This is a genomic window from Thiothrix nivea DSM 5205 (genome assembly GCF_000260135.1).
Classification (GTDB): domain Bacteria; phylum Pseudomonadota; class Gammaproteobacteria; order Thiotrichales; family Thiotrichaceae; genus Thiothrix; species Thiothrix nivea.
The window spans coordinates 579,001-693,095 of sequence record NZ_JH651384.1; the positions used below are offsets into that span (position 1 = coordinate 579,001).

Annotated in this window: 118 protein-coding genes and 4 tRNA genes (2 of these 122 only partly in view); 44 read left to right on the forward strand and 78 right to left on the reverse strand. The window is 56.1% G+C overall.

Annotation, left to right across the window (positions count from 1 at the left end; translation table 11 throughout):
• Positions 1-1,404, forward strand: partial view of an excinuclease ABC subunit UvrB gene (gene uvrB / locus THINI_RS02990; RefSeq protein WP_002707182.1) — the 3' portion only. 621 nt of this gene lie to the left of the window's left edge; the window shows 1,404 of its 2,025 coding nt (coding positions 622-2,025); its start codon lies beyond the left edge, outside the window; its stop codon occupies positions 1,402-1,404.
• 18 nt (positions 1,405-1,422) lie between these two features.
• On the opposite strand, the gene THINI_RS02995 is transcribed toward uvrB, so the two are convergent.
• The 10 genes from THINI_RS02995 to THINI_RS03040 all read right to left on the reverse strand — a co-directional run bounded on the left by THINI_RS02995 (position 1,423) and on the right by THINI_RS03040 (position 12,320).
• On the reverse strand, positions 1,423-2,493 hold the full coding sequence (locus tag THINI_RS02995; protein WP_002707183.1) for an AI-2E family transporter: 1,071 nt from the start codon (positions 2,491-2,493) through the stop codon (positions 1,423-1,425).
• 18 nt (positions 2,494-2,511) lie between these two features.
• Complete coding sequence (locus tag THINI_RS03000; RefSeq protein WP_002707184.1) at positions 2,512-2,916, reverse strand: hypothetical protein; 405 nt, start codon at positions 2,914-2,916, stop codon at positions 2,512-2,514.
• A gap of 172 nt (positions 2,917-3,088) precedes the next feature.
• Positions 3,089-3,991, reverse strand: a complete 903-nt coding sequence (locus tag THINI_RS03005) for a selenium metabolism-associated LysR family transcriptional regulator (RefSeq protein WP_002707185.1) — start codon at positions 3,989-3,991, stop codon at positions 3,089-3,091.
• 255 nt (positions 3,992-4,246) lie between these two features.
• Positions 4,247-4,465: a cbb3-type cytochrome oxidase assembly protein CcoS gene (ccoS, locus tag THINI_RS03010; RefSeq protein WP_002707186.1), complete on the reverse strand. Its 219-nt coding sequence runs from the start codon at positions 4,463-4,465 to the stop codon at positions 4,247-4,249.
• A gap of 43 nt (positions 4,466-4,508) precedes the next feature.
• Complete coding sequence (locus THINI_RS03015) at positions 4,509-6,941, reverse strand: heavy metal translocating P-type ATPase (RefSeq protein WP_245536568.1); 2,433 nt, start codon at positions 6,939-6,941, stop codon at positions 4,509-4,511.
• A 6-nt stretch (positions 6,942-6,947) separates the two neighbouring features.
• A complete protein-coding gene (locus tag THINI_RS03020; protein WP_002707188.1) occupies positions 6,948-7,760 on the reverse strand; it encodes a FixH family protein in 813 nt (270 codons plus the stop codon).
• A 7-nt stretch (positions 7,761-7,767) separates the two neighbouring features.
• The gene (gene ccoG, locus THINI_RS03025) at positions 7,768-9,171 is read right to left on the reverse strand and encodes a cytochrome c oxidase accessory protein CcoG (protein WP_002707189.1); all 1,404 of its coding nucleotides are present in this window, start codon (positions 9,169-9,171) and stop codon (positions 7,768-7,770) included.
• Between the two features lie 167 nt (positions 9,172-9,338).
• The gene (serS, locus tag THINI_RS03030; RefSeq protein WP_002707190.1) at positions 9,339-10,613 is read right to left on the reverse strand and encodes a serine--tRNA ligase; all 1,275 of its coding nucleotides are present in this window, start codon (positions 10,611-10,613) and stop codon (positions 9,339-9,341) included.
• Between the two features lie 92 nt (positions 10,614-10,705).
• Positions 10,706-11,479 carry a fumarylacetoacetate hydrolase family protein gene (locus THINI_RS03035; protein ID WP_002707191.1) on the reverse strand — a complete coding sequence of 258 codons (774 nt, stop codon included), beginning with the start codon at positions 11,477-11,479 and terminating at the stop codon, positions 10,706-10,708.
• 85 nt (positions 11,480-11,564) lie between these two features.
• Positions 11,565-12,320, reverse strand: coding sequence for a lysophospholipid acyltransferase family protein (locus THINI_RS03040; protein WP_002707192.1), 756 nt, complete (start codon positions 12,318-12,320; stop codon positions 11,565-11,567).
• 177 nt (positions 12,321-12,497) lie between these two features.
• Here THINI_RS03040 and THINI_RS03045 point away from each other — a divergent pair, with 177 nt between their 5' ends.
• Complete coding sequence (locus THINI_RS03045; RefSeq protein ID WP_002707193.1) at positions 12,498-13,583, forward strand: substrate-binding domain-containing protein; 1,086 nt, start codon at positions 12,498-12,500, stop codon at positions 13,581-13,583.
• 86 nt (positions 13,584-13,669) lie between these two features.
• On the opposite strand, the gene THINI_RS03050 is transcribed toward THINI_RS03045, so the two are convergent.
• Positions 13,670-14,413 carry a sialate O-acetylesterase gene (locus THINI_RS03050; protein WP_002707194.1) on the reverse strand — a complete coding sequence of 248 codons (744 nt, stop codon included), beginning with the start codon at positions 14,411-14,413 and terminating at the stop codon, positions 13,670-13,672.
• Between the two features lie 82 nt (positions 14,414-14,495).
• Here THINI_RS03050 and tsaD point away from each other — a divergent pair, with 82 nt between their 5' ends.
• The 6 genes from tsaD (at position 14,496) to THINI_RS03085 (ending at position 20,204) form a co-directional block, all read left to right on the forward strand.
• Positions 14,496-15,503 (forward strand): tRNA (adenosine(37)-N6)-threonylcarbamoyltransferase complex transferase subunit TsaD, encoded by a 1,008-nt coding sequence (gene tsaD / locus THINI_RS03055; protein WP_002707195.1) that lies wholly within the window; start codon positions 14,496-14,498, stop codon positions 15,501-15,503.
• 118 nt (positions 15,504-15,621) lie between these two features.
• A complete protein-coding gene (locus THINI_RS03060) occupies positions 15,622-16,122 on the forward strand; it encodes a TIGR00645 family protein (protein WP_002707196.1) in 501 nt (166 codons plus the stop codon).
• 112 nt (positions 16,123-16,234) lie between these two features.
• On the forward strand, positions 16,235-18,055 hold the full coding sequence (locus THINI_RS03065) for an SLC13 family permease (protein WP_002707197.1): 1,821 nt from the start codon (positions 16,235-16,237) through the stop codon (positions 18,053-18,055).
• 414 nt (positions 18,056-18,469) lie between these two features.
• On the forward strand, positions 18,470-18,949 hold the full coding sequence (locus THINI_RS03075) for a DUF3429 domain-containing protein (protein ID WP_245536569.1): 480 nt from the start codon (positions 18,470-18,472) through the stop codon (positions 18,947-18,949).
• 83 nt (positions 18,950-19,032) lie between these two features.
• Positions 19,033-19,785 (forward strand): SDR family NAD(P)-dependent oxidoreductase, encoded by a 753-nt coding sequence (locus THINI_RS03080; protein ID WP_002707199.1) that lies wholly within the window; start codon positions 19,033-19,035, stop codon positions 19,783-19,785.
• Positions 19,785-20,204, forward strand: coding sequence for a nuclear transport factor 2 family protein (locus THINI_RS03085; RefSeq protein ID WP_002707200.1), 420 nt, complete (start codon positions 19,785-19,787; stop codon positions 20,202-20,204). The genes THINI_RS03080 and THINI_RS03085 overlap by 1 nt, the downstream gene beginning before the upstream one ends.
• Here THINI_RS03085 and THINI_RS03090 read toward each other — a convergent pair.
• From THINI_RS03090 to THINI_RS03115, 6 genes are all read right to left on the reverse strand, one after another.
• Positions 20,199-20,729: a chalcone isomerase family protein gene (locus tag THINI_RS03090; protein ID WP_002707201.1), complete on the reverse strand. Its 531-nt coding sequence runs from the start codon at positions 20,727-20,729 to the stop codon at positions 20,199-20,201. The genes THINI_RS03085 and THINI_RS03090 overlap by 6 nt on opposite strands.
• Positions 20,730-20,738: 9 nt before the next feature.
• Positions 20,739-22,100 (reverse strand): MFS transporter, encoded by a 1,362-nt coding sequence (locus THINI_RS03095; protein ID WP_002707202.1) that lies wholly within the window; start codon positions 22,098-22,100, stop codon positions 20,739-20,741.
• Positions 22,097-23,314 (reverse strand): SAM-dependent methyltransferase, encoded by a 1,218-nt coding sequence (locus THINI_RS03100; protein ID WP_002707203.1) that lies wholly within the window; start codon positions 23,312-23,314, stop codon positions 22,097-22,099. Before THINI_RS03100 ends, THINI_RS03095 begins: the two co-directional genes overlap by 4 nt.
• Positions 23,314-24,081, reverse strand: coding sequence for a DUF1365 domain-containing protein (locus THINI_RS03105; protein ID WP_002707204.1), 768 nt, complete (start codon positions 24,079-24,081; stop codon positions 23,314-23,316). Before THINI_RS03105 ends, THINI_RS03100 begins: the two co-directional genes overlap by 1 nt.
• A complete protein-coding gene (locus THINI_RS03110) occupies positions 24,078-25,412 on the reverse strand; it encodes an NAD(P)/FAD-dependent oxidoreductase (RefSeq protein ID WP_002707205.1) in 1,335 nt (444 codons plus the stop codon). Before THINI_RS03110 ends, THINI_RS03105 begins: the two co-directional genes overlap by 4 nt.
• A 133-nt stretch (positions 25,413-25,545) precedes the next feature.
• The gene (locus tag THINI_RS03115) at positions 25,546-26,103 is read right to left on the reverse strand and encodes a YqiA/YcfP family alpha/beta fold hydrolase (RefSeq protein WP_002707206.1); all 558 of its coding nucleotides are present in this window, start codon (positions 26,101-26,103) and stop codon (positions 25,546-25,548) included.
• A gap of 76 nt (positions 26,104-26,179) precedes the next feature.
• On the opposite strand from THINI_RS03115, the gene THINI_RS03120 reads away from it, so the two are divergent.
• Positions 26,180-26,256 (forward strand) — tRNA-Met (locus THINI_RS03120).
• A gap of 428 nt (positions 26,257-26,684) precedes the next feature.
• Positions 26,685-28,001, forward strand: coding sequence for a vWA domain-containing protein (locus THINI_RS03125; RefSeq protein ID WP_002707207.1), 1,317 nt, complete (start codon positions 26,685-26,687; stop codon positions 27,999-28,001).
• Between the two features lie 172 nt (positions 28,002-28,173).
• Here THINI_RS03125 and THINI_RS23095 read toward each other — a convergent pair whose 3' ends face one another.
• The 6 genes from THINI_RS23095 to cysM all read right to left on the reverse strand — a co-directional run bounded on the left by THINI_RS23095 (position 28,174) and on the right by cysM (position 33,301).
• A complete protein-coding gene (locus THINI_RS23095; RefSeq protein WP_050987989.1) occupies positions 28,174-29,316 on the reverse strand; it encodes a formylglycine-generating enzyme family protein in 1,143 nt (380 codons plus the stop codon).
• Positions 29,317-29,339: 23 nt separating this feature from the next.
• Positions 29,340-30,305: a toll/interleukin-1 receptor domain-containing protein gene (locus THINI_RS23100; protein WP_002707209.1), complete on the reverse strand. Its 966-nt coding sequence runs from the start codon at positions 30,303-30,305 to the stop codon at positions 29,340-29,342.
• Between the two features lie 131 nt (positions 30,306-30,436).
• The gene (locus THINI_RS03140; RefSeq protein WP_002707210.1) at positions 30,437-30,808 is read right to left on the reverse strand and encodes a type II toxin-antitoxin system RelE/ParE family toxin; all 372 of its coding nucleotides are present in this window, start codon (positions 30,806-30,808) and stop codon (positions 30,437-30,439) included.
• A 2-nt stretch (positions 30,809-30,810) separates the two neighbouring features.
• Positions 30,811-31,089: a type II toxin-antitoxin system Phd/YefM family antitoxin gene (locus THINI_RS03145; protein WP_002707211.1), complete on the reverse strand. Its 279-nt coding sequence runs from the start codon at positions 31,087-31,089 to the stop codon at positions 30,811-30,813.
• Positions 31,090-31,143: 54 nt separating this feature from the next.
• Positions 31,144-32,403 (reverse strand): FGGY-family carbohydrate kinase, encoded by a 1,260-nt coding sequence (locus tag THINI_RS03150; RefSeq protein ID WP_002707212.1) that lies wholly within the window; start codon positions 32,401-32,403, stop codon positions 31,144-31,146.
• A gap of 4 nt (positions 32,404-32,407) precedes the next feature.
• Complete coding sequence (gene cysM, locus THINI_RS03155; protein ID WP_002707213.1) at positions 32,408-33,301, reverse strand: cysteine synthase CysM; 894 nt, start codon at positions 33,299-33,301, stop codon at positions 32,408-32,410.
• Between the two features lie 143 nt (positions 33,302-33,444).
• Here cysM and THINI_RS23105 point away from each other — a divergent pair, with 143 nt between their 5' ends.
• Complete coding sequence (locus tag THINI_RS23105; protein ID WP_050987990.1) at positions 33,445-35,355, forward strand: ATP-binding protein; 1,911 nt, start codon at positions 33,445-33,447, stop codon at positions 35,353-35,355.
• On the opposite strand, the gene acpS is transcribed toward THINI_RS23105, so the two are convergent.
• The 14 genes from acpS to rpoE are packed head-to-tail and all read right to left on the reverse strand — an operon-like array spanning position 35,296 to position 46,121.
• The gene (gene acpS / locus THINI_RS03165; RefSeq protein ID WP_002707215.1) at positions 35,296-35,682 is read right to left on the reverse strand and encodes a holo-ACP synthase; all 387 of its coding nucleotides are present in this window, start codon (positions 35,680-35,682) and stop codon (positions 35,296-35,298) included. The two genes, THINI_RS23105 and acpS, sit on opposite strands and share 60 nt — an antisense overlap.
• 60 nt (positions 35,683-35,742) lie before the next feature.
• Positions 35,743-36,504: a pyridoxine 5'-phosphate synthase gene (gene pdxJ / locus THINI_RS03170; protein WP_002707216.1), complete on the reverse strand. Its 762-nt coding sequence runs from the start codon at positions 36,502-36,504 to the stop codon at positions 35,743-35,745.
• Positions 36,497-37,255 carry a DNA repair protein RecO gene (gene recO, locus THINI_RS03175; protein ID WP_050987991.1) on the reverse strand — a complete coding sequence of 253 codons (759 nt, stop codon included), beginning with the start codon at positions 37,253-37,255 and terminating at the stop codon, positions 36,497-36,499. The genes pdxJ and recO overlap by 8 nt, the downstream gene beginning before the upstream one ends.
• The gene (gene era, locus THINI_RS03180) at positions 37,186-38,073 is read right to left on the reverse strand and encodes a GTPase Era (RefSeq protein WP_002707218.1); all 888 of its coding nucleotides are present in this window, start codon (positions 38,071-38,073) and stop codon (positions 37,186-37,188) included. The genes recO and era overlap by 70 nt, the downstream gene beginning before the upstream one ends.
• Positions 38,070-38,732, reverse strand: a complete 663-nt coding sequence (rnc, locus tag THINI_RS03185; RefSeq protein ID WP_002707219.1) for a ribonuclease III — start codon at positions 38,730-38,732, stop codon at positions 38,070-38,072. Before rnc ends, era begins: the two co-directional genes overlap by 4 nt.
• Positions 38,729-39,112: a DUF4845 domain-containing protein gene (locus tag THINI_RS03190; RefSeq protein WP_002707220.1), complete on the reverse strand. Its 384-nt coding sequence runs from the start codon at positions 39,110-39,112 to the stop codon at positions 38,729-38,731. The genes rnc and THINI_RS03190 overlap by 4 nt, the downstream gene beginning before the upstream one ends.
• A gap of 49 nt (positions 39,113-39,161) precedes the next feature.
• Positions 39,162-39,926, reverse strand: a complete 765-nt coding sequence (lepB, locus tag THINI_RS03195) for a signal peptidase I (RefSeq protein ID WP_002707221.1) — start codon at positions 39,924-39,926, stop codon at positions 39,162-39,164.
• A gap of 19 nt (positions 39,927-39,945) precedes the next feature.
• Positions 39,946-41,751 carry a translation elongation factor 4 gene (lepA, locus tag THINI_RS03200; RefSeq protein WP_002707222.1) on the reverse strand — a complete coding sequence of 602 codons (1,806 nt, stop codon included), beginning with the start codon at positions 41,749-41,751 and terminating at the stop codon, positions 39,946-39,948.
• The gene (locus THINI_RS03205) at positions 41,744-42,001 is read right to left on the reverse strand and encodes a glutaredoxin family protein (RefSeq protein WP_002707223.1); all 258 of its coding nucleotides are present in this window, start codon (positions 41,999-42,001) and stop codon (positions 41,744-41,746) included. The genes lepA and THINI_RS03205 overlap by 8 nt, the downstream gene beginning before the upstream one ends.
• Positions 41,988-43,391, reverse strand: a complete 1,404-nt coding sequence (locus THINI_RS03210; protein ID WP_002707224.1) for a Do family serine endopeptidase — start codon at positions 43,389-43,391, stop codon at positions 41,988-41,990. The genes THINI_RS03205 and THINI_RS03210 overlap by 14 nt, the downstream gene beginning before the upstream one ends.
• 31 nt (positions 43,392-43,422) lie before the next feature.
• Complete coding sequence (locus THINI_RS24040) at positions 43,423-44,004, reverse strand: SoxR reducing system RseC family protein (RefSeq protein WP_081485758.1); 582 nt, start codon at positions 44,002-44,004, stop codon at positions 43,423-43,425.
• Entirely contained in the window at positions 43,994-44,884 is an 891-nt protein-coding gene (locus tag THINI_RS03220; protein WP_002707226.1) for a MucB/RseB C-terminal domain-containing protein, read from the reverse strand. The genes THINI_RS24040 and THINI_RS03220 overlap by 11 nt, the downstream gene beginning before the upstream one ends.
• Entirely contained in the window at positions 44,868-45,506 is a 639-nt protein-coding gene (locus THINI_RS23110; RefSeq protein WP_002707227.1) for a sigma-E factor negative regulatory protein, read from the reverse strand. Before THINI_RS23110 ends, THINI_RS03220 begins: the two co-directional genes overlap by 17 nt.
• A gap of 39 nt (positions 45,507-45,545) precedes the next feature.
• Positions 45,546-46,121 carry an RNA polymerase sigma factor RpoE gene (rpoE, locus tag THINI_RS03230; RefSeq protein WP_002707228.1) on the reverse strand — a complete coding sequence of 192 codons (576 nt, stop codon included), beginning with the start codon at positions 46,119-46,121 and terminating at the stop codon, positions 45,546-45,548.
• Between the two features lie 111 nt (positions 46,122-46,232).
• Between rpoE and nadB the strand changes: the two genes are divergently transcribed.
• From nadB to THINI_RS03260, 6 genes are all read left to right on the forward strand, one after another.
• Complete coding sequence (gene nadB / locus THINI_RS03235; RefSeq protein ID WP_002707229.1) at positions 46,233-47,831, forward strand: L-aspartate oxidase; 1,599 nt, start codon at positions 46,233-46,235, stop codon at positions 47,829-47,831.
• A gap of 60 nt (positions 47,832-47,891) precedes the next feature.
• Positions 47,892-49,259: an adenylosuccinate lyase gene (gene purB / locus THINI_RS03240; protein WP_002707230.1), complete on the forward strand. Its 1,368-nt coding sequence runs from the start codon at positions 47,892-47,894 to the stop codon at positions 49,257-49,259.
• 75 nt (positions 49,260-49,334) lie between these two features.
• A complete protein-coding gene (locus THINI_RS03245; protein ID WP_002707231.1) occupies positions 49,335-50,474 on the forward strand; it encodes a cupin domain-containing protein in 1,140 nt (379 codons plus the stop codon).
• Positions 50,475-50,669: 195 nt separating this feature from the next.
• Positions 50,670-50,972, forward strand: coding sequence for a hypothetical protein (locus tag THINI_RS03250; protein ID WP_002707232.1), 303 nt, complete (start codon positions 50,670-50,672; stop codon positions 50,970-50,972).
• 225 nt (positions 50,973-51,197) lie between these two features.
• A complete protein-coding gene (locus tag THINI_RS03255; RefSeq protein WP_002707233.1) occupies positions 51,198-51,899 on the forward strand; it encodes a response regulator transcription factor in 702 nt (233 codons plus the stop codon).
• An 82-nt stretch (positions 51,900-51,981) separates the two neighbouring features.
• Positions 51,982-53,403, forward strand: a complete 1,422-nt coding sequence (locus THINI_RS03260) for an ATP-binding protein (RefSeq protein ID WP_002707234.1) — start codon at positions 51,982-51,984, stop codon at positions 53,401-53,403.
• A gap of 19 nt (positions 53,404-53,422) precedes the next feature.
• Here THINI_RS03260 and pbpC read toward each other — a convergent pair whose 3' ends face one another.
• The 10 genes from pbpC to ybaK all read right to left on the reverse strand — a co-directional run bounded on the left by pbpC (position 53,423) and on the right by ybaK (position 64,616).
• Entirely contained in the window at positions 53,423-55,771 is a 2,349-nt protein-coding gene (gene pbpC, locus THINI_RS03265; protein ID WP_002707235.1) for a penicillin-binding protein 1C, read from the reverse strand.
• Between the two features lie 2 nt (positions 55,772-55,773).
• Positions 55,774-60,678 carry an alpha-2-macroglobulin family protein gene (locus THINI_RS03270; RefSeq protein ID WP_002707236.1) on the reverse strand — a complete coding sequence of 1,635 codons (4,905 nt, stop codon included), beginning with the start codon at positions 60,676-60,678 and terminating at the stop codon, positions 55,774-55,776.
• 119 nt (positions 60,679-60,797) lie between these two features.
• A tRNA-Glu gene (locus THINI_RS03275) sits at positions 60,798-60,873 on the reverse strand.
• A 36-nt stretch (positions 60,874-60,909) separates the two neighbouring features.
• Positions 60,910-60,985 (reverse strand) — tRNA-Glu (locus THINI_RS03280).
• Between the two features lie 19 nt (positions 60,986-61,004).
• Positions 61,005-61,208, reverse strand: coding sequence for a hypothetical protein (locus tag THINI_RS03285; RefSeq protein ID WP_002707237.1), 204 nt, complete (start codon positions 61,206-61,208; stop codon positions 61,005-61,007).
• Positions 61,209-61,235: 27 nt separating this feature from the next.
• A tRNA-Ala gene (locus tag THINI_RS03290) sits at positions 61,236-61,311 on the reverse strand.
• Positions 61,312-61,354: 43 nt separating this feature from the next.
• A complete protein-coding gene (locus THINI_RS03295) occupies positions 61,355-61,804 on the reverse strand; it encodes a CBS domain-containing protein (RefSeq protein ID WP_002707238.1) in 450 nt (149 codons plus the stop codon).
• A 142-nt stretch (positions 61,805-61,946) separates the two neighbouring features.
• Positions 61,947-63,350, reverse strand: a complete 1,404-nt coding sequence (gltX, locus tag THINI_RS03300; protein WP_002707239.1) for a glutamate--tRNA ligase — start codon at positions 63,348-63,350, stop codon at positions 61,947-61,949.
• A gap of 254 nt (positions 63,351-63,604) precedes the next feature.
• A complete protein-coding gene (locus tag THINI_RS03305) occupies positions 63,605-64,093 on the reverse strand; it encodes a phosphatidylglycerophosphatase A family protein (protein ID WP_002707240.1) in 489 nt (162 codons plus the stop codon).
• Between the two features lie 43 nt (positions 64,094-64,136).
• On the reverse strand, positions 64,137-64,616 hold the full coding sequence (gene ybaK, locus THINI_RS03310; protein ID WP_002707241.1) for a Cys-tRNA(Pro) deacylase: 480 nt from the start codon (positions 64,614-64,616) through the stop codon (positions 64,137-64,139).
• 87 nt (positions 64,617-64,703) lie between these two features.
• Here ybaK and THINI_RS03315 point away from each other — a divergent pair, with 87 nt between their 5' ends.
• From THINI_RS03315 to THINI_RS03360, 10 genes are all read left to right on the forward strand, one after another.
• Positions 64,704-65,084: a thioredoxin family protein gene (locus THINI_RS03315; protein WP_002707242.1), complete on the forward strand. Its 381-nt coding sequence runs from the start codon at positions 64,704-64,706 to the stop codon at positions 65,082-65,084.
• A gap of 84 nt (positions 65,085-65,168) precedes the next feature.
• Complete coding sequence (locus THINI_RS03320) at positions 65,169-66,290, forward strand: FIST signal transduction protein (protein WP_002707243.1); 1,122 nt, start codon at positions 65,169-65,171, stop codon at positions 66,288-66,290.
• A gap of 191 nt (positions 66,291-66,481) precedes the next feature.
• A complete protein-coding gene (gene rsxA / locus THINI_RS03325) occupies positions 66,482-67,063 on the forward strand; it encodes an electron transport complex subunit RsxA (protein ID WP_002707244.1) in 582 nt (193 codons plus the stop codon).
• Complete coding sequence (rsxB, locus tag THINI_RS03330; RefSeq protein WP_002707245.1) at positions 67,063-67,650, forward strand: electron transport complex subunit RsxB; 588 nt, start codon at positions 67,063-67,065, stop codon at positions 67,648-67,650. The genes rsxA and rsxB overlap by 1 nt, the downstream gene beginning before the upstream one ends.
• Positions 67,647-69,212, forward strand: coding sequence for an electron transport complex subunit RsxC (gene rsxC / locus THINI_RS03335; protein WP_002707246.1), 1,566 nt, complete (start codon positions 67,647-67,649; stop codon positions 69,210-69,212). Before rsxB ends, rsxC begins: the two co-directional genes overlap by 4 nt.
• Complete coding sequence (gene rsxD / locus THINI_RS03340) at positions 69,209-70,243, forward strand: electron transport complex subunit RsxD (protein ID WP_002707247.1); 1,035 nt, start codon at positions 69,209-69,211, stop codon at positions 70,241-70,243. Before rsxC ends, rsxD begins: the two co-directional genes overlap by 4 nt.
• Positions 70,240-70,893 (forward strand): electron transport complex subunit RsxG, encoded by a 654-nt coding sequence (gene rsxG, locus THINI_RS03345; RefSeq protein WP_002707248.1) that lies wholly within the window; start codon positions 70,240-70,242, stop codon positions 70,891-70,893. Before rsxD ends, rsxG begins: the two co-directional genes overlap by 4 nt.
• Positions 70,890-71,582, forward strand: coding sequence for an electron transport complex subunit E (locus tag THINI_RS03350; protein WP_002707249.1), 693 nt, complete (start codon positions 70,890-70,892; stop codon positions 71,580-71,582). Before rsxG ends, THINI_RS03350 begins: the two co-directional genes overlap by 4 nt.
• A complete protein-coding gene (gene nth, locus THINI_RS03355; RefSeq protein WP_002707250.1) occupies positions 71,579-72,211 on the forward strand; it encodes an endonuclease III in 633 nt (210 codons plus the stop codon). The genes THINI_RS03350 and nth overlap by 4 nt, the downstream gene beginning before the upstream one ends.
• Entirely contained in the window at positions 72,211-72,636 is a 426-nt protein-coding gene (locus THINI_RS03360) for a DUF1841 family protein (protein ID WP_002707251.1), read from the forward strand. Before nth ends, THINI_RS03360 begins: the two co-directional genes overlap by 1 nt.
• On the opposite strand, the gene THINI_RS03365 is transcribed toward THINI_RS03360, so the two are convergent.
• Positions 72,633-73,001, reverse strand: a complete 369-nt coding sequence (locus THINI_RS03365; RefSeq protein ID WP_002707252.1) for a hypothetical protein — start codon at positions 72,999-73,001, stop codon at positions 72,633-72,635. The two genes, THINI_RS03360 and THINI_RS03365, sit on opposite strands and share 4 nt — an antisense overlap.
• Positions 73,002-73,220: 219 nt before the next feature.
• On the opposite strand from THINI_RS03365, the gene THINI_RS03370 reads away from it, so the two are divergent.
• Positions 73,221-74,012: an inositol monophosphatase family protein gene (locus THINI_RS03370; protein WP_002707253.1), complete on the forward strand. Its 792-nt coding sequence runs from the start codon at positions 73,221-73,223 to the stop codon at positions 74,010-74,012.
• A 38-nt stretch (positions 74,013-74,050) separates the two neighbouring features.
• The gene (locus tag THINI_RS03375) at positions 74,051-74,803 is read left to right on the forward strand and encodes a hypothetical protein (RefSeq protein ID WP_040839043.1); all 753 of its coding nucleotides are present in this window, start codon (positions 74,051-74,053) and stop codon (positions 74,801-74,803) included.
• Positions 74,804-74,815: 12 nt separating this feature from the next.
• Here THINI_RS03375 and recB read toward each other — a convergent pair whose 3' ends face one another.
• From recB to THINI_RS03395, 4 genes are all read right to left on the reverse strand, one after another.
• Entirely contained in the window at positions 74,816-78,382 is a 3,567-nt protein-coding gene (recB, locus tag THINI_RS03380; protein WP_002707255.1) for an exodeoxyribonuclease V subunit beta, read from the reverse strand.
• A gap of 197 nt (positions 78,383-78,579) precedes the next feature.
• Positions 78,580-79,026, reverse strand: a complete 447-nt coding sequence (locus THINI_RS03385; protein WP_040839045.1) for a protein YgfX — start codon at positions 79,024-79,026, stop codon at positions 78,580-78,582.
• A gap of 6 nt (positions 79,027-79,032) precedes the next feature.
• On the reverse strand, positions 79,033-79,770 hold the full coding sequence (locus THINI_RS03390) for an S-methyl-5'-thioinosine phosphorylase (RefSeq protein ID WP_002707257.1): 738 nt from the start codon (positions 79,768-79,770) through the stop codon (positions 79,033-79,035).
• Between the two features lies 1 nt (position 79,771).
• Positions 79,772-80,329: a hypoxanthine-guanine phosphoribosyltransferase gene (locus tag THINI_RS03395; RefSeq protein ID WP_040839047.1), complete on the reverse strand. Its 558-nt coding sequence runs from the start codon at positions 80,327-80,329 to the stop codon at positions 79,772-79,774.
• 182 nt (positions 80,330-80,511) lie between these two features.
• Here THINI_RS03395 and THINI_RS03400 point away from each other — a divergent pair, with 182 nt between their 5' ends.
• Positions 80,512-81,276, forward strand: coding sequence for a hypothetical protein (locus THINI_RS03400; RefSeq protein ID WP_002707259.1), 765 nt, complete (start codon positions 80,512-80,514; stop codon positions 81,274-81,276).
• 87 nt (positions 81,277-81,363) lie between these two features.
• On the opposite strand, the gene THINI_RS03405 is transcribed toward THINI_RS03400, so the two are convergent.
• The 22 genes from THINI_RS03405 to THINI_RS03505 all read right to left on the reverse strand — a co-directional run bounded on the left by THINI_RS03405 (position 81,364) and on the right by THINI_RS03505 (position 104,307).
• The gene (locus THINI_RS03405; RefSeq protein WP_002707260.1) at positions 81,364-82,371 is read right to left on the reverse strand and encodes a quinone-dependent dihydroorotate dehydrogenase; all 1,008 of its coding nucleotides are present in this window, start codon (positions 82,369-82,371) and stop codon (positions 81,364-81,366) included.
• A gap of 45 nt (positions 82,372-82,416) precedes the next feature.
• Complete coding sequence (gene htpX / locus THINI_RS03410) at positions 82,417-83,304, reverse strand: protease HtpX (RefSeq protein WP_002707261.1); 888 nt, start codon at positions 83,302-83,304, stop codon at positions 82,417-82,419.
• A gap of 72 nt (positions 83,305-83,376) precedes the next feature.
• Positions 83,377-85,614: a DNA topoisomerase IV subunit A gene (gene parC, locus THINI_RS03415; protein WP_002707262.1), complete on the reverse strand. Its 2,238-nt coding sequence runs from the start codon at positions 85,612-85,614 to the stop codon at positions 83,377-83,379.
• Between the two features lie 543 nt (positions 85,615-86,157).
• Positions 86,158-87,846 carry a DUF927 domain-containing protein gene (locus THINI_RS03420; RefSeq protein WP_002707263.1) on the reverse strand — a complete coding sequence of 563 codons (1,689 nt, stop codon included), beginning with the start codon at positions 87,844-87,846 and terminating at the stop codon, positions 86,158-86,160.
• An 83-nt stretch (positions 87,847-87,929) separates the two neighbouring features.
• Positions 87,930-88,400 (reverse strand): hypothetical protein, encoded by a 471-nt coding sequence (locus THINI_RS03425; RefSeq protein ID WP_002707264.1) that lies wholly within the window; start codon positions 88,398-88,400, stop codon positions 87,930-87,932.
• The gene (locus THINI_RS03430) at positions 88,397-92,821 is read right to left on the reverse strand and encodes a host specificity factor TipJ family phage tail protein (protein ID WP_002707265.1); all 4,425 of its coding nucleotides are present in this window, start codon (positions 92,819-92,821) and stop codon (positions 88,397-88,399) included. Before THINI_RS03430 ends, THINI_RS03425 begins: the two co-directional genes overlap by 4 nt.
• Positions 92,805-93,185 carry a hypothetical protein gene (locus THINI_RS03435; protein WP_002707266.1) on the reverse strand — a complete coding sequence of 127 codons (381 nt, stop codon included), beginning with the start codon at positions 93,183-93,185 and terminating at the stop codon, positions 92,805-92,807. Before THINI_RS03435 ends, THINI_RS03430 begins: the two co-directional genes overlap by 17 nt.
• Positions 93,182-93,682 carry a DUF1833 family protein gene (locus tag THINI_RS03440; RefSeq protein WP_002707267.1) on the reverse strand — a complete coding sequence of 167 codons (501 nt, stop codon included), beginning with the start codon at positions 93,680-93,682 and terminating at the stop codon, positions 93,182-93,184. Before THINI_RS03440 ends, THINI_RS03435 begins: the two co-directional genes overlap by 4 nt.
• Positions 93,682-94,467 (reverse strand): hypothetical protein, encoded by a 786-nt coding sequence (locus tag THINI_RS03445; protein WP_002707268.1) that lies wholly within the window; start codon positions 94,465-94,467, stop codon positions 93,682-93,684. The genes THINI_RS03440 and THINI_RS03445 overlap by 1 nt, the downstream gene beginning before the upstream one ends.
• 1 nt (position 94,468) lies before the next feature.
• On the reverse strand, positions 94,469-95,314 hold the full coding sequence (locus THINI_RS03450; RefSeq protein ID WP_002707269.1) for a hypothetical protein: 846 nt from the start codon (positions 95,312-95,314) through the stop codon (positions 94,469-94,471).
• A gap of 2 nt (positions 95,315-95,316) precedes the next feature.
• A complete protein-coding gene (locus THINI_RS23115; protein ID WP_002707270.1) occupies positions 95,317-98,478 on the reverse strand; it encodes a transglycosylase SLT domain-containing protein in 3,162 nt (1,053 codons plus the stop codon).
• A complete protein-coding gene (locus tag THINI_RS24940; RefSeq protein ID WP_002707271.1) occupies positions 98,475-98,618 on the reverse strand; it encodes a hypothetical protein in 144 nt (47 codons plus the stop codon). The genes THINI_RS23115 and THINI_RS24940 overlap by 4 nt, the downstream gene beginning before the upstream one ends.
• A 104-nt stretch (positions 98,619-98,722) precedes the next feature.
• Positions 98,723-99,178, reverse strand: a complete 456-nt coding sequence (locus THINI_RS03460; RefSeq protein WP_002707272.1) for a hypothetical protein — start codon at positions 99,176-99,178, stop codon at positions 98,723-98,725.
• A gap of 2 nt (positions 99,179-99,180) precedes the next feature.
• Positions 99,181-100,146 carry a hypothetical protein gene (locus tag THINI_RS03465; protein WP_002707273.1) on the reverse strand — a complete coding sequence of 322 codons (966 nt, stop codon included), beginning with the start codon at positions 100,144-100,146 and terminating at the stop codon, positions 99,181-99,183.
• On the reverse strand, positions 100,136-100,324 hold the full coding sequence (locus tag THINI_RS03470; protein ID WP_002707274.1) for a hypothetical protein: 189 nt from the start codon (positions 100,322-100,324) through the stop codon (positions 100,136-100,138). The genes THINI_RS03465 and THINI_RS03470 overlap by 11 nt, the downstream gene beginning before the upstream one ends.
• 2 nt (positions 100,325-100,326) lie before the next feature.
• A complete protein-coding gene (locus THINI_RS03475; protein WP_002707275.1) occupies positions 100,327-100,752 on the reverse strand; it encodes a Gp37 family protein in 426 nt (141 codons plus the stop codon).
• Positions 100,749-101,294 carry a phage virion morphogenesis protein gene (locus THINI_RS23120; RefSeq protein WP_002707276.1) on the reverse strand — a complete coding sequence of 182 codons (546 nt, stop codon included), beginning with the start codon at positions 101,292-101,294 and terminating at the stop codon, positions 100,749-100,751. The genes THINI_RS03475 and THINI_RS23120 overlap by 4 nt, the downstream gene beginning before the upstream one ends.
• Positions 101,294-101,707, reverse strand: coding sequence for a DUF1320 domain-containing protein (locus THINI_RS03485; protein WP_002707277.1), 414 nt, complete (start codon positions 101,705-101,707; stop codon positions 101,294-101,296). Before THINI_RS03485 ends, THINI_RS23120 begins: the two co-directional genes overlap by 1 nt.
• A 2-nt stretch (positions 101,708-101,709) precedes the next feature.
• Positions 101,710-101,925, reverse strand: a complete 216-nt coding sequence (locus THINI_RS03490) for a hypothetical protein (protein ID WP_002707278.1) — start codon at positions 101,923-101,925, stop codon at positions 101,710-101,712.
• A gap of 10 nt (positions 101,926-101,935) precedes the next feature.
• Positions 101,936-102,865, reverse strand: coding sequence for a major capsid protein (locus tag THINI_RS03495; protein WP_002707279.1), 930 nt, complete (start codon positions 102,863-102,865; stop codon positions 101,936-101,938).
• A 15-nt stretch (positions 102,866-102,880) separates the two neighbouring features.
• Positions 102,881-103,225, reverse strand: a complete 345-nt coding sequence (locus tag THINI_RS03500; protein ID WP_002707280.1) for a capsid cement protein — start codon at positions 103,223-103,225, stop codon at positions 102,881-102,883.
• On the reverse strand, positions 103,225-104,307 hold the full coding sequence (locus tag THINI_RS03505) for a hypothetical protein (protein ID WP_154724334.1): 1,083 nt from the start codon (positions 104,305-104,307) through the stop codon (positions 103,225-103,227). Before THINI_RS03505 ends, THINI_RS03500 begins: the two co-directional genes overlap by 1 nt.
• A 116-nt stretch (positions 104,308-104,423) precedes the next feature.
• On the opposite strand from THINI_RS03505, the gene THINI_RS24945 reads away from it, so the two are divergent.
• A complete protein-coding gene (locus THINI_RS24945) occupies positions 104,424-104,582 on the forward strand; it encodes a hypothetical protein (protein ID WP_169314580.1) in 159 nt (52 codons plus the stop codon).
• A 163-nt stretch (positions 104,583-104,745) separates the two neighbouring features.
• On the opposite strand, the gene THINI_RS03510 is transcribed toward THINI_RS24945, so the two are convergent.
• The 4 genes from THINI_RS03510 to THINI_RS03525 form a co-directional block, all read right to left on the reverse strand.
• On the reverse strand, positions 104,746-104,940 hold the full coding sequence (locus tag THINI_RS03510) for a hypothetical protein (RefSeq protein WP_002707283.1): 195 nt from the start codon (positions 104,938-104,940) through the stop codon (positions 104,746-104,748).
• A 166-nt stretch (positions 104,941-105,106) separates the two neighbouring features.
• Positions 105,107-105,454, reverse strand: a complete 348-nt coding sequence (locus THINI_RS03515; RefSeq protein ID WP_002707284.1) for a hypothetical protein — start codon at positions 105,452-105,454, stop codon at positions 105,107-105,109.
• Positions 105,455-105,518: 64 nt separating this feature from the next.
• Entirely contained in the window at positions 105,519-105,845 is a 327-nt protein-coding gene (locus THINI_RS23125; RefSeq protein WP_002707285.1) for a helix-turn-helix domain-containing protein, read from the reverse strand.
• A gap of 227 nt (positions 105,846-106,072) precedes the next feature.
• The gene (locus tag THINI_RS03525; RefSeq protein ID WP_040839054.1) at positions 106,073-106,522 is read right to left on the reverse strand and encodes a hypothetical protein; all 450 of its coding nucleotides are present in this window, start codon (positions 106,520-106,522) and stop codon (positions 106,073-106,075) included.
• Positions 106,523-106,573: 51 nt separating this feature from the next.
• On the opposite strand from THINI_RS03525, the gene THINI_RS03530 reads away from it, so the two are divergent.
• The 13 genes from THINI_RS03530 to THINI_RS03585 form a co-directional block, all read left to right on the forward strand.
• The gene (locus THINI_RS03530) at positions 106,574-106,846 is read left to right on the forward strand and encodes a helix-turn-helix domain-containing protein (RefSeq protein ID WP_002707287.1); all 273 of its coding nucleotides are present in this window, start codon (positions 106,574-106,576) and stop codon (positions 106,844-106,846) included.
• A 102-nt stretch (positions 106,847-106,948) separates the two neighbouring features.
• Positions 106,949-107,554, forward strand: a complete 606-nt coding sequence (locus THINI_RS03535) for a LytTR family DNA-binding domain-containing protein (protein WP_002707288.1) — start codon at positions 106,949-106,951, stop codon at positions 107,552-107,554.
• Positions 107,551-107,709 carry a hypothetical protein gene (locus THINI_RS24950; RefSeq protein WP_002707289.1) on the forward strand — a complete coding sequence of 53 codons (159 nt, stop codon included), beginning with the start codon at positions 107,551-107,553 and terminating at the stop codon, positions 107,707-107,709. The genes THINI_RS03535 and THINI_RS24950 overlap by 4 nt, the downstream gene beginning before the upstream one ends.
• Entirely contained in the window at positions 107,706-108,872 is a 1,167-nt protein-coding gene (locus THINI_RS23130) for a hypothetical protein (protein ID WP_002707290.1), read from the forward strand. Before THINI_RS24950 ends, THINI_RS23130 begins: the two co-directional genes overlap by 4 nt.
• A gap of 13 nt (positions 108,873-108,885) precedes the next feature.
• Entirely contained in the window at positions 108,886-110,598 is a 1,713-nt protein-coding gene (locus THINI_RS03545) for a Mu transposase C-terminal domain-containing protein (protein ID WP_002707291.1), read from the forward strand.
• 33 nt (positions 110,599-110,631) lie between these two features.
• On the forward strand, positions 110,632-111,633 hold the full coding sequence (locus THINI_RS03550; protein ID WP_002707292.1) for an AAA family ATPase: 1,002 nt from the start codon (positions 110,632-110,634) through the stop codon (positions 111,631-111,633).
• 1 nt (position 111,634) lies between these two features.
• A complete protein-coding gene (locus tag THINI_RS03555) occupies positions 111,635-111,925 on the forward strand; it encodes a hypothetical protein (RefSeq protein WP_002707293.1) in 291 nt (96 codons plus the stop codon).
• 2 nt (positions 111,926-111,927) lie between these two features.
• On the forward strand, positions 111,928-112,290 hold the full coding sequence (locus THINI_RS03560) for a hypothetical protein (RefSeq protein ID WP_002707294.1): 363 nt from the start codon (positions 111,928-111,930) through the stop codon (positions 112,288-112,290).
• Entirely contained in the window at positions 112,287-112,907 is a 621-nt protein-coding gene (locus THINI_RS03565; protein ID WP_002707295.1) for a hypothetical protein, read from the forward strand. Before THINI_RS03560 ends, THINI_RS03565 begins: the two co-directional genes overlap by 4 nt.
• Entirely contained in the window at positions 112,904-113,149 is a 246-nt protein-coding gene (locus THINI_RS03570) for a hypothetical protein (RefSeq protein ID WP_002707296.1), read from the forward strand. The genes THINI_RS03565 and THINI_RS03570 overlap by 4 nt, the downstream gene beginning before the upstream one ends.
• A 28-nt stretch (positions 113,150-113,177) precedes the next feature.
• Positions 113,178-113,696: a host-nuclease inhibitor Gam family protein gene (locus tag THINI_RS03575; RefSeq protein WP_002707297.1), complete on the forward strand. Its 519-nt coding sequence runs from the start codon at positions 113,178-113,180 to the stop codon at positions 113,694-113,696.
• The gene (locus THINI_RS03580) at positions 113,693-114,013 is read left to right on the forward strand and encodes a hypothetical protein (protein ID WP_002707298.1); all 321 of its coding nucleotides are present in this window, start codon (positions 113,693-113,695) and stop codon (positions 114,011-114,013) included. Before THINI_RS03575 ends, THINI_RS03580 begins: the two co-directional genes overlap by 4 nt.
• Positions 114,010-114,095 carry the start of a regulatory protein GemA gene (locus THINI_RS03585; RefSeq protein WP_002707299.1) on the forward strand. It continues 349 nt past the right edge of the window, so 86 of the gene's 435 nt are visible here — the first part of the coding sequence; its start codon is at positions 114,010-114,012; the stop codon falls past the right edge of the window. Before THINI_RS03580 ends, THINI_RS03585 begins: the two co-directional genes overlap by 4 nt.

Genomic DNA, 114,095 nt, shown 5'->3' on the forward strand with positions numbered 1-114,095 from the left:
GAGTCCGACCGCGAAGCCATCCGTATCGAACTGTTTGACGATGAAATCGAAAACCTCAGCTATTTCGACCCGTTGACCGGCGAAAGCCTGCGCCGCGTCCCGCGCCTGACGGTATACCCCAAAACCCACTACGTCACCCCGCGCGAGGTGCTACTGGAAGCTGTCGAGCACATCAAGGTGGAACTCAAGGCACGGCTGGCGGTATTACGTGAAAATGACCGCCTGGTGGAAGCCCAACGCCTGGAACAACGCACCCAGTACGACATCGAAATGATCGTCGAAACCGGCTATTGCTCGGGCATTGAAAACTACTCGCGTTACCTCTCCAAGCGCCCCGCTGGCGCACCGCCACCTTGCCTGTTCGACTATTTGCCACGCAACGCCATCGTGTTCGTCGACGAAGCCCACGTCACCATCCCGCAGTTTGGCGGCATGTACAAAGGTGACCGTTCGCGCAAGGAAACGCTGGTCGACTACGGCTTCCGCCTGCCCTCCGCGCTCGACAACCGCCCATTACGCTTTGATGAATTCGAACGCCTGATCCCGCAGGCCATCCACGTTTCCGCCACGCCGGGCGCGTATGAATTGGAACATTCCGATAACATCGCGGAACAGGTAGTCCGCCCTACCGGGCTGGTTGACCCCGAAGTGGAGGTGCGCCCGGTCTTGTCCCAGGTCGACAACGTGATGTCGGAAATCACCGAACGCGCCCACCGCAACGAGCGCGTCCTCGTTACCACCCTGACCAAGCGCATGGCGGAAGACCTCACCGACTACCTGATGGATCATGGCATCAAGGTACGCTACCTGCATTCCGACATCGACACAGTGGAACGGGTAGAAATCATCCGCGACCTGCGCAAGGGCGAATTCGATGTACTGGTCGGGATCAACTTGCTACGGGAAGGGCTTGATATACCGGAAGTTTCACTGGTAGCAATACTGGATGCCGATAAGGAAGGTTTCCTGCGTTCCGAGCGCTCCCTGATCCAGACCATAGGCCGCGCGGCGCGTAACGCCGAGGGCAAGGCCATCCTCTACGCCGACAAGATCACCGATTCCATGCGCAAGGCGATGGACGAAACCAGCCGCCGCCGCGCCAAACAGATCGCCTACAACGAAGCCCACGGCATCACCCCACAAACCATCCGCAAACGCATCGCCGACGTGATGGAAGGCGCTTACGCCAACGTTGCGCGCGGCAAAGGCAAAACCCGCACCGACAAGAAAGTGGCCGAAGAAGCCGCCGAATACCGCAGCCTCACGCCCGATCTGGCACTCAAGGAAATCAAGAAGCTGGAAGACAAAATGTTCCAGCACGCCAAAAACCTGGAATTCGAGCAGGCAGCCTCAGTGCGTGATCAGATTGCCCACATCCGCGCCCGCGTGTTCGGGCTGGAGTAGGGGAAGACCCCCACGTAACTACATCAGGCTCCGCCTCAGGTCAGCCTTGCGCGGCCAGGCGTTAATGACCGCGTGGATCAAAGTCGCCAGCGGAATGGCGAAAAAGACGCCCCAGATTCCCCACAGCGCACCAAACACCAGCACAGCGGTGATGATCGCAACCGGATGCAGGTTCACCATCCCCGCGAACAACAACGGCACCAGCAGATTGCCATCCAGGAACTGGATAACCCCGTAAGCCACGATCACGTACAGAAAGTCGGAGTTATACCCCCACTGGAAATAGGCCACGATGGCCACCGGCAGGGTCACAACTGCTGCCCCCACATACGGGATCAGCACCGAAATACCCACCAGGAACGACAACAACATGGAATATTCCAAACCAAACGCCAGGAAAGTCACGAAAGTCACCACCCACACAATCAGGATTTCCATGAACTTACCGCGCACATAACCGGCAATCTTGCCGTTTACTTCGCTCCAGACCTTCGATACCAAGCGCCGGTCTTCTGGCAGGAAGGAGGTGAACCACGCCAGAATGCTGTCCTTATCCTTAAGGAAGAAAAACACCAGCAGCGGCACCACCACCAGATACACCATGAAGGCAATCAGGTCGACCACTGAAGACAACGAGAAACTCAACACCCGCTGGGACATCAGGGTCAGCTGGGTACGCAAGCCATTCAACAATTCCAGGATCAGTTGCTCGGAAATGATGGTAGGGTATTTTTCCGGCAATAAGCTCAGGGCGCTCTGCCCCGCCGCCAACATCCCCGGAATTTCCAGCACAAACTGGGTTGCCTGTTTGAGCATCAACGGAGCCAGTACAAACAATACGATCAACAACACCAGGATAAACACACTGAACACGATCAAGACGACAATGAAACGTGGCAGTTTGAAGGTGCGCATGAAATCCACCCCACCATCCAGCAGGTAAGCAATGATGATTGCCGCCAACACCGGCGCAAGCACATCACCCGCCAGCACCACCGTGCCAAAACCAAGCAGCAACAGCAGCGCGAGGATGGCAACTTGAGGATTGGAAAAATGCTGGTTATACCAGTCGTTCAATAACTTGATCATGCAATTTCAGACTTGTTTTTAAAGAATTGTTGTCAGTTTTTGTTCAAACTCTGCTTTCAGCGCATGATAGTGTTGTTCAAACGTGGCTTCCAGCTCGTCGATAACGTCACGGGCAAGCTTGCCGTGAATGACATGGGCAGTCATCAGGTTGGAGGTTTCATTGAGCAGACGGTCACGCTCAATCATGGGATAAGTCGCCACCAAGCGCTTGATGGCCTTGACCACACTCTCCTGCTCAGGGCGGGGAAAGTTTTCCGGCTCCGGGAATTCAGTCATTGGTTCAGCAGCAGGGCTACCGGATGTAGCAAGAAATTCAGCAAAACGCACCAACGCAGCCTGATCCTGCGGGTTCATCTCGCGGTATAACTTACGCAAACGCTTTTCTTCGGCAGAACCGGATTGTTGGGGCATACCGGGTAACATACTGGACACTCCCTGATTGGCAGGATTATCGCTGGATATTCAAAGAGGCAATGTTAACAGGAAATATCACAGGCTGTCACAGGCAAACGCGCTGTAGCAGTGGGAAGGCAGGAGTCAGACAGAGAACAGGGGTGCGGTTAGCTACAAGCCTCACCCCTACCCGCTTTAATTGCTATTTTTTCAGGTTTTCGCAGTAACTACGTGCAAATTCAAGCAGCTCTTCCATTGCCCGTACCTTGAACTTCTGGCGCTGGCGTACAAACGAGAAGTCGCGGGTCAGTGGCGGATCCAGCGGGATAGCCAGCAGGGAACCCAGCTTCAGCTCCTTGCCGATACTGGCGCTGGAAACGATGGAAACGCCCATACCAGCTTCAACCGCGCCTTTCACTGCTTCCGGGCTGCCCAGTTCGAGACAGGCGTTCATAGCGTGCTTGTCCATACCCAGTGCATACATATAGTCGAGCACCACTTCACGGGTACCGGAACCTTCCTCACGGCAGATAAAGGGGTACTCCAACACTTCCTTGAGCTTGACGTTTTCCTTGCCAGCCAGTGCATGGCTTGGCGGCACGATCAGCACAAGGTCATCCTGACGGCAGACTTCCACCAGCAGATTCTTGTTGTTGACCTGACCTTCGACCACTGCCAAGTCAATGACATTGTTCTCGACCATGGAAATGATGCCTTCCGTGTTAGAAACACGCAGACGTAGCTTGACATCAGGGTTCTTGGCGTTGAACTCACCCAGAAGGGCAGGCAGCATGTACTCGGAAATGGTCGTGCTGGCACCAATGGTCAGCGAGCCGCTGATGTCATTGGTCATCTCGCGGATCGCGTTTTCCATTTCGTTGTATTGCTCGAAAATACGCTCCGCGTATTCAAACACAATCCTGCCTGCTTCTGTCAGGGAAACGCGGTTGTGTGTCCTGTCGAACAGACGTGTATCAAACTGGTCTTCCAGTTGGCGGATCTGGAATGTGACTGCCGGCTGGGTCATGTGCAGCACTTCCGCAGCCTTGGTGAAACTCAATAGCCTGGCTACTGCATGAAAGACCTGTAATCTTCTATCGGCCATATGATTACCTATTCTCCTGTTACCTGTCCGAGCAAACCCGACAGAGAGCTCATCCTTGCTCTCTTCCGTCCGGTCATCCTTCCCCGGAATATTGATATTGACCTAACAAATCAAAAAAAGTTACCAAAACATCTTCCAGTCATGATCAAAGGAATTTGTTATAGATAGCATAGAACAATTTGTGAATTATGGTTAAACATTGATGTAAGTTGGGCGACAATTCGACAAACGGCATCTTTTATCGTATCAAACGCACTAACCATTTTTTTCCTCTGACGGATTAACCGCAGCTTTTTTTTCGGGCTGTTTAACCTGCCGTCCTGGAATCCTGGGGTCATCGTCGTCCATCAGAATCCGGTGGGCTGGCCCCTCCAGATCATCGTACTGGCCGCTTTTTACCGAGTAAATAAAAGCAACGACCACAATTACCATGACTCCGACAGCAATCGGAATAAGCAAATATAAAGCTTCCACCGGGTTGCATCCTCTATAAATTTACCAGTATAGCCGCAATTAGCTAATTTTTCAGTCGCAATGCATTCAGCACCACGATCAGGGAACTGGCCGACATCCCGATTGCTGCCATCCATGGTGCGATCACTCCGCTCGCAGCCAAGGGAATTGCCACCATATTATAGACTATCGTCCACAGAAAATTTTGTTTTATGATGGTTTGCATACGTCGGGCGGTGTGGATGGCGAATGGCAACTGTCGCAGGTTTTCCGACAACAGCACCATGTCTGCACTGGCCTGTGCCAGTTGGGAACCACTACCCATGGCAATGGAAACCGGCGCACCCGCCAAGACCGGCGCGTCATTCACGCCGTCACCAACCATGGCCACCGTTGCCCCATCCGCCAGCAGGCCACGCATGTAAGCCACTTTCCCATCCGGCAACTGGCCGCCCAGCGCGTGCGGAATCGCCAGCTGTTGCGCAACCGCAGCGACAACCGGCGGGGCATCACCGCTCAGCAAGGTGACATCCACACCCAAGGCTTGCAGCTCGCCCACCATCTGCCCTGCCTCTGCACGTAACTGGTCAGCCAGGCCGACCACCGCCAACCAGCCGTCTTCTGAACCCAGGAAGACTTGCGACTGCCCGGCAGGCTGCTGTGTAGCCATTGGCGGCAAGTCACAACCGGTCAGTTCACGCACGAAATTCTGTGTCCCGATACGGTAATGTTTCTGCTGGTAGACACCCTTCACCCCACGTCCGGATTCCGCCGTCAGGTTGGTGAATGCCACCGGGTTATCGCTGAGGCGCAAGATCGCATGGGCAACCGGGTGTTCCGAAGCCGTTTCCAGCCCGGCAGCCACATGCTTGCAGAAACTGCTGGTGGCATCCCCCAATGCCTGGAAACGGGCAACTTCCAGATGCCCGTGCGAGAGCGTACCGGTCTTATCAAAAATGATATGGTCGACCCGCGCCAGGGTTTCCAGCGCATGGCCACGGGTGGTCAGCACGCCTTTGGAAGTCAGCAGGCCGGTAGCCGCCGTCAGCGCCGCCGGTGTAGCCAGAGAAAACGCGCAAGGGCAAGTAATCACCAGCACCGACAACGCGATCCAGAACGCCCGTGACGGCTCATGCAAATACCACCAGAAGAACACACCAACCGCAATCAGCAGGATGATAGGCACGAAACGTGACGCCACTTTCTCTGCCAACCGTGCCAGCTCGGGCTTTTCCGCCTGAGCACGCTCCAGCAAGCGGATGATGGAAGCCAGCACAGTACTGTCACCGACTTTTTCCACCTGCATGGTCAAGGGGCTTTCGACATTGACCGTGCCACCGACCAGGGCATCGCCCTGCCGCTTGTGGCACGGCAGGCTTTCCCCTGTCAGCAGGGATTCATTGGTGCTGCTGACACCCTCGGTCACGACGCCATCCGCAGGCACAACTTCGCCGGGCTTGACCAGCAGGTAATCGCCGGGTTCCAACTGGCTGACCGGCACCACTTCCTGTTCACCATTGCGCAAGCGGGTAGCGGTCGCGGGCATCAGCCGCACCAGTTCTTCCGCCACCTGCCCAGCCTTGTGGCGCGCGGCCATTTCCAGATAACGCCCAGTCAGCAGGAAAAAGGTAAACATGCTAACCGAATCGAAATAAACTTCCCCGCCACCGGTCAGGGTTGCCCACACGCTGGCGCTGAAGGCAATGCCGATGGCCAGCGATACCGGCACATCCATGCCGAAACGGCCACGCCGCAGGTCGCGCCAGGCCGAGCTAAAAAATACCCGCGCCGAATAGAACACGACCGGTGTGGTCATGACCAGGCTGATCCAGCGCAGGAAATCGCGCATCCCGGTATCCATGTCGGAAGCAACACCGATATACATCGCCACCGCGATCATCATAACCTGCATCATGCCCAGCCCGGCGACCGCTATCCGGCGCAGTGCCGCAGATTTTTCCTTTTTTTGCAGGGATTCGAGACGGCCAGGGTCAAACGGGTGGGCGTGATAACCGATTTCAGTAATGGCTTTAAGCACATCGCTGAGATGGATGCGTTCGTTGTCCCATTTCAGGGTAGCACGGTGGGTGGAATAGTTGATGCGGAAATCCAGCACCCCATCCAGTTGCTTGACATGGTGTTCGTTGAGCCACACACAGGCGGCGCAGACAATGCCTTCCAGGATCAGCGAGGCTTCGCGGATATTGCTACCAGTGTCGCGCACAAAGGATTTCTGCAATTCCGGCGCGTCGTAGACCTGCAACTGGCGCAGGGCTTCCGGCACCAGGTCTTCGGGCTTGTCGCCTATACTGGTGCGGAAACGGTAGTAATCGGTCAGGTTGTTGTCGACGATGGCAGTCGCCACGGCCTGGCAACCGGTACAGCACATGTTGCGTTCATCGCCATCAATGGTAACCGGGTAATGTGCGCCAGAGGGGATAGGCTGGCCACAATGGAAGCAGTCCGTCACCGGAACCTGCATTACAGTTTCTGTCATAGCGTGTTACGGGTTATCCTCAATCCAGGTTTCGCCCTTGACTTCATGCACTTCCTCCCCGCGTGCCACCGTAATCACCATCGACCACAAGCCGGGAGCCTGCAATTGCAGCGGCTTGCCGTAATAACCGGGGGCAGATTCCATCAACTGGAAACTCACATCCAGCGCCTTGTTGGCCGGTCGCAGGAAAGTCACTTCCACTTTGGCACCGGTCACAGCCTGGCCTGCCTTGTCAGTGACATGTAGGCGGAACATGCTTGCGCGCCCCAACTGTGGCTTTTCCAACCAGCCATCAGCCACTTGCCAGCCCCGTTCCTGCTGGGTCTGGAGCTGTGTCATGTGATGGTTGTAGAGTTCGTATTGCTTCTGGAAATCATTGGATACCGTACCCGGAAATGCCGAGGAGACATTCTTGGCGCTTTGCCGCTGGGGTTCCGGCAGGAAGCGCTTGACGAAACCCTCGCTCGCCCCGCTGTTGGCCAGGGTAATGATGGTGGCATCCACCACCACCAGGATCATGAAAAAGCCGATAATGACGCCCAACCCCCAATGGAACCGCCCCCCGGAAGCTTCCCGGTTACTGAAAATGACCCCTAGCAACACGGCAGTCATGGTGTAGAAGGCGAAATGGATCGCGAACACATCCAGCCCCCCCCAGTTCAGGGCCGCCAGCGGGATGTAGATGGCCTGCGTCAGCAAGATGGTCAGCAAGGCTGCCAGCTTGACCGGGCGTTTCAACACCTTGAACAGGAAAAAAAACAGGGCGGACGCGATAATCACGCCCACCCCCAGCGTCAATGCAATATTCTGGTTTTCCATATCACCTTTACGGCGTAATAAAATGTGAAGGTATGACCACAGGTTCCGTTACCTTGCCTTCCACCGGCGTCAAGCGGAACTGGAACTCGCGGTTTTTCTGCGTATCGCCCGGCGGCACAGTATAGCGGATTTTAGCCAGTACCCGCATACTGGAATCCGGTTTCAGGCTCAAATCAGTGATTTGCCCCAAATCCAGTTCGGCATTAGGCAGGTTTTCAACCGCCAGCGTGTAACGCCCCGCTTCCATGGTCTTGTTGTTGATCTTGACTTCGTAACTGTTCTGGATGCGTCCATCCGACAAGGTGACGAACAGCGGGCTACGGATTTGTACAGCGGTCGCTTCCAGCAACTTGCTGCTGGCGATGCTCCACACCAGATAAACTGTTGCCAGCAAGGTTGCCGCGCCATAACCCAGGGTACGCAACTTGATGACCTTGGTCTTTTTGCCTTCCAGCGCATGTTCAGACGTATAGCGGATCAGGCCACGCTGCCAACCCTGCTTGTCCATGATGCCGTCGCAAGCGTCGATACACAGGGCACAGTGGATGCAACCAATCTGCAAGCCGTTACGGATGTCGATACCGGTTGGGCATACTTGTACGCACAAGCCGCAATCCACACAATCACCATGACCAGCCGCCTGCCGGTTACCCTGGTCACGCATTTCCTTGACTGGCTTGATACGTCCGGTAGAGCCTTCGCCACGGTTTTTATCGTAAGAAACGATCATGGTGTCCTGGTCGAACATCACACTCTGGAAACGCGAATACGGGCACATGTGCAGGCACACATACTCTTTCGCCCAGCCCGCCGTCAGATACGTGGTTGTCATCAGGATAATGGCTGTGCCGTACATGGCAGTGGGTGCTTGCCCAGTGAAAAATGCCTTGGTCAACTCAAACGCATCACCCCAGTACAAGGCAAAACTGATGCCAGTCCACAAGGCCAGCAACAGCCACAAAGCATGGGTCAGACCTTTTTTGCGGATTTTCTCGGCATTCCAGGGCTGTTTGTCCAGACGCAGCCGTGCCACCCGGTCACCCTGAATGTACTTTTCAATAAAGCGGAAAGCGTCCGTCCACAACGTCTGGAAGCAGAAATAGCCGCAAAACACCCGCCCAAACAGGGTGGTCACGAAAAACAGCAACACCGCCGCCAAGAACAGCAACGCCGTCAGCCAGAAAATATCCTGCGCGTGCATGACCAGATCAAACATGTAGTAACGGCGGCCCGGAATATCGAACAGGATCGCCTGATCCGGCCCTACCGCGCGTTCCCAGCGCAGCCATGGCAGCAGGAAAAAGGCCGCATAGGCAACCACCAGAATGCCGGTCTTGATATTACGGAAACGGCCTTCCACGGAACGCGGCTGGAGGGATGACTTCGGTTCGATGACTTGTTCAATGCTCATGTGTTTGCAGTATCCAATCGCTCAAGAGTTGCAGACCCCGCCACACCTGAGCATGGTCGGACATGACGAAAAATCCGCATAATACCCTACCGGGCGCACTTTACATTGCGCGTAATCAAGTTGGAACAGTAATTCATTACTTTCTAATATTTATTTTTCCCGCCAGCTTACGCCAGATACTCGGCATTGCCCATATAACCACGCAACGCTTCTGGTATCCGGATGCGCCCATCCGCCTCCTGATAGTTTTCCAGCACAGCCACCAAAGTACGCCCCACAGCTAAACCAGAGCCATTCAGGGTATGCAGCAATTCGGGTTTGCCGGTTTCAGGGTTACGGTAACGCGCCATCATGCGCCGCGCCTGGAAGTCGACGAAGTTGGAGCAGGAAGAAATTTCACGGTATTTCTGCTGACCCGGCAACCATACTTCAATGTCGTAGGTCTTGGCAGACGAAAAACCGGTATCCCCCGCGCACAGCACGATCACCCGGTAAGGCAACCCCAGCTTTTGCAGGATGGCTTCGGCATTGGCGGTCAGGCTTTCCAGTTCCGCCCAGGAATCTTCCGGGCGCACCAGCTTGACCATTTCCACCTTCTCAAACTGGTGCTGGCGGATCAGGCCGCGCGTATCCTTGCCGTAGGAACCGGCTTCGGAACGGAAGCAAGGCGTATGGCAAGCATACTTCACCGGCAAATCAGCCGCATCGATGATAGTGTCACGCGCCAGATTCGTCACCGGCACTTCAGCGGTCGGGATCAGGTAATAGCCTTGCTCGTTGCTGAGCTTGAACAGGTCTTCCTCGAACTTGGGCAACTGGCCAGTGCCGCGCAGGCTGTCGGCGTTGACCATATACGGCGTATACACCTCGGTATAGCCATGTTCACCCGTGTGCGTATCCAGCATGAACTGGATCAAGGCCCGGTGCATCCGTGCCATCGCCCCGCGCATCACCACGAAGCGGGAACCGGTCAGTTTCGCCCCGGCATCAAAATCCATCCAGCCATTGGGTAGGCCGAGGTCAACGTGGTCTTTCGGCTCGAAATCGAGTTGCGCAGGCTCACCCCAGCGGCGGATTTCGACGTTGGCGTTTTCATCCGCCCCATCCGGCACGGAAGCGTCCAGCAGATTGGGGATACCCATGACAATGGCATCCAGCTCAGCTTGCAGGTTGGCGAGTTCCTGTTCCCTCACCTTTAAGCTATCGCCCAGGTCGGTAACTTCTGCCAGCAGCGGCTGGATGTCTTCGCCTTTGGCCTTGGCCTGGCCGATCTTTTTGGAACGGGAATTACGCTCGTTTTGCAGGTTCTGGGTTTCCACTTGCACCGCCTTGCGGCGCTCTTCCAGCGCACGAATGCCGTCGATATCCAGCTTGAAACCGCGCCGCGCCAACTGGCTAGCGACTTCACCCAGTTCTGTTCTTAAACGTTTTGGATCCAGCATAACTCTTGTTCCATGAGTGGGAATTTGAAAAAGGCGACATCTTAACCCAGAACGCCCCCTTTTTTACATGCCTGAACCGTGACAGGCGTGGCTCAAATACTGACAAACCGGTTAGTCAAGCTACCAACGCCTTCAATACTGACGACTACGGTATCCCCATCCTCCATCCCGCACACACCGACCGAAGTACCGCAGGCGATCACGTCGCCCGCTTCCAGCGTCATGTCGTGGGAAATGCGGCTAACAATTTCATACGGCGAAAAAAACATGTCGGCAACCGGGTAGTCCTGCTTTTGCTCGCCATTAAGCCCCACCCGCACCCGCAGTTCCTCCGGTTCCAGACCGGTGGCAATACAGGGGCCAAACACACCAAAATTGTCGGAACCCTTGGCGCGGCTCCAGTGGACGAAGGCAGGGTCAAGCTTCAAGCGATCGCGGGCAGTCACATCATTGACGCAGGTATAGCCGAAAATAGAGGCTGGTGCGTCTGCCAGCGCCACATTCCGGCAGCGTTTGCCAATCACAATGCCAAGCTCACCCTCAAACACCACCATGCCAGTATAGTTGGCAGGACGCGTGATCGGGTCACCCTCTCCCGCAAAACTGTTGGCAGGCTTGAGGAAATACAGCGGATGCTCCGGCTTGTGCAGGTTTTCCAGCACAGCGCGTTCCCGGAAATTATTCCACAGACCGATCATTTTGGAGGGCTCGCAAGGCATCAGCAGGCGCACGCCATCAAGGGCAAATTCCCGCCCAGTGACAGTGTTTTCCCCGAACAGCTTACCGGCATACTCCCTAATCCTGCCCTCCGTTAATACACCAAAGCGGGTTAAACCTTCGGCTTCGAAACGTACCCAACGCGCCATGCCACAACCTCATTGCTTATCTCAAAAACAAGAGCTTACTGTTGCGGCGCACAAAAATCCAGACATGCGCCAGCGGCAAGTAAAATCAGCCCTCCCCGCGCTGCGTCACCACCGCCCTTACCTGCTGTTCGCAACGGGCAGCCAGCGTCTTGCGATCCAGCCCTGCCGTTTCCAGCGGAGGCAGAAAATGGATCTCCGCGCGGATTTCCTGTTCCCCCAGTAAACCTTGCAGATTATCCCACAGCGATTGCTGATCAACGTAAGGAACCAGCGGATGGGTTAGCCCATCACTTCCCGGATAGCGCAAGGCCACCGGCTGCACCCGCACGCCCACATCCAGCGCCGGGGCCAGCAGCCGCGCGTGGAAAGTGCGCACATCATTACCGGTGGTGGTAGTGCCTTCCGGAAACAGCAACACTGCCCTGCCCCCCTGCAATGCCTGCAAAATGGTGGCGGAAGCCTGCGCCGCCGCGCCTGCCTTGCCACGCGTGATGAACAGTGTGCCGGATTTATCCGCCAGCCAGCCAATCACCGGCCAGTGCCGTACCTCCTGCTTGGAAAGGAAGCGTGGTCGCGCATACCCACCCAGCAAGGCAATATCTAGCCAGGAAATGTGGTTGGCGACCATCAGCACACCGTCCCCGGCAGGTTCCCCAAATAGGGTCACGCGCACGCCCACTCTCCGTGCCACCCCGCTCAACCACCAGCTGATCAGGCGTTGGTAAAACGGTTTGTTGAACGATATACGCAGGATTCCGGCCATCAGCGCCGTTAACATCACCCCGGTCAGAATATGCAAACTCAGTCGAAACAAACGGAAAACACGGCGTAATAGCTTCATTTTATTCTCCTTTTTAACAGCACTGATGAGATTACTGACATATCGTCGCTGGCGGAAGCACGCAACGCAATTTTTTTCTGTTTGTCACAAAGCTGTCATATAGGCCGCTTACAGTACACAGCAGTTCAATACTGACATTGACTGAAGACTGAATTTACAACTTTGGAGACTTTCATAATGAAGAAAATTGCCCTGGCGATTGCTGCTGGTCTGGCGCTGTCCGCGACTGCGGCATACGCACGTGACAACATCGAAATCGTTGGTTCTTCCACCGTTTACCCTTTCTCCACCACTGTTGCCGAGCAGTACAGCAAGAAAACCGGCAACGCTGCTCCTAAAGTTGAGTCCACTGGTTCTGGCGGCGGCTTCAAAATGTTCTGCGAAGGCGCTGGCGTTGACACCCCGGACATCACCAATGCTTCCCGCCGCATGAAATCCAGCGAGCTGGAGACCTGTGGTAAAAACGGCGTTGACGCGGTAACGGAAGTCAAGATCGGTTTCGACGGTATTGCTATCGCCAACGCCAAATCCGCACCTGAATTTGACCTCACCGACAAGGATCTGTTCATGGCACTGGCCAAGCAGGTGCCTGGCGCTGACGGCAAACTGGTTGACAACCCTAATAAGACCTGGAAAGAAGTCAACGACAAGCTGCCCGACACCAAGATCGAAGTCCTCGGCCCGCCACCCACCTCCGGCACTCGTGACGCTTTCGCTGAACTGGTGATGGAAAAAGGCTGTGAAGGCATCGAAGCGATCGACGCCATCAAGGCCGAATCCAAAAAACTGAAAGAAGAAGGCAAGGAAGATGACGCCAAAGCCAAGGAAAAAGAGCATAAGGCTGCCTGCATGACTGTCCGTGAAGATGGCGCTTACGTCGAAGCTGGTGAAAATGACAACCTGATCGTACAGAAACTGGAAGCCAACCCTGATGCACTCGGCATCTTCGGTTACAGCTTCCTAGAACAGAATACCGACAAGGTAAAAGGCTCCAAGATTGACGGCGTTGTACCCACCTTTGAAACCATCGCTGACGGCAGCTACCCGGTTTCACGCCCACTGTTCTTCTACGTGAAAAACGCTCACGTTGATCAGGTCAAGGGCATCAAGGAGTTTGTTGCTGAATTCACCAGCGATGCTGCTTGGGGCGATGATGGCTACCTGTCTGACAAGGGTCTGATACCCCTGCCACAAGAGATGCGCGCAGCATCCGCCAAAGCTGCTGCTGACCTGAAGCCGCTGACGGCTGACGACCTCAAGTAATATGGCTGAATAACAACATCCTCCTCCGATCCAATAGCATCAATAACGGAGTTGAAGGGAGTGCAATGGCACTCCCTTTTTTATGGCTACTGACGGCGCTGGATATACGCCTTGGCGAAACGTTTACCCAGTTCCATCTGGCCTGCGGCGTTGAAATGGATACCATCATCCAGCTTGCCCAGATTGTCAGTAGGTATCATCAAGGCGTTGGCGAGCTGGCTTTGCGCAGACTTTTGCTGGCTGCGTACTGACTCGATGGTGTCATTATGTTCGGGGTGTTCCAGACTGACCTGGCCGTAAATGAACAGACTGTCGGGCGATTGCAAATCCTTGCGCAGACTGCTCACCAGTGTCGCAAAACGGCTACCATACTGGTTGGCGACATCCGGCGCACTGCGGGCGTCGCTTTCCCCTTGCATCCACAGGATTGCGTCGACCTTGCCATTTTCCTCCGCATCCGTCGCGAAACCGACCTGACGCAACAGCGCCTTGTAAAGCCCCTGCCCTGGCTGCCATTGCTGGATCAGGCTGCCGGAAGCGGCCTGCTTGACCAGGATAATATGGTCATTGGGAAAAGCGCGCGCCACGTCGTGGGCAAAGCTGACCTCAGGGCCGAACCAGGCAAACTTCGCCAGAGGGTGTTCACGCCCCTGATAGAAAAACGTCACGTTGGCTGGCGTAGTTTTGTAGGTAGCAGGCAGGTCGTTAACCTTGCCACGCCCCATCATGTTGGATTGCCCGGCCAGGATGATCAACCGGTCTTTTGCCCAGATTGCGGGAGCCTGCGCCAGCAGCAGGATGGCCAGTAATTGGGTCAGGAATAATCGCATTTTCAATATCCACCTTGTTTTGTCATGGCGAGACTCTAACATATATACTGCCGTTCATCCTGTATTAACCCGGAAGGGCATCATGCGCGTACTTGGAATTGAAACCTCCTGTGACGAAACCGGCGTCGCCATTTATGACACAGACAAGGGTCTGCTGGCACACCGTTTGTTCAGCCAGATCGCCATGCACGCCGAATACGGCGGCGTAGTGCCGGAACTGGCTTCACGCGACCATATCCGCCGTGTGCTACCACTGCTGCGCGAGGCGCTGGCGGATGCAAACCTTGGCATGGCCAACATTGAAGGCATTGCCTATACCGCAGGGCCGGGGCTGATCGGGGCACTGATGACGGGGGCTTCGATCGCGCGCTCAATGGCGTGGGGCTTGGGGATTCCCGCCGTGGGCGTACACCACATGGAAGGGCATTTGCTCGCGCCAATGCTGGAAGAAAATCCGCCGGAACTGCCATTCGTAGCCCTGCTGGTGTCGGGTGGGCACACCATGCTGGTGGATGTGCCACAAATAGGCGAATACCACATCCTGGGCGAAAGCGTGGACGACGCCGCCGGGGAAGCATTTGACAAAACGGCTAAACTGATGGGGCTGGATTACCCCGGCGGGCCACTGCTGGCAAAACTGGCGGAACAAGGGCGCGAAGGCATTTACCGCTTTCCACGCCCGATGGTGGATCGTCCGGGCTGTGATTTCAGTTTCAGCGGGCTGAAAACGTTTTCGCTGACAACCTGGCAGAATTCCGGCCAGACAGGGCAGGACAAGGCCGATATTGCACGCGCGTTTGAGGAAGCAGTGGTGGATACGCTGTTCATCAAGTGTCGCCGGGCGCTGGAACACATGGGCAGGAAACGGCTGGTCGTGGCTGGCGGCGTAGGCGCGAACCGGCGCTTGCGGGCGCGGCTGGCGGAACTGGAAGCGGAAGTGTTTTTCCCACGGTTGGCATTTTGCACCGACAACGGGGCAATGATTGCGTATGCCGGGGCGCTGCGCTTACTGGCAGGGGCAAGGGAGGAAGCCGTGATCAACGCCCGCCCACGCTGGCCATTGACGGAACTGGACGTGTTGGGGGTGTAAACGGCTGCCTGCGCCCTACCCCTTGGCAGGCATGGATTATGCCAGTAGGGGTATCTTGCCGCTGACCGTTTCTGCACCTATGCTTGCGCCCATTCTTTAACACCGTGGGCATTCATACATGAAAAAAATTGAAAATGCTTTTGAACACCTCTTGTTCAACAGCCGCTGGCTATTGGCTCCTGTCTACCTGGGGCTGGTCGTCGCGATGGGCATCTTGCTATTCAAGTTTGGCAAGCAGGTTTGGCTATTGCTGAGCAAGCTCGGCAATGCTACCGACGCGGAAATCATCATCGGCGTCTTGTCATTGGTGGATATCGCGCTGGTCATGAGCCTGCTGATCATCATCATCCTCAGCAGCTACGAAAACTTTGTTTCCAAAATGGATGACCTGCACGGCCATCAGGATCGCCCGGAATGGATGGGGCATATCGGCTTCAGCGACCTTAAAATCAAGCTGATCGGCTCCATCGTCGCTATTTCCGGGATCGAATTGCTGAAAGCCTTCATGAATGTTGACAACCTGAGCGACAGGCACATGGCGTGGATGGTTGGCATCCACATGACCTTCGTTGTTTCCGGGGTGCTGTATGCGGTGATGGACAGGCTCAGCCATCGCTAAGCCACACCTGCAAGCAGCCATCAACAAACCTCCCGTAAGCGGGAAGATTTGTTGCAAACAGGCGTTTCCTGCCTATCTTTAAGAAGGGGCAAAACTACACCAGGGGGATGCCATGACGCCAGATAACCATACCATTGCCGTATTGCTGCTGACCGCCTTCGCCCTGTTCCTGTTCAGCCGCGAAAAAATACCGCTGGCAACATCCTGCCTGCTGATCCTGACGGTGTTGGTAGTCGGGTTTGAGCTATTCCCCTATGAAAGCGCAGAAGGTATGGTTGAGCCGGTCGATTTCTTCTACGGCTTCGGCCATGAGGCACTGGTGGCTGTCTGCGCCCTGATGGTGGCGGGGCAAGGGCTGGTGCGTACCGGGGCGCTGGAGCCGCTCGGTTTGGTGCTGGCCAAATTGTGGGGCAAGCACCCGGCACTGTCGTTGCTGGCGACGCTGCTGATTTCCGCCTTATTGAGCGCTTTCATCAACAACACGCCAATTGTGGTGCTGCTGATCCCGATCCTGCTAAATGTGGCAGCGCGTACCCAAAGCTCACCCAGCGGGATGCTGATGCCGATGGGTTTTGCGACCTTGCTGGGTGGCATGGGCACGACCATTGGTACCTCCACCAACCTGCTGGTGGTGAGCGTGGCGGCGGAAATGGGCATGAGCCGGTTTGACATGTTTGACTTCGCCCTGCCCGCCCTCATTGCAGGCAGTTTCGGCATGGCGTTCCTGTGGCTGGTTGCACCCCGCATGTTACCCCAACAAGCGGTGAATGCCGCCCATACCGTCAACCGCATCTACACAGCGCACCTGCACATTCCGCCCGGCAGCTTTGCTGATGGCAAGCCGGTGCAGGAAGTCATCGACAAAACTGACGGCGAGCTGCGCATCAGCATCATCCGCCGCAGCGCGCACGAAGGCATCACGCCCCTGCCCGATACCCTCATCAAGGCCGACGACCGCCTGCTGGTGCATGATACGCCGGAATGCCTGAAACGCATCGAGCTGTTACTGGGCGCTGGTTTACATCCGGTAGACCCGGCATTTGGTGGGCATGAGCATGTTTCGGAAGGCAAGCAACAACTGGCGGAAATCCTCATCCACCAGCGTTCACCATTACTGGGCCAAACCTTGCAGACGGTGAGTTTTGTCGAAAACTACCACTTGGTGGCTTTGGGCATTCATCGTGACGGGCATCTGATCCGTTCCATGCCGGACGGGTTGGGCAACCTGACGCTGCGGCTGGGTGACATCCTGCTGGTGCAGGGGCGCAGCGAACACATCAACGGCCTGAAGCTGATGGAGGACTTTTTCGTGCTGGCGGGCAAGACTGACCTGCCGCACTCGAAGAAGATTCCGCTGGCATTGCTGATCATGTTCCTGATTATCCTGCTGCCCGCGTTGAAGGTCATGCCGATTGCGGTGAGTTCAGTAACCGGGGTGCTGCTGATGATCCTGGCCCGTTGCATCGACTGGAGCGATGTGACCCATGCGCTGAGCATTCCGGTGATCATGATCGTGGTGTCCAGCCTGGCGCTGGGCCATGCCCTGAGTGTGACGGGGGGTAGCGAATTCCTGGCCATGCAATTCCTGCACGTGACAGCGGGGGCTTCGCCGCCGGTCATTATCAGTGGGCTGTTGTTGCTGATGGCCATCCTCACCAATGTGGTTTCCAACAATGCCGCCGCCGTCATTGGTACGCCGATTGCGATCAACATTGCCAACGAATTGCAACTCAGCCCGGAAGCCTTCGTGGTCGCGGTACTGTTCGGCGCGAACATGAGCTACATGACACCGATGGCCTACAAAACCAACCTGCTGATCATGGCGGCGGGGAATTACCGGTTTATGGATTTTGTGCGGGTGGGGCTGCCGCTGACCTTGATCATGTGGCTGGCTTATAGTGTGTTGTTGCCAATGTTTTATTATTTGCCGTGAGGGTGGAGCAAGATTAGCCGGATAAGCCGACCAAAAAGCTGTTCATGCCCAAGGCAAAACTGAAGGTATACCAGCGTATTTCACCGCGTTTCATTCATCACCCCATGCCTGTTCGCCTTCCCAGACCGGGAATTCATCGAGAGTGACCGGGTAGCGCATGTAACCGGCACGGTGCTTTTCCACCAACTGGCGTTGTCGGTATTGGGCTATCGCCTTACGCAGGGCTTCCCGGGTAAAGGCCGAACGGTTAGTACGGCTTTCGCGGACAACTTCATCTCACGGCTGTTGCCCTTGGCCACTGAATTTGCCGTAAATATCAGGGTTTCATGATGCATGTTGTTACTTTTCCGCTTGCATCAATGGGAAAATGGGGTTACCGCAGGATGCCAAGAGAGGAACCCGATGAAACATGCCATGAAACAACACCCCGTCAAACAATTGCCCAACATCATATGGTGGCTGGGGTACGGCGGGTTGATACCCTTCTTTGCGCTGACCATGGCGCTGTTGCTGGACATTTCCGTACCCCTGCCGGGCGACGGCAAGTTGGGCTGGTGGCTGGCTGCGTATGCCGCTGTGGTATTGAGTTTCATCGGCGCGGTGCACTGGGGTGTGGCGCTGGGTATGCAGGATCGGTTGGAGGAAAGCGAACTCGGCAAGCTGCTGCTGTTCAGCGTGATTCCAACCTTGGTGGCCTGGTTTTCCCTGCTGCTGCCAACCCATCTCACCCTGTATGTACTGGCGGCGCTGATCGTGTTCGCCTATTTCGCCGATTCCGTCCTGCTGTTCCGCAAGCTTGCGCCGGGCTATGGCAGGATGCGTCTGCATCTGACCATCATTGTCGCCCTGCTGCTGGGTGCATCAGGCGTGGCGGTTGGCGATGTCGTGGCCTAACCGCTTTCAGACTGAGGTTTCTGTACAAGTCTTGTCAAATTGCTGAATACTAACGGGAATGATTCCAAGCAGATTAATTCCTGATGCAAAATGGCGCAAAACAGCAAATCGCGTGGCTGGTGGGAGCTAGTTCCGGCATAGGCCGGGCATTGGCCTTCCAGTTGGCGCAAGCAGGTTGGCAAGTTGCCATCAGCGCCCGCCGTCTGGATGCCTTGCAAGCCATGCAGGCACAAGCCGCCGCCTTGCACCCCTACCCTGTGGATGTGACAGATCTACACAGCCTGCATGACGCGGTGGAGTTTATCACCCACGAATTGGGTAACATTGATTTGTGCCTGTTGAATGCGGGTGACTATACGCCGATGCCACTGGCGGATTTCAACATCGGCCTGTTCCGCAAGCTGTGTGAAGTCAATTACATGGGGATGGTCAACGGGCTGGATGCCATCCTGCCAGCGATGCTGGCGCGTGGGCGCGGGCAAATCCTGCTGACCGCCAGCATCGCCGGGTATCGTGGCCTGCCCAAATCCGCCCCCTACAGCGCCAGCAAGGCTGCGGTGATCAATCTGGCGGAATCATTGCATCTGGAACTGAAAGCGCGTGGTGTGTTGCTACGTGTCATCAACCCCGGTTTCGTGCGCACGCCGCTGACCGACCAAAATACCTTCAAAATGCCCTTCCTGATCGAGGCGGATACAGCAGCCCGCGCCATCATACGTGAACTGGACAAGGATCATTTTGAAATTGTATTCCCCAAACGTTTCGCCTGGTTGATGAAACTGCTGCGCATGTTGCCGTACTGGCTGTATTTCAACCTAACCCGCAGGGCTGTGTGATGGAACATGTCAGGCGCTATCTGGATACGTTTGCCAATCTGCAAGCGGATGGCCTGGAACGGCTGGCCAGCATTTTTGCCCCGGATGCGCGTTTTAAAGACCCCTTCAACGATGTACGCGGAGTGGATGCCATTACCCGGATTTTTGCCCACATGTATGCCACCACCCGCGAGCCACATTTTGTGATACGGGAACATGCCTTGCATGGCGACAGGCTGTTCATCCGTTGGGACTACCATTTCCAGACACTCAAGGGGGTGGCCTGGGAAATTCCCGGTGTCAGTGTCGTCCGCTTCAACCTGGCCGGGCTGGCGGTGGAACACGTGGATTACTGGGATCCGGCGGAACATATCTACAGCAAATTACCGCTGCTGGGCTGGCTGATGCGCTGGCTGCGCGGCCAGCTGTCTGCCTCATAGCTCCCGTAGCAGGTTCGAGCGTAGTGACTGCGCGATAGGCTGCTTTTCACCTAGCCAAATGCCGAAGTACAAGGAAGCAAACTCTGCCGATTTCACGTTCGTGCCAACTTTGCCGTTCAGCAACAGGCTGGTCATTTGCGTGCTGGCGTCGTAACACATCCGGTAAACATCACCCGGCTGCACATCCTGATAAGCGTCATGCCATTGGCTGATTTGCGGCTGGAAACGCGCCAGCGTCGCCGCGTCGTGCTGGCGTTTGAGGATGGTATCGGCAGCCAGCGCAAATTTGTCTGCTGTCAGCTCCACGACATAATCCAGTTTCAGGCAGCGTGAAACACTGGCATCCAGAACAGTTGTACGGCTGGCATTGGCGCTGACAGATAACTGGGCATCGTAAACCTTGATGACCCCGAGGTAGAAGGCTTCACCCTGACCCACGGTTTTCAGCCCAGCGGGAATATTGGCGAACGCGGCCAGGGGCGCGCACAGGATGGTAGCCATAATGGGTTTGAGGAATCTTTTCATGAATAATCCTCAATCTTCATGCTGCTGCACCCGGCCATGAAGAGCAGAAGGGTAAGCAGAATAGAGCGAATTCGCATAACTCATCTCCCAATAATCACGGAAGTCGACTTCACTGAACGGGAAGCGCCACATGCGCCAGATCACCCAACCTTTCAGCAACACCGGCAAGCCGGCGTAAAGTAGCGCCAGCGCCCACAAGGCTTCAGAAGACTGTTCGGTTGCGTCTGCCCTGAACCCAGCCCATTCCAGCAGCGGGAACGCAATACCGACCGCCAGCGCCAAGGCCAGTTTGGTCAGCAAGCCCCACAGGCCAAACAGCAAGCCGGTATTAGGGCTGCCCTGATGCTGCATCTGCTGGGCAATATCGGCCTGCATGGAGGCGGGCAAAGCGACATCCGCCCCCAGCGCCAGCCCACTAATCACACAGATGCCGAAAAACCAGTACAGATCACCCGCACCCAGCCACGGAACCCACACGAACCCCAGCACTGACAACCCAAGCGCCAACACCCATGCCCGACTCTTGTCGATGTGTCTGGCAAACCACAACCACAGCGGCAGACCAAGAACACCGCTAAGGAAATAGGCCATCAGCACCATTCCTGCCTGTTCAGGGGCTTGCAACACATGGGTAACAAACAGGATGAACAAGGTGGCAGGCAGGGCGTTGGCTAAACTGTTAACAAAGTAAGCGGGCAGCAACTGGCGTATCGCGGGATGTGCTGAGAGAATGCTGCCCACCTTGCGCAAGTGCGCGAACCAGCGGTTGTGGCGGCGTTCCACCAGCCACAACAAGGCAGGGACGAGGGATAAAGGCAACAGGAACCAAATAGCGGTAGCCAGGGTTCCCAGCGTAGCAGCGGCTTGCTCATTGGTTCCCAGCAGGAAGGGCAAGGTAACCACCAACACGGTGCCAATAATCGCGAACACTTCGCGGCTGGCGGCCAGCGCGCTTTTGCCGTGGTAATCGCGGGTCATTTCCGCGCCCCATGCCTGCCACGGCACGTTGATCAGTGTCCAGCCCAGATAAGTAATGCTTGACCAGATGAACAGGTAGTAAGCATCAACTGTACCACTTGGGCGTAGCAGGTATTCGATACCGGTCAGCAGCAAGGGCGCGCCCAGCAGCATGAACAACTTGCGCCGCCCAAGACGGCTGTGCAGCTTGTCGTTGGCCCAACCAATCAGCGGGTCGGTGAAAACATCCAGCGCGCGCGCCGCCAGCAGGGCGATGCCAACCACCGTCAACGGCAAACCCAGATCCTGCGCATAAAATGTCGGTAGATAGACGTATAGTGGCAAGCCCAGCATCGCCAGCGGCAAGCCCGGCAAACCGTAGAACAGCAATTGGCGATAGTAGGCGGTTTTCACAAGCGAGGTTTCTCCAAGGTCAACTGGATCACGTCAATGCGCCCTTCGTTGAAGCCTGCTTCGCAATAGGCCAGGTAGTAACGCCACAAGCGCTCAAAGCGTTGGTCATAACCCAGTGGCCGCAGTGCAGGCAGGGCGGCACGGAAGCGCGCATCCCATTCCGCCAGTGTACGGGCATAATCCTGCCCAAAGCCAATACGGTTGATTTGCTTAAGGTTGCTGCCCGCCACCAGCCGGTCGAGCTGTGCGGGGCAAGGTAACATGCCGCCGGGGAAGATGTAGCGCTGGATGTAATCGGCACGGGAACAGTAAGTATCAAACCATTCATCGCCGATGGTGATGATTTGCAGCACAGCGCGGCCACCCGGTTTCAGGTGCTTTTCCAGTGCATGGAAATAGGTTTCCCAGTATTCCCGTCCGACCGCTTCAAACATTTCGATGGAAACGATGTGGTCGTAAGCGCCTTCGATGTGGCGGTAATCGCGCAGTTCCATGCGGGTCTGCGTGCCGAAACCTTGCAGTCGTTGTTGCGCCCAGGCCAGTTGTTCGTGGGAAAGGGTGACGCCATGCACCTTGCAGCCTGCTTGCGCTGCCATTGCCGCAAAACCGCCCCAGCCGCAGCCGATTTCGAGGATTGCCTGCCCCGGTTTTGCCCCCAGTTCGTCGAGGATGCGCTGGTATTTGGCCTGTTGCGCCTGCTTCAGCGTCATGCCGGGCTGGGTGTAGAGGGCGGCGGAATAGGTCATGCTTGCATCCAGCCATTCGCGGTAGAAATCATTGCCCATGTCGTAGTGATGGGCAATGTTCTTGCGGCTGTTGCGGATGCTGTTGCGGCGCAGCTGGTGGAACCAGTTGGCGGGCTTGCGCAGCAATTTGCGGTTGTCGAGGGTATTGCCGAACTGTTCCCAGTTACGCAGCAGCAAGGTCAGCAAATCGGCAGGCTTGTCGCTTGACCAATCGCCTGCGAGGTAGGCCTCCCCAAAACCAAGGTCGCCCTTGCCCAGGCATTTCAGCGCCAACCTCAGGGGGTGATGAATGTGGATGCTGGCGTGCAGTTCATCGGAATGCCCGACAATGTAGCTTTCCCCGTCCAGATGAATGCTGAGCCTGCCGTGCTGGATACGCGCCAGGGTCGCAATCAGCCAGCGCTTGAAAGTGGGCAGTTGCGCCAGTTGCAGGACAAGCGGTTGGGGCAGGGTATTTTCCATGCTCATCAGGTAATCTCCTCGGTCGGTGGTCTAGGCTTGCGGAAAAATTTCGCACCTTTAAGCCAGATTTTTAGCGCTTGCCAGTGGATCAGCGCCATGACTTTCAGCGTGACAAACGGGATGCTCAGGAACTGGCGCAGCAGTACGCCGGTGGAAAACGGCTGGCGGATGCCTTGCTGGCTGGCGACCAGCATCAGCTCGTCACCCTCGTATTCGTGGATGAGCACATTGAGTTTTTCACCCGGCTGATGGATGAAAAACTCATAGCGTGCCTGCATCCCAATAAACGGCGAGACGTGGAACACTTTCTGTTTGCTGCCAGTCACGATGGGGGCAAGCGCTGAACCGTGCTGATGCAGCAGATAATGGTGGTGCTCGCCGAAGGTATTGCGCACCTCGCAAATCACCGCCAACAAGTCACCGTTAGCCGCGTGGCAAAACCACAAGCTCAGCGGGTTGAACCCATACCCGAATATACGCGGCATACACAGCAGCTGGATTTTGCTTACGGGAGAAGAAATGCCGTTTTGTTGCAAAATGTCTTCGACCCAGGGTCGCCAAGGGCTACCATCGCGTGCGCCATGGTCAGCCTGATGCAGGCTGAAGACATTGAACCGGTTGAAGGAAAACAAGGTGTTCCGGCTAACTTCCCCCAACCGGTCAATGTCAATCAGAAAACTGAAAACGCGATAACTGAAGCGGTAACACACAGGAAAGCGCCTGCTGTGCATGACAGTCGAAGGGAAGACGTAAGCAGGCGCGGCAGTGTTCATGCGCGCACCGCCCCAGCTATCGCAAGCGAATGTGCAGGCTGAGGAGTCGGCTCCTGCACCTTAACCCAAGGCGGCGTTACGCCAAAATCACGGCACACTTGCACGGCGGAAGCCAGTGCATCTTCGTGGAAACCGTAACGCGCATAACTGCCGCAGAACCATACCCGGTTTTTGCCTTGCAGGCTGGCCAGTTGCGGCTGGGCATCCATCGCTTGCTGGTCGAAAACAGGGTGTTCGTAAGTCATTTCGGCAATGATGTGTGCGTCACGCGGCAACTCATATGGATTGAGAGTGACGAGGTATTGGGTATTGCTATCCAGCCCTTGCAGATTGTTCATCCAATAGGTGGCTGTCATTTGCTGGCGGGATTCAGGTCGGCTAGTGGCGAGGTAATTCCACGATGACCAGACCCGCCGGTTACGCGGCATCAGGTGGGTGTCGGTATGCAAATAGGTCTGGTTTTTCTCATAACGGAAACAGCCGAGAATGCGTTGTTCCGCTTCATCAGGCTGTGCCAGCAAAGCCAACGCCTGGTCAGCGTGGCAGGCGAAAATCACGGCGTCGAAGTCGTGTTTTTCTTCATGGGCAAACACGCTGGCACTATCGGCTTGGCGTTCTACCCGGATAGCGCCAGGTTTGAGCGTGATCTGGCCTTCCATCTCTGCCAACAACTTGCGCACATAGACAGAACTTCCTCCGCAAACCGTTTTCCACTGGGGGCGATTGCTGATGTCGATCAGGCCGTGATTGGCAAAAAAGCGGAGGAAGCTGAGCGCGGGAAACTTCAGCATGGTGTCGACCGGGCATGACCAGATGGCTGCCCCCATCGGTAGCAGGTAGTGTTCACGCATGTCGGCGGAAAAATGGTAACTGTCAAGCATTTGACCCAGGCTCAGGCCGTGGGTCTGGGCAGGCGCATCCAGCAACTGGTGGGCAACGCGGTTGAAACGCAGGATTTCCGCCAACAGTTTCCAGTGGCGTGGGCGGAACAGGTTTTTGCGCTGGGCAAACAGGGTGTTGACGCTGGAACCGGCGTATTCCAGCTCCCCCTTGTTCAGTGAAAAGGCAAACGACATGTCGGTGTTGCGGGTAGGGATTACCAGTTCCTCGAACAAACCGACCAGATTAGGATAGTTGCGCTCGTTGTAGACGATGAAACCGGTATCGACCGGTATGCTGCATTCCTGTTCCGGTACATCGATAGTATGCGTGTGGCCACCGATGTAGGTGTTTTTTTCAAACAGCGTTACCCGATGCTGTTTATGGAGTAGCCAAGCCGAGGCAAGGCCGGTGATGCCGGAACCAATGATGGCGATATGTTTGCTGTGCATGTGCGCTCCATCCCTTTTGCATAACTTGTACCTTATATGTACTAGGTATTATTAAAGATGGATGCAGGAAACTTCCAGAAAACAAAATATCTGTGTGGTTATAGGGATAACCTTGGTTTTGTATAGGTTTTGATTAGAAGCGGTCGATCAAGTCCAGTACATCGTGAAAATGGGTGAAGCCGTGGTTGCCGCCCTGGAATACCAGTTGGTGGGACTTGCGGTAGTAGGCGGTTGCATCCCGCCAATCCAGGGTTTTGTCGCCATTTTCCAGCATAAGCAGCATGTTTTCAGGGTTGGCGGGGGCAAGCTGGTCAAGTGCGTCGAGTTCGTCAAGATGCGCCTGGGTAAATTGGTAGCTGCCGTCACTGTGCCAATATTGCTGAGTGGTTCCTGCCAGTGGCCGTAACAGCAATGCGGGGTGAACTGCGGGGTTGATCAGCGCGGCCTTGAGGCCAAACCGGGCAACCAGATGAGTGGCATAGAAGCCGCCGAGGGAACTGCCGATCAGTTTGGGCGGGGTGGGGGCGGATTCAATCAGTCCGGCAAGCAGGTCAATGGCTTCGGCAGGCCGGTTTGGCAAGTCAGGGCTGAGCCATTCCTGCGCACGATTGCGGCTTTCCAACCAGTGTTTCAGTACCTGTGACTTGTCGGACAGGGATGAAGAATTGAATCCGTGAATGTATAACAGCATAAGCTTAACAGCCTCTGAATTTTGGTAAAAATAGCATTGACAGCCCCACCCCTAACGACTATTATGCCTGCCTCTTGGCTATGTAGCTCAGTTGGTTAGAGCACATCACTCATAATGATGGGGTCACTAGTTCGAATCTAGTCATAGCCACCATCGAATTCAAAGGGTTGCATCTTAACAGGTTCAGCCCTTTTTCGTTTTGGTTATTTTTTACCTTTTTCTGGTCACAGATTTAGTCACAGGATTTGCTTGCCAGGATAGCAGCAACCGGCTCTGGCGTATGACATCCTCTATACACAAGAACTTATATCATGGGGAAACCAAGTCCACCCCGACTGGTGGATTGGGTGTAAACCAAAGTGCGAAATTGCCGACGAATTCAGAAAGCCATCAACGGCGATGAATGGCAAACTTGCACCATTAATAGCGGGAAAAGTCACTATGCCCATCCCCCTAACGACAATGCTTGCGCAAGCTGCTGTTAAGTAAAGCATCGGCAAATACCATTTAGCCAGCGATGGCGAGCCAATTTGCCCACTGGATTGTATCCTCTTACCATTGCACCTTTCCCGGAATCTGGAATGCTGCACAACATGCCCGATCTTGACCTCAAAGCCATCGAAAACAAGCTGGTTGCCGCCCGCACCAAGCTGATCCTGGACAAGCCATTCCTGGGGGCGTTGGTGTTGCGCTTGCCGTTACAGGCTGCCAATCCTGCTTGGTGTCCGACCACCGGCACGGATGCGCGCAAGTTCTATTACAACCCCGAATACGTGCAGGAACTGCGTACCGATGAGGCGCAATTTGTCCTTGCCCACGAAGCGCTGCACTGCGCCCTGTCGCATTTCGCCCGCCGCCAGCATCGCGTCAAGCACCGCTGGGATCTGGCCTGCGACTATGCCATCAACCCGATCCTGCTCGAAGATGGCCTGAAACCACCGCCCGGCATGATCATGATGAAGGAATACGTCGGCATGTCCGCCGAGGAGATTTACCCGCTCCTCGACGACAACGACATGACCGAGACGATGGATCAACACCTGTACGACAAGGAAACCGACCCATCCGAAGGCAGCCGCGACAAGAGCGAAAACCCGCTGGACAACCGTGACAAACAGGAAGAACCACCTCCCCCCAAAGAGTCAGAACCCGATTCCAGCAACGCCCCGGAACAAGGCGAAGCATCCAAGGGCAGTGGCCAACAGCAGGAATTCGACGAACAGTCAGCCGGTGGCGAGCCTCCCCCACCGCCGCTGAGCCAGCAGGAAGCCGACGACCTCAGCGTGCAATGGCAACAGCGTCTGGCCGGGGCAGCCCAGCAGGCGCAACAGGCGGGCAAGCTCAGTGGCGTGATGAAACGCTTGGTGGAAGAATTGCTGCAACCGCGCCTGCCGTGGCGCACCTTGCTGGCGCACTACATGACCGCCGTGGCACGGGATGATTACAGTTACACCCGCCCGTCCTCCCGGCGCGGCGACCCGGCCATTTTCCCCACCCTCAAGAGCCACCAAATCAACGCGGTAGTGGCGCTGGACGTGAGCGGTTCCGTCACCGACAAGGAATTGCAGGCTTGCCTGTCGGAAATCAACGCCATCAAGGGGCAAGTGCGCGCTGCTGTCACCCTGTTGGCTTGTGATTCCGAGGTAGTTGAAGGTTTCCCGCGCCGCTTCGAGCCGTGGGAGGAAGCTACTTTGCCGCAGGACATGCCGGGGGGTGGCTCCACCGATTTCCGCCCGGTGTTCGAGTGGACACAGCAGCAGGATCAGCAGCCGGACATACTGGTGTACTTTACGGATGCGCAGGGTTTTTTCCCGAAAGTGCAGCCGAATTTTCCAGTGATCTGGCTGGTGAAAGGACGGTCACAAGTACCGTGGGGAACTCGGGTGCAGTTGAATTGAAATTGAAAAATTTTCCGTCGCCGCTACGCGGCGAAGCCCTCACCCTAACCCTCTCCCCGAGGGAGAGGGAATAAGACACCACTGAGAAGCCTCCCTTAAGACGCAATAACGTGCAAACACAAAAGGTTTCGGCAACAAAAGGTAAAGGAAAAAGGGTAAGCCTCCGCTTACGCTACGGCGTCCTGGCAACGCGAAAACCCACATAACTGCCCCGGGCGGCTGGTCCGGGCCTGAGGCGGGAGGCCGCACGTACAAAACCCCGCCAGCAGTACCAGGCACCACCGCGAACCACAAGGGAACCACTTCCCCTAGAACACTGCCGTTCGCTGCCATTGTAAGCAGCCGTGTAGGCAGAACATGTCCACTCCGAGACATTACCCAACATGTCATGCAGACCGTAGGCATTGGCTGAAAAGCGGCCTACCGGACTGGTCTCTGCGTAACCATCATTGCAGGAAAAAGAGCTTGCAAATGGATATTTGGCAATAGACGCCGTATCAGCAACATTCTCATAACGGCAAACAGCCTGATTGGCTGGGTCATCCCCCCAGTAACGGGTGGTTTCAGTCATTGCACGGGCAGCATATTCCCACTCGACCTCAGTCGGCAAACGGTAATCCCGGCCAGTTTGCTCCCCTAGCCAGCCGACATAAGCATTGGCATCATTCCAGCCCACACAAACCACGGGGTGCTGCTCCGTCTGGGCAAAGCCAGGGTCACGCCAACTGCGCCCACCGACCCAACCAAAATCTTTCCCCGTCCAGGAAAAACACCCTTCTTCTCCACCAACATTCTTTTCGGCATCCGTGCGATAGCCAGTGGCCTCCACGAAACGCCGGAACTGCCCAACTGTCACCTCATACCTGGCTATCTCAAAACCGGGTTCGACGCAGACCTTGTGCTGGCGCTCATCAGCATAAAATTCATCATATATTTTCTGGCCCGCAGATTCGATCAGCCACTGCTTTTCAGCAGCAGATTGCCCCATCTGGAAACAGCCCTGCTTGATGGCAACCATTTCCGGGGAAATCTGGCGGATGAACTCGCCTTTTTTGCGCTGCTCGGCTATGGCTGCTGCCTCTGCTTGCTGTTTTGCAAGCGCCTCCGCTGCCACTTTAGCCTCGCGCTGCTTACGCTTTTCTTCAGCCTTCTTTGCGTCTGCCGCCGCTTTAGCTTTACGCTTGTCATCGGCTATCTTTTGCGCTTTAGCTGCCGCCTCGTCCTGCTGCTTGCGTTTTTCCATTGCCATTTCTTCAAGGGTCTGGGATTCCGCGTTAATGGCAGGGGCAAAACCGAGAACCAAACTTGCGGACACGGCAAGTGTTACCGAGAAAACGCTTAGTTGTCCTTGCATTCTGATAAACCTTTGTAGAATTTTGTCTCGTCGCTATAACCTGCTGCAATTGCCCGTTTGAACAAATCACAGTATGTTTTCGGTTCCGCCTTCAAACCCTCCCTCTCAAGGTAATGCGCCAAAGCAAGGACATGCATGGCTTCCCCATCACCAGACGTCACCTTTTTCTCCAGCCAATCGAGGGAAGGCTTCCAACAGATTTCGTCCTTGCCTTTCAGACATTCCCTGACCTGCTGCATGGTCAGCTCCGGCTTTTCCGGTGGAGGCGGGGGTGCAGGCGTTTCAACAGGAGGGGAGGAGACATTTCCAAACAACTTGTCCCAATTGGCGTACAAGGCTCCCGTCGTCAACATGATTGCCGACACAAAAAAACCTATTGTGAGAAACGACACTGTTTTCGGTGACGGAGGAACGTCACCAGAATGAAAAGGTTCCGGGGAAGGTTCTGGCATTAACCGCGCCACAACGGGTTCAGGGAATTGTGGCTTGAGTGGTTGCGGGTGCTGGATGACAGGTTCGGATGGCGGCGGCGGCGGTTCTTCTGCAGCAGGTTTGGCGGAAGGTTCACAATGCAAGGCAACCGCACGCAGCAATTGCTGGAAACGGGGGTCGGTTTCCTTGCCCTTCCAGCCAGTCAGGTCTGCCGTGTGGATGCGCCCAAACGGCATGGGCGGCTCTACGGCCTGATACAGTACGGGAACCAGAATCCGGCGGGCAAGCGCCCGGGTGCTTTCCTCTTTCACCCAATAGGACTTGACCGACTCCTTTGACCACACAGTCACCACGCAACGACTGGCATTCAGGGCTGCCTTGATGATTTCCTCAAAATCCTGCCCTGGCAAAATTTCAGGATCCCACCAGACATCATAACCCTGCTTCTCCAAAGCCTTGGCAAGTGTCTCGACCCAGGGTTTGTCCCTGCGGCTGTAACTGATAAAAATGTCGCTCATGACGGATGAAAGTGGATGATCTGTTTTTAACCCGCCCGCATGATAACCGAAATCCTGTTAAATTGGGAAAACAATTACCCCAATTTATGTCAAGGACGCATCAATTACATGAGTTTCGAGTGATCCCTATCTCAATCCCACTTGCGCATGTCGTAAGCCAGTTGCCGTTGGTGCTTGATCGCCAGCAGGGAAACCGTGGTTTCTTTCAACAGGTACAGGATCACGTATTCACGGCTTTGGTATTGGCGGATGCTCATGTTTTCCTGCAAACGGCCACGCAGTTTTTCCTGGGCGCGACGTACTTCAACCGAACCTGCCGGAAGGCTGCAAAAATCCGCGCCCATGCGGGGAAATTCCTGCAAATTGGGGATGATGTTGCCGAACAACTCGTCCAGCAACTTTTCATATTGGTCGGATTTGCCCATGTCATGACAAAAACAGCGCACAGACTCCAGATTTGCCTCAAAATTGGCAGTGATTTCGATTTGAATCGGGCTGGCCATGCTTAACGCCCGTGCTTGTGGCGAAAATCTTCCAGCGTGATGGTGCGTTGTTGCTCTACATCATCCAGCCCTTTGACGGCTTCATCCAGCAACAGCAGGTGAATGTGCTCCTGTTCCAGACGGTGATAATAATCCAGCTTGCGGGCATCAATCAGGGCCACATAGCTTTCCCCGTTGCGGGTGATGATTTTTTCACGCCCATTCTGGACTTCTTCCGCCAGTTCGCTGAAGCGGGCGCGGATTTGCCCCAGCGGAACAATGTCTTCACTAATATAACCCATTACGATAATCCTTAATGCATTTGTTAACGTTTATTGTAATACATTCATCATCACCTACCAACGACCTGCTGTACCTTTGAGCGCCAGTAACGCCGCCCCGTAAGCAGCTTCATCATGTCTTGCGGGCAACAGAGGAACCCCGATCAGTTTTGCCCGTATTTGCATCCAGGCCGGATTGCGGCTGCCTCCGCCCACCGTGCGCAACGTTTTCGGGTAAGGCGCACCCAACTCATGCAGCTTGCGCCAGCCTTCGTGTTCGATACGGGTCATGCCTTCCAACATGGCTTGCAGGAACTGTACGTCGTCTTGCGGGCGCGGAGCCAGACAGGGTTGCCAGTGTGGATCAGCATGGGGGAAACGTTCACCCGGCCTGGAGAGAGGGTAGTAATCCAGCCCGGTCGGCTCACCAGGACGCAGTTGCGGGGTAAGGCTTTCCAGTTCCGCGCGGGAAAAATGTTGCAACAAAACCGCGCCGCCGCTGTTGGATGCGCCGCCTGCCAGCCACATGTCACCCAGACGATGGCTGTAGATGCCGTATTCCGGCGCGAATACTGGCTGGGCGCTGATGATTTTGAGGGCGATGGTGCTGCCGAGCGAGGTCACTGCATCACCGATCCGGTTTGCGCCGGTAGCGAGGAAGGCGGCGATGCTGTCGGTAGTACCTGCGTGAATGGAAGGAAGAAACCCCTTCCCAGCCCTCCCCTTATCAGGGGAGGGAGCAAGGATTTGCTCCCCCGGTACGAACACCCCAGGCAACAAGTGCTCCGGAACCAAACTTTTCACCCACCTCGGCCATTCCCGTTTCACCGGGTCATAGCCCAGTTTCAGGCAGTTGTTTTCATCGCTGAAACCGAGATGCCCCGCCAGTTTTCCCGCTATCCAGTCGGCTTGATGCAGGGCATGGGCGTGTGGCTGGTTGGGAAAGTTTTCCAGCAACCACAGCAGTTTGGCGAGGCTGCTGGTTGCGCCGTGTGCGCCGCTTTCGCGCGGGGCAACGGTAGCAATACGGCGGGATTGTTCGACGGCGCGGGCGTCATTGTACATGAGCACAGGCGTGGTCGGGTTGCCTTGCGCATCAGTGAGCAGGATAGTGCCGGAAGTGCCATCCACCGCGATGGCTTGCAGGCTGGCACGAATACTGTCCGGCAATTCAGCCAACACTTGTTGGGCGGCAGACCACCACAATTCCGGGGCCTGTTCAACATTGGCGGGGTAAACCACGCGGGTTGCGGCCTGGATGCCGCCCCCAGCGTCGATGACGATCAAGCGGCAGCCGGAAGTGCCAAGATCAATGCCTGCGTACAAACCCTGCATCCGACTAGGCCGGAAACACACCGGTAGAAATGTAACGGTCGCCCCGGTCGCAGATGATGGCGACAATCGTGGCGTTTTCGGTCTCCTGCGACAGACGCAACGCTGCCGCCACCGCACCACCGGACGATACGCCGCAGAAAATGCCTTCTTCGGAAGCCAAGCGGCGCATGACCTCCTCCGCCTCCGACTGGCTCATGTCGATTTCACGGTCGACTTCTGCGCGGTGGAAAATTTCCGGCAGGTATTCCGGCGTCCAACGACGGATGCCGGGAATCTGGTCTGTTTGGGTGGCAGGCTGTACGCCGACAATCTGAATCTCCGGATTCATGGTTTTCAGGAAACGGCCTGTACCCATGATGGTGCCGGTAGTACCCATGCTGCTGACGAAGTGCGTGACCGTGCCGTTGGTGTCGCGCCAGATTTCCGGGCCAGTGCCTTCGGTATGGGCGCGCGGGTTGTCGGGGTTAGCGAACTGGTTCAGCACCTTGCCCTTGCCTTCGCACTCCATTTGCAGGGCGAGGTCGCGTGCACCTTCCATGCTGGCCTCCTTGCTGACCAACACCAGTTCCGCGCCGTAGGCTTTCATGGAGGCGCGGCGTTCGGCGCTCATGGTTTCCGGCATGATCAGCACCATTTTGTAGCCCTTGATGGCGGCGGCCATAGCCAGCGCGATGCCGGTGTTGCCGCTGGTGGCTTCGATCAGGGTGTCGCCGGGTTTGATTTCGCCACGTTCCTCAGCACGGCAGATCATGGAAAGTGCCGGGCGGTCTTTCACCGAACCCGCCGGGTTGTTGCCTTCCAGCTTGACCAGGATGGTGTTGCTGGTCGCGCCGGGCAAGCGTTGCAGGCGCACCAGTGGGGTATTGCCGATAAAATCTTCGATGGTGGGGTAATGCATGATCGTCGCTCTTGTGGTGTGGATAAAGAAAAGCTTACCTGTCGACCTGTTGCAGCACAATCCTTCCAGCGGATTTCACTTGACCTGTCCTACCTTGGAATGCCAAGTTTAACCGGCTAATCATTAAAATAACTGGAAACCGTGTGAAGCCTGCAACAGCACCCCTTGAGCAGCAACTGGCATCCGGGAATTCCCCTGTACGCTATGCAGGCAATATTCCTGTCTCTGCCGCCATGCAGGCGCAAAGCGATAGTGACCTGAATGGCCGCTCCATCAACGGCATTTTCCCGTACATCATTAGCTGGGTAGTCGTGGTGTTGGGGACTGATCTCGTGCAACAACAGCCTGCCCTCGTCTATGGCGTCGGCCTGGTCATGCTGGTGCTGGGGGGGACACGCTGGTTGCTGATGAAAAACTTCCAGCTCTTGTATACACAGAGAAGAAAACTATGGCGCTTGCTGATCAGCTTGAGCCTGATGGTTTCTGCCGGTACGTGGTCACTGTTTACCGCCTGGGGATTGAGTCATGTAGGGGCTTCGGAACAGGAAACCATCATGTTGCTGCCCGTCTTGATGCTTTGCGTGGGCACAACTACCAGCCTTGCACCTCACTTGCCGTTATTTATTGCGTATGTCAATCTCATGATATGGCCGCAGGTTGCGGTGCTGTTGATCATGGCGACGGCCAGTTCCTACAGCATTGCCTTGGCGATCCTGCTGTTCAGTATTGTCACCCAGGCATTTGGTAAAAGTCTCCACCGTGATTACTACCAACTCCTGTATAAAAATGACCTGCTTGAGAAACAGGCCGACACGCTGGCAAAAGCCAAGGAAACCGCCGAAATTGCTAACCAGGCCAAAAGCCGGTTCCTCGCCAATATGAGCCATGAATTGCGCACCCCCATGAACGGTATCCTCGGGGCAAGCGAATTGCTGTTGCCGTTAATGCATACTGCGGAACAAAAGCAATACGTTTCCCTGATCCACCGTAGCGGCAGCACCTTGCTGGCACTGCTGAATGACCTGCTCGACTTTTCCAAAATTGAAGCTGGAAAAATGGATCTGGAAACAACCCCCTACAAACTCGGGGACATGGTGGCTCACCTGGAACATCTGCTGACCATTCAGGCCAGAGAAAAAGGCCTGGCGTTTGTCACCAACATCCAAAGCGGGATAGCCACCTGTATCGAAGGGGATGAACTCCGCACCCAGCAAATCCTGCTCAACCTGCTCGGCAACGCCATCAAGTTTACGGAGCAGGGCAAAATCACCCTGGCTATTACACTGGCAGGCAGTGGGCAATGCCTGCGGTTTGAAGTCAGGGATACCGGCATTGGCATTCCGGCGAAAAAACAGCAACTGCTGTTCAACAGTTTCCAGCAGATGGAATCCTCAACCGCCCGCAAATACGGCGGTACGGGGCTTGGCTTGGCCATTTCCAGACAGCTGGTCAGCCTCATGGAGGGAAAAATTGGCGTCAACAGCACGCCTGGGCAGGGTTCCTGTTTCTGGTTTGAAATACCTTATATCACAGCGCATGAACCCTCTTCCCAACCTGTGTTAGAGCCAGCCCCTCTACAAAGCCCCCTCCTGCGCTCAGGCTGCCGTATCCTGCTGGCCGAAGACAACCCCATTAACCAGCTGATTGCCAAAGCCATGCTGGAAGCCCTCGGCCTGCGCCATATCGAAGTGGCAGAGAATGGTAAACAGGCCATCCAGAAACTGGCGGGGGAAGATTACGACCTGGTACTCATGGATGTGCAAATGCCGGAATGCGATGGTCTGGAGGCAACCCAACGGATTCGGGGAACATTTCCCGGGGATACAATGGCCACCGTCCGCAACCCTGCCATTCCGGTCATCGCCCTGACAGCCAATACCTTGCCCAGCGACATCGAAGCCTGTCTGCAAGCGGGCATGAATGGTCACTTGGGCAAACCGCTGGATTCACAATCCCTGATCGTGGAACTGAGACGCTGGTTACCGGGAAGCTGCCTACAAACCACCCAACAAGATGACGAAAGCCAGCGCGTGGGTGCGCTCGTCAGCGACTGACAACTCGGCGGAAACCACCCCTTGCGCTTCAGCCGTCGCCAGCGTGACGCCATGCAAGTGCAGGATTGGTTTGCCACGCCCGTCATGGGCTGTTTCGATGTCATGCAGGCGGACATCCTGGCCGATTCCTGTACCCAATGCCTTGGCGACCGCTTCCTTGGTGGCAAAACGTTTCGCCAGCCATGCTGGCTTGTTCTTCACGCTATTGAAACGTTCCCGCTCCTGCGGGTGCAAGATGTGTTCGGCAAAGCGTTCGGGGTGGCGTTCCAACATTTTTTCGATGCGGGCGATTTCTACGATGTCAGTGCCAATACCAATGATTTTCAAGGGGAACCCCCTTCTAGCCTCCCCTTATCGGGGGAGGAACAAGAGAAGCGTGCCACTTGCTTAGCCCCTCCCCTGATAAGGGGAGGCGGGGGAGGGGTTTCTTGCTGCCTGCATCAGTTCCAGCATTTCCACCGTAGCCTGGCGGATACCGACGAAAATGGCGCGCGCTACCATGGCGTGGCCAATATTGAGTTCGCGGATGTGTGGTATGGCGGCAATGGCTTGCGTATTCTGGTAATCCAGACCGTGGCCGGCGTTGACCTGGATGCCGAGATCGTGGGCGAACTCAGTAGCCACGCGGATGCGCTCAAATTCGCACTGTTTCGCCTCGCCAACCGCATTGGCGTAAGTACCGGTGTGCAATTCAATGACAGGCGCGCCAATGTCAGGGACGCGGCGGATGTGTTCAATATCCGGCTCGATGAACAGGGAAACGCGGATGTTGGCGGCATTCAAGCGCTGGGTAGCACTACGGATACGTTCAAACTGGCCGATCACGTCCAGCCCACCTTCGGTGGTGAGTTCCTCGCGCTTTTCCGGCACCACGCAGCAATCGTTGGGCATGACATCGCAGGCAATTCCAACCATTTCATCCGTAGCGGCCAGCTCCAGATTCAGGCGGCGGGTGCACAGCTTGCGGATGGCGTAAGCGTCAGCATCCTGAATGTGACGGCGGTCTTCGCGCAGGTGGATGGTGATGGCATGCGCGCCCGCGTCTTCCACCTGCCGCACGGCTTCCAGCAAATCGGGGTATGGCGTGCCACGCGCCTGGCGAATAGTGGCGATGTGGTCGATGTTGACGCCGAGTTCGATGTTATTCATTGAGCAATTGTCTCGCATTCAGGGTTTTGCCTTTCAGCAACATCTGGATCAGGTGGTCGAGCGTGTGGCGCAGTTCCTTGCGCTGTTCGGCGCTCATGGCTTCTGGTTCGCGCAGGGCAATCAGCAGGCCACCGGAAACCGGGATGCCCTTGCCTTCGCCTGCATCCGGGTACAAACCGTGTTCAGGGCGGAAACGATAACGCACCAGCGGCAGTATGTCATGCCCGTCCGCATCGTCGTGCCACAGGTTCAGAACATAGCCCGCCATGGCCAGCACGTCCAGTTCAAACAGTGGCAGCACCAGGCTATCTGTAGGGTCGAGCAAGTGGGTCAAGGTGCGTTGGTAATGGTCGAACAGTTCCGGCTGCGGCTGATGTTGCCACAATCCGCGCAGCAGCAGTTCGTTGGCGTATAGGGCGCGGATCAGGCCAGCGCCTTTCAGCGGGTAACGGCGGGTTTCATCGGCATGGAACAGGGTGAAGACTTCGCCCCTGCCCGTCCAGCTTGCATCCAGCAGACGGAATGGCTCCAGCATCCCCTTAGTGCGGCTTCCCTTGCCTTTAGTGAATTTGGCGACGCAAGTGATCTTGCCTGCCTCGCGGGTGAACATGTCAAGCAACAAGCTGGTATCGCGGTAAGCGTTGCGGCGCAGGATGAAGGCGGGAGTAAGTTCCGGTAGGCTCAGGATGAAATCCCCAAACTGTGCAGATGGCGTGGGCTGTTTTCCCAGTTTTCCTCCACCCGCACCCACAGTTTGAGCATGACCTTGCGTTCAAGAAAGCCTTCCAACGCGATGCGGGCAGAGCTGCCGATACGCTTGAGGGTTTCGCCCTTGCTGCCGATCACAATGCCTTTCTGGTTATCGCGGCTGACCCAGATCACGGCGTTGATTTCGGTCAGTTTGGGCTTTTCATCGAAGGTTTCGATTTCGACGGCGGTGGAATATGGCAGTTCCTGATGCAGGTATTGCATCAACTGCTCGCGGATCAGTTCGCCACAAATGAAACGGGTGGATTGGTCGGTGATGTCGTCTTCCGCGTAAATCCAGTCCTGTTCCGGCATGACCTTGATCAGGGCAGACTTGAGCTGTTCCGTATTGGTTCCTTTGGTGGCAGAGAGCGGGAAAATTTCGCGGAACGGGTATTTCGCCAGCACCTCGGGCAACCAGCCAAGCAGTTTTTCCTTTTTTTCCACCCGGTCAACCTTGTTGGCAACCAGTAATACCGGACATTTGAGATGGGCGAGACGTTGCAACACCAGCGAGTCTTCGTCAGTCCATTTCAACGCTTCGACAATCATGACGACGGCATCCACGCCTTCCAGCGCGGCCACAGCTTCCATGTTGATGGTTTTGTTGAGCAGGCTCTTGGAGGTGCGGTGGATGCCCGGCGTGTCGACAAACACGATCTGGTTGTCACCTTCGGTCAGGATGCCACGGATGCTGTGCCGCGTGGTCTGCGGCTTGTTGGCAATGGCGGAAACCTTGAAACCGATCAGATGGTTCATCAAGGTAGATTTGCCGACATTAGGCCGCCCGACAATGGCGACGTAACCACAACGTTTATTCATGGGCTCACCTGTTCAAAAGCCAGCTTGGCAGCAACCTGTTCGGCCTTACGGCGGCTGCTCGCGGTTCCCTGCGTGCGGATACCCAGGCGCGGAACAACGCATTCCGCCGTAAAGGTTTGGCGATGGGCTTCCCCCTGCACATCCATCAGGTTATATTCCGGCAAGTCATGCCCACGTGACTGCAAAAATTCCTGCAAACGGCTTTTGGGATCTTTGAGATCATCTTCGGAAGGCAAGCTTTCCAGCAATTCGCCATACACTGCCAGCACAAAGGCTTTGGCCGCTTCCAGACCCTGTTCAAGGTAGATGCAGCCAATCAGGGCTTCCAGTGCGTCAGCAAGGATGGATTTACGCCGGAAACCACCACTTTTCAGCTCACCCGGCCCCAGGCGCAGGAAATCCCCGATCGCCAAGTTGGCGGCAATTCCCGCCAGGGCATTTTCATTGACCAGCGAGGCACGCAAACGGCTGAGGTAGCCTTCACTCGCCCGTGGAATCCGCTTATAAAGCTCCGTGGTGATAATTAGACCGAGCACGCTATCACCAAGGAACTCCATCCGCTCGTTATGCTTGCCATCCGCGCTGCGGTGGGTGATGGCGCGGACAAACGTATCCGTCGCCATCAATTCGCTACCCAGTAGCTTTGTCAGTTTGTTCAAGTATCTCCAGCCGCTCCCAGCTCTTTTGAGTATTCAAACGTCATCAGGAAATCAATGTTGGCAACCCAATGTTTGCGCACTTCGTAGCTGACTTCAAGTGCGCGTACATTATCTTTGCCTGGCACCTGCACAATCGAGAAGGCTTCCCTGCTGAGCGTATACATACCATTAATATCAATGAAATTGCCAACTTTACGCCTGATTTGCTGCGTGGTGGCACGCCACATGGAGCTATCGCCAGCAACATCATCAACCAGTGAACGCACAGCATAAAATTCCATGTATAGGGGCACCAGTTTGACCCCGGTAATAAACATGAAAATAACCAAGCCAACACCTGCCACCCAAGTCAGGAAGGTGGCACCTTTTTGTGAACGCATGACTGAATTACCTTTATTGTTATAGATTATTGAGTCCAATAACTATCTATCAGTTGATCGCATTACCAATCCGGGAAGGTTTGAACCCGTCACCACCCAGGTTCATATGCATCCAGATATAGGTCGCCTTGCCGACAACATTGGCTTCCGGCACTAGCCCCCACATACGACTGTCATTACTCATGTCGCGGTTGTCACCCATCATGAAGTAATGGCCTTCCGGCACTGTCAGGGAACCTGTCTTGTTGACAACATTGGGCAACATCAGAATATCATGGGAAACACCCAGCAAATCCTCCGTCAGACGGAAGGTAGGGCGCACGCCGTTATTCTGATCCAGCGCCTCATAGACGCCAACTGACTGGCGATTGAGTTCCACGCCATTGACTTTCAGGGTTTTATTGTCCCATTCCAGGGTATCACCCGGCACACCGACCAGCCGCTTGATGTAATCGACTTTGGGGTTTTCGGGGTAGCGGAATACCACCACATCACCACGCTGAGGTTCCCCGATCGCGAGTATCTTGGTGTGCAGTACCGGCAGGCGCAAACCATACGCAAACTTGTTCACCAGGATGAAATCACCAATTTCCAGGGTAGGCAACATGGAACCAGACGGGATACGGAAAGGTTCAGCCACAAACGAACGCAGCAGCAGCACCAGCAGCAGCACCGGGAAGAATGAGCGGGCGTATTCCACCAACACGGGTTCCTCCCCTTCCGGTTTTTTCCCGGCAAACACGGCGTACAACAGCCAGATGACACCGGTTATCGCGGTAGCCGTGACCAGCCAGAATTCCAGATCAAAGTCCATGTCCTGTCCTTACCAATAATTATTTATCGCTTACTTTCAACACAGCGAGGAAGGCTTCCTGCGGAATTTCCACGCTGCCGACCTGCTTCATGCGTTTTTTGCCTTCTTTTTGCTTTTCCAGCAGCTTGCGCTTGCGGCTGACGTCGCCGCCGTAGCATTTGGCTAGCACGTCTTTACGCATCGCCTTAACGGTGCTACGGGCAATGATGTTGCTGCCAATCGCAGCCTGAATCGCCACCTCAAACATCTGGCGCGGGATCAGGTCTTTCATCTTTTCCACCAGCTGGCGTCCACGTGACTGGGCAAAATCGCGGTGGATCATCAGTGCCAGCGCGTCGACCTTTTCACCATTGACCAGAATATCCACGCGCACCATCGGCGCGGCTTCAAACCGCTCCATCGCGTAGTCGAACGAGGCATAACCACGGCTAACGGATTTCAGGCGGTCGAAAAAGTCCATCACCACTTCCGCCAGCGGCAGTTCAAAGGTCAGGGACACCTGATTACCCATGAACTGCATGTTTTTCTGCACCCCACGCTTTTCGATGCACAGGGTAATGACATTGCCGAGGTATTCCTGCGGAACCAGAATATTGCCGCGAATGATTGGCTCGCGGATTTCCTTGATCTTGTTGACCGGTGGCATTTCCGCAGGGCTGTGGATCATCTGCACTTCGCCGCTGGTCAGCTCTACCTCGTAGAGCACCGTCGGCGCGGTGGTGATCAGGCTGAGGTTGTATTCACGCTCCAGACGTTCCTGCACGATTTCCATGTGTAACATGCCGAGGAAGCCGCAGCGGAAACCGAAACCCAGCGCTTGCGAGGTTTCCGGTTCGTAGAATAGTGCGGAATCATTGAGCTTGAGCTTGGAAAGCGCCTCGCGCAGGTTTTCGTACTGGTCGGATTCAATCGGGAAAATGCCGGCAAACACGCGCGGCTGGATCTCCTTGAAACCGGACAGTGGCTTGTCCGCCGGTTTTTGCGCATCAGTCAGGGTATCACCCACTTTGGCGGCGTCGATGTCCTTGATGCCGGAAATCATGAAACCGACCTCACCGGCGCGCAATGCTTCTAAATCCTTGCTTTTGGGGGTGTAAATACCGACCCGTTCCACCTGGATGTCACGCCCGGTAGACATAAAACGGACTTTCATTTTCTTGCGCAATTCGCCATCGACCACCCGTACCAACACCACCACACCCAGGTAGTTGTCAAACCAGGAGTCAATGATCAAGGCTTTGAGTGGCGCATCCGGGTCGCCCTGAGGAGAGGGGATGCGTTCCACCAGTTGTTCCAGCAGATCTTCGATGCCGATACCGGTTTTGGCACTGACCTTGACCGCATCGGTGGCATCAATGCCGATGATTTCTTCGATTTCGTGGCATACCCGATCGGGGTCGGCAGCGGGCAGGTCAATTTTGTTGAGTACCGGCACCACTTCCAGATCCAGGTCAATGGCGGTGTAACAGTTGGCAACGCTTTGCGCCTCCACACCTTGTGAAGCATCCACCACCAGCAATGCACCATCGCAAGCTGCCAGTGAGCGCGAAACTTCATAGGAAAAATCCACATGCCCTGGCGTGTCGATGAAATTCAGGTGGTAGGTCTCGCCATTGCGCGCCTGATAGTCCAGCGATACGCTTTGCGCCTTGATGGTAATGCCACGCTCACGCTCCAGATCCATGGAATCCAGCACCTGTGCTTCCATCTCACGGTCGCTCAAGCCTCCGCAATGCTGGATGAACCGGTCGGAAAGGGTCGATTTACCGTGGTCAATATGCGCAATAATCGAAAAGTTGCGGATGTTCTTGTTCGCCTCACCCATGCTGTAATGCTTGCCTCAAAATCGCTTCGTCGAAGAAGTGCCGGAATAAGACCCGACCTTCCAATGCCACTACTGGAACATCGGCATTGAAACGCGACTTCAGTTCAGCATCCGCGTCAATGTCTACCAGCACATAGCCAAATTTCAGTTCATCCTGAAATTCAGCCAACAACGCCACCATTTCATCACACAGGTGGCAACCGACGCGATAATACACGGTCAGCAGGGATTTTGCTTCACTCTGTTGCATTTGCCTCTATTTTCATGGCCAGAAAACGCGCGGAACCGTCGCGTTGTACCAGTACTGCCACCGTTTTGCCAGTTTCCAGCGTGTTGGCAATGGTTTGCAGCTGTTCTGGTGAGGCAATTGACTGGCCATCCAGCTGGGTGATGATGTCACCCACTGTTACCCCAGCCCTGCGTGCGGGTTCACCGATGACGGCATCAACCGTTACGCCTGTGGTGCTTGCGTGTGCTGAAACCTGCATACCAAGAATACCGGCAACCGGCGCTGGCTGTGCAGGTGCTTCCGCAGTCTGGGATGCTTTCGCACCATCTTTGTCCAGTTCCGCGACGGTCAGGTAAACATTTTCCCGTTTGCCGCCGCGCAGGATACCAATAGCTACGGATTGCCCCAGCGGGGTGCTGGCGACAATAGGCGGCAAGACGGCAGCGTTGGCAACCGGTTTACCATCAAAGGTGAGGATGACATCGCCTTGCTGCAAAACCCTGGCCGCCGGCCCCGTCATCACGACCTGGGCAACCAGCGCGCCTTCCGGCTTGGCCATATCGAAGGATTGCGCCAGATTGGTATCAATTTCCTGCACATACACGCCAATCCAGCCGCGCGAAACCGAACCTTTGGCTTTCAACTGTTCAATAACGCCACGCGCCACATCAATCGGAATGGCAAAGGAAACCCCCATGAACCCACCCGAACGGCTGTAAATCTGTGAATTGATGCCAACCACTTCGCCTTCCAGATTGAACAATGGCCCGCCGGAGTTGCCGGGGTTGATCGCCACATCGGTCTGGATGAAGGGGACATAGTTTTCATCCGGCAAGCTGCGGCCTTTGGCACTGACAATCCCCGCCGTCGCACTGTGGTCGAAGCCAAACGGGGAACCGATAGCCAATACCCATTCCCCCACTTCCAGTTTCTCTGAAGTCCCCAGTTTCAACACCGGCAAGCCAGTGGCATCCACTTTCAGCAAGGCAATATCGGTGCGTCCATCACTGCCCACGATCCTTGCGGGCAGTTCCCGCCCATCACCCAGCTTGACCTTGATTTCACTGGCAGCATCAACCACATGGTGGTTAGTGACAATGTAACCATCCGCTGAATAAACAAAACCGGAGCCACGTGAATTGCTATCAAAATTGAACGGGTTCCCCCCATCGCTGCCATGGTCGAAAAAGCGCTTCATCAACTCATCAAACAGCTCTTCCGCTTCCGGGGACTGCAATTCCTCAGGCAGCATTTTCTTGGGGGAAAGGGTCTGGCGGGTACTGATATTGACAACGGCAGGGCTGTTTTCCTTAACCAGACCCGCAAACTGGGGTAAATCACGCGCATGCAAAACCCCAACCAACAAAAAAAACCATACAAACAGCACTGTTTGCAGCAACCGTATCAACATGAGAACCCTCTACAGCAAAACAGCACAAGCACTAGGCAAGCGGGAGGATTTGCGAAAAGTTTGTCTGCCCAGACACTCGCAGAATAACCGGCAGGGAGTCGCTGGAACTGAAAGAACGGGCTACCACCCGATTAGCCAAACGCAGCCCCCCGATCAAACCGGCCACACCCGCAAACACCGCACCCAATTCAGAAGGCAAACCTAGCAAGGCAAAGGCTTTCTGCCCGAGCATGGCCGCCAGGATCAAGGCAATCAATGGCAACAGATAAGCAAATAATGAATAAGTAACCAACGTATTGCCAGGCATTCCCACGATTACCGTATCGCCAGGGCGAGCATAGACAGGATTCATAGCCCACATTTTCTGCGGCTCCCGACGCAGGAAACCCAATACTGAAGAAGAAGAGCACGAATTTTTTGAAGCGCAAGCGGCACACCCGCCTGCTGCTGAACCTTGTTGCGGAACCACCCACGCCTGACCGGCTTCGACACTAACCACCAATGCTGTTTGTTCAATCATCCTTGTAGCCCTATTTATTAAGTTTTTAGGGCTATCATACGCAAGGAAACTTGACTGAAACTTAATCACATCAGGATCGTGTTCACTGGACATGTTGCAAACCTTCGCCTACGGCTTTCAGGGTTGCCACAGGCACTTCCCCCACCAAGGCGACACGGTAGCCATCGACTTCGGTGGTGTAAATATTCATGGCTCCCGCCGAAAATTCCAGGCTCTCCAGAATACCGGGAGCGCCGGGCGGGGTGATGAAAACCGACACCGACGTCATGCCATCCGAGAGGATAATTTGCCGCAAGGGCGTTTGACCGTTGACCGCATCCTGACGCAAATCCTGCACCTGCTGGAAACCGGCGGGCAAAGTACCAAACACCCAGTCAGTGCTAGAGGGTGCGTCGGGCGTTTTCCCCGGGGGTGTCACATCTGCGCGAAACTGGGCAGCACTTTGCACTGCCGGTGCAATATCCAGCGCGGTAAATATCAATTGCTCGACCGATTGGTGGGAACGGTCAATCAGGGAATATTTCAACAACATGCCGCTGGCGGGATCAATGCAGTAACGTTGCAGATAGCGCATCTTGTCACGTGGGCGCGCAACTATGACATCGCAATTGCGGTTGGCGACAAATTCCTGCCCACCTAATTCCAGCGAGTACACCTGTTCCATTTGCGGTTGTACCTGCTGGAACTTGGCCAAAGAAAAGCTTTCCACCTGCTCAGAAGCCGCACCCTGGCCTTGTTCAAGGCGGATCACACTCTCCCTTTCCGCCCCGTTTTCCAGTTTGTGGCTAATCTGATAGGTGGAAAGCTCATTACCTTGGGCATACACCAGCGTGCCCGAATAATCGAGGGTATGGACAGCATTGCGCATCTGGGCAAGCAAATCCAACGCCTCATCCGCCGCGCCGGCTACTGGCCACGCCAGCACACCCGCCAACACCGCCATGGCAACCGGATTCTTAACGTTCATTGGCATAGGAAATAGCCCTGATTGAAGGCGCAATCGCTGTGGTGGATGCGTACTTAACGTGTTGCGCCACATACTGTTTGAGGATATCGCGTGTTTGCGGGTCGATACGCCCGACCTGGCGGATACGCGCATCAGCCGCCGCCACATCAGCCACCTGGTTAACGCCCGCCGCTTGCGGGGTAGCCGACGCTGGCGTTGATACCTGTTCCGCTTCCACTACCGGGGCTTCCGGCATTGGACTCATGGCTGCCTGCATCTGTGGCGTTGGCTGCTGGAAGAATAGCATACCGCCAACCGCAAATGCGGCCACGGTAGCGGCCATTCCCATACCTGCCCACTGCCATGCACGCACAGGCGCTGCCTGTTTGCGGGTAGGCAATGGCGCAATCACCTGCTGGTAGGCAGGCTCATCGGCCAGTTCATCCTGAATACGGGATAGCAAGGAAACACCTGCTCCCATGGGTTGACCCTTGCCTGCGCGCATGGCTTCACCGATAAAGGCGTAGCGTGACAAGGTATCACCCAATTCATCATCTTTTTTCAGCTCTTCAAGCAAGCGGCGGCGCTCGAACTCACCAGCCTCATCATCAAGAAAAGCCGACAAGAACTCTTGTTTGCTTGTGTTCATTTCATTTCACCTACACCTGAGACACTACTCTCGGGGTACTTAGCCTAGTAGTGGCCTCAAAACTTTATCAATCGACTCACGCGCCCGGAAAATCCGCGAACGCACAGTACCTATTGGACATTCCATTGTCACTGCAATTTCTTCGTAACTCATGCCCTCCAGCTCACGCAGAATGATGGCCGTGCGCAAATCCTCGGGTAATTCCTCGATTGCCGAGGTAATCACCTCCTGGATTTCCGCCGTCAACATCTCGCGCTCTGGCGTGGCATACTCCTTTAGAGCAGACTCACCACTAAATTGTTCCGCTTCATCTGCACCAATATCGACATCAGGCAAACGGCGGCTCTGCGACACCAGATAATTTTTGGCGGTATTGATGGCAATACGGTAAAGCCAGGTGTAAAAAGCGCTTTCACCACGGAAGTTTTTCAACCCACGGTAGGCTTTAATGAAAGCTTCCTGCGCCACATCCTGGGCAGTGTCGTGGTCATGTACATAGCGCAACACCAGATTGATAACCTTGTGCTGGTATTTCAGGACCAGAATATCAAATGATCGTTTATCCCCCGACTGGACCCGCTGCACCAGTTCGAGGTCGGTTAGACTAGCGCCCATCAGGGCTTTTCTCCTTGGTTATTATCTCACTAAGACTATATGCTACATGCCATAAGGCAATATTAGAATAGTAAACCCAAGGAATTCCGCACTGGATGCGAGAGGTAAAAGATGTACGATGTACTCATCATCGGTAGTGGCGCTGCCGGCCTGACCCTGGCATTGAGCCTGCCCGAAAATTGCCGAATTGCCGTCCTGAGCAAGGATGTCATCACGGAAGGCAGCACTGTTTACGCCCAGGGCGGCATTTCCGCTGTGCTAGACGCAACCGACAGCGTGGATTCGCATATTGAGGATACCTTGAATGCCGGGGCAGGCTTGTGTGATGCCGAAGCCGTGCGTTTTACGGTGGAAAATGGCGCAACATCCATCGGCTGGCTGCTGGATGCAGGCGTCCCGTTTACCCGCGAGGAACATGATACCAGCCGCTTGCATCTGACCCGTGAAGGCGGCCACAGCCATCGCCGCATCGCCCATGCTGCCGATGCCAGCGGTGCCGCCATTGAAAACACGCTGGTCAGCCAGATTCGCCAGCGCGCCAACATCACCACGCTGGAACACCATATTGCGGTCGACCTAATCACCTCCCGCAAGCTGGGTTACCGCAACAACCGCTGCATGGGTGCGTATGTGCTAAACCGTAAAAGCAAGCGCATCATCACCGTGGAAGCGCGTTTCACCGTACTGGCAACCGGCGGGGCAAGCAAGGTTTACCTGTACACCAGCAACCCCGACGGAGCCAGCGGCGACGGCATCGCCATGGCCTGGCGTGCCGGTTGCCGGATCGCCAACATGGAATTCATGCAGTTCCATCCAACCTGTCTTTACCATCCACACGCCAAATCCAGCCTGATTACCGAAGCAGTGCGCGGCGAAGGCGGGCGGCTGCTGTTGCCGGATGGCACCCGTTTCATGCCCAAATTCGACCCACGCGCCGAACTCGCCCCCCGCGACATCGTGGCGCGCGCCATCGACCATGAAATGAAGCGGCTGGGGCTAGATTGCGTCTACCTCGACATCAGCCACAAGCCCAAAGACTTTATCCTCAGCCACTTCCCCAACGTGTATGCCACCTGCGAAAAATTTGGCTATGACATGAGCAAGGAACCGGTTCCGGTTGTACCTGCTGCCCATTACACTTGCGGCGGCGTGATGGTGGATCAGGATGGCCGCACCGATGTGGATGCACTGTATTGCATCGGTGAAGCCTCCTACACTGGCCTGCACGGAGCCAACCGCATGGCCAGCAATTCCCTGCTGGAATGTGTTGTCTATGGCAAATCCAGCGCTGAAGACATCACGGCACGCCTGAATGAAGCTGCCCTCGACCTGCCGATTCCACACTGGGATGAAAGCCGCGTCACTGACTCGGATGAGCGCGTAGTCATTACCCACAACTGGGATGAAATCCGCCGCTTCATGTGGGATTACGTCGGCATTGTGCGAACCACCAAGCGCCTGCAACGCGCCCTCAACCGCATGGAACTGCTGTTGCGGGAAATCGACGAGTATTACGCCAACTTCCGCGTGACCAGCGACCTGATTGAACTACGCAATCTCGCGCTGGTGGCATGGCTGATTATCCGCTCCGCCTTAAACCGGCCAGAAAGCCGTGGTTTGCACTACACGCTGGATTTCCCCAAACTCAACCACAAACTGGATGGCATACCGACGGTTTTAGACCCGATTACCACCTACCATCCTTACTGATTTGCGGTAAACTCTCGGTTTTTTACGCTTACCCACTGTTAATTTGTATCAGGATACGGCATGGAACTTTCTGCACTGACCGCACTTTCCCCCACTGACGGGCGCTACGCCAGCAAAACGGCGGCATTACGCCCCTGGTTCAGCGAATATGGCCTTATTTACCACCGTGTATTGGTGGAAATCCGCTGGTTGCAGATGCTGGCCGCCCATGCCCAAATCAGCGAAGTGCCGCCCTTTTCCGCTGAAGCCAACGCCTTTCTGGAAAGCATCCTCAGCAACTTTGCCGAAGCCGACGCCCTGCGGGTCAAGGCTATCGAACGCACCACCAACCATGATGTAAAAGCGGTCGAATACTACCTGAAGGAAAAAATTGCCGGGCAAACCGAACTGGAAGCCGTCAGCGAATTCATCCACTTTGCCTGCACCTCGGAAGACATCAACAACCTTGCCTACGCCCTGATGCTCAAAGGCGGCATGGAACAGGTTGTCCACCCGGAACTGGCGGCAACCATTGACGCTATCCGCAAGTTGGCACATGACTACGCCGAAATTCCGTTATTGTCCCGCACCCACGGCCAGCCTGCCTCGCCCACCACGCTGGGCAAGGAAATGGCCAATGTGGCTTATCGCCTGCAACGCCAGCAAAAACAGATTCTTTCAGCCGAATATTTAGGCAAAATCAATGGCGCAGTTGGTAACTACAACGCCCATATCAGCGCCTACCCCGACATTGACTGGCAAGCGACCGCGCAGCAATTCGTGACCTCACTAGGACTAAGCTGGAACCCTTACACCATCCAGATCGAGCCGCACGACTACATCGCCGAAACTTTTGACGCCATGGCACGTTTCAACACCATCCTGATTGATTTCTGCCGTGATGTGTGGAGTTACATCTCGCTCGGCCATTTCAAGCAGAAAGTGGTCGCGGGCGAAGTGGGTTCCTCCACCATGCCACACAAGGTCAACCCGATCGACTTTGAAAATGCGGAAGGCAACCTCGGCATCGCCAACGCCCTGATGACACATCTGGCACAGAAACTGCCGATTTCCCGTTGGCAGCGTGACCTGACCGACTCTACGGTTATGCGCACGCTCGGCGTTGGGCTAGGGCATTCCCTGATTGCCTACCAATCCGCCCTTAAAGGTATTAGCAAGCTGGAAGTCAACGCTGCCAGCACCGCCGCTGACCTTGACGCCAACTGGGAAGTGCTGGCCGAACCGATCCAGACGGTCATGCGCCGCTACGGCATTGGGCAGCCCTACGAAAAACTCAAGGCGCTCACCCGTGGGCAACGCATTACGCCAGAAGGTTTGCGCGAGTTCGTCAACACGCTGGATATGCCACAGGGAGCCAGGGATGCCTTGATTGCCATGACACCAGCTACCTATATCGGCAATGCTGTTGAGCAAGCAAAAAACATCTAACCCCCACCCCCGACCCTTCCCCCGCCCTGCGGCTACGCTCAGGGAACGGGGAAAGGGAGTAAAGAGAGCGTCGGCATGTTTGGTGACATCACTATTGAAGAATTCCTGCGCGATTACTGGCAGAAAAAGCCACTGCTGATACGTAACGCCCTGCCTGCTTTCCAACCACCCATCACACCGGATGAACTGGCGGGATTGGCTTGTGAAACAGACACTTCCCGCATTGTCCTCGAAAAAGGTGGCAAGCACCCTTGGGAGGTTCGGCATGGCGCATTCGACGACGATGACTTTGCCGACCTGCCCCCAACACACTGGACACTGCTGGTGAATGACACCGACCAACATTTGCCGGAACTGAAAGCCGTGATGGAACCGTTCCGTTTCATCCCCGACTGGCGTATCGACGATCTGATGATCAGCTTCGCAGTGGAAGGCGGCTCGGTCGGCCCACATGTGGATGAGTACGACGTATTCCTGATCCAGGCACAAGGGCAACGGCGCTGGCAAATCACTACCCAACCTGCCCGGCCAGATAACTTCCTGCCGGATCTGGAACTGCGCATCATGCGCGACTTCCAACCTGAGCAGGAATGGGTGGTCAACCCCGGCGATATCCTGTACCTACCCCCCAATGTGCCACACTATGGCTTGGCGCTGAACGAATGCATGACTTATTCGGTCGGCTTCCGCTCCCCCTCCCAGCGGGACATGCTGGAAAACCTGATGGACGAGCTACTGGACGAGCCGCGCCTGCAACAGCGCTTCAGCGACCAGGGACGCCAGCCGCAAGCAAACCCCGGCGAACTGACCAGCGCGGACATGGATAGGCTGGTGGATTTTGTGGTCGATGCCCTTCCCCAGGATGAGCAATCCCTGCAACGCTGGCTGGGCAAATACCTGAGTTCACCCAAACACCGGGAAATGCTACCTGATGCCACACCTCTCAGCCGTACAGAATTGACCCGCCTTATCGGGCAAAAGAAGCGCTTTGAAAAAAGTCTGGCATCACGCCTGCTCTACTTCGTGATAGAGGATGACATATATTTATTCGCCAATGGCAACAATTATGTACTTTCCATAATCCATATTCGCTTTGTGCAATATTTATGCTCATCCGTAAAGTTGCTGTATAAAGAGTATCATCAGTTTGTTACCGAAAGGGAATGCCTTGATCTTTTGCACGAATTGGTTTCCCAAGGTATTTTTTATTATTAAAAATACTGTACCGACTATTTTATACCCAGCAACATATACCATGATTAAATTTTATATTTATCATTTAGATAAATAATGATAGCAAGCAACATTCATCGAAGATTCAGTTTTGATTGATTAATATACAAAGCATAATTTTTACATCTCGCTATTGAGATGGTTTTTCAAGCTTTTTTATGTAACAGGGGAAACGTTATGGATTGTAAAAAATCCATGTTTGCTGCTTTTTGCAGCGTTATAATAGCGGGCGTTATCAGCGCTACGCTGCCAGGGGTAGCCTTGGCCGGTGATAGCGAAAAAAAGATTTCGCTCAAACGAACCAACCCATCTGAACCTATAGGGCGCGATGCCGTCCTCTCAAAGGTCAAGTCAGAATACAAGGGGCGCGTCCTTTCCGTTCAGGAAAAGCCCCTGCCCGGCTACCCGGATTGCCATATCGTCCGTATGCTCTCCCTCGAAGGCGAATACCTAACCATCAAAGTTGCTTGCAGCGATTAGAAAAGACTCTCAAGTGACTTGAAAATATAACCAAATTACTGATTGAATACCCGATATCCGGCAGGATGATCGGGTATTTTTTATGGACTCAATTAAAAAAATGTATTGAATGTTTTTTATTCCCGTCAACCTGTTGTATGATTCAAGCGGGGTTGCAGGCTCAGGATGAGCCTTCATGCACTACCATGATATGTAATTTGCTGATAAACATGGAAAAACGAAATCATGCGCGTACTGATAATAGAAGATGAAAATATCCTCCGCGACCAGGTGGCTGACGATCTGAAAAAGAGCGGCTTCACTGTGGATACAGCGGCGGATGGTTCCCAAGGGCTTTATGTTGCACTGGAATATCCCATTGATGTGGCGGTCATTGACCTGGGCCTGCCCAGCTCCAAGGGTGCACCAGTGAATAACGAACTGGGGTTGGACATTATCCGTGCCATCCGTACCAAAGGGCTGGATTACCCCATCATTATCCTGACAGCCCGTGACCGCTGGCAAAACAAGGTGGAAGGTCTGGAAGCCGGTGCTGACGATTACATAACCAAACCGTTTCACACCGAAGAGCTCATCGCCCGCCTACGCGTGCAGTTAAGGCGCACGGGTCGCTGGACCCAGGCTGAATTCAGTTGCGGCCCCATCCGTTTGAATACATCCGAACAACGGGTGTATGTGCAGGATCAGGAAATCACCCTGACCGCCTATGAATACCGTGTACTGGAACACCTGATGCTCCATGCAGGCGAAGTCATTTCCAAAACCCGCCTGACCGATAGCCTCTACGAAGAGGACGCCGACCGTGACAGCAATGTCATTGAGGTATTTATCCGCCGCCTGCGTATCAAGCTTGACCCGGATGACAGCCTCAAGCCGATCGAAACGCTGCGCGGACGCGGTTACCGCTTTACGCTCGCACGCAACTGATAGGGAAACCTAGGGTTTTACTACATATGGTCAGCTCCTTACCTTACGCAGCCGTCAGCTTATCAGTGGCTTCGGTGTCATCATGGTTGGCATTTTGATGCTGGGCAGTATGTTGCACTGGTTCTCCTACCGCTACAAAATAGATCAGGAAAAGGATGAGCTGACCCAGATCACCTACAACATGCTGGGCTTCCTGATCTTTGAAGATGGCAAATTCGGCATCCTTAAAGATGCCGACATGGAGGAAAAGGCCAGGGAGATTATTGACGAGTACAACCTCAACGACGTGGAGCAAGGCCGGTTTGCTTACGTCATTAATGCCGCCAACTCAGAAATCATCTGGAGCGCATCCAGCCTTGGCAAACCCAGTGATCTGGTAGACCCGGACTATTACCTGTATTTTGATTTGGGTAAAGACCAGAGCCAGGAACCCAGCTTCAAACCCTTCTTCGCCCAGGGCAAACCACGCACACCCCGTGACATCTCCCGGCTGGATGACCCGACCGTCAAACAAAAATACAACCAGGAATACCTGCTGGCAGCACAAAACTTTTTCCAGGAACCTTACGGCCAGTTCCAGTTTGTGGTTGGTGAGTCCATTGCCGACATCCAGAAGGAAATGCAGGACATGCGACAGAAATTTGCCATCCTGCTGTTCCTGTCCGCCGTACTGGTATTGATTGCCCAGTTGGCACTCAGTTTCTGGGTAGTTGCCCCAATCAAGGAATTTGAAAACGAGGTCAAATCCATCGAGGCTGGGGAAAGGGAAAGCGTTGACGACCATTATCCCGAAGAGCTGATACCCGTCAAAAACGCCATCAACGCCTTGCTGAGCTATGAAAAAGGGCAAAAACAGCGTTACAAGGATTCCCTCGACGATCTGGCGCACAGCCTGAAAACACCGCTGGCGGCCATGCAAAACCAGCTTGACCAACTGGCACGAGATGTTCACAGCCCGGACAACCCACTCGGAAACAGCGTCAAGGTATTTGACTCGCAAATTTTGCGGATGCGGGAAATCATTTCACACCAGCTGCGCCGTGCGATGGTCACCAATCAGGGAGCCATGATCCTATCCCAGCCTGTACGGCCAGTCATGTTCCGCCTGCGTGACACTTTGCAAAAGGTTTACCGCGACAAGCCATTCGAGTTCCGCCTCAATGTGGACGAATACGCCAAATGCCGTATGGATGCCGAAGACATGATGGAACTGTTTGGCAACCTGTTGAACAACGCCTGCCGCTTTTGCCAGGAAATCGTGGAAGTGACTGCCCACCACGAAGGCAACATGCTGATCATCGACATTGATGACGACGGCATGGGCTTCCCTACCGATAACCCCGCCAAACTGCTGCAACGCGGTGTCCGCGAAGACAGTAAAAACGAAGGGCAAGGCATCGGCATGGCAGTCAGTACCGAGATCGTTTCAGCGATTGGCGGCAAGATCGAGTTGCAGGTATCACCGTATGTGGGCGCGCGGGTACGGCTGCACCTGCCGGTTTAATCTGTTCTACACTGCGTGATTACTGGCTGACAACCCGGATGGGCATTTTGTCCACCGCCCCTGCGGCGTCAAACACGGTCAGGTCGTAATCGCCTGCCCGGGTAAAGGTATAACGCAGCCCATCGCGTTCAGGGTCAATGCCCACCGGCTCGCCGTTAACCAGCCAAAAATACTGCCCTTCGCCTCCTTGTGCCAGCAAATCCACCGTCACCCCCAGGGTTTGCTGACCACTGGCAGTGGCTGGCAGATACAAACGGGTACTGGCATCCAGGTTGCGGATGGCCAGCTCCACCCCGCCCTGATACTGACGGGAAGTGGGGCAGGCAGGGTCAAAACCCGGCAAACGCATTTTTTCCAGCACACTGTCCGCCAGCCATGGCTGTACTTCCAGCGGCCACATCGCCACCTGACGGGAAACACGTTCAGGGACTACACATTCCGAAGTCACCCGCAAACCTGTCTGCGGGTTCACCCAATAAGTCTGCAAGCCCGCTGACCACGAGTATTGTTGCACATTAGGCAGGGTTGGCGGCACACGGCCATCCAGAGTCCAGGCTTGCAGGCGCACATGGCAATGCTTCGGCGCGGTAGTATCCGCCCGCCCCCCCAGTGGCCAGCAAATATCCACCCGCTCCACGTTGTCCGGACGGCGACGGACATTCCCGTTAACATTACCGGGCAAGGCGCGGAAAATGTCGAACAAAATCGGGCCAGCAGCATATGCCCCGAAACGCCCCGGCAACGGCGTGCCATCAGGTCGGCCTGTCCACACCCCCACCGTATAGGCATCACTTACCCCCACTGCCCAGGCGTCGCGGAAACCGTAGCTTGTGCCTGTTTTCCAGGCAATACCAGCATGGTTGACGCTGCCTTCCGGTGGCGAGACTGCCCGCAAAATATCCTGAATGATCCAGGCCGCACCCGCGCTCAACATGCGCCGTTCCACCAGCGGCTCAGCGGGCAAAAAGCGTGGCTTGATGCTGACGCCCTCACGTGCAAATGCAGTAAAACCACGCACCAAATCCTCCAGAGTCGTTCCCGCCCCACCCAGAATCACGCTCAGGTTAGGTTCCGCCTGCCCAGGAAAACGGATAGTCACCCCACCGTTGCGCAAGCGTGCCACGAAACTGGCCGGGTTCAACCGCTGCAACACATCCACCGCCGGAATGTTCAGTGATTGCTGCAACGCCTGAGCCAAGCTGACCGCGCCGGAAAAATGCCGGAAAAAATTCTGCGGCGCATAATCCTCCCGCCTGATCGGCACATCGCTGAGCAGGCTGGCGGAATGCAACAAGCCATCGTCCACCGCCATCCCGTACAGGAAGGGTTTCAGCGTGGAACCGGGGGAACGCACTGCCTGCACCATGTCCACATGCCCGAACCTGTCCGCCGCAAAAAAATCCGCCGAACCGGCATAACCACGCACATACCCTGTGCTGTTTTCCACCACCAACACCCCCGCAGAAGCGCCGGCTGGCAGGCTGCCCATGCGGGTACGCAACACATTTTCCAGCGCCCACTGAATATTCGCGTCCAGTGCTGTCTGCAACCGTGCTTGCTGGGTAGCGAATGCCTGCGCCTTCATACGTTGGGCGAACAGGGGCGCTGCCATGGGTTGGCGGAAACGCGCGCGGATCACCGGTTCCCGCAACGCATCCTCGACGGTTTCCTGCGTCCATACACCCTGCGCGGCCATGCGGCGCAAAACCTTATCGCGGTACTGCTGCGCCAGTTCAGGATGCCGATCCGGGCGCAAACGCGAAGGGGCTTGCGGCAATACCGCCAGCAGTGCCGCTTCAGCGTAGCTCAACTCCAACGCCGGTTTGTGCAGCCAGGCAAAACTGGCAGTCTGCACGCCTTCAATCGGCCCGCCAAAAGGGGCGAGGTTGAGGTAAAAGGTGAGGATTTCATCCTTGTGGTAATGCCACTCCAGTTGCAGGGCACGGAACATTTGCCGCAGCTTCCCACTGAGCGTGCGTTCATGCGGATCCAGAATACGCGCCACCTGCATGGTCAGGGTCGAACCGCCGGAAACAACCCTGCCGCCTTCAAGCCATTGCCACCCCGCCCGCGCCAGCGCCAATGGGTTAATGCCCGGATGCCGGTAAAACCAGCGGTCTTCGTACTCCAACAAGGCTTGCACATAACGCGGTGACACTTCATCCAACGTCACCGGGTAACGCCACACCCCCTCGCTGTCAGCAAATGCCCGCAACGGGGTGCGGTCTTGTGCCAGGATCAGCACGCTACGCACCCTGTCAGGGTCAGGCAACGGCCAGATGCGGTCAGCCAGCAGAAAACCCAGCAGGCACACCACCCCCGCGACTAAAAGGCGCAAGGAATAGCGGCCAACACGTTTCCAGACCACGGTTACGGAATATCCAGCTGCCCGGGCGTAACCACCCCTACCCCATTCAGTTCAGGCCGGTACATATCCTCCGCATAAGGCGGTGGAACCCTGAATTTCCCACTCGACACCACCCTCACCATGTAGAACAGGTGATGGCGGGTTTTGGCTTCCAGCGGCAAGGCGGCAAGGTAGCGGTCATCACGGAACTCCTGGGTGCGCAGCGAACTGCTGCCCATCAGCTCCATGACTGGCTTATCCATACCCTCCAGTTGCAACCCCTCCAGACTCTCATTGGTTTGCAGGTTGGTGTTTTCAATCTCGAAACCGGCGGGCAACAAATCAACCACCAGCGCGTCATTGATTTCCACTGCACTTTCCAACGCCAGATGGGTCAGCAGCAGGCTGCCCGGCTTGATGTCCCCCGTCTGCAACAGCTTGCCATCCATGCCGTACCAGTCGCGCTGGATCATGACCGGGTCGCTGTCAGGCGCGGGAGCCACATCCGGGTAACCATCCAGCGACAGGGCGACATACAACGGCTCCTGCCCTTGCGTGGCAATGCTTATGCCTTTCTGAAAATCCATCGCGGCAAGGCTCTGGTAATGGACGCCCTTGCCCGGCAAATCCACGCTACCGTCACCGATTTTCAGAGCGGCCTGCCAGCCAGCCTTGAGCTTTTCTTCCACCTTCAAACCCGCCAACAGGGTAAACAATTGCTCTTGGGTGCTGAAATAACTGCGGTTATGCAGCAAATCCGCCAGCTTGGTGATTTCGGCAGCCTGCTGGGGAATGCTCACCTGGTAACGCAACAGCAGGTAGAGCATGGCCGCCCGATCACGCAAACTGCTGCCGTAATCACCCAGGTATTTCTGTTCATCACGCGCCAGCGCCAAGCCGCGCTTGATGGCTTCATCGCCACGTTTAGGGTCGCCCGACGCCCGCAGCGCCAACCCCAAATGCACCAGCGGCAAACCGGAGGCAGCCTTGCCCGCATCCTTGTCAAACATGACTTTCAGCGTACCCGGCGATGCCCGTTTGACCCGGGAAAGCACATAAGCCGCGTAGGCGCGCGCCGCCAGGTCGAGATGATCCGGCGTATCGGAAAATTCGTAGCGGCTTTCCACATACCGTTCGCCTTCCTGCATACGCTCTTCCAGGTTTTGCAGGGTGCGTTGCAGCAACCATTCAGGAACGGTAAACCCCTGCTCTTTGGCGTCCAGCAGGAAATCCGCCACATACGGTGTCAGCCAGTATTCTTCCGCGCCGTAATTGCCCCACAGGGTGAAGCCGCCATTGGACAATTGCATCCCCCCCAGACGCAGCAAGGCGGCACTGACGCGTTCATTGCGGGTTTTCATATTGACCGGTTCCAGACCCAGTTGTTCGGTGACATTGGCATCCAGAAACAGGTAGGGCCATGCGCTACTGGTAGTTTGTTCCAGACAGCCATATGGGTACTGCAACAATCCCTGCAAGGCGCTGCGCAAGGGCAAGGGCGGCGTGGCAGCCAGGCTCAGGTTGGCATCCAAACCGGCAGACAGGAAGCCTTGCAGGTTGGCTGCATTCAGCGCCAGCGTCTCACCGGGTTTCAACTCCCGGCTCAGACCCAAATGTTTGGCCGGGTAAGCAGGCCGTACCGCAAACTGAAGCTGGCGGTGGGAAACAAAGTCCTTGCCGGTCAATTCGAGGTTAACCTGCGCCAACCCCAATGACTGCTGTGCCGCCAGCGGCAAGCGCAGGGTTTCACGCTTGCCCGCCGCCAGGGTAAGTTCGCGTTCCAGCGCCAAACCCGCCAGTAATGGATTGGCGTCGATTTTCAGTGTCACGGTTTGCGCTTCGGTCGTGGTGTTGTTTATGTCCACGGTCAGGAAACCGCTGTCGCCCACCGCCAGAAAACGCGGCGCTGCCAGACTGGCGACCACCGGCGAGGCTACTTTCATTTCCTGCTCGGCACTGCCAAAACGCTGGCTGGAGGCGGCTATCGCCATCAGGCGCAAAGTTCCGTCAAACCCGGGCAAGGGAAGATCAATTTTCGCTTTGCCATCTGCATCGAAATTTACCGCACCACTGAACAGCGACACGATTTTCACATCCGCTTGCGCCAATGAACCACCCCGGCGGATGCCAGCGTCACCACCAAAACGTTGCCGCAGTGGCGTCCCCTCCGCACCTTCGATAATTTTGCCGTAGTCATCATAGAGATTGACTTCGTATTTGTGCTGCGAGAAGAAAAAGGCAAACGGGTCAGGTGTTTTGAAATCGGTAATGCTCAAAACCCCGGCGTCGACCGCTGCGAGCGTAACAATGGCGCTTTCATTGCTGAGGTTGTCGCTGCTGACGGTTACGCTGACGGTTTTTTCCGGCAATACTTTTTCCGGCGCTTCGATACTCAGGTTCAGACGCCGGTCTTCCCTGTCCAGCGGCAGGAAAATGACGCCCAGCGCCCGGTTGGGGGCAATTTTCTGCTGGCTGCTGGCCGGGCGGAATGCAGTCACCGTGGCGTACAGGTCATGCCGATTCCAAGCTTTGTCCAGCTGGATGTCGACCGTTGTGCCTTCGGCAGACAAGCTGACCCGTTCAGACCACAACATCGACTCCCCTTCCACCGCTACGATTGCCTCACCGGCGGCAGGCGGGGTAATGGTCAGTTTGGCGATATCCCCAGCTTTGTACATAGGCTTGTCCAGCGCCAGCTCAATCTGGTCAGGGCGGGCAGCGGTATTTTCAGATTGTTCCCAATCCCAACCTGCATGGAACGGGTAAACGGCTTTCAGGCCGGTTTCCGCGTCTTCCACTTCCAGCCGGTAATAGCCGTATTGCACGGAAAACACCACTTTACCGCGTGCTTCGGCATCCAGCGTGACCTTTTGTTGCACGGTCGGGTATTCGCTGGAAATTTCCTTGCGTCGCCAGCCTTCGGCGTCGTTGTATTCCCAGAAATACTCTTTTTCTTCGCGCACCAGGGTGACCGCCAAGGGCTGGGCTGCCGGTACTGGCTGGCCTTCCGCATTGACCCGCGCCAGTTCAAAGGCGGCTTCGCCATTGCCCGCCACCGTATCCTTGCTGAACAAGGGGCGGATACCCACCAGGTTTTGGGTTGGCCAAAAGGGCACATCCAGCTTGCGCACGACGCCGCGCCCACCAGTTTCATGCAGCTCGCCCACCACGCTCAAAGTCAGGGGGGAATTGATCTTGCCTGCCAGCGGCGGGATTTCCAGAAAGCCGCCACCGGTTTCATTGAGCACCAGCTCCGGTAAATCTTCACGGCTCACCAGCTTGTTATCCGCCGGGTCGCCGAAATAATAGTCCTTGAAACTATCCAGCGGGTGCTGGTTCACGCTGACAGTACGCACTGCCGTGAGTTTGTTGCCACTGGCAGGAGCACCGTACAAATAGTCGCCTTGCGCCGCCACGATCAGCGTTTCACCGCTGGTCAGCAACTTGTCTTCCGTGCTCAGGGCAAGCTTCATGCGTTCCGGCATGAACTCTTCCACATGAAAGGTAAACGTGTTGACCGGTGATTCATCTTTGGCATTGATTCGGAGTTCCGCTTTCCAGCTTCCGGTCGGGGCATCAGCGGGAATCGGCAGCCGCCAGGAAAAGTAACCCAGCGCGGGGTTGGTGGCCACCAGGTTCTCTTCCAGCAACAATTTAGTGTCGGGGCGGACAATCCGCAGGTGCAGGTTCTTGCCCGGAACCGGCTGGCCATCCCGGTTGCGGAGCAGGATCGACAAGTCCATGTTTTCACCGGGGCGGAACAGGTCGCGGCTGCTGTAAACAAACGGCGCAATCGGTTTGTCCGGCAAGCCTTCGACCTGGTATTCCGACAAATCCAGCGCCGCGTCCCGCAAATCCAGGAATGCAAACTGATTCCCCACCTGTGCTGTCAGCAGCAAGCCACCCTGTGGCCGGTGTACGAAACTGACATGCCCGCGCTCATCTGCTGCCAGCGACAGAGTTTCCTTTTCCCCCCGCAGTTTCAGCTGTACGCCCGACAGGGGTTTGCCGCTATCCAAAGCATTGGTGAAAACCTCCAGCCCACGCGGATACAAGCGGACGTGCAAACCGATGTTGGTGACAATAAACTGCGTAATCCGGTAGGCATCATCGCTGAAGCGCCCCGGTTCGCGCATGACGGCAAAATATAGGCCGGGCGTTTTTAGTTCCGGGATATTCTCGACCGGAATCAGCAATGAAGTGCGCGCATTGGGCTTGGCATCAGTCACATAGCGCTGGGCGTGGACGCTTTCCGTCACCCGATGGATGTCTTCCAGCTGCCATTGGGACAGGCGCTCACCCAACGATACCGTTTGTAGCATTTCCGGCAGCTTGTCCGGTTGCACCCGCAGAAATTCAATATCCAGCTCCGGCACATTGACTACCCTGATCGGCAGCCCACCGGTCAATTTGGCAGGCAAAATACTACCCGTAGTGGCGAAATCAAATGCAGGTTTGACATCACGGGTTTTGACGGTGTAGTCAACCGGCTTTTGCAGCTTCAGGTCATTTTTACTGGCGACACCAGGCCGCACTTGTATGCGGTATTCCGTCTGCGGCTTGATATTGCTGAAAAAAAGCCGCCGCGTTTCACTTGCCAGCACCCAGCTTCCCTCCACCATCTTGCCGCCAGCGGTCAGGGTAATGAAGCTGTTATAATCTTCGGTCGACCGGAGATCCTGGGAAAAGGTAATGGCTAGCGCCGGGCTGGTGTCCAGGGAGCGTTCGGAAACGTCCACCACCAGCATCTGCGTCAGCAATTCTTCATTGGTGTAACCCGGCAGGGCAGCTGGCTCAGCAGTTTTTGGGGTTGCCTCCGGCGGTGAAGCGGCATCTTCTGTAGCCCCGGCAGATATGCCCAACAACAGGCAGGCCAACAGACACACGAACCAAATTGGGGGAACCAGACGGCGAACATGAAAACCCATTATTATTCTCCATCCCTGCAAGGCAAGATGTATGATTGAATGATCAGTATAGACTTTCACGTTAAGGGAAAGTTGCGCTAAACACAAGAGGATGAAAGCAGGCGGGAAGAAGAGGAAAGTGGCGACCCTACGGGGATTCGAACCCCGGTTACAACCGTGAAAGGGTCGTGTCCTAGGCCTCTAGACGATAGGGTCGCTGATGTAAACTTGCTGTGAAGATAGCTGGAAAAGTGGCGACCCTACGGGGATTCGAACCCCGGTTACAACCGTGAAAGGGTCGTGTCCTAGGCCTCTAGACGATAGGGTCGCTGATGTAAACTTCCAATCTACCTGTGGTCACTGTCTCTTGGGGAGAACAGGACGATGGTGGACAACCCGGCAAAAAGGAGTAAAAAACCGAGTGGTACTGCCATCAAAAACATTTTCGCCAACTCGTCACTGTCTGCGAACATGAAGCCGAATCCGAATATAAGACCGACGACTGTAATCACCAGACCAGCAATGAAGCTGTAACGACCAATGCGATCCATACAAAAACCTCTCGCAGCGGTCAAGGTTGGTGGAGCTAATCGGGATCGAACCGATGACCTCTACAATGCCATTGTAGCGCTCTCCCAGCTGAGCTATAGCCCCACGGCGAAAGAGAGGCGAATTCTGAGGGAATCCGCCCCCTCTGTCAAGAGCCTTTTAACGAATTTGCAAAGATTGCTTTGTGCACATCGCCAAGGCTGATAATGCCCATCAATTTGGTTCCCTGCACTACCGGGATGCGGCGTATTTTCTGTACACACATGAGGGAAACAGCCTTCATGACAGGCATATCCGGACTGGCGGAAGCGACCAGTTTGCTCATGATGTCACCCGTTTTGAGCATCAGTGCATCACTGTAATCTTTTTCCATTTTCTCGAAATCAGGCGCTCCTTCCTCACGTGCAACATCAGAAATGTCAGGAAACATTTTCCGCAGCACATCTTTTTCAGATACAACACCTACGACATTGTTGTTGTCATCGACCACAGGCAGACCACTGATCTTGTTGAAGCACATGACCTCAACAATATCCCGTACCGGGGTGTCTGCTTTGGCCGTTTTCACGTTTGTAGTCATGATGTCTTTGACTTTCATCTGTTTCCTCACTGACAACGGTTATCACGCCAGAATCCTGATTCCAGCTTCGGTTATTGGCATTCGCCAGTTATTACTACGTGTAAAATAGCACGAAACATCACTCATCAATACTAGCTTTTAGGGATGCTCCGTTCATCATTCAAGGCATAGCTTGTATAAAACTGATAGCCCGCAGGATGCGCGCCAAAGTGCGTTCGCGTCCAATCAGTTCCAGGGTGATTTCCAACGACGGCGAAGAAGCCCCACCCGTGGTTGCGACACGCAGTGGCGGCCCTACCTTGCCCAGTTTCACACCCAGTTTTTCACAGGCAGCCTGGATAGCGGTATGGATAGGCCCCCCCTTCCACTCGGCCAGGCTCGCCAGTTCATTATGCACAACTTGCAGGTTATCAGCCGTATCAGCCTTGAACTGCTTCTTGACCGCACTCTCGTCAAATGCAGCAAAATCTTCGTAGAAATAACGGCTAATAGCGACTATTTCAACCAAAGTCTTGGCACGTTCACGCTGGGCATTGATCACATCCGCCACTGTCGGGCCGTTCGCAACGTCCAGATTCTGTGCCTGTATATGCCATTGCAACTGCTTTTCGAGTTCTTCCACTGGAAGGGTCTTGATGTAATGCTGGTTCAGCCACAGCAGCTTGTCAGCATTGAAGGCGGAGGGTGCACGGTTGATAGCCGCCAGTGAAAACAATTCAATCATTTCCTTGCGGGAGAAAATCTCCTGATCACCATTTGACCAGCCCAGACGCACCAGATAATTCAATAACGCCTGCGGCGTGTAGCCGTCATCACGGTATTGCATAACACTGACGGCTCCGTGGCGCTTGGACAAGCGCTGGCCATCACAGCCCAGAATCATCGGCACATGCGCGAATTTGGGTGGTTCAAACCCTAACGCTTTCATGATATTGATCTGGCGTGGCGTGTTGTTGATGTGGTCATCACCCCGGATAACGTGCGTTATGTTCATGTCGATGTCGTCCACCACCACCGTCAGGTTGTAGGTTGGCGTACCGTCAGACCGGGCGATGATCAGATCGTCCAGTTCCTTGTTGCCGACAGTGATTTTGCCGCGCACCAGGTCTTCAAATTCTACCGCACCATCCTGTGGGTTACGGAAACGGATGACCGGTTCGACGCCTGCTGGCGCATCTGTACGCCCGAAACAGCGCCCGTCATAACGTGGCTTTTCCTTGCGCGCCATTTGCGCTTCACGCATCTGTTCCAGCTCGTCCTTGCTGCAATAGCAGCGGTAGGCATGGCCGCTGTCCAACAGTTGCTGGATCACTTGCCTGTAACGGTCGAAACGCTGCGTTTGGTAGAACGGGCCTTCGTCATATTCCAGCCCCAGCCAATCCATGCCTTCGAGGATTGCATCGACGGATGCCTGAGTGGAACGTTCACGGTCAGTGTCTTCAATGCGCAGGATAAACGTGCCGCCCGTCTTGCGGGCATATAGCCAAGAAAACAGCGCAGTACGTGCGCCGCCAATGTGCAGGTAACCAGTCGGGCTGGGGGCAAAGCGGGTTCTGACGTTCATGACATTCCGTGTTGTGCTTATTACAAAAGCAGGAAGCTTAGCAGTTCATCAACCGGAAACAAACCTTAAGGATAACTGAATGAAAAATAAACGATTTATTCAGTTAAAATTCAGTACTCCCCGCGCATACTGTCTCGCACCTGAGGACTAATGGGGGCTTCCAGGGGCTATATGGGGTAAAGATAATAACAATAAGGGCTGCAACCCCGCCTTTTATTCAAGCAAAGCTTTCCGCGTGGAAGGCTATTTGCTGTTCATGATCCAAGCAACCATACCAGCAGTTGAAGGCATAAGAAAGCGTAAATTCCCGCCAAAATATCATCCAGCATAATACCCAGCCCACCATGGATATTGCGGTCGGCAACCCTTACCGGCCAGGGCTTCCAGACATCAAACAGGCGGAACAGGCAAAAACCCGCCACAATCCAGCCCCACTCCACTGGTGCAGCCAGCATGGTCAGCAGGAAACCGGCAAATTCATCCCAGACAATGCCGCTATAATCATGCACACCCAGCAGGCGCGAAGACTCGCCGCAAATCCAGATGCCCGCCACCGATATTACTAGGGTAGCCAGCACATACCCCCACAGCGGCCACTGTGCCAGCAGCAGGTATAACGGAATGGCGGCCAGCGTACCCGCCGTACCCGGCGCAACCGGCGACAAGCCGCTGCCAAACCCAAATGCCAGAAAATGTACCGGGGAAGAAAAAACCGTATTTACCCGCACAACCACTTTTTGCATCCGTATCCATCCTTGTCACATCACCAAAACACACTGCCCGTTGTCACCGCTCACGGGCAATCGGCGCAGCCACGCCTTTACACAAGGCAAGCAAATCCTGCGGTGCCAGTTCAATGTCCAGCCCACGCCTGCCACCACTGACGTAAATGCTGGCAAATTGCAGCGCGGAAGCATCCAGAACCGTCGGCAGCAGCTTTTTCTGCCCCAGCGGGCTGATGCCGCCCACAATATAGCCCGTGCTGCGCTCAGCGTCTTTTGGATCTGCCATATCCGCCGTTTTCGCATTCAACGCCTTGGCGATCTGCTTAAGGTTGAGGAACATCTCCACCGGCACAATCCCCACCGCCAGTTTTTTACGGTCGCCATCCAGCGCCACCAGCAGGGTCTTGAAAACCTGCGCCGGGTCTAACCCCAACGCTTCCGCCGCTTCCAGCCCATAGGCTTCAGCGCGCGGGTCATGCACGTATTCGTGCACCTGGAAAGGTATTTTCGCTTTTTTTGTCTGCTGGATTGCCGGTGTCATGTCTGCCCGCCCTGATTTATCACCCCCGTATGATTTCACACACACGGCAAGATCGCTATAATCGCGCCTTCTTGACTGGAGGTCATCATGGCGGACTACACATTCATTTTCGACATCAATGGCATCGCGGACTTTGAGGAGCGCGTCACCAAGGCTTCGCTGCGCAACCCGGTGCTGGTCGACTTCTGGGCGGACTGGTGTGGCCCCTGCCTGTTCCTTGACCCGGTACTGAAATCCGTGATCCCCGAATACCATGGCAAAGTACTGCTGGCCAAGGTGGATACTGACGAAGATGAAAACATGAAATTGGCAGGCCGCCATCAGGTTCGGGGCTTTCCCACCGTCTTACTGATCGAGAATGGCATGGAAGTCGCCCGTTTCAGCAGCGCCCGTACCAAACCCTTTGTGCGCGAATTCATCGACAGCAACAGCCAGTTATTATTACGAGCAAATTTTACTCGGCCTTAAATCTGGCATTCTGCAGTTCCCCATGGCATCATGATAATTAAATTTAATTAAAAATAATAATTCTTTAGCAATGGATGGTTTAAAATGAAAGTTAGCACGCTTTCTTACACAGTTGAGCATGGCTTCTCATCCGATTTGCCCGAAATTAAAGCACCACAATTGCTTATCTTGGTTTTTGGCCACCCCAGTTTTCTGGAAAAACCTCAGGCTTTTGAAACACTGAAGGCAACCTATCCACAAGCCATCGTGATGGGCTGTTCCAGTGCAGGTGAAATTATCGGTAGTTCTATTCAGGATAACAGCCTGGTCATTGCCTTGGCACAATTTGACTCCGCTTCCCTGCGGATCGAGTATTCCAACATTGACGACCCGCTGGAATCCCGCAATATTGGACGCCTGCTTGCCGACAAACTCAGCACCGATAGCCTGAAAGGGATTTTTGTCCTATCTGAAGGCTTACATGTCAACGGCAGTGAACTGGCGCAGGGTTTCAATGACGTAGTAGCAAAAAATACGATTGTAACCGGAGGCCTGGCGGGCGATGGTGTACGCTTCCAGCAGACTTGGGTACTGCGGGATGGCAAACCCGTCAGCGGCACGATCGCAGCTCTCGGGCTGTACGGCGAAATCCAGATCAACCATGGGTCTAAAGGCGGCTGGAAACCGTTTGGCCCCGCCCGCGAAGTGACCCGCGCCGAACACAATATCCTGTATGAACTGGCCGGAACACCGGCACTGACCCTGTACAAAACCTACCTGGGCGAAATGGCGGATAGCCTGCCTGCCGCTGGCCTGCGCTTCCCGTTGGCGCTCAGCCAGCCGGGGGATGGAAAAGAACTGGTACGCACCATCCTCGCGGTTGACGAAACCACCCAGTCACTCACCTTCGCAGGTGACATCCCGGTTGGTGCATACGCCCAGCTGATGCGCGCCAACCTCGAGCAACTGGTTGAAGGGGCCGAAGACGCTGCCATCATGAGCGCCACCGACACTGATCAGGAAGTGCTGTGCATTGCCATTAGTTGTGTGGGCCGCCGCATGGTCATGGGGGCAGACGCAGAAGAGGAAGTGGAGGCTGTGCTGGATAACCTGCCAGAAAACACCACCCAGATCGGTTTTTACTCTTACGGGGAAATTTCACCCTTTTCCAAAGGCAATTGTGACCTGCACAACCAGACCATGACGCTGACCACCCTGTATGAGTGAACGTACCTGACCCATCTGTCGGTTTATACCCCGCCAGGGTAGACGCGGCTTGCCCCTCACGAATAGGGACAAGATATTTCTGACAATTATCATAGGCGATGGCTTTGCTGTAGGTTATAAACCCTAACCTGTGGCAAAATCGCCGCTTGTGTTGACAAGAAATTAACAGGAAACCGCGTAGAATCCCGCTCATGGCAGAATACTTACTCATCATCGTAGGGACAGTCTGGGTCAACAATTTCGTTTTGTCCCACTTCCTTGGCCTGTGCCCCTTCATGGGTGTTTCCCGCAAGCTGGAAACAGCGATGGGCATGGGGCTGGCAACCACTTTCGTCCTTACACTGTCGGCCATTACCAGCTATCTGGTCAATAACTGGTTACTGGAACCGTTGGGGCTGGAATACTTGCGCACCATCAGCTTCATTCTCGTGATTGCCACCGTGGTCGGGTTCACGGAAATGGTCATCCGCAAAACTAGCCCTCTGCTGTACAACGTGTTGGGCATTTACCTCCCTCTGATCACCACCAACTGCGCCGTGCTGGGCGTAGCGCTGCTGAACGTGCAGCAATCCCACGGCTTTGTGGAATCCGCCCTCTACGGCATGGGCGCGGCGCTGGGCTTTACGTTAGTCCTGGTGCTGTTCGCGGGCATCCGTGAGCGTATCGCGGCAGCGGATGTACCCTCCATCTTTCAGGGCAATGCTATCGGCCTGATCACTGCCGGCCTGATGGCACTAGCGTTCATGGGCTTTTCCGGACTGGTGAAAGAATAATGTTTGCAGCAATTCTCGTCGTCGCAGGCATGGCTGCCGTATTTGGCCTGTTGCTGGGCTACGCCGCTATCCGTTACAAGGTGGAAGGTGACCCGGTCGCCGACAAGGTAGACGCCCTGTTGCCCCAAACCCAATGCGGCCAATGCGGCTTCCCTGGTTGCCGCCCCTACGCCGACGCCATTGCCAAAGGCGAAGCCGAAATCAACCGCTGCCCGCCGGGCGGTGAAGCCACTATCAAGGCGCTGGCCGAATTGCTGGGCGTGGAAGCCAAACCACTGGATGCAGAAGACGAAAATGCCAGTCTACCCATGGTCGCCGTCATCGACGAACAAACCTGCATCGGCTGCACCCTGTGCATCCAGGCTTGCCCGGTCGACGCCATCGTTGGCGCAGCCAAACACATGCACACCATTATCGAAAAGGAATGCACCGGCTGCAAACTGTGCCTGCCACCCTGCCCGGTTGACTGCATCCACATGATCCCGGTCAAGGTGGAACCTGCTTCCTGGAAATGGCCTTACCCCAACGCCAGCCCTAACGGCCAACCCGCCAATGACGACGTCACGCTGGCAAAGGTGAACCCATGATCCAGACCTTACGCAAACTGTGGCGCTTCCACGGCGGCCTGCATCTGGATTACCACAAGGGTGAATCCACCACCCGCCCAGTCCAGGCAATTCCTTTGGCAGAAGAATTGGTCATCCCCCTCCAGCAACACGCCGGTTACAAACCCACCCTGACCGTGCAGGCAGGCGATTACGTATACAAAGGGCAGGAACTTGGCACCCATACCGGTTTCATGAAAGTACCGGTACATGCCAGCACTTCGGGAACCATTACTGCCATTGAAGAACGCCCTATTCCCCATGCTTCCGGCCTCGCCGATCTGTGCATCGTCCTCAAGCCGGATGGCAAAGACGACTGGGGCAACGCCCGGATGCAGGCTTACCCCGACTACGCCCAGGTAGACGGTGAAACCCTGCGCCAGCGCATCTGTACCGCAGGCATTGTCGGCATGGGCGGTGCTGTCTTCCCCGCCGCCATCAAACTGAACGTACACGACAATGTGCCGGTCGAAGCGCTGATCATTAACGGCGCGGAATGCGAACCCTACATCACCTGTGACGACATGCTGATGCGGGAAAAAGCGGATGAAGTCATCGGCGGCATCCAAGTCATGATGCACATCATCAATACCCACCAATGCCTGATCGGGATTGAAGACAACAAGCCGCAAGCCATCACCGCCATGCAGGCAGCCATTGAGAAATCCGGCGACCCGCGCATCCAGGCCATGCCAGTCCCCACCCTGTACCCGACTGGTAGCGAAAAGCAGCTCATCAAGATACTGACCGGTAAGGAAGTCCCCAGCGGCGGCAGGCCCGCCAACATCGGGCTGGTGTGCCACAACCCAGCCACAGCCCGCGCCATCTACCGCGCCGTGGTGCGGGGCGAACCGCTGATCGACCGCTACCTGACCGTCACCGGCAACGGCGTTGCTAAACCCTGCAACCTGGATGTGCCGTTGGGTACGCCCATCCAGCACATCATCCAGCAAGCGGGCGGCTATACCAACGCCGCCAAACGGCTAGTCATGGGCGGGCCAATGATGGGTGTTTCCCTGCAAACCGACCTGATTCCAGCGGTCAAAGCCACCAACTGCATCCTGGTTGACAATGAAGCAGAGGTTGAGCCACCGCCTGCGCTGCCCTGCATCCGCTGCGGGCGTTGCGCGGAAGCCTGCCCTGCTAACCTGTTGCCGCAGCAGCTGTACTGGTATTCACGTTCACGCGAATTCGAGAAAGCGGAAGACCATCATCTGTTCGACTGCATCGAATGCGGCTGCTGCGCCTACGTTTGCCCCAGCCATATCCGGCTAGTGGATTACTACCGCTTCGCCAAATCCGAAATCCGTTCCTTGCGCGAATCCAAGGCCAGGGCGGATCTTGCCCGCCAACGCCACGAATTCCAGGCCGAACGGCAGGAACGCGCCAAACGCGAAAAGGCTGAAAAGCTGGCAAAGCACAAGCAACAGGCACAAGCTAATACCGACGATGGCAAGAAAGCCGCCATCCAGGCTGCACTGGAACGCGCCCAGGCCAAAAAAGCCCAGGCAGCCCAAGTCTCCGCCGGGGAATCAACGGAATGAAATTCATCAAACGCACTTCGCCCTACATCACCGGCAAGAACGATGTTGGCCATGTCATGCGCCAGGTCATTTACGCGCTGGTTCCCGGCACGCTGGCACTGCTCTGGTATTTTGGCTGGGGCGTACTGAGCAACCTGCTGCTGGCCATCCTGTTCGCCGAATTGCTGGAATGGGGTATGTTGAAACTGCGCCAACGCCCGGTACGCCCATTCCTGAGCGATTACAGCGCAGTGGTGACTGCTTGGTTGCTGGCGGTCGCCATGCCCGCGTTTTCGCCGTGGTGGCTGATCCTGATCGCCATGGTGTTCGCCATTGTCATCGCCAAGCACCTGTATGGCGGGCTGGGTTACAACCCGTTCAACCCGGCCATGATTGGCTACACCGCCGTGCTGATTTCCTACCCGGTACAAATGACCATCTGGCCAGCACCACTGGATTTTAGTTTCAGCCACATCAATCTGGGGCAGGCACTGCAACAGGTATTCGGCGCTGGTGCGCAAGGCTGGGATGCTTTCACCTCCGCCACCCCACTGGATGCTGTCAAGGTCGACCTGAAGATGGGCAAACCGCTGGCAGAAATCCTCAGTAACGGCAGTTTTGGCCTGTTTGCTGGCCGTGCGTGGGAATGGGTCAGTCTGGCGTGGCTGGTGGGCGGCCTGTGGATGCTGTACCAGCGCATCATCAGCTGGCACATTCCGGCAGCATTGCTGGGCGTATTAGGCTTGATGGCAAGTATTTTCTGGCTTATCAACCCGCAAGCCTACAGCTCCCCACTCTTCCATTTGCTGGGTGGCGGTGCGATGTTGGGGGCATTTTTCATTGCCACCGACCCGGTTTCCGCCAGCACCACGCCAGTTGGTAAGCTGTTTTATGCGGGCGGAATTGGCTTGTTTACCTACATCATCCGTACCTGGGGCGGCTATCCTGATGGCATCGCCTTTTCGGTCATTATCATGAATATGGCCGTGCCATTGATTGATTACTACACCCAGCCACGGGTGTATGGGACCAAGCAGAGGTTTCCGGGATGAACAACAGCCTATTGAAAGAAATCCTCAAACCGGGCCTGCTCCTGGCTGGCTTCGCCTTGTTGGGTACACTGGCGCTGGCGCTGATTTACGGCCTGACCCTGCCGCAGGTACAAGCGAATGAACGCGCCACTACCCTCAAGCAATTGAATGCACTGGTCGGCGCGCAAGAATATGACAACGACCTGCTGGCTAACCCGCTGACCTTGCCCGCCGCTGATTTCGGTAGCGCCGAAGCCGTCACTGTCTACCGCGCCAGCAAGCAGGGCAATCCGGTTGCAGGGCTGTTCATCGTCAGCGCACCAGACGGTTACAGCGGCTCCATCCGTATAGTGGTTGGCGTGCGCGCAGACCAGAGCCTCGCGGGCGTGCGGGTGCTTGCCCACAAGGAAACCCCCGGCCTTGGCGACAAGATTGACGCAGGCAAAAATGACTGGGTTCTCGGCTTCAATGGCAAATCCTTGCAAAACCCTGTCCTGACGGGCTGGGCAGTGCGCAAGGATGGCGGGGAATTCGACCAGTTTACCGGCGCTACCATTACCCCACGGGCAGTGGTCGGGGCAGTGAAGCGTACCCTGCTGTGGTCGCAACAGCATTTTGCCACGCTGTTTTCACCAACAGCTGCGCCCACGCCTCAGGAGGCCAAACCATGAATTCAACTTACCGTGAACTGACTGTTGCCGGTCTTTGGCATAACAACCCCGGCCTGGTGCAACTGTTGGGGCTGTGCCCGCTGATGGCTGTCACCACCAATTTCGTCAATGGGCTGGGCTTGGGGCTGGCAACCATCATCGCGCTGGTATCATCCAATCTAGCCATTTCATTGGTACGCGATTACATCCGCCCGGAAATCCGCATCCCGGCCTTTGTACTCATCATTGCGGGCAACGTGACCCTGATCGAAATGCTGATGAAGGCGTATTTCCACGACCTTTACAACATACTCGGCATCTTCATCCCCCTGATCGTTACCAACTGTATCGTGATCGGGCGCTCGGAAGCTTATGCCTCCAAAAACCCGCCTGCCCACGCTGGTTATGACAGCCTGATGATGGGGGTGGGTTTCATGCTGGTACTGGTGGTGTTGGGCGGAATGCGCGAACTGGTCGCCAATGGCACGCTGTTTGCGCAGGCTCATCTGATGTTCGGCGAAGCAGCACGTGGCATGACCATTACTCTTGGCAATGACTTCAAGGGTCTGCTGCTGGCTGCCCTGCCGCCTGGTGCATTCATCGGCCTTGGCTTTCTGGTCGCCCTGAAAAACTGGATCGACAAGCGCAATGCACAACGGGTCACCGTCAGTAAACCCACCGCCGCGCCCATGACGGGTGAGGCAGCATGAACAAAGCCAAGCGGGAAGAGATTTTCCGCCGTCTGCACGACGCCAACCCCAACCCGGCCACCGAACTCGAATACGGCAGCGCGTTTGAACTGCTGATTGCCGTAATCCTTTCGGCGCAGGCTACCGACAAGGGCGTCAACAAGGCCACGGCACGGTTGTTTCCCGCTGCCAATACCCCAAAAGCGATTTACGCGCTGGGCGAGGAAGGCTTGAAGGATTACATCAAGACCATTGGCCTGTTCAACAGCAAAGCGAAAAACATTATTGAAACCTGCCGGATTCTGGTGGAAAAGCACCATTCACAAGTGCCCGAAGACCGTGCCGCGCTGGAAGCCTTGCCGGGTGTTGGGCGCAAGACTGCCAACGTGATCCTCAACACTGCCTTCCGCCACCCCACCATGGCGGTGGACACGCACATTTTCCGTGTTTCTAACCGTACCGGCATCGCCCCCGGCAGAAACGTGCTGGAAGTGGAAAAAGCCCTGCTGAAACATGTTCCAAAGCAATACCTGCTGGACGCCCATCACTGGCTGATACTGCACGGGCGCTATACCTGCGTGGCGCGTAACCCGAAATGCGGGCAATGCATCATTGCCGACCTATGCGACTTCAAGGAGAAAACTGCCTGATGTTTGGCCATGACCGTGACGGAATGCGCCGCTACTACCTGCAATGCTGGAAAAAATTTCAGCAAAAACAACCGTTGGATGCACTGGGACAACAAGTTGCCCAAGTGATTGCCGAACATCCGGAATACCACAAGTTGCTGGAACAGACTGATGCGGCTCTGCAACGCGATTACCTGCCGGAAAATGGTGAAACCAACCCCTTCCTGCACATGGGGCTGCACCTTGGCATCCGCGAACAGGCCGCCACCAACCGTCCAGTAGGTATCAGCGAAATCTATCGGCAACTTGTGATCCAATACGGCACTTTAGACGCTGAACACCGGATGATGGATTGCCTGGCTGAAAGCATCTGGCTTGCCCAGCGCAACCAGACTGCCCCGGATGAAGCAGCGTATCTTGATTGTTTGAAAAAGGCGTCTAATTAATCCATTGCAACAATTACATTACTGTTGCTGACAGTGCTGATATCAAATACACGCGAGCGGCTGACATTATCCAGCTCCGCCTCGGCACGGTATACACCTGGCTCCAGTTCAAGACTGGCGGAGTGGCGTTTGAACGATTGCACCAGAGTAGAACGGCCATTTTTCACACGGTAAAGCTGCCATTGCACCGGGCGCATTGCTGGGCCATTATTCAAGGTTGCCATTAACAACACTTTCGACAACGGCATCTGTGCAGCTGAGAAAAAAACAGCATTTATGACTGCCGCTTGCGCTTGATTAGCAAACAGACATACTGCAATAACGGATAAACTTGCCCACACATTACGCAATTTTTTCACTAGCATACGAGATTACCTCTGGCTGTATTTATGATTAAGTAACCGCTCTCTTTTACTTCTTATATAAGGTTAATCCACCCCTTTAAAAATACAATTCGATTTTATTTTTAGTGTGGATAAAAAAACTGTTGGAACTTTTTTTCCATCCCTCAATACAGTGCAGAAAGCATGGCTCATGTGCTATCCTGACGCCCCTTTACATACCCCTATTACCGGAGTTTACTGATGCATCCAATGCTCAGAAAAGCGACTGATGCCGCCCGCGAAGCAGGCGAAGCCATTCGCCACTACGCCAACAAAGTGCACAAGCTGAATATCCAGAACAAGGATCAAAACGATTTCGTCAGCGAAGTCGACCAACAGGCCGAGCAAATTATCGTGCGCCATCTGCAACGCGCCTACCCTGACCATGCATTTTTCGGTGAAGAACACGGCAAGCAAGGTACGGACAGTGATTACGAATGGATTATCGACCCGCTCGACGGCACTACCAATTTCCTCTACGGCATTCCCCAGTATTCGGTATCCATTGCCCTGAAACACAAAGGCCGCCTGACCGTGGGCGTGGTGTATGACCCGCTACGGGATGAAACTTTCGCCGCCGCGCGTGGGGATGGCGCCACCCTCAATGGCCGCCGTATCCGCGTTTCCGAACGCAGCAGTATGCACAGCGCCCTGCTCGGCACTGGTATCCCGTTCCGCGCCAACCAGAACCTCGACCTGTACCTACAAACCCTGAAAGCCCTGATACCGGACACAGCTGGCGTGCGCCGCCCCGGTTCTGCTGCACTCGACCTGGCCTGGGTGGCCTGTGGCCGTTTCGACGGTTTCTGGGAATTTGGCCTCAATGAATGGGACATGGCCGCTGGCGTATTGCTGGTACAAGAAGCAGGCGGTCTGGTCAGCGACTTGTCCGGCGACAATAACCACCTGAAAACCGGCGACGTAGTAGCCGCTAACCCAAAAGTTTTCAAAGAAATGATCAAACGTTTGCGCCCCATTGTGACAAATCGTTAAGTGCCCTTCCCGCCCCCTGATAGACTAAAATCAGGGGTATGAAAACCCAAACCCTTACCCGCACATGCCCCTCATTGCTGCTGTGCCTGTCAATCGCATGGTTGCCAGGCTGTGAAAAGCGTGACGAAACACCGCCGCCAGTTGCAGGGGAGCAAGTCATCATTCCCGAATCTGATGCCCTGCAACCGCTGCATGCCGCTCCTGCAACGGCTGATACGCCAGCGCCAGCCGACACCAGCGTAGACACACAGGCAACAGTACCCCTTCAACCACCCAATACCAGAACAGCACCGGAGGCAAACATGGCCAACCCGGAACAATCCAGCAAACTGAAAATACCCGCTTTTACCCAGCAGGTTCAGGCAGGCAGCCTTTTCCGCCTGCGTTTTCTGGCAAACGGGGAAAGCTTCTACACCGAAATCAAGCTGGAAAACAATATCCTCAGCTACACCTACTTTGAAGACACCACAGGCCGCTGCGAAAAGTGGGTACAAAACACGCCCTGTTGGCGGAAAGAGGACTTGAAAACCATCAGCATGGCCCTGCGGGATGAAGATCTCGACAACCTCTACAGCCTGGCAAAAGAAAGCGGTATCCTGAAGCTCACACGGGCAACCTATGGCAGTGCCAAACAGGGTCAGCGTTATTACGCCCAGCACATGGAAATCAGCCTGGATGGGAAGCAAAAGTCCATAACCTACCAAAGTTTCCCCGGCTCCAGCAAAAAACCGGAAGCATTCTCACAGCTGGAAACAGCGCTGGTCGAATATGCCCGCGACCTGCCACACTAGCGCTTCGCCAGCCTATTGGAACAACTGATCCAGCGCCGTCATCAGCCTAGTATCCGGCTTGTGGAAAAATACCCCTGAGCCGGGCTGTACGGGCGTCATGCCGCGCAGGAACAGGTACAGCGCCCCCCCCACATGCGTATCCCAGTCATAACCGCTGACCCGCTGCCGCAAATAACGGTGCAGCGCCAAACAATAGATCAGGTATTGCAGGTAGTAATGGTGTTCCGCCATCGCTTCCCGCATGGCTGCCGGGGTGTATTCCTGTGCCGTTGCACCCAGTTCGTTGGACTTGTAATCCACCACATAATATTGCCCGCCCGCCTCGAACACCAGGTCGATAAAACCCTTCATGAAGCCGGTCAGGGTGCTGAATTTCAACCGGTCGATGGCTGCATGAATGTCTGCCCATTCCGCTGGCAAGTGCTGATGCAACAAGGTTTGCAGACGCTTCAGTTGCAGATGCCCAACCGGGAAATAGAATTCCAGTTCATCCAGCCGACGCTCTTTCGGCAAATCAGCAAGACGAGTGGCAACAAACAATTGTGTATCCAGTGTATTTGCCAGCAAGGTTTCCGCTGCCGCTAGCCACCGCTCCGGCAACCCATGCCGCTTCAGGGCAGGCAGCAACACCTTGTCATGCTGGTCAGCCAGCGGCTGGGTAAAATCCAGTTCCTCCAGCATCTTGTGCAGACAACTTCCCGCCTTGGCTCCGCGTGGGAAGGCAGTACGCGCCGCTTCGTGCTCCAGTGGCGCCTGCCAGGCCAGGGTATCGTAATCCGGGCGTTCGTCCTCCTTCCCGGCGGCCAGCCCGCTGAAACTGCCGACCCTGGGTACGGGCGGCAAGCGGTGGTGGTAATGGCGGATACGCGGTTCAGCCCGCACACTATCCACCTGGTAGCGGATCATCGGTTGTGCTGGCGACAGCAATTCATGGCTGATATGCCCTTCCCCACCAGCAACGATGGCTTGCAATTGCTGATGCATCAGCGTCTGACGTTCACCCGGTTGCATCCCATCCTTGCGCAACTTGCCGAGTATTGCCCGCCCCTGTTCCAGCTTGCCGAACAGCAGCCAGCCGAGCGCGGAATAGTAGTCAAACTGGTTGATGCGTCCACTGACCAGCGCGATGGTGCAGTGGTATTTGGCACGGGTGAGCGCTACATACAGCAAGCGCAGGTTTTCAGCCTGTTCCGCCTCACGGAAACAGCGTTCGGCGTCATCACTGGCCAGTGACCCGGCTTGCAGGCGGGTCATGCCACCTTCCACCTTGGCATCATGCCAACTGAACCAGGTGCCTGTGGTGGGGCTGCGTTCCAGCCACAGGAACGGGCAATAGACGATGCCGTATTCCAGCCCCTTGCTTTTGTGAATGGTGGTGATTTGCACCAGGTTTTCATCGCTTTCCAGGCGCAATTCATGCGCTTCGTCCTGCCCGCCCGTGATTGCCCGTTGTTGCAGCCAGCGGATCAGGGCGTGCATCCCGTGGCCGTGCAGGCGGCTTTCGGTATGGATCAGTTCCGCCAAATGCAGCAGGTTGGTCAGGCGACGTTCACCATCCGCCAGCGCCAGCAGGTGGGCGTAACCGTTACATTGCTGCATCCACTGACGGAACATCGGCATAAAACCTTGTGTATGCCAGGTCTGATGCCAGCGCTGGAAAGCTTCCAGCTGGGCTTCCAGCAAAGCGGGTTCCTCATCCAGCGTGTGCAGGGCACTGGCAGTGAAGCCAAACAGTTCCGTCACCAATGCCTGTTTGAGGGCAAGCTCATTGCCTGGCTCGGCGACTGCCCGCAGTACGGCGCGCAGTTCGGTGGCTTCGCGGGTGCAGAAAATGCTGTCACGGGATTTCTGTACACTGGCAATGCCCCGTTCCAGCAGCGCCTGCTTGACCAGCTCACCCTGACGGTTTTCCCGCACCAGCACGGCGATGTCGCTACTACGGATGGGGCGGTCGCCAATAGTGGCGGCTCCCTGCCGGGCAGCGTTCAACAGGCGGGCGATGTCGTTGGCGACGGCGGCGGCGATATTTTCCTGTACCGCAGTATTGTTGAAGCCTTCGTCGAGGGTGTACCAGTCCCACAAGCGGATGGAGGGAATACCCTTCAACCCCGCCCCCTCTCCCTCAAGGGGAGAGGAGAGAAAGATGCTGGCCTGATCCTTGCCAGCTTCGATCGGTTCATAGCGGATTTCGCTACGGAATGGGTTCGCGGATTGCCGGAACAGGTGGTTGAGCGCTTGCAGCAAACCGTTATGCGAACGGAAATTCTGTTTTAGGGTATGGCTATGCGTGACCGCCTGGGCAGCTTGCAGGTAGGTGTAAATATCCGCCCCACGAAAGCCGTAAATCGCCTGTTTGGGGTCGCCCACATAGAACACGCGCTGTTCCGCGCTGTCACGGTAAATGCGCGCAAAAATCTCATACTGGATCGGGTCAGTATCCTGGAATTCATCGATCAGCGCCGCCCGGTACTTGGCGGCCAAGCGCGGAGCCAAGTGTGGGTGCTGTTCCAGCGCCGTATGGAGGTGCAGCAACAGGTCATCGAACGTAAGGATGCCGAGTTGCTGTTTGCGCAATGGCAGCTCCCGGCGCAGGTGCAACAGCAGTTGCAGGCGCAGGTTTTCCAGCGCTGCCTGTTCGCTGCCGTGCAATTCAGACCAGGCATCCAGCAACGTATCTATCTGCCGGAAAAAGGCATGTACTGGCGTGGTTTTGCCGTCTTTGGTTTTTTCACTCAGCGCGGCAGTAGAAAAGCGGGCAACGGTTTCATGTACATCGCCCAGCCGCGTTTCCCCGGCGAATAGCAGATCCAGCTTATCTGCCCAGTTGGGCACATTGCGCTTACTGTAGGAGTTGCCATTCAGCACGCCTGACAGCAGCAGATTCGTGACCGCCTGCCGTTCCTGCATCCAGATTTCCTGACAGGTGCGGAAAACGGCGTCAAACGTGCTTTGCAGCCCGGCAAACGCCTCCGCCGTCGCCGCCGGGATGTCGGCCTGCAAATACGGCTTGCCGATGAAGTTACGCACGTCCCCCAGCAACCCATCCGGCGTCAGGCCATGTTTTTGTAACAGCCGTAGATGCAAGGGGTCAGGGGTCAGGAAGTACTGATACCAGAATTTGTCGGTCAGCTCGGTCAGCACACCGTCTTCATTGGCGACCAGCTCGCTTTCAAACGGCAGGCGGGCTTCAAATGCATTTTCGCCCAGTACCCGCTTGCAAAAGCCATGGATAGTGAAAACAGCGGCTTCGTCAAAACTGACCAGCGCCAGTTGCAGCCGCTGAATGCAGACCGCAAGCTCGGTTTCTGCCAACAAGGTTTCATAAACCTCAGCGCAAGCCCGCCGCTCCAGAAATGCCAACGCATCCACCAACCGTTTGCGGATGCGGTCGCGCAACTCGGCTGTTGCTGCCTCGGTATAAGTAACCACCAGAATCTGGTCAACTTTCAGCCCATAGACGGCTACCAGACGCAAGTATAACCAGGAAATAGTCCAGGTTTTGCCGGTTCCGGCACTGGCTTCGATCAGGTTAGTCCCTTCCAACGGGACGCATTTGGCATCAAGGGTTTGCATCTGCATGATGATTTACTAAAAAAGTTGCATTTTAAGTCAACCAAACGGGTGTTCAGGCGTTATTAGGGTTAATGTTTGTTCATTGTTGTTTAAGAGAGTATTGTCAGGCACAACGCTGGCAAGTTAAAGCCCAAGAGTCCCCAAATAGTTATCATAAAAATTCACAGCCCTTAATGCCTTCAACCCTCCCTCCCGGGAGGGTTTTACTTTTCCGGCAAATCCACCGTACTGAATTTCACCCTGACCCGTAACTGACGCAACACATCCTGCGGTACGCTGTCAGGCAACAGGATCATGGAATACAGCTTGCCTGCCTGTGACCGCAGGTTCAGCACACACAACCACGGGTGCAGAAAACTGCTGTCATCCAGCCGTACAAAACGGCTACCGTCCGGGGTACGCAGCAAGCAGTTATCCGCTTGATAAAATGTTACATCCTGAACGGAGTGCGGGAAGGAACGCGCAATATGCAAGCGCCAGAAATACCAGCCGGAAATTGCAATCGCCAACAGCAGTAACAACTTTCCCCACAGCAATATCCCTGACATCAGCACCATAACCAAGGCCGCCAACCCATGTGTTCCCAAGATGAAAACAACCAGCTGGCGCGAAACCCCTGGCTGCACATAAATTGGCGGCTGGGTATGCACCCGCTGTCAGCAGATCAGGGCGCGTAGCAGCGCACGCACATTGGCCATCCCGGTAATCAGGTTGTCACGGATTTCATCCATCGTGATTTCCTCGCTGTCCTTGCCTGCTGCCCAGTTGGCCACGACCGCGCAACTGGCATAACACAGGCCCAGTTCACGGGCGAGGGAAGCCTCCGGCATTGCCGTCATACCTACCAGATCACAACCATCGCGCTCCAGCCGGGCGATTTCCGCCGCTGTTTCCAGACGTGGCCCTTGGGTAGCTGCGTAAGTGCCCCGCGGAACCACATCGAGGTTGGCGCATTCCCCCGCCGCCAGCAAGGCAGTACGCATTTCTGCGCAATACGGATGAGAGAAGTCGATATGGGTAACATGCGTCAAGCCATCCTCGAAGAATGTGTGCGCACGACCATAGGTGTAATCGATGATCTGATCGGGAATCGCCAGCCGGGTGGGCTGCATTTCGGGGGTAATACCACCGACCGCAGCAATCGCAACAACTTTTTCAACCCCAAGGCTTTTAAGCGCCCACAGGTTGGCGCGGTAATTGACCCGGTGCGGCGGAATGGTATGGGTGTAACCGTGCCGCGCCAGAAAGGCGATACGTTTGCCTTCAATCATGCCATGCGTGACCGGGCCAGAGGGTTCGCCATAAGGCGTGTGCACCACTTCGCGGTGAATGACTTCCAGACCCTCGATTTCGGTCAGGCCGGTACCGCCGATGACGGCAAATTCAATGCTCATGTTATAACCCTTTTATTGCGTAAATACCGTTGGCGTTGCGCCAGTATTCCTTGTAATCCATGCCGAAGCCGAACACATAACGATCAACCAGTTCGATAGCGGAGAAATCGCGTTTGATGCCTTCTACCCGCCGGTCATGCTGTTTGTCGGCCAGCACTGCCACCTTGACCGAAGCCGCATCCTGTTCGTGGCACCAATGGGCGATTTCACGCAAGGTGTAACCCTCATCGAGAATATCATCCAGCAACAACACATGGCGGCCTTGCAACGGGGTGTCCGGCTTGTGTAGCCAGGTAATGGTCTTGCTGCCACTGGTTTTGCCCCGGTAGCGGGTCGCGTGTAAATAGTCCTGTTCCAGCGGGAAATCCAGCCGGGTTAACAAATGCCCGGTAAAGATTACCCCCCCGGTCATGACACACAAAACCAGCGGGTTCTTGTCCCCCAATACTGTGGTAATTTCTGCCGCCATCGTATCCAGCAGCGCCGCGATCTCTTCGGCGGAGTGCAACAGGTCTGCATCTGCCCTGGCGCTGGCAGCTTCTTCCGGTGTAATTGCCATGTGATTATCCATTATTCAACTCAGGTAGCTATTCTAGCTTAAAATCAAAAAGTCTCATGAAAAAAGCATGAATTCGACACATGGGGCTTGCACTACGATAATCAGAATATTATAATTTGCTTATATTAATTTTCAACCTGTTTACACGCCGACGGGCGTTTTATCCGCTAGAGGTATATTTCATGAAACTGACCAAAATTGCACTTGCTGTTGCACTCTTCGCCGCATCCGGCCTGGCTTCTGCTGAATTTTTCGATGGCTTTGACAACGGCAGCGGCGTAGGCCAAGGCTATGGTTCTGGCCAGGGCAACACCAGCGGTTATGGCCAAGGCTACGGCACTGGCGCTGGTGATGTTAACGGCTGGGGTCGTGGCAAAGGTGACGCCGATGGCGAAGTTGATTTCACTATCACCTTCAAAGGCAAAGGCAAAACCGACATGGCTTCCGACATGGCTGGCAGTGGCCGTGGTGACACCGCCGCCAACCTGCAAGGTAACGGCTATGGCTACGGCAATGCTTACAACAACCTGTACGGCTACAGCAACACCTACAAAAACAACCCATGGGGTGGTATGTCTGGCTACGGTATGCCTAACATGATGCAACAAGCGCCTGCGATGCAAGCGCCAGCACAGGCTCCTGCCGCACAAGGCCAGGCTCCTGCCATGCAGATGCAGCAAATGCCTATGATGATGCCTGGTTACGGCTATGGTATGCAGCAAGCACCAAGCTTCGAGCAAATCCAGAAGCAAATGGAAATGCAACGCGCCCAGGCTGAAGCTTTCTTCAAACAAATGGAAGAACAGCGTAAAGCCATGGCTGCACAAGCCCAAGCTACCGCGCCAGCCCCTGCTGCTGAAGCCACTGCTACTCCAGCCGCCCCTGCTGCTGAAGTAAAAGCTGAAGCTGCTGCGCCAGCCACCGCTCCTGCTGCTGAACAGAAGTAATCCAGGCCCCATATGAGCGCGGCAAAAAGTTGCGCTCACACAAGCTTGAGAAAGGGCGTATCACTTACGCCCTTTTTTATTGCCCGTTTATTGGGTAGCCTCCACGCACTCGCGGATCAATTCAGGCCCACGGTAAATAAACCCGCTATACACCTGCACCAGACTCGCGCCAGCTTCCAGCTTAGCCTTTGCATCCACCCCTGACAGAATGCCACCCACGCCAATAATCGGAATATTGCTATCCATATCGGTGCGGAATTGGCGGATCACCTCGGTCGAATGCTGTGTCAACGGCCCACCACTCAAACCACCCTGTTCTTGCGCATGTTGCAAGCCTTCGACAGACGACTTATCCAGCGTGGTATTGGTGGCAATCAGCGCATCAATCTGCACGGATGAGAACACCAACGCCATGTCGCGTATTTCCGCTTCATTCAAATCAGGCGCTACCTTGATGGCCACCGGCACATAACGGCCGTATTGTTGTGCCAGCTTCGCCTGTTCCTCACGCAAGGTATGCAACAGGTTTTTCAGGTCATCACCGTATTGCAGCTTGCGCAACCCCGGCGTATTCGGTGAGGAAATATTGACGGTGATGTAATGTGCCAGTGGATACGCCTTGCGCAAGCCGATCAGGTAATCATCCACTGCATTTTCCACTGGGGTATCGAAATTCTTGCCGATATTGATACCGAGTATGCCCTGATAACGGGCATTGCGGACGTTTTCCAGCAGGTAATCAATACCGTGGTTATTAAAGCCCATACGGTTGATAATGCCTTTGGCTTCCGGCAGGCGGAACAGGCGGGGTTTGGGGTTGCCGGGCTGCGGGCGCGGTGTGACCGTGCCGATTTCGATGAAACCAAAGCCAAGTGCAGCCAGAGAATCAATGTATTCGCCATTCTTGTCCAGCCCGGCTGCTAAACCAACCGGATTGGGGAAGTCAATGCCCATGACCCTGACAGGCTTGCCCGACAGGGCTGAAGGCTTGCCTAACAGGCCGGTTTTACCCAGTAGCTTGAGGGAATCAAGAGCGAGATGGTGGGAGGTTTCAGCAGGCAGCAGGAACAGGGCGTCGCGCAGGAGTTTGTACACAGGAAAATCCCCGGTTCAGGAACAAACCGGGGATTATATGAAGGTTTAGCGCATGTTTTCCAGCGCGGCGATACGTTCTTCCAGCGGCGGGTGGGTCATGAAGATTTTGCGCAGACCGGTTCCCAGGCCACCAGCGATACCGAACGCTGCCATTTCGCCCGGCAGGTCGTGTACCGCATGTGCCTGTTGCAGGCGTTTCAGCGCATTGATCATCTTGTGGCGGCCAGCCAGGTCAGCACCGGCAATGTCGGCCTTGAACTCGCGGTAGCGGGAGAACCACATGACAATGGCAGTTGCTACAAAACCGAGGAAAATTTCAGCCACAATCGAACCGATGAAGTAACCCCAGCCCGGGCCACTGCTTTCCTCATCACTACTGCGGAAGAAGTTGTCGACAGCCATACCGATCAGGCGGGCAAAAATGATCACAAAGGTATTCAATACACCTTGGAGCAAGGTTTGCGTCACCATATCACCGTTGGCGACGTGGCCGATTTCATGCCCCAACACGGCTTCCACCTCATCCGCACTCATGTGGTCGAGCAGACCCTGACTGACTGCGACCAGTGCATTGTTGCGGTTCGCACCAGTGGCGAAAGCATTCGGGTCAGGTGAATAGAAAATACCAACTTCCGGCATACCGATACCGGATTTTTCCGCCTGCTTGCGCACGGTTTCCACCAACCAACGTTCCTGGGCGGTTTGAGGGGTTTCAATGATCTGCACCCCCATGCTGCGCTTGGCCATCCATTTGGACATCAGCAGGCTGATGAAAGCGCCACCAAAACCAAACACCACAGCCATCGTCAGGATGCCGCCCATACTGCCAGCGCTCATATTGATGCCAAACAGCTTGCCAATGATGGTCATTGAAATAAACAACACTGCCATCACTGCAAAGTTGGTCAGTGCCAGCATAATAATCCGCATCATGTTCTGTTAACCTCCGGGTTTCTTGTTTATGCGATGAATATTAGGCGAGACAAGCAGGTATTCAAGTATTCCCTACTGATTCCCACTTATTTCCAGACCGGTAACATTCTGGAAACCCTTGGGCAACAGCTTGCCGCGCTTGGCGCGTTCACCCCGGTATTCCTCCAGCTCGCTGCCCTTGATGGCCTTGAATTTTTTGCCTGCATGAAGCACCAGCGTTTCACCCTGCGACAGGATGGCGGCAAACTCAAGCGTTTCATCAGCAATGCCCAAACCACCTTTTTTCAGGCTAATTAATTTGTTTCCCTTGCCTTTGGATAGCACCGGCAAGTCCTGCAAACCTATCACCAGCAGGTAACCAGAAGATGACACCAGAGCCAGTGAATCGGTTTGCGCCCCCCTCGCCAGCAGGGGAGGCAAGATCACCGCGTCACCCGCTGTCAGCGTCACCTTGCCGGACTTGTTGCGGCTCTGCATGTCGCCCAGTGAACACAGGAAACCGTAACCCTCGGCTGATGACAACAAATATTGGTCGCTATCCTTGCCCATCAGGGCAAACGGGAAAGTAGCCCCGACAGGTGGCGACAGCTTGCCGGTTAATGGTTCACCCTGCCCGCGTGCTGAGGGTAACCCATTGGCAGGCAAGGAATAAGTGCGCCCGGAGCTGTCGAGCAGCACCACCGATTGGTTGGAACGGCCACGCGCCGCCGTCAGGAAGTCATCCCCCTGCTTGTAGCTGAGTGATGTAGGGTCAATGTCATGCCCTTTGGCAGCGCGAATCCAGCCCATTTTCGACACCACCACAGTGATGGGTTCGGAAGGTGTCAACGCGGTTTCATCCAGCGCCTGCGCGGCGGCACGTTCCTTTAATGGCGAACGGCGGTCATCGCCATACAGTTTGGCGTCTTCCTTCAACTCCTTGCGGATCAGGCTGGTCAGCTTCTTGTCGGAACCGAGCAGGGAAAGCAGCTCTTCACGCTCTTTCTGCAACTCATCCTGTTCACCCCTGATCTTCATCTCTTCCAGACGCGCCAACTGACGCAGTTTGGTGTCGAGGATGTAGTCGGCCTGCACTTCGGTCAGGTCGAAGCGTGCGATCAACGCTGCTTTCGGCTCGTCTTCGGTGCGAATGATGTGGATTACTTCATCGAGGTTGAGGAAGGCAATCAGCAAGCCTTCCAACAGGTGCAGGCGTTTTTCCACCTTGTCCAAGCGCCATTGCAGGCGGCGGGTAACAGTCTGGCGGCGGAAGGCCAGCCATTCTACCAGAATCTGGCGCAAGTCCTTGACCTGGGGGCGTCCGTCCGTGCCGATCATATTCATGTTGACACGATAGCTGCGTTCCAGATCGGTGCTGGCGAACAGGTGCGACATGAGCATGTCCACATCGACGCGATTGGAACGCGGCACGATCACCAGCCGCACCGGCTGTTCGTGGTCGGATTCGTCGCGCAGGTCTTCCACCAGCGGCAGTTTCTTGGCTTGCATCTGCCCTGCGATCTGTTCCAACACTTTGCTGCCGGAAGTTTGATATGGCAGCGCGGTGATTACGATGTCACCATCTTCCATTTCATAGCGGGCGCGCATTTTGAAGCTACCAGCACCTTTTTCATAGAGGCTGATGAAATCTGCCGCCGGGGTGATGATCTCCGCTTCGGTCGGCAAATCGGGCGCGGGCACGAACTGGCACAATTCCCCGACCGTGGCATTGGGGTGGTCAAGCAGATGGATGCAGGCGTTGACGACTTCACGCAGGTTGTGCGGCGGAATGTCCGTGGCCATGCCGACCGCGATACCACTGCCACCGTTGAGCAGGATATTGGGCAGGCGAGCAGGCAACACCACCGGCTCTTCCAACGTGCCGTCAAAGTTGGGTTGCCAATCGACCGTACCCTGCCCCAGTTCCTGCAACAGCACCTTGGCGTAGGCGGTCAGGCGCGACTCGGTGTAGCGCATGGCGGCGAAGGATTTCGGGTCATCCTGTGAACCCCAGTTACCCTGCCCGTCTACCAGCGTGTAGCGGTAGGAAAACGGCTGCGCCATCAGCACCATCGCTTCGTAACAGGCGGAGTCGCCGTGCGGGTGGAATTTACCCAGCACGTCACCGACAGTACGCGCTGATTTCTTGTGCTTGGAGGCGGCGGAAAGGCCAAGTTCCGACATGGCGTAGACAATGCGTCGTTGCACCGGCTTGAGGCCGTCGCCAAGGTGCGGCAGGGCGCGGTCGAGGATGACGTACATGGAGTAGTCGAGGTACGCCTTTTCGGTGTATTCTTGGAGCGGGAGGGTTTCGATGCCTTCGTAGTTCATGCAAATCCTTGTTCTTTTTGGATGATTGAGCTGGCGCGAGGCTGGGTTGGGTTGGCAGCCCCAAGTACAACCGCAAAATGTCCGCAAACGCCTAATATAGAACAGGTTTTGAATCCCTGCTTTTGGAGTATGCAGCCTGCTATGCAACCAACGGTAACAGAAACGTGGTTTTCTGGCTTCAAAATATTGCTCAGGTTGTGGGGAAGTTTCCACCTTGCGCGATGCAACCGCCATGTGGTCAAGCCGGGTTAATCCCACTTTCGGGTTCCGTACCCATCAAAAACACGTGTCCTTGGTGTCCTTGGTGTCCGCAAGGGTTTAATTTATTGTTTGTATTGAAGTTTTTCGGGACACCAAAGGCCGGACACGTAAAAAGCCACGTGTCCCACGTGTCCCGAAGGCGTTTTTGTAAAAAACCATTGAATTATTCAATAGTCTTTTTGTTTCAGTTAGATATGGATAAATAAAGACACTTTTCAAGCGTCCAGACGCAAAAAAGCCGGGGTTTTCCCGGCTCTTGTGTGGTGTCCCCCTGCCCTGTTTTCAGACGTCGGTGTCCGCTGCATTCAGGTTGAGGAAGTAACAGCGTGTCCGCCCGAACCTGGGCAACGTCACCCGGACAGATGCGACAGTATAGCCGCGTGAATCAGTTTCCGTTTTGCTGATCCAGTTATGTTTCAGCAGGGCTTTTACCGCCTGTTTGACGTTGAACCCTTCCACTACCCTTTCTATCTGGCTGGCAAGGATCAAATATTCCCGGCCTTCACTGCCCGCCAGACGGTGGAAGCCAACCAGATCACGCACCAGTTCCGAACCTTCCGACAGTTCCCGGCCTTCTTCATGGTTCATGAACTTGTCGCCGTTGCGCTCGATGAATGCCCGCACGGTGTCCAGTATGCGCAAGTCTTCCCGGTCGCCCGTGCCGAATTCCGCCAGCCAGTCACGGAAACAGCGCTTGGCCGCTGCGGTTGCCTCCCCTGCCTGCCAGCCGGTCAAGCCGTGTTTGGTGGCCAGTTCGCCAGCGATAGCCACCAGCGCCGCCCGCTTGGCGACAGTATCCGCCTGGGTGCTGTTGTTGTTTGGCAATACGTCGGCCACAAACTGGCTGATCAGGTCGGGCAGGTTTTCGCGGATGGTTTCCTGTTCGCTGGTGATGGTTTCCAGCCATGCCGCGCCCGCCGTGCCGTGGTGGCGTCTTATCGCCTTGTGCATGTGGGTGAAAAAATCCGTGACTGACTGGAAGCCATGCAGGTTTTCAAGAATCTTGTATCCCTTGCCAGCATCCGCCGGGATGTTGGCCAGCCTGACTTCCTGCCCCGCGTAGGACTGGATACCCGCCGATTTCAGGTAATCAACCAGGCTAATTTCCCCCGTGGACAGGAACAGCAGACGCCACGTTTTCAGCGCGCGCAAACCGCCATGGTCTTTCATCCTGGCCTTGTCCTGCCCATTGGCCAGCATATAGACCACTTCGCCCGCTTCCTTGGGGGTGCATTGCTTCAGTTCATCCAGTGGCAAAAAGCCGTCATTGTGCAGGCTGGCCACGCCTTCCAGTGCGTTTGCCGTTGCCCGGTAGGTGCGCTTATACGTGTCGGGATGCCCGAACACAGACGCTGCTGCCAGCAATACGGTGGTTTTGCCATCCTTGGATCCGCCGCTAAAATGGACGCCGCCGGATTCGATGTTGGCCAGCCCTACCAATGAACCGGCAAACGCCATGCTGATGGAAAACACCAGGCGGGAATTGCCTTGTGCATACCGGGCCACGTTTTCACGCCAGCCATTCAAGGTTCCTGCCGTGCTGAAACCGGACTGGATACCCGCCGCCCCACTCTGATAGATGAAATTGCTGTCTTCATCACCATAGACGTGTTCCGGGGTGACGTATACATGGTTATGCCAGCCGGTCTTATCGGTGCAGGTGATGCGTTTATAGGGTGCTGATGACTGGATGTATTCGACCACCTTGTTCTTCTTCCCATAAGGAATATCCAGCCCGCGCCGCAACAGTTCCCCCACAATGTCGGCACTGTCACCACGCAACAGTTCCAGGGGCATAGCCCACTTGTGAATGTGGTTGTCATAGTCGCGCCATTCCAGCAACACGCCCCACTCGCTCTGCTGCGGGTCGCGGGTACGCGCCAGAACTTTCAGGTGGGAACAGATGCGCTTCTCTGGTAACAGGTCGCCTTCCTTGCTCTTGCCTGCGTAGTACACGCCGTCATGCTTCACGGTAAATGTGGCGGCGCGTTATAAATGTGAAACTTTTACGTTATAAATGTGAAAAGAATTATTTTGAATAATTCCAATCAAGTTTAAATATCAGGAGATAGTGCGGCTATCTCCATCCTCCGCCTAATCCTTTGTGTTTCAAGACTTATCCCGTCAAGCATGAACTTGCGGTCCAGGCGCAGGAGGAATGCCGCGAAACCAACGGGCGACATGCCGCCATAGAAGGCAGGATCTTCATCCTGATTAGCCTGTAACATCTCACCAAAAACAGACAGCAAATCAGGGTCAGCTTCGCCCGCAACAACCATCCGCGCCACCCGTGCATTATTCCAATATCGCCACATCTGCTCACGGTCATCAGTGATCATTTTGCGCTGCTGCTTACCGATAGCAGCTGATAAGTCATGCAGCAACAAGGCGCGCGAGTTTGCGGCATGGGCTGGCTTATCCAGATCATCCAGCACAGAGACCCTACGCAATCCGTTGCTCAGCAACTGGACAGTGCTGTCACAGTAACGCTCTTCCACCAAGTCATAGTAATGGTATTTACTCATATATTAACCGCTGCCGCCGAAATGCTTAAGTTTCGCAGGTACTTTTTACCCGAATCATACACTGCCTTTGCTGAGTCTGATGACGTGCAGCAGAAAAGCAGCGCATCATTATTAGCCAATGAAAGGGATGCAACATGGGTTAATGTCACAGACCCATCGCCTCCAACGGGGTCATACGTCCCAACCAGATGACGCCATACATTTTCGTTGTAATAGGCATACCAGAGCGAAAAATGATGGTCTACAACAGCAGTGGCAGTAACCAGGATCGTAAGATTCTGCCCGTTGTACCCAGGAAACGTACTACTCCTGCACCGTCTGGCCACCGGATGCGCGGCATGGGACGATGGCCCAACAAACGCGACACTGCCGTTTGCAGTTGTCGGGTTTTGCGCGTCGGTGATATACGATTGATAATCTGACTGTTGGCCAACTGCGAACAATTGCAAACCGGACTCAGGGTCGCGTATCCCTAATGCGCCGGTAAACCCGCATTTACCGTCGGCATTGACGTTGAACAGGCTATCACCAGCGGCATTTTTGAACTGGATGAAATTAGTGCTGCCTGAAGCATCCAAATTGAACACCGCCCTACCGCTGGCATTCTGCATTTTGCCCGTTGTCACTACCCCCATCGCAGCGGAGATTGCCGACAACTGGCTGACCGAAATCTTGTCGCTCGTGACCGCATTGGCCATGAGTTTATCAGTCGCAATCGCATTCGCGGCAATTTTGTCGGCGCTGATAGCCCCAGCCTGGATTTTTGCCGCAATAACCGAATCAGTAGCCAATGCCCCGGCAGTCACAACACCCGCCGCGATTTTGGTGGCGGTTATCGCGTTTGCGGCTATTTTATCCGAGCTGATAGCATTCGCGGCAATTTTGTCGGCGCTGATAGCCCCAGCCTGGATTTTTGCCGCAATGACTGAGTTTGCAGCCAGCTCATTGGCGGTAACGGCATTGGCGGCAAGTTTCGGCGTACTGATTGCGCCATCAGTTATCTGTGTTGCCGTGATCATGCCTGACAGCTTGCTGGCGTCGACCAGCGGCGTCCAGGCGCCACTGATAATTTGGTAGAGCACCCCGTTAAGGCTAATGACCTTGGAGCCTGTCCATGTCCCCACCGCAGGCAGCGACGTGACAATCTGCACCGGCTCCAGGCCATCCACCAGTTGCTGCGGGTTAATTTGCCCAGACAACTTACCGGCATCAACCATAGGCTCCCATGCGCCGTTGATCAACTGGTAGAGCACCCCGTTAAGGCTAATGACCTTGGAGCCTGTCCATGTCCCCACAGCGGGCAGCGACGTGACAATCTGCACCGGCTCCAGCCCATCGACCAGATCAACCGGGTTGATCAGGGCAGCCGTGACCGCATACTGGGAGGAATAGGTCAGGCTATCCTTACCCCATAAATCATAAGCGGCAACCTTTACATACCAAGTCGAGCCATACGTGACAGGGATGCCGATCACGGCATCCTGGCCGTCGTATTTTAGCGTCGCAGCACTTGGTGTGAATCCAGACGTAGGCGACATATATACCAGCACTCCAGCCATGTCAGTGCCTGTCGGCCACGTATACGTGATACTGACAACGCCAGCAAAAGCAGTGACAGCAATGCCGGTGAGTGCGGCTGCCTGCGGATTGCTGGCAACGACTGTAGAGTAAGTGGCCGACAAGTTGCCGGTCGCATCCAGCGACCAGACGCGGATTGTCAATGCCCGCCATGGCCCGCCGTCATCGGTTGCATCCTGGTATGTGTACTGCCAGTTGTCGCCCACCACATCGCGTGTTCGGCGCGCGGTCATGGTGGCCGTGTCATAGACAATGACCCGGTATTTGGCCGCGCCAGCCACTAGCGTCCACTTGATGCGCAGCACTGCGCCCGTCCACGCTGACTCAATGGCGGCGGCGGGCGGTGGCAATGTGATGGCATCAGACCCGACGGTAACGTCCAGCAGCGAGTATGGGCCAGCCTGGCCGGATATGGCAGCAGCCCGGTAATGCCAGACGCCAGCGGTGACAGAATGCGTACAGGCCAGTTTTGCATCCGCGAAAATCCGGCTCCAGGCACTGGACGTGTCCGGCCTGGCGTCAACGACGTAGGAACTGGCGGCATTCACAGCGCCCCATGTCAGGTTAACCGCGTATTTATCCCCATCAGGTGACACTGACGACCTGAACCACGGCAAGTCCAACACATCGCCGATAATGCCACCGCCATTATCAACAGGCGCAGGCGGCGCATCCGGGTCGGTCGCATAGACATTGCTATCCTCCACCACAAAATCAATCCGCACCATGTCATTATCCTGCGGCTTCACCCCGGTTACGCGGCAGTTGATAATGTCAGCTGTCGTTTCCCCCGCAATATAGTAAATGGGTTCTTTTTCATTATTGTACGTTTGCGCAGGCAAACCGGATACCGTATAGCCACCACCAGTCACCGTAATGGAATAAACCCCCATCGTACCGCCAGTACTATTGCGCAGCATCATCTTCCCACTGGAAAACGGCAACGGGTTTGAAATGGATGTATTGGAATACAGTATCCCCCAGTAACCCCAATTGATCCCGTCCGGGCAGACGGCCACCAGATCGTACAAGGTTGGGATGCGCCCCTCCATGCCCGTGACCAGATAACCGGTTTCGCGGCGGCGGTTGGCACGCCACAGATAGACCAGCTCACTCCAGGCGTGCGTGCGGCCCGTTATCCCTGGGAAGTCAACGTTTTCAGGGTTTACCGGGCTGGCGACCTCTGTATAGGTCAGCGTATCCGTCTGCCAGGTATCCGAGTCAATGAACTGGCCGACCAGCGCATCCGGCTCATAATCCTGCGGAGCCTGTATGTCGACGTGGAAATCCTTGATATTGTCAGCCGTAAACATCTGCACTGGCGTTGTCTGCGTTTTGTCCCGCACCATCCGCCAGTACCCGGACGATTGGAACATCAGTGAGCGCCCTGCCCTGGCGGCAATCTGCATGGCCTCACCCAGCTTCATGCCACCCTGGTCAAAGCGATAATCAAAGTAATGCCCTAGCGCATCAAGCTGGGCATCCAGCGTTTTTAATTCCGCCAGCAGCAGGGTATCAGCCGTCTGCCGACCGGCATTGGCCGACAAGTATAAATCGGCAAACGCCCACACAATGGAGCGGGACGCAGCCAGCGCCGCCCATGCAGATCCCGTCCACTTTTGCAGCCAGCGCGTCCCAACGAAATTAAGCTGCTGCAACGACTGTTCCGACAACACCTTGGTCGCCTTGATGCGGCAAGCCACCAGCGTCACATCGCCGTAATTGCGCGGGCTAAAGTCATAACCCCGCAGCCCGCCCCAGATGGCAGCATCCCGCGTGCGCGTGTCGGTGCTCTTGGCGGTTGTGCGGCGTAAGTGGACTGCGTAGCGGCCAGCCGCAACCGTCATCTTGACGGTGCGGCGGATCGTGTCCACCGTGCCAGCGGTAAACACTTCCGTTTTCAGCGTCGTCCAGCTCCCCAGTGCCGTACCGGCATCATCCACCCGTTGCGCCTGTATCTCGATGCTGACCGTGCGGCTATCCACGCCGCCAGAGTTATTGATGTAGCCAAGACCGTTGAAAGCAATATCCACTGCCAGTTGCGTGACCACGCTGGATGGCGGGTTAGCGTAGGATGACGCGCTGGCCACATCCGTCAGCTCAGTTCCTGCCAGGTCGGCAGATGTATAGACTGTATTGGGGATAATGGTGATCTGCTGCCCTGGGTAAGCAATCTGGTACTGCACATCCGCAGCGGGCATGGCCATGATGTCAATGTCGCCAAACTTCCACAGTTCTGCCGAGATTTTACCCCAGCCTGCACAGCAGATGATGTTATACCATTGCTCATCCGCCTCATACTCATAATACGGGCGCGAAATCAGGTCTGGCCAGATGATATGCCGCCCATAATGCGCGGGGATCGGCTGACCCAGCCGCGCCATGTTGGACTGGCCGCGCAGGCTATAAGTCGGCGATGGCTCCGGCGTTTGCTGGGTAGACGGCAGCGCCGGGGTGGGCATAATCTGGTTGACCAGCATGGAGCCGACCATCGTGATGCCGAGCTTGACGCCAGCCGCCGCCAGGCCATTCAGACCCAACCCGGCAGGGCCGACAGCCCAGGCGGCGAACGTCATCACCGCCAGCATCAGGATCAGCCGTAACGGATTGCTGTTACCGCCGCGCGGCAACACCACGAACAAGGCAACGTCGCCGGATCCCAACGCCGATGACCACTCCGCCCGCATGACCGGCACCTGGTTGATAAAGCAGATGACCACTTTTCCATCCAGGTCAGGCTGCTGCTGGTACCATCCCATCGGCGTAGCACCGACCATAACCTCATGCGCGGTCGCTGCATTGATGTCACCCAGCGGGTTGCGTGACTCATAAATCACCGGCATAACGCAGCACCTCCTTGATTGTCCAGCCCTGCACCTGCAAGGTTGGCACGCTGTCAATTGCCATGCGGCATCCGGTCTGGGCATGCAGCACACCATCGCCGCACCAGACCCCGATATGGTGGCTGTCCTGCGGCCTACCCTGCATTTGCATGATTACCGCATCACCATCCGCTGGCACATCCGTCACCTGCCAGGCGGATTGCTTCCACGCCAACAGGCGGGTAGCATGGCGACGGGCGCTGTCGTCATCCGTGTAGGGCGCATCACGACCAAACACCTCACGCTGGATAATCGCAAACCAGTAGTAGCAGTCCTGCTGCTCAGACCACAGCTTGTCCAGATAAGCAAAGCTCCAGTGCATCATGTTTTCAGCCCCGGAAAGCGGGCAGTGGTATACAGGTTTTTGTGCAGCGGGATATTGACGATATTCACCGGCTCGCAAGTGATGGCGATGAAAGCCGACCCCATGGGGATGCCGACGCGGGCGACCGGCAGCGGGATGCCCATCTCCTCATCCAGTACCGGCAAGCCTGTCGCATCCGCAATCTGGTAACGCCGATAACGCACGGAGGTAGCCCCGGTCGCCGCCTTGATCTGCCGCAAGCCTTCGCGCAAGGTTGCGCTCACGTTGGCGATTTTAACCAACAGTTGCGGCACGGTGTTCGGCTCCACCTGCGGCAATTCCAGCTCAAAATAAAATGGCTGGAAATCACCATGGCCAGTGACCAGATTCGTGAATGAATTACATACCCGGATCGGTTGAGCCAATAACGGGCTGCTGATTTCGAGCGTGTCAATAAAGGTTTTATCCGTAGGGGCCATCAGCACGGCCTCCTTCCAGACTGCATCATAAGCCGCCATCAGTACATGACCCCCTTGAAACTGATTGTCCAGAACGCACCGTCATACTCGGCGCTCCAGGCATCATCCATCATCACCGTCGAGCCGGGCAGTGATGCCAGCCAGCCCGCTGTAAACGGCAAGCTACCCAGCCCGATGCCGCAGCGCCACCACATCAGCCACACCGCGAACACGGCTGGGGATACCTTACCGATTGACGCCTCCAGCCCCCACATCGCCCCTTGTCTGCGCCGGATGCGGCGCGACCTGCCGCTGCTGTAGCGCTGCTGGATACTGTCATCAACCGGCGTGACCTTGATGCCGGACGAAGAGGGGCACGTCAACGTGGCGGGCCATGCCGCCGTATAGCCACTGCACGCCACCACAGCGGTCTGATGGCCTTCCAGTTTGATTTTGCTATTACTGAAAAGCGACCGCGACAACAAAGAATGTTCTGGTGGTGATGCCGCCCTGAAAATAAAGCCGGTAATGCCCACATCGGTCATCCAGGAAGGCGTCGCGTATTTCCGCCAGCCATCCAGCGTGCTGCGCCCATCCGGCGTTGCCACGTACTCAGCGTCAATCTCCAGCCAAACATGATGACTGACCAGGCGGGCGGCCTGCACCTGGTCGGGCGGCGTTTTGGCCACCAGCGGGCGCGGCTTGACAGACAGCCGCTGCAATGACAGTGGCGTGACCGTCGACGGCAGGGGAAATATCGCACCGCCACCACCGGTTGGCAGGCCATTGCCACCCGTTTCGGTATCAACTGCCGATAACGCTCCAGCCAGCAGCGCGATAATCATGTTATGCGCCCGTCGCGTAAACGACCGTTGCCTTCCACAACCCGCCTGTGACTGCCGGGCAGACAAGCGTGCTGGCCGTGTTGGCGGCTGTCGATTTTATGCGATAAGTGGCGCTCTGGTTATAGCGCTCAATCTCGCCGATATTGCCTGCTGTGGGGAATATCCAGGACGGCGCACCGGGAATGTTGGTAGAAGTAACGGAAATCGGCGTCGCTGACCCTGTGCGGGCGGCAGTGTTATACAAATTGATCTCGATAGCATCAATATAGTGGTACAGGCCACTGCCTGCCGCTGGCAATGTCAGCGTCACCGCAGCCCCTGCCGTGCTGGTAGCCGTAACCGATAGGCCGGATGAATCCTGTTTGACCGGCAGCGGGTTGGTCGGCGTGAACTGCGGCAAAAGCGCACTCACCATGGATGATGCTGATGCGCCAGCCGGAGAAATGGATACCGTCGCCGAACCCGATACAAACGCTGAAGCCTTGACACGAAATTTGCGCCAGCCGACAACGCTACCGGAAAAGCCGATATTGCCTGCTGTGATCGCGCCTGTGGATGTCCCGGCAATCATGGTGCTGCTATTAACCAGGTTGATTGGAACCCACGTCGTGCCGTCAATACTGACCTCAAAGGCAATTGTCATACTCAGCGTACCGGTTATCACCACACTGACCGAGGCTGCGTCGGTAATGTCGGTGTTGACTGTGGCATTGACAGCCGCCAGCGTCCCGGTCGTAACCGGCAACAGTTCCACCGGCACGGTAGTCTGGCTATGGTAGCCATTGCTGTCGGTATAGGTGCGCATCTCGGCGGCCTGGAGCGCAGTTGGCAGGGTAATCTTAGGCATTATTAGCGGGTCCTGAATATGTTGGCCAACCCCTGCCCACGGCGGGCGCGGTCGGCGATGGAAGATTCCACCTGGTCTACCACCAGACGGAAGCTGATGTTGCCATCGCTACCCCGCTCTTCGGTGGCGCTGACGGTAGCGTTGCTGGAGCGGTTATCGACATGCAAATGGATTTGCGGCTGCACCACAACTGGCGCTGGCTGGCTGCCGCCTTGAACCTGAGCCATCACGCCCAGTTGGCCGTTGATACGGGTCAACGGCATCACTGCCTCATCGCCAGCTTCACCGGCCACCGCCAACCCTCCGTTTGCGAAAAACTGAGTGGGGCGAGTCAGCACGGAATTGTGGAAAGCGCCGCCATCTGCAAACGCCTGCACCCCTTGGCCGGTAAACGCCCCGCCGTTGGCAAACAGCCCTAGCGCGCTGCCGATGCTGCCGAGAATGCCATTGCCGCCAGAATTGCCGCCTCCAGACAGCGACAGGAAAGAATCAGACAGCGACTTGACGAAGGGCTGGATCACTGCCAGGCGCATGGTTTCGGAAATGATACTGTCCATTAAACCTTTCCAGTCGGCTTTGCCAGTCATGGCAGTAGCCAGCAACGCATCGCCAATCCCCTGGAATGCCTTATCAGCAACGCCGCGCAAATCCTGCAATGTCTTGGCCTGCCCTTCCAGAGCCACTTGCGCCTGGGCTACCGACGGGGCAAACCCTTCCTCGTTCACTAGTTGCCAGACCCTGTACGCGTCTGCTGACAAGACAGCTTCCGCCCGGTTGGCAGCCGTGGCGCGGCGCAAGCCTTCCAGTTCAATGGTGGCTTTCTTGGCCACTTGCGCTTGCAGGTCATCGCCGTTGAACCCCTTGCCTTGCAGGTCAATGGCAAACCCACCCAATTTGGTGGTGGAAGCCTTCGCCAGGTCAGTGTCCAGGGATTCGCGCAGCTTCTGCTGCTCTTGCGCGATCCGCTCGGCCTGGCGCTTACGCTCGGCAATGAGTTTCTCGCTGGCCGCGCGCTGCGCCTCCTCCGTTTTCAGGATCGCCTTGACCTGGGATTCGCCCGACTGGTCAACGCCCTTGGTCAGGTCTTTGTAATAGCCCATGACGTTCTTGACGTAGGTCTGGGTTTCTTTGTAGGGCGGTATCCCGGCATATTTGTCGACTGCGCCGGGGCCTGCATTGTAAGCGGCGGCGACCTTGGCGACATCGCCATTGTATTTTTCCATCTGCTGCGACAGGTAAGCCGCGCCAAGGGTGATGTTATCGGCAGCATTGAACAGGTTGTAATTGGTCAGGCCGATCTCTTTGGCTACCTCTTCTGCCGTGGGTGGCATGAGCTGCATGATACCCTGCGCACCAACGGGTGAGACGGCCTTCAGTTGCGACTGCGCACTCTTGAGGAACCCAGTTTCCTGCTGGATCACCGCTTTGACCAGGTTGGCGTCAACATCAAACCGCTTGGCGGCTGCCTCAATCTCGGCCTTAAAGGCGACTGAACCCGACAGCCACGGCGCATCCAGCTTCTTCATCGCATCGGCATGGCCTTTAGCAGCCTCAGCGGCAGACTTGGACGCTGACTGTGACCCCTGCAAGGTTTTATTGACTGCCTCCTGGTTGACATACAGCCGCTGGGCGGCAGCACCCTGGGCATCCACGGCGGAACCCAGCGCGGCGAACTGGCGTTCAGCCCTGCCCATTTCCAGGTTCAGCACCCGTTGCTGTTCAGCATTTTGCTGGTAGGCGGCGGCATTATCTAGTGCATACTGGGCATTAACGCTGGCTGCATTGGCTGCTGCGGTTGCAGTCCGTGCGCCATCCTCCTGCGCCTTGGCCGCCTCCCGGTAGCCAGCGGCAGCGCCCGCCATGCTGGCGCGGATGCCGTCACCGACAGAAGCCGCAGCCGTCTCCATGCTGCGCAACCCCTCAGCCGCCGCGCCCAAATCACCTGACAGCGTATCCAGGCCGGGAATGTAGGACAGCGCCGAGGATGCCGTTTCCAGGCTGGAGGCAATGCTCCCCACAATCGCCGCCGCCGTACTGCCAGCCGCATCCCCAATCAAGCCAAACACTGACCCGGCAATATCCGCCATCTCGGCAAACAGGTGCTGCCAGACTGCGCCAAGCTCATAATTCAGGGCGTTGAAACGATGCCCAAACGATACCCCATACTCATGCACAGCTGTATAAGCAGCACCCGCCCAAACAGGGAAATACGTCCAGCCAATACGCATCCATTCGAGCAATGCCCCAAACAACGCCTTGGCGTCAGCGTTAAATGCCTGCGCATCCGTGTCGGCGGAAGCCAGCGCCACTGACCAGGCATCGCCCATCATCAGCACATCGTTCTGCACGGTATACAGCAGGTCTTTCAGGCTGATGATGCCACTGACCACATCGCCGGAGACGGCATTCAACAGTTCAGCGCCCGCCGTGCCGGCCACATTGCCGACCCCTTGCAGGGCAAGCTGGATCTGGTTGATGTTGTCGCTGGCTTCGGAGAGGACAGCGTTCTGCGATTCATCCAGGATCGCGCCGGACTGGAACGTGATGGATGACAGCTCGCGCAGCTTGGCGGCGTTATTGTCCAGCAGCGGCAAGAGTTTGGTGGCGTCATTGCCCAGCGACTCCAGTAGGAATGACTTTTCCCCCCGGCTCATATCCTTGACCTTGGACATGGCCTCGGCAATCTTCAGCAGTTGCTGGTCAGGCGACAGGGAAACCAGGTCGTTCACGTCCAGCTTCAGGCGCTTGAAGACATCAGCCGCTTCACCACCACCGGTGGACGCGAACTCGCCGATCTTCTCCTGCATATCCTTGAAGACATCGGCAATCTCGACCCCGGCACGCTTGCCCGCCTGCCCCCAGACCTGCACCGCATCGCGCGACATGCCGAGGTACGCAACCTGCTGGTTGATGGCATCGTTGGCGCGGGTGATGGCCAGCACACCGGAGGCCATCGCATCCACGCTGAGCACGCCCAATGCCCCGGCAATCGCACCTTTAAGCAGGCCAAAGGCAGCTGCCCCTTCTTGCGCCCCACGGCTCAACTTGCGCCCGGCCTCTTCGCCTTTGCCGCCCAGCTCGCCGGTGGCGCGTGCCGCTTCCTTGACCTCACCCTTAAAGCCGCTGGCGTCAGCCGTCAGGACAGCCTTCAGCGTCATGCTCATTTGGGCGCTCCCGCCTGAAAGCCATCAAGGAAATGCCCCATGCGCGCCCACACTTCCGGGAACCTGTGGCGCTTGACCACCAGCGGAACATAGGCTAGCAGGTTGGCGACGCTCAGGTCACCCCGTAATGCCATTGCCATTTGCCAGATCTCCTCCGTCGCCGGGTAAATCGTGAATGTGCCGCTGCCCATGCTGGGCGGGTCTACGCCGAAACGCGCGGCCAGCCAGGCCGCCCGTTGCGGGTCTAGGTTTCTGCCTGATCCGCCGGGTAAGCGTCCGCTGCGGTAGTAGTACCCGGCGTCACGGAGTTTTTTGCCAGGGCTTCCCCGTTGGCCACCTGCCACAGGCTGTACAGCAGCGCCGCGCGGTAAATGTCGTGCGGCAACATGCGCTGCAGGTCGCCATCTTCATATTCGGGGTCGGTGGCGCGTAAAAAATGCCGACTGATGACGGCATCAATCCCTGCCCGCCGCTGGCGCAGACGCTCCGAATGGAGCCTGAACCGCGCCAGCAGGTCTTCAGGGTCATCCTCACGCGCAACCGGCGTCAGGGAATCCACCCGCAGCTCCCGGATTTCCAGCGCCTGGTCATCATCCGGGGTCGCCCATACCGCCACGAAAGCATCGGCGACCACGCCCGCCTGCATGACGTCCACCTGGTGTTCCGTTTCTGGCGGCAAGCCAACAATGATTCTTGCCATGCTTATTTCTCCACAATGACCGGGTTGTGCAGGATGTTAAGGGAGAATTCAACGCCACGGCTGTTATTGGGCAGGATGATCTCGCTAAGTTCGCCCATCTGTACTTCGGCTACTGTCACATCCAGTTTTTTCCCGGCTACAGAGCCGATGGAAAACGCGAATGGCAGCCGCTGCACCGTGGCGCGGTTGGCGTAGGCAAACGGGTTAAATTCTGTTTCCCAGTCAGACATTTTCATGCTGACTTTCAGCGTGCCGTTTTCATCCGTGGATGGCTCAGCACGCGCAAGGCACATGGACTCCTGCCATTCGGACTTATACCCAAAGAAGTTACTGGACTCGACCGACTGCAAGCACAGCATCTTGCCATTCAGCGCTTTAGTGGTGATCAGTGACGGGCGCGGCGGGCCAAAAATGTTGGCCAACTGGGCCCCGTAAGCAGGCGCAATCACCGTCACGGCATCCGGGTCGTAATAAGCGCCAACACCAGACAGGTTAAATACCATGTCCTCGCCTGCCGCAAACCGGAACCCAAGCTGGCCGCGCGCGCCTGTCGTGCGGCGGCGGTAATCCTTGGCCCCAGATGATAACGGGGTGCGCATCTCCATCGTGCTGGTGTCGAAACCGGTCAGGGTGTCGCGGGCATACGTCACCGATACGCCAGCAGCGGTGGTGGCGGCAGCGCCGCACATGCGGAACATGTTGGCCAGCGGGCCTGCCGTCCCGGCAGCGCCGGAATACATCCAGGGCACCTTGGCCGAAAACTCCCACCATTGCAGCAACGCCTGGTCAACCGTATCCAGCGGACGCGCCTGGGTGCGGAAATCGCGCCTGACCGTTTTATCCTTGACTGACCAGCTCATTTCCTGGCAGTAGAGTGCATTGGCGGCAGCAATCGTGGCCGCCGTGCCTTCGGTGGTCTCGATGTTCAGGTATAGCGCGACGTCATACTCTTTAATATCAGCGGGCATTGTCAGTTACCTCGTTGTCTGGGGGTGGGGTGGCTGGCTGTGCAGCCGCTTTCTTTGCCTTGGCCGGGGCTGGCTCCGCCTGCGCGGGGTCTGGCTCCGGGGTTGGCTGCTCGCCGGGGTGCAGGGTCTTGTGCACCAGAGTCAGGCTGCCGTCTTCATTCTGTAGCCATGCCGACATATTCATTCTCCACATGCGCCATAGGCGCTTACCAGTTTGCTTTCAACTTCAAACACAACGTCGTATTGCCATACACCATTGTCTTCTGTAACGAAATTCTCGGACTGCGCAGCCAGGTCATACCAACCATCACCAGGACACCATCCAGCCAGGGATGCCAGTACCGCATCCAGTAAAACATACGCACCAGCATGGCTATTCAGGTTCCGCACCAGCAAGGTGATGATGATGCGGGTCTTGCGCGCCTGGACGCCGCCAATAGCCTGGCTATAACGGCTACCCTGCACCACCACCAGCACTGCGCCCTTTGGGTTCATCAGGCGGTATTCCGATGGCCGCTCCGGGTATGGCTCAACCTTCAAGGCGGACAGCTGTGGCGTTGCCGCCAGCTTTCCCAGTATCGCCTGCTCAAGCTCCAGCAAGCTCATGGTGTCGCCCGCTCAATATGGGTTTCGATGATATCCATGATGTCCTGCTCATCGTCAGCACTCAGGCCAAGGAACGGGCGCGCTGGCATCTTTGAACCGGGGTGATTGACGGATTTCACCAGCCAAGGATCACCTTTTTTCTTTGCGTTCGGGTTCACTCCGAAAGCCAGCGACTTGCCACGCTTTGCCGCAATCTTGTGTGGACTGGTCTTGCCGCCGAACTGGTGGATGGCGGCATACACCAAGTTCGTGCCAACCTCCACCTGGTGTGCGCTGGCACGGTAGGTGATACTGTTGCGCAGATGCGGCCCATGCCCCGTCAGGATTTTCCGCCCCTTTGTATCATCGGTTTCATACTTGCGCTCTTTCCACTTATCACCATCCGGCGAAACATTGGAGAGGAACCGCTCCTGGGTGTTTTCCACCAGCTTCAGGCCAATAGCCTGCATGACGGGCGTCAAATCCTGAACGGCAGTCAACAAGCGGTTGAAGCCCTCTTGAAGGCTGCTTGTATCGATATCGATAGCGATGACAGCGCCCATCAGTATGCACCCCAGCCAATACAGGAGGGTGGCGCAATAACATGGACGCCATCATCAGCGGCAGCACTTGCCGCCATCTCTGGCACATCCAGTTCGTTGATGCGTACCTTTTCCAGCCACGCGATTTGTTCCTGGTAACGCGCCAGATAATCCTTCAGGTCGCCTGGGCGACGCAGACGGAACAGGTAATAAACGGCGATGTCCACCGCGACTACCCGCAGGGATTCCGCCGCTACTGGCAATGGCAAGGGGTAGCGCCCCACCAGATAACTGTCGATGCGCAACCCGGCATCCTTAATGGCATCAGTCACACTGGCATTATCCGCCAGAGTGCTGGCGGGAACGTCCAGCATTTCCGCCAGCACGTTCTCGCCAATGCTGCTGATAATGTCCATTGTCGTGCAGTAGCTCATGATTACTCCTTGATGGTGACAGTGGTAGCCGGTAGCCGTTCGAGTTCCGCCTCAGTCAGGCGGATTTCAGCCCCGACAGGATAGCGCTTGCCATCTTTTCGCAGGGCAGTCAGCAGGATGCAAACACCTGCCTCCCGCCCTGCGCTGGCTTCGTCAACGCCAGCCGCTGCTGCTTCGGGGGGGTTATCTTCGGGTGCGGGAGGTTTCTTGCTTGCCATATCACCCACCTCACGCCACGGTATTCTGGATCAGGTAGCCCAGCGACTTGGCACTGATGACTTCTTTGACGGATTCGCCGACACGCACGCGCTCGCCGCCGCGCAGGCCGATATTGCCGTCACGCTCAGAGCCAGCCAGGCGGGTTTTGTATTGCGCCGTGAAGCCGTAGGTCGTGCCGTTGCGGTTGGTGGCCATCGCATCTTGATAGATCAGGCTGACCATATCGCCCCAGGCGCGTTGCAGGCTGGCGGCCTGGCCTTTGCGGGCGGTATTGACCCGCGCCTGACCGACCAGCACCTTACTGACTTCCAGCAGTTCCGCCACCTGCTCACGCGATGCCATGCCTGCATCACCGGAGTTGCCATGCACGGCCTTAACCACTTGCGGGTGGCGGCGGAAGGCAGACCAGGAGGCTTGACCAAAGACGGCGACATTGGGGCGCATGACCGGCGCATTAAAGGCGTCTTCCATGATACCCAGCACATCGGCGGCGGCATCAGAAAACTGACTGCCAGCCGCCAGCGTTTCCGTGTTGGCAGCATCGTAATTGCTGGTACTGGACAGCAGGGTGGATACACGCACTTCGCGATCCAGCAGAATCAGGTTGGTGAGCTGTTCGACCGAATGGTTTTTCGGGTCAAACCCCGCTTCCGCGTTATCGATGTCGGTCTGCGGGATCGGGTCTTCCAGGCCGAAGTCTTCGGTACTGGCGGTGATTTCCACGCCGGTGAAGCTGATTTCATTCACGCGGGAACGCCGCCCGACCTTGGTATCGGGGATGGTAAAGCCTTCCGCCATGTCATAAGCGAAATACTTGAACTCTTCCTTTGCCATGGGCGCGAGGCGCGGCAGCACCTCATCGGCAATCAGGGAAGCGTTGCGGTACGCGATGGCGATAGCCACCATGACCGGGTTGACGGGAAACGGGCGATTAGCCATTGTCACTACTCCTTATTAATGTTGTGCCAGCAGCACTTCACCGATGTCGCCAGCGACGCCTGCCACCAGTGCCACACCAACCACCCGGTTGCCTGTGGACGCCACGACCGCCTTGCCATTGGCATCAGCCGTCAGCAAGTCGCCGCGCGCCACCGTGCCGCCATAGGCGACATCAGCCACGCCGGACAGCACCACATCCACCCGCGCCCCGCTGGCAGCATCGGCATCAGCCACGCCCAGCAGCTTGTCGGTTGCGGCAGCGCCATGGATAACCGCGTCATCCGCCGCGCCGTGCTTGACGATGCGGTTTGCCGTCACAGCAGCGCCCGCCACGAAATTTTTAACCAGACCACGCACCATTACTTGCTACCTCCAACCACGTGGGCGACCGCCTGACTGGCGGAAATGATGATGCCCTTTTGGGACATTGCCGCCTGATACTCGACCGCCGCACTGGCGATGGCATCAGCATCTGTTTTATCGACGCCTGGCTGGCCATCGCCACCAGCATCACTGGCCATCGCCACCTGCTTCGGCAGCTTGCCGACAAAATCCGCAAACCACTGCTTTGCGTCTGTCTTGACGGTGGACTTGTTGCTGTCATCCCCGCGGCTGAACTCAATCGCCGTGGCTGGCAGTTGCAGGGCGAAATCCGCCATGCCCTCGGCTTGCGCCGGGGTCAGCCGACCTTCCGTGCACGCCTTGTCAATCGTGGCTTGCCACTCGGCGCGCGCCTTGCTGTCGCGCTCGACTTTCAGCTCAGCTTCCAGTGCGGCTTTCTGGCTGGAGAACTCAGCCGCCGCCGCCTGTTTGGCCTCATTAACCATGCGGTCAACATCCGCCTGGGTGTAACCGGCATCGCCGCCGGACTTGCCTTTATCAGTCATGCCATCCTCCGGGGATGTCGATTTGATGGGATAGGAAAAATCAACAGGGTTGCCATCAGCGCTGAACTGCACCGGCGCCAGACCCTCAACAGCAGGTGGCTCAGCACCCAGCCAGGCGATATGCGTGATCTTCCAGCCGCGCTCGGTCGGGATCATGCGCACGGAGCGGGAATAGAGACGGCCATCCTTCACCAGCTTTTCAAATTGCGGCTCGATGTCGGTCTGGCGGGATTCGATCAAATCGCCATTGACGCGAATCTCGGGGGATTTCGCATAGGCAAACGGGGAATACAGTTCCTGGTGGGTGATGACATGGGGGATGGGGTCGCCAGACCATGAATTATTGACGATCTGTTCCAGGTCAGCTTGCGTGAACGTGCGTTCGACGCCTTTGGAATCGGCACGGGTGCCAGCGCGGAAAATTTCCAGCCAGCCCGCCAAACCGCTTGTATTGACCTGATCCATGCACCACCGCTGCTGTTGATTAACGATGGGTGCATTGTGCTGGATGGGGCGATTGTGTTGCCGTCGGCAGACATTCAAACGGCAGGGCATGGGGAGGATGCGAATAGTCTGCTACAAACCGGACAGCGCCGCAAGGAGGTAATGTGGCAAGGCAACCGATAGGGAACTGTGACCCGACATTCAGGCGGGCATGTTTTGTGAGGTGGGTGATTTCAACCTTTAATCGGCCACCGTTGCGCGCGGCATTCTTCCAGCGTTATAGTAACCGGCATGGTGATGTGGTGCTGACCGCACTGAAAGCCGACATTGCCACCGAAAACGCCCGCCAGAAAGCCCGTAACGACGCCATCCGCGCCCCACCCTGACATCTGCCCAAAACCCCAAAACAAACTCGTTTTGAAACCGTCTTGAAATCGCCGCCAGTAACTCAACTTTTTTTGGACGAACCAGCATAGCGCCCCATGGCTTGAGCGCCTTAGACGCGATTCTGCGCGGTCATGGACCATATTGCCGACCCCGGCAAAATGGTCAGAGGACAAAAGCCTTGATACCGGAAATGAAACCGAAGCCAACCAGGCCAGCCAGTGACAGCCACTGCACCAATGTCAGGTGCGGGATCGTCCTGTTGACGGCAATAATACGGTTCACCACCAGGATTTTCACGACGTTCACCCGACCACTGAGATTTGCCACTGCGCCGACCTTGCCGAAATGCTGGTTCATAATATGTCCTTTGCTTTTTCCGGCATTTTACGCGCCCTTTGTTAATGCACGCTGACAGACACTGGAGTTAACGACATGACCACCAACACCCCAGGAACCTACCATGGCACTTTCAACCTGAGTGGCCTGCTGCCACCGGAAAGACTGGAGGGGGTACGCAAGGCGCTTAATGCCTCTTTGAAAGATGGGGATGACTGCCAAGAATTTCGGATGAAATCACAGCCACTGCTTGCCTCCATTTGGGAAGCCCAGCATCCACCTCCCAAGTATGATGCGCCATCGAACCCCTGAGCTTGGAAAGGAAGTCCAGCAGCAACGAATTGACAACCCTTCTGGCTGGTGCTGAGCAATCGCCCCAGCCTTCCGCCTGGTCCAGCGTCAATAAAAAAGCCACCGCCTCACTCTCCGCGTGGAAGTCATCCCCTGCCATAACCCCTGCCGAATTGAGCCATGGCTTTGCCTTGAAAAGCTCATACATGAGTTCAAACGCTTTCTCTGCATTGACTGTTGTCATGCCGCCTCCTGCTTTTCCTGCCGCTTTGAAACTGCCTCAATAAGGTCGCGATACTCTTGCAGCCTCACTTCTTCCGCCCTTTGCCGCCACCCATATCAATACTGATGTCGCCAATGCTCACACCATCACCGGCATGGACGACATTACCGACCTTCCCGTACTGCTGCGAAAACACAGGAGCCTCAACCGCCCTGCTGCGCCTGCCCGTCACTACGTACAGCACATCCACGCCTAGATCAGAAATCCTTTCCAGGTAGTCCCAGTCGGGATTCCTCACGCCTCTTTCATAATTTGTTTGAGCGCTTATCTGTACGCCGCCAGCTTCGGCGAATTCAGTCTGATTCATCCCTATTCGCTTTCGCTCTTCCCTGAGCCTTAAATTTTTACTCATATGGATAAAAAATCCTTGCAAATTTACTCAAACGAGTAAATAATTAAGTTATGGTTAATAACTTAACCATCCAAGGCGGAAGGATACCGGACAAATGTCCCTTCGCCGCTTAACCAACTGACAACATCCCTACCGGTTATCGGATGGGATCAAGGAGACAACCATGACACCCTTAGAGCATCAACGCATTGCCAGACACCAGCGTGCAGTCCGCCTGGCGGAAAATATCAACTTAATGGACTGCTCCCAGAAAACGGCCATTTATGAGTCGATCCAACAACTGTCCAAAACGCTTGGTTGCAGCGCGGAAGAAACCATTCTCCTGACTGGAGACTATCGGGTTCAATCAGAACTGATTGCATTGCATTTAGAAAATGCACTCCCTCATCTATATGCTCAATGGACGCAAGGAGATACAGCGGCAAAGGCTGAAATCGACCGTCTTTCCGCGCCTGTTCTGGCATTACCGCCAGAAAATCCCGGATCAAGTCATCATGGTCATCACGCCAATCCAGCCAAGCTGCCAGACTTCCATGAAACGGATCGCCTTCCAGTAGCGCACGCAGCGCCACACTACCCCATGCCACAGAGTTCTTTTCGGCGAATACGGTCAGCATTTGCCGTTGTTTTAGGGCGGTGGAAAGTTGCCTCTGCAAAAAGCTCTCATCAAACCACATGAAAACAGACCTCACCCAAACAACATTCAAAGCCTAACAGGTTAACCGATTATGGACAACACACAACCCATCAGAATCCATCGCGCCAGCCAGCCGCGCATCCGCCAGGTGCAGGCAATCCAGCGCCGCTTTGCCCTGTACCTGGCAGGCAAGACCCAGCGCGACATTGCCGCCGAGCTAAACATCAGCTTTCCGGCTGTCAGCCAGGCCATCAACGGCTACAGCACATCCCGCCCGGTGGCTGAGAAGCTGGCCGAGATCACCGGCAAGCCACTGCACGAGCTGTGGCCAGATGGCCGCTACGACAGCGGGGATGCGGCATGAAAACCCAGATCACCACGGACATCTGGGCAACCCTCGCCTTCGTGGCGCTGGCGGGCCTGATCGTCATCATCACTTTTTCTATCTGAACCAAGGGGAGCAACCATGCCCAACTACATCACCTACGCCGCCCCAGGCATTCATCGCGCCCGCATCCGCGTCGACCTGGCCGAGGTGGAAGCTTTCTACGCGCAGGACAAATACACCCTCGCCCGCCTCACCAGTGGCAAAGATGTGTTTCTGGACGCCATCACGCTGGAAGACGGCACACAGATCGTCAGTGGCGGCAGTTATGTATCACTGGCGAGCATCGCCCGCGCCCTGGCTGGCGCGCGCCTGCGGAACTGGGTGCAGATCAACCGCGCCTACATCGCCAACTCCAACCACGTTGTCACGTATAAGTCGCGTGACGAAAAGCCGGAAGCGGGCGGCGGCAAGCTCATCACCAAGAGCAAAGGTGTATTGCCAGTATCGCGGCGCTATCAGCCAACCGCGCGACGCCTGATCAATGGCGGCACGTTCGCCGCCCTGCTAATGGCAGTCGCCCTGTTTGCACCATCCCCACAGGCGGGCGCTGCCGACAAGACTACACTCTTGCCGGTCATTGCCTCCGTCACGCCGCACCCGGATGGCGGTTGCGTCATCCACTACCAGGACGGCAGCGAACGCTGGATTGCGGCCTGCCCCAGCAATGCGGGTGGCGGCCAATGAAACCGGCAGACAAGCAAGCCATCCGGAAGGCGCTGGGCAAATCCACCAGCGCCTACCTGGAACAGATCAACAAGGCCAGCGGCAAGCCCAAGCCCATCAAGGCAAGCGCCAAGGTCATTATTGTTAACCACGATTACAGGCTGACTATCCCATGAAACAAGCAGACGACGACCTGACCATTGACCTGTACGCCGCGCCGCGCAGCGCGCAGCAGCCCGACCATTTTGCTGATGTCAGCAATATGGTCGACACTAACCCTGATGCCGACATCGAAGAGATCGTGCGCCCCTTCCGCAGCGTCTCCGAACTCGAAGCAGCAAAAGAAACCCTGCCCGCCATCCCCGAAAATCCAAATGTGCGCCTGGCGCACATTTCGGAAAACATGCTCAGCCTTGCTGTAGACCTTGGCATTGATGCCTCAGTGTCCACGTCAGATATGGCCATGGAAGCAGCTCATGACATGGTTAGCTCAGCAACCCTACTGATCAGGTCAGGCGTTCGCTTGATCATAGCCAAAGAGAAATGTCAGCACGGGGAGTTTGAAGACCACTGCAACCGCGTAGGAATAGACCGCTTTCGAGCATCGGAGGCCATGCGTTATGCGCAGTTTGCATCAACACTTGAGCCGAAGGAGCGCGACAAGTACCTCATGCTCCCCAAGAAATCTGCGCTGCTACTGGCGAACGCCGAACCGGCGCTGGTGGAGTTCCTGCTGGAAGACGGGAACGAGGACTTGGCCAAGCGGCTGCGCAAGAAGTCGCAGCTAAAGGAGCTGGCACTGGAGCTGGCGGATACGGAACACGCACTGGAGAAGTCCGAGAAGGAGGTCGACAGCCTGTACAAGGAAGTCAAACGCCTCAAGGAAGCCCACGAAACCGCCGCCGCCGGGAGCGAATACCCCGCCGACGTGGTGAAGCTGCGCAAGGAATCCAGCGTGCTGGCGGATGAGGCGATAGCCGCACTCTCCTCCATCCAGTTCCACGCCGAAAAGTTCCACCACTCCCTCAGCATCAGCGACCCATCAGCAGGGCGGCGCAACCTCTACGCCGCCATGTACCCGGCCATTGCCAGCGTGGCCAGCGTCATCAATAGCGCCAGCAGGCTGTTTACCGACCTGTGCGGCCAGTATGACCTTGACCCCGCCGACATCGCCGGGCGCGTGTCGATCCCCATGACGCAAGCCGAGCTGGACGTGATCGACGCCGCGCGCGACATGATGCTGAAAAGGAAGATGGCGCGCAGCGAGTCCCGCATGGGCGCTTACCTGGAAGAAGGCCAGCTCACCCGTGGCCGTGGCCGCCCACGCAAGGGCGAATAAGGGGGGATATGCCATGCCAGCGCCAATATCCAACCTCATCACCTTGCCACAGTCGCGCCTGATGCAGACCGCCAGCCAACCCGCCAGCGCAGCCAATAGCCGCAAACAGGCGGTGGCCGACCGTCGCCTTGCCTTTGTGCGGATGGCAATTGACCAGATGGAAACATTGGGCTGGAGCCGTAACCGGGCCGCTGAACACGTCTATAACCTGGTCAGCTCGCCCCGCCACGACATGCACAGCACTGCCGTGGAACTCGGCAAGAGCGGCAACCCGGTCAGCAAGGCGCAAATCTACCGCTGGCTGACCGACTACCAGCAGCACGGCATGGAAGCCCTGATCGACAACCGGAGCGGGCGGGCGCACCAGGAAGAGGGGTGGGAATTGCGGGCGATGCGCCTGTATGCCCGCCCACAGAAGCCCAGCATCACCTGGGTGGTTGACCAGCTCAATAAGGAGGGATTCGAGGCCAAGTATAACCGCGTACACCGCTACCTGATGGCACTACCCACCGACCTGACCACCCATAGCGCTGGCAGGCTGGGGGCGAAAGAGGTCAAGCTAAACCATCGCAGTTACCGGTTACGCACCACCGAGAACCTGCCGGTCGGGCACTGTTACCAGCTTGATGGCCATACCGTGGATGTTTACATCGCCCATCCGCAAACCGGCGGGCGCTGGCGTCCGGAACTGACTGCCGTCATGGATGTGGCCAGCCGCTACATCCCCAGCTGGTGGATAGGTGAGGCTGAAAACGCCCAGAACACCCTGTTCGCGCTGGCCGATGCCTTTACGCAGCACGACCATGTGCCAGCCTGCCTGCATCTGGATAACGGCTCCGGCTTCAAAGGCAAACTGATGAACGACCCCAGCACCGGCTACTACCGGCGTTTTGGGCTGGATGTGATCTTTGCCATCCCCGGCAACGCCAAGGCCAAAGGCCAGATTGAACGCTGGTTCGGCACCATGGAGCGCGGCTTTAACAAGGGCTGGGATACCTACTGCGGTACTGACATGAGCAAAAGCGTCTTGCGGGACATAGTACGCCCAGGCAAGAAGAACACCACCAGCCTGCCTAGCCTGAGCCAGTGGATAGACGCCTTCCGTGGCTGGCTGGACGACTACCACAACCGCCCACACCGGGGTCTGGATGGGCGCACCCCTGCCCAGATGTGGGCGCAACTCCAGCGCGTGCCACTGGAATACCGCCCTGCCGCCATCGTATTGCCGCGCAAGCAGCGCAAGGTCGCACGCGGACAGATCACCCTGGATGGCCGCATCTATCGCGCACCTGACCTGCTCCACTTCGAGGGCGCTGACATGGTGTGCGAGTACAGCGTACACAACGACCAGTACATTCGCGTGCTGACCGCCAATGAGCAATGGGTATGTGATGCCAAATTGGCGGAAAAGGCTGGCTACCTGCCGGACAGCCGCATCGAACAGCAGACGCAAGAGCGCCTGCGCCAGCAAATCAAACGCAATGAATTGCACATCGAGGAGGATAAACGCCGCGCCGGAATGACATTGGGCCACGAGGCCGCCACCCAGGGAATCCTTGAGCTGGAAACCCAAAAAGAAAGCGGGACAAACGCCCCGCTTCCACATCACCTTGATCAGCCTGACCCTGAAATCGTCATTGACCTGACGAAGTGGACACCAGGGCCAACCGATAAGGAAACAACCGACCTTAACATTACAGGTTTCAATCCACCCCTGGCCGAATAGGCCAAGCAGAGTTAAACATTACAGGAAACGACCATGACTGACAACACCGAAACCACCGCACCGGTACGCTACCCGCTACCGAGCGAGATCAGCGACCAGTACACCGAGCATGACAAGGCCGCGCTGGCCAGCATCTACGACTGGCTAAACAGCAACCCCAGCATCAACAAGCAGTGGCTGACATCCACCACCGGCCTGCCATCCGGCACGGTCGCCAGCGTGCTGAGTGGTGGCTATAAGGCCAGCCCCGGCAAGCAAATCAAGGTAATGCAAGAGGTGATTGCGCGCTACGAAGACCGCAAGGCCAAAGGCATTGATGACGACAACTTCGCTGAAACCAGCGTCTACAAGTTGGCCATTACCGTCTGTAACCGCGCCCGCACCTACCGTAACTTCGGCGTGCTGGCGGGCTACGTCGGCACGGGCAAGACCACGGCACTGAAGCGCTACGCCGCCGATAACAGCGGTGTCATCCTGGTGGAGGCAGACCCCGACATGACCAGCAGCACCTTGCTGGACGACATTATGGAACAGGCGGGCATCGCCAACCCTGGGCAAAGCATCAACGCCAAATTCCGCGCCATCCTCAAGGCATTCAAAGGCACTGACCGGCTGATCATCGTCGACGAGGCGGAGAAGACCAAACCGGCAGGGCTGGAATACCTGCGCCGCATCCGCGACAAGGCAGGTGTCGGTATCGTCCTGGCCGGAACGGAACGCCTGCACGCCATCATCGCCCGCGACCACGGCGTATTCGACCAGATCAGGAGCCGCGCCCCATTTGTGCCGCCGATCCAGCGCAGCATCACCAGGGAGGATGCCGCTGCACTGATCAGCAATGCGTTCCCGCAAGCCGACGAAGACACCATCAAGGCATTCTGGTCGCTCTGCAAGGGCAGCGCCCGTATGTTGTGCGAGGGCGTCATTCCTACGGTCAAGGACTACGGCCTTGGTCAAGGCCACGCCCTGAGCGCCAAGCTGGTGCTGGCAGTGGCCAAACAAGCCATGTCCCTCACCCCGGCTCAGGAGGTGTGACATGACGCGAGCATCCACCAAATACGAATACCTGAACCCTGAAAGCGGCAAGATCATCGACCGGGTAGCGAACAAAACGGCCACCCATTGTGGTCACCAGCGCGGCGCGGTCAACCAGGATGATATCCACCTGGAAAACATCCGTTTGTTAGCCAATACCCGCGCCACCGTCAAAGGCATGGAGGTGCGCGACCGCGCCCTGCGCAGCATGGAAAACCTGCTGCAACAGATCACCGATGCTGGCATCCGCCAGCAGGCGCAAATCATCATCATGACCAGCAAGAGGGCATAGCCATGACTGACCAGACCAAATTGGGCAAGCACCTGGATGAGCGCGTTGGACAGGGCAATGCCAACCTGATCCGCGCCTTTGGCCGCGCCTATGGCGCACTGCTGCTGCTGGCTGACAATGGTTTCCGCGTACTGGAAGCCGACATGGGTGATGACGGCAGTGCGGCGCTGGAAATCGACTTGCCGACCCACGAACAAATGGGGCTGTTTGAGCACATCAAGCGCACCCCGGTTTCCGAGACCAACAACCTGTCGGAGGGCTGGATGTGCATGGCTGAAATCGGCGGCTGCGAAGCCTGCCAGGCGCGTCATGCCGGTATCGCCGTCTGGTGGCATGAGCCGTACCCGGATGGGGGTGGCGCATGAGCCTGCAACTGCAATGCCCTGCCTGTGGTGCCAGCTTCGACCTGCGCGAAGCCCGCGCCGACCAGGACTGGCGCGACTTTGTAGTGGTGCTGGCGCAGTTCCCGCAGGAGGCGCAATGGCCGCTGCTCAACTACATGGAGCTGTTCAAGCCAGCGCGCCAGACGCACTTGCGCAGCAGCACCATGCTCAAGATTGCCAGTGAGCTATTGCCCATGGTGAGAGGGCAGGAACTGAAGCGCAAAGGCACAACCCACGCCGTCACCATTGGCGTATGGGCAGCAGCCATGCAGCACCTGGCCAGCACCCTGGAGCCTGACCGGCTGCCACTCAAAGGCAATGGCTATCTACTGGAAACCCTGGCCAACCGCGCCGAGCGCATGGCGGCCAAGGCCGAAAGTGCGGCCATTGAACAGCAGCGCAGCACCAATAGGCAGGGTAGCGGGATGCGTCAGGCAGGTGTAGTCGCCAGTAGCGCCATCAGCCAGACGACATCGCCTGAATACCAACCCTATGAGCGCCTGCCAGCCATTTCGGAAGAGCAGGCACAAGCCAACCGGGAGCGCATCCGCAAGATGCTGGATGACGCTTTCCATGCCAAACAAGGGGAACAACCATGAGTTTCTGGAAAAACAACGCCTACCCAGGCGACCAGATTGACAGAAAAGTCCGCGAAACCGCCAACAGCCTGGTTTCCGGCAAATCGGCGCAGGCCGTAGCCATCGTCGTGATCGACAACGATGGCTTCGCCCACGCCAACATCGCCATGCGCGGCGTGGGCGTGGGCATGACGGCGCAAGCCAAACACCTGCGCCGCCAGCTGGCCGAGCGCATGAATGAGTTTCAGGACTCACTTTTATAACCACTGGGTAAAGACAGGAGAAAGCCATATGGCACGTACCAAAACCGTAGCAGTTGCCGCTGCCACCAGCCTCGAAGAAGCGGAAAAGAAGATTCAGCGCCTGGGCGAAGTCCAGCGCGAAATCTCCCGCCTGGAACATGACATGAACGACGAACTCAACCCCATCAAGGAGAAATACGAGAACCAGGCCAAGCCATTCAAGGATGAGCTGAACGCACTGCAAACCGCCATCCAGATGTGGGCGGAAACCAACAAGCCCGACCTGCTGACCGGCAAGGCCAAGACCGTCAAATGCGCCACCGGTGATTTCGGCTGGCGCACCAGCACGCCGTCAGTGCGCATCACGGGCGTGGCAGTCGTGCTGGAGCGCCTCAAGCAACTGGCGTTACTGCAATTCATCCGCACCAAGGAGGAGATCAATAAGGAGGCTATCCTCGCCAACCCCAAGGAAATCGAGCACGTTAAAGGCATCACCATTGCCCAGTCCGAATCCTTCTGGATCAAGCCATTCGGTTCTGAAATCGAAGTGGAAGGAGTTGTGAAATGATGCCCGCCACACTGGAACGCAGCGACAACCGCCCGTACTGGATGCGCTGGGATGATGACACCGTTGACGGCATCCTCCACGCCGACCCTGACTCCCTGTTTGATTTTGTCAATACCGTGCGCGTCGAGGAAGAAAGCGGCATTGACATGACCGACAGCGAAACCACGGAAGCCATCGTTGTCTGGGCCATGGAAGCCGCGCAGGAGTTGCAGGAATTCTGCGATGCCGCCAAAGAAGCAGGCTCACCGCTGCTGGCGACGGAAGCCCTGCTTGGCGACCTTGACAACATCCTGGCAACCGCAAGGGGCAAAGCGTGAAACGCTCCGACCTGATCAAGCTGGTCGCCATCGCCAAGACCCAACTGGGCATGGACGAAGACAGCTACCGTGAGATGTTGCG

Excerpts from the sequence above, each read along its gene's own strand:
- THINI_RS02995 (WP_002707183.1), bottom strand. The coding sequence starts at position 2,493 with ATGATCAAGTTATTGAACGACTGGTATAACCAGCATTTTTCCAATCCT.
- THINI_RS03000 (WP_002707184.1), bottom strand. The coding sequence starts at position 2,916 with ATGTTACCCGGTATGCCCCAACAATCCGGTTCTGCCGAAGAAAAGCGT.
- THINI_RS03005 (WP_002707185.1), bottom strand. The coding sequence starts at position 3,991 with ATGGCCGATAGAAGATTACAGGTCTTTCATGCAGTAGCCAGGCTATTG.
- THINI_RS03015 (WP_245536568.1), bottom strand. The coding sequence starts at position 6,941 with ATGACAGAAACTGTAATGCAGGTTCCGGTGACGGACTGCTTCCATTGT.
- THINI_RS03020 (WP_002707188.1), bottom strand. The coding sequence starts at position 7,760 with ATGGAAAACCAGAATATTGCATTGACGCTGGGGGTGGGCGTGATTATC.
- ccoG (WP_002707189.1), bottom strand. The coding sequence starts at position 9,171 with ATGAGCATTGAACAAGTCATCGAACCGAAGTCATCCCTCCAGCCGCGT.
- serS (WP_002707190.1), bottom strand. The coding sequence starts at position 10,613 with ATGCTGGATCCAAAACGTTTAAGAACAGAACTGGGTGAAGTCGCTAGC.
- THINI_RS03035 (WP_002707191.1), bottom strand. The coding sequence starts at position 11,479 with ATGGCGCGTTGGGTACGTTTCGAAGCCGAAGGTTTAACCCGCTTTGGT.
- THINI_RS03040 (WP_002707192.1), bottom strand. The coding sequence starts at position 12,320 with ATGAAGCTATTACGCCGTGTTTTCCGTTTGTTTCGACTGAGTTTGCAT.
- THINI_RS03045 (WP_002707193.1), top strand. The coding sequence starts at position 12,498 with ATGAAGAAAATTGCCCTGGCGATTGCTGCTGGTCTGGCGCTGTCCGCG.
- THINI_RS03050 (WP_002707194.1), bottom strand. The coding sequence starts at position 14,413 with ATGCGATTATTCCTGACCCAATTACTGGCCATCCTGCTGCTGGCGCAG.
- tsaD (WP_002707195.1), top strand. The coding sequence starts at position 14,496 with ATGCGCGTACTTGGAATTGAAACCTCCTGTGACGAAACCGGCGTCGCC.
- THINI_RS03060 (WP_002707196.1), top strand. The coding sequence starts at position 15,622 with ATGAAAAAAATTGAAAATGCTTTTGAACACCTCTTGTTCAACAGCCGC.
- THINI_RS03065 (WP_002707197.1), top strand. The coding sequence starts at position 16,235 with ATGACGCCAGATAACCATACCATTGCCGTATTGCTGCTGACCGCCTTC.
- THINI_RS03075 (WP_245536569.1), top strand. The coding sequence starts at position 18,470 with ATGAAACAACACCCCGTCAAACAATTGCCCAACATCATATGGTGGCTG.
- THINI_RS03080 (WP_002707199.1), top strand. The coding sequence starts at position 19,033 with ATGCAAAATGGCGCAAAACAGCAAATCGCGTGGCTGGTGGGAGCTAGT.
- THINI_RS03085 (WP_002707200.1), top strand. The coding sequence starts at position 19,785 with ATGGAACATGTCAGGCGCTATCTGGATACGTTTGCCAATCTGCAAGCG.
- THINI_RS03090 (WP_002707201.1), bottom strand. The coding sequence starts at position 20,729 with ATGAAAAGATTCCTCAAACCCATTATGGCTACCATCCTGTGCGCGCCC.
- THINI_RS03100 (WP_002707203.1), bottom strand. The coding sequence starts at position 23,314 with ATGAGCATGGAAAATACCCTGCCCCAACCGCTTGTCCTGCAACTGGCG.
- THINI_RS03105 (WP_002707204.1), bottom strand. The coding sequence starts at position 24,081 with ATGAACACTGCCGCGCCTGCTTACGTCTTCCCTTCGACTGTCATGCAC.
- THINI_RS03110 (WP_002707205.1), bottom strand. The coding sequence starts at position 25,412 with ATGCACAGCAAACATATCGCCATCATTGGTTCCGGCATCACCGGCCTT.
- THINI_RS03115 (WP_002707206.1), bottom strand. The coding sequence starts at position 26,103 with ATGCTGTTATACATTCACGGATTCAATTCTTCATCCCTGTCCGACAAG.
- THINI_RS03125 (WP_002707207.1), top strand. The coding sequence starts at position 26,685 with ATGCTGCACAACATGCCCGATCTTGACCTCAAAGCCATCGAAAACAAG.
- THINI_RS23100 (WP_002707209.1), bottom strand. The coding sequence starts at position 30,305 with ATGAGCGACATTTTTATCAGTTACAGCCGCAGGGACAAACCCTGGGTC.
- THINI_RS03140 (WP_002707210.1), bottom strand. The coding sequence starts at position 30,808 with ATGGCCAGCCCGATTCAAATCGAAATCACTGCCAATTTTGAGGCAAAT.
- THINI_RS03145 (WP_002707211.1), bottom strand. The coding sequence starts at position 31,089 with ATGGGTTATATTAGTGAAGACATTGTTCCGCTGGGGCAAATCCGCGCC.
- THINI_RS03150 (WP_002707212.1), bottom strand. The coding sequence starts at position 32,403 with ATGCAGGGTTTGTACGCAGGCATTGATCTTGGCACTTCCGGCTGCCGC.
- cysM (WP_002707213.1), bottom strand. The coding sequence starts at position 33,301 with ATGCATTACCCCACCATCGAAGATTTTATCGGCAATACCCCACTGGTG.
- pdxJ (WP_002707216.1), bottom strand. The coding sequence starts at position 36,504 with ATGAATAACATCGAACTCGGCGTCAACATCGACCACATCGCCACTATT.
- era (WP_002707218.1), bottom strand. The coding sequence starts at position 38,073 with ATGAATAAACGTTGTGGTTACGTCGCCATTGTCGGGCGGCCTAATGTC.
- THINI_RS03190 (WP_002707220.1), bottom strand. The coding sequence starts at position 39,112 with ATGCGTTCACAAAAAGGTGCCACCTTCCTGACTTGGGTGGCAGGTGTT.
- lepB (WP_002707221.1), bottom strand. The coding sequence starts at position 39,926 with ATGGACTTTGATCTGGAATTCTGGCTGGTCACGGCTACCGCGATAACC.
- lepA (WP_002707222.1), bottom strand. The coding sequence starts at position 41,751 with ATGGGTGAGGCGAACAAGAACATCCGCAACTTTTCGATTATTGCGCAT.
- THINI_RS03205 (WP_002707223.1), bottom strand. The coding sequence starts at position 42,001 with ATGCAACAGAGTGAAGCAAAATCCCTGCTGACCGTGTATTATCGCGTC.
- THINI_RS03210 (WP_002707224.1), bottom strand. The coding sequence starts at position 43,391 with ATGTTGATACGGTTGCTGCAAACAGTGCTGTTTGTATGGTTTTTTTTG.
- THINI_RS24040 (WP_081485758.1), bottom strand. The coding sequence starts at position 44,004 with ATGTCCAGTGAACACGATCCTGATGTGATTAAGTTTCAGTCAAGTTTC.
- THINI_RS03220 (WP_002707226.1), bottom strand. The coding sequence starts at position 44,884 with ATGCCAATGAACGTTAAGAATCCGGTTGCCATGGCGGTGTTGGCGGGT.
- THINI_RS23110 (WP_002707227.1), bottom strand. The coding sequence starts at position 45,506 with ATGAACACAAGCAAACAAGAGTTCTTGTCGGCTTTTCTTGATGATGAG.
- rpoE (WP_002707228.1), bottom strand. The coding sequence starts at position 46,121 with ATGGGCGCTAGTCTAACCGACCTCGAACTGGTGCAGCGGGTCCAGTCG.
- nadB (WP_002707229.1), top strand. The coding sequence starts at position 46,233 with ATGTACGATGTACTCATCATCGGTAGTGGCGCTGCCGGCCTGACCCTG.
- purB (WP_002707230.1), top strand. The coding sequence starts at position 47,892 with ATGGAACTTTCTGCACTGACCGCACTTTCCCCCACTGACGGGCGCTAC.
- THINI_RS03245 (WP_002707231.1), top strand. The coding sequence starts at position 49,335 with ATGTTTGGTGACATCACTATTGAAGAATTCCTGCGCGATTACTGGCAG.
- THINI_RS03250 (WP_002707232.1), top strand. The coding sequence starts at position 50,670 with ATGGATTGTAAAAAATCCATGTTTGCTGCTTTTTGCAGCGTTATAATA.
- THINI_RS03255 (WP_002707233.1), top strand. The coding sequence starts at position 51,198 with ATGCGCGTACTGATAATAGAAGATGAAAATATCCTCCGCGACCAGGTG.
- THINI_RS03260 (WP_002707234.1), top strand. The coding sequence starts at position 51,982 with ATGGTTGGCATTTTGATGCTGGGCAGTATGTTGCACTGGTTCTCCTAC.
- THINI_RS03270 (WP_002707236.1), bottom strand. The coding sequence starts at position 60,678 with ATGGGTTTTCATGTTCGCCGTCTGGTTCCCCCAATTTGGTTCGTGTGT.
- THINI_RS03285 (WP_002707237.1), bottom strand. The coding sequence starts at position 61,208 with ATGGATCGCATTGGTCGTTACAGCTTCATTGCTGGTCTGGTGATTACA.
- THINI_RS03295 (WP_002707238.1), bottom strand. The coding sequence starts at position 61,804 with ATGAAAGTCAAAGACATCATGACTACAAACGTGAAAACGGCCAAAGCA.
- gltX (WP_002707239.1), bottom strand. The coding sequence starts at position 63,350 with ATGAACGTCAGAACCCGCTTTGCCCCCAGCCCGACTGGTTACCTGCAC.
- THINI_RS03305 (WP_002707240.1), bottom strand. The coding sequence starts at position 64,093 with ATGCAAAAAGTGGTTGTGCGGGTAAATACGGTTTTTTCTTCCCCGGTA.
- ybaK (WP_002707241.1), bottom strand. The coding sequence starts at position 64,616 with ATGACACCGGCAATCCAGCAGACAAAAAAAGCGAAAATACCTTTCCAG.
- THINI_RS03315 (WP_002707242.1), top strand. The coding sequence starts at position 64,704 with ATGGCGGACTACACATTCATTTTCGACATCAATGGCATCGCGGACTTT.
- THINI_RS03320 (WP_002707243.1), top strand. The coding sequence starts at position 65,169 with ATGAAAGTTAGCACGCTTTCTTACACAGTTGAGCATGGCTTCTCATCC.
- rsxA (WP_002707244.1), top strand. The coding sequence starts at position 66,482 with ATGGCAGAATACTTACTCATCATCGTAGGGACAGTCTGGGTCAACAAT.
- rsxB (WP_002707245.1), top strand. The coding sequence starts at position 67,063 with ATGTTTGCAGCAATTCTCGTCGTCGCAGGCATGGCTGCCGTATTTGGC.
- rsxC (WP_002707246.1), top strand. The coding sequence starts at position 67,647 with ATGATCCAGACCTTACGCAAACTGTGGCGCTTCCACGGCGGCCTGCAT.
- rsxD (WP_002707247.1), top strand. The coding sequence starts at position 69,209 with ATGAAATTCATCAAACGCACTTCGCCCTACATCACCGGCAAGAACGAT.
- rsxG (WP_002707248.1), top strand. The coding sequence starts at position 70,240 with ATGAACAACAGCCTATTGAAAGAAATCCTCAAACCGGGCCTGCTCCTG.
- THINI_RS03350 (WP_002707249.1), top strand. The coding sequence starts at position 70,890 with ATGAATTCAACTTACCGTGAACTGACTGTTGCCGGTCTTTGGCATAAC.
- nth (WP_002707250.1), top strand. The coding sequence starts at position 71,579 with ATGAACAAAGCCAAGCGGGAAGAGATTTTCCGCCGTCTGCACGACGCC.
- THINI_RS03360 (WP_002707251.1), top strand. The coding sequence starts at position 72,211 with ATGTTTGGCCATGACCGTGACGGAATGCGCCGCTACTACCTGCAATGC.
- THINI_RS03365 (WP_002707252.1), bottom strand. The coding sequence starts at position 73,001 with ATGCTAGTGAAAAAATTGCGTAATGTGTGGGCAAGTTTATCCGTTATT.
- THINI_RS03370 (WP_002707253.1), top strand. The coding sequence starts at position 73,221 with ATGCATCCAATGCTCAGAAAAGCGACTGATGCCGCCCGCGAAGCAGGC.
- THINI_RS03375 (WP_040839043.1), top strand. The coding sequence starts at position 74,051 with ATGAAAACCCAAACCCTTACCCGCACATGCCCCTCATTGCTGCTGTGC.
- recB (WP_002707255.1), bottom strand. The coding sequence starts at position 78,382 with ATGCAGATGCAAACCCTTGATGCCAAATGCGTCCCGTTGGAAGGGACT.
- THINI_RS03390 (WP_002707257.1), bottom strand. The coding sequence starts at position 79,770 with ATGAGCATTGAATTTGCCGTCATCGGCGGTACCGGCCTGACCGAAATC.
- THINI_RS03395 (WP_040839047.1), bottom strand. The coding sequence starts at position 80,329 with ATGGCAATTACACCGGAAGAAGCTGCCAGCGCCAGGGCAGATGCAGAC.
- THINI_RS03400 (WP_002707259.1), top strand. The coding sequence starts at position 80,512 with ATGAAACTGACCAAAATTGCACTTGCTGTTGCACTCTTCGCCGCATCC.
- htpX (WP_002707261.1), bottom strand. The coding sequence starts at position 83,304 with ATGATGCGGATTATTATGCTGGCACTGACCAACTTTGCAGTGATGGCA.
- parC (WP_002707262.1), bottom strand. The coding sequence starts at position 85,614 with ATGAACTACGAAGGCATCGAAACCCTCCCGCTCCAAGAATACACCGAA.
- THINI_RS03425 (WP_002707264.1), bottom strand. The coding sequence starts at position 88,400 with ATGAGTAAATACCATTACTATGACTTGGTGGAAGAGCGTTACTGTGAC.
- THINI_RS03430 (WP_002707265.1), bottom strand. The coding sequence starts at position 92,821 with ATGCCGGTGATTTATGAGTCACGCAACCCGCTGGGTGACATCAATGCA.
- THINI_RS03435 (WP_002707266.1), bottom strand. The coding sequence starts at position 93,185 with ATGATGCACTGGAGCTTTGCTTATCTGGACAAGCTGTGGTCTGAGCAG.
- THINI_RS03440 (WP_002707267.1), bottom strand. The coding sequence starts at position 93,682 with ATGGCGGCTTATGATGCAGTCTGGAAGGAGGCCGTGCTGATGGCCCCT.
- THINI_RS03445 (WP_002707268.1), bottom strand. The coding sequence starts at position 94,467 with ATGATTATCGCGCTGCTGGCTGGAGCGTTATCGGCAGTTGATACCGAA.
- THINI_RS03450 (WP_002707269.1), bottom strand. The coding sequence starts at position 95,314 with ATGCCTAAGATTACCCTGCCAACTGCGCTCCAGGCCGCCGAGATGCGC.
- THINI_RS23115 (WP_002707270.1), bottom strand. The coding sequence starts at position 98,478 with ATGAGCATGACGCTGAAGGCTGTCCTGACGGCTGACGCCAGCGGCTTT.
- THINI_RS24940 (WP_002707271.1), bottom strand. The coding sequence starts at position 98,618 with ATGGCAATGGCATTACGGGGTGACCTGAGCGTCGCCAACCTGCTAGCC.
- THINI_RS03460 (WP_002707272.1), bottom strand. The coding sequence starts at position 99,178 with ATGGCAAGAATCATTGTTGGCTTGCCGCCAGAAACGGAACACCAGGTG.
- THINI_RS03465 (WP_002707273.1), bottom strand. The coding sequence starts at position 100,146 with ATGCCCGCTGATATTAAAGAGTATGACGTCGCGCTATACCTGAACATC.
- THINI_RS03470 (WP_002707274.1), bottom strand. The coding sequence starts at position 100,324 with ATGTCGGCATGGCTACAGAATGAAGACGGCAGCCTGACTCTGGTGCAC.
- THINI_RS03475 (WP_002707275.1), bottom strand. The coding sequence starts at position 100,752 with ATGAGCTTGCTGGAGCTTGAGCAGGCGATACTGGGAAAGCTGGCGGCA.
- THINI_RS23120 (WP_002707276.1), bottom strand. The coding sequence starts at position 101,294 with ATGGGCGCTGTCATCGCTATCGATATCGATACAAGCAGCCTTCAAGAG.
- THINI_RS03485 (WP_002707277.1), bottom strand. The coding sequence starts at position 101,707 with ATGAGCTACTGCACGACAATGGACATTATCAGCAGCATTGGCGAGAAC.
- THINI_RS03490 (WP_002707278.1), bottom strand. The coding sequence starts at position 101,925 with ATGGCAAGCAAGAAACCTCCCGCACCCGAAGATAACCCCCCCGAAGCA.
- THINI_RS03495 (WP_002707279.1), bottom strand. The coding sequence starts at position 102,865 with ATGGCTAATCGCCCGTTTCCCGTCAACCCGGTCATGGTGGCTATCGCC.
- THINI_RS03500 (WP_002707280.1), bottom strand. The coding sequence starts at position 103,225 with ATGGTGCGTGGTCTGGTTAAAAATTTCGTGGCGGGCGCTGCTGTGACG.
- THINI_RS03505 (WP_154724334.1), bottom strand. The coding sequence starts at position 104,307 with ATGCCCTGCCGTTTGAATGTCTGCCGACGGCAACACAATCGCCCCATC.
- THINI_RS03510 (WP_002707283.1), bottom strand. The coding sequence starts at position 104,940 with ATGAACCAGCATTTCGGCAAGGTCGGCGCAGTGGCAAATCTCAGTGGT.
- THINI_RS03515 (WP_002707284.1), bottom strand. The coding sequence starts at position 105,454 with ATGACAACAGTCAATGCAGAGAAAGCGTTTGAACTCATGTATGAGCTT.
- THINI_RS23125 (WP_002707285.1), bottom strand. The coding sequence starts at position 105,845 with ATGAGTAAAAATTTAAGGCTCAGGGAAGAGCGAAAGCGAATAGGGATG.
- THINI_RS03525 (WP_040839054.1), bottom strand. The coding sequence starts at position 106,522 with ATGTGGTTTGATGAGAGCTTTTTGCAGAGGCAACTTTCCACCGCCCTA.
- THINI_RS03530 (WP_002707287.1), top strand. The coding sequence starts at position 106,574 with ATGGACAACACACAACCCATCAGAATCCATCGCGCCAGCCAGCCGCGC.
- THINI_RS03535 (WP_002707288.1), top strand. The coding sequence starts at position 106,949 with ATGCCCAACTACATCACCTACGCCGCCCCAGGCATTCATCGCGCCCGC.
- THINI_RS24950 (WP_002707289.1), top strand. The coding sequence starts at position 107,551 with ATGAAACCGGCAGACAAGCAAGCCATCCGGAAGGCGCTGGGCAAATCC.
- THINI_RS23130 (WP_002707290.1), top strand. The coding sequence starts at position 107,706 with ATGAAACAAGCAGACGACGACCTGACCATTGACCTGTACGCCGCGCCG.
- THINI_RS03545 (WP_002707291.1), top strand. The coding sequence starts at position 108,886 with ATGCCAGCGCCAATATCCAACCTCATCACCTTGCCACAGTCGCGCCTG.
- THINI_RS03550 (WP_002707292.1), top strand. The coding sequence starts at position 110,632 with ATGACTGACAACACCGAAACCACCGCACCGGTACGCTACCCGCTACCG.
- THINI_RS03555 (WP_002707293.1), top strand. The coding sequence starts at position 111,635 with ATGACGCGAGCATCCACCAAATACGAATACCTGAACCCTGAAAGCGGC.
- THINI_RS03560 (WP_002707294.1), top strand. The coding sequence starts at position 111,928 with ATGACTGACCAGACCAAATTGGGCAAGCACCTGGATGAGCGCGTTGGA.
- THINI_RS03565 (WP_002707295.1), top strand. The coding sequence starts at position 112,287 with ATGAGCCTGCAACTGCAATGCCCTGCCTGTGGTGCCAGCTTCGACCTG.
- THINI_RS03570 (WP_002707296.1), top strand. The coding sequence starts at position 112,904 with ATGAGTTTCTGGAAAAACAACGCCTACCCAGGCGACCAGATTGACAGA.
- THINI_RS03575 (WP_002707297.1), top strand. The coding sequence starts at position 113,178 with ATGGCACGTACCAAAACCGTAGCAGTTGCCGCTGCCACCAGCCTCGAA.
- THINI_RS03580 (WP_002707298.1), top strand. The coding sequence starts at position 113,693 with ATGATGCCCGCCACACTGGAACGCAGCGACAACCGCCCGTACTGGATG.